The 115,343-nt window shown below is 73.2% G+C and carries 97 protein-coding genes and 1 pseudogene (2 of these 98 only partly in view); 59 read left to right on the top strand and 39 right to left on the bottom strand.

The annotated features are described in order from the left end of the window. Positions 1-1,338, bottom strand: the 5' portion of a protein-coding gene (locus AVL62_RS10345; RefSeq protein WP_058891547.1) for a leucyl aminopeptidase. It extends 183 nt beyond the left edge of the window; only the first 1,338 of its 1,521 coding nucleotides appear in the window; the start codon lies at positions 1,336-1,338; its stop codon lies beyond the left edge, outside the window. A 79-nt stretch (positions 1,339-1,417) separates the two neighbouring features. On the opposite strand from AVL62_RS10345, the gene gcvT reads away from it, so the two are divergent. After that, positions 1,418-2,530 (top strand): glycine cleavage system aminomethyltransferase GcvT, encoded by a 1,113-nt coding sequence (gcvT, locus tag AVL62_RS10340; protein ID WP_058891546.1) that lies wholly within the window; start codon positions 1,418-1,420, stop codon positions 2,528-2,530. A gap of 33 nt (positions 2,531-2,563) precedes the next feature. On the opposite strand, the gene AVL62_RS10335 is transcribed toward gcvT, so the two are convergent. Beyond that, positions 2,564-3,157, bottom strand: a complete 594-nt coding sequence (locus AVL62_RS10335) for a DUF3043 domain-containing protein (protein WP_083518864.1) — start codon at positions 3,155-3,157, stop codon at positions 2,564-2,566. A 58-nt stretch (positions 3,158-3,215) separates the two neighbouring features. Here AVL62_RS10335 and AVL62_RS10330 point away from each other — a divergent pair, with 58 nt between their 5' ends. The 9 genes from AVL62_RS10330 (at position 3,216) to AVL62_RS10290 (ending at position 12,277) form a co-directional block, all read left to right on the top strand. Beyond that, complete coding sequence (locus AVL62_RS10330; protein ID WP_058891545.1) at positions 3,216-4,616, top strand: dipeptidase; 1,401 nt, start codon at positions 3,216-3,218, stop codon at positions 4,614-4,616. After that, entirely contained in the window at positions 4,606-5,574 is a 969-nt protein-coding gene (locus tag AVL62_RS10325; RefSeq protein WP_058891544.1) for a glutathione S-transferase family protein, read from the top strand. The genes AVL62_RS10330 and AVL62_RS10325 overlap by 11 nt, the downstream gene beginning before the upstream one ends. Positions 5,575-5,626: 52 nt before the next feature. Beyond that, on the top strand, positions 5,627-6,766 hold the full coding sequence (trpS, locus tag AVL62_RS10320) for a tryptophan--tRNA ligase (RefSeq protein ID WP_058891543.1): 1,140 nt from the start codon (positions 5,627-5,629) through the stop codon (positions 6,764-6,766). Positions 6,767-6,794: 28 nt separating this feature from the next. Continuing rightward, positions 6,795-7,895: a glycerate kinase gene (locus AVL62_RS10315; RefSeq protein ID WP_161937877.1), complete on the top strand. Its 1,101-nt coding sequence runs from the start codon at positions 6,795-6,797 to the stop codon at positions 7,893-7,895. Between the two features lie 84 nt (positions 7,896-7,979). After that, positions 7,980-8,330, top strand: a complete 351-nt coding sequence (locus tag AVL62_RS10310) for a HesB/IscA family protein (RefSeq protein WP_058891541.1) — start codon at positions 7,980-7,982, stop codon at positions 8,328-8,330. Between the two features lie 45 nt (positions 8,331-8,375). After that, a complete protein-coding gene (aat, locus tag AVL62_RS10305; RefSeq protein ID WP_083518862.1) occupies positions 8,376-9,158 on the top strand; it encodes a leucyl/phenylalanyl-tRNA--protein transferase in 783 nt (260 codons plus the stop codon). 52 nt (positions 9,159-9,210) lie between these two features. Beyond that, positions 9,211-10,098, top strand: coding sequence for a cytochrome c oxidase subunit II (coxB, locus tag AVL62_RS10300; protein ID WP_058891540.1), 888 nt, complete (start codon positions 9,211-9,213; stop codon positions 10,096-10,098). After that, positions 10,098-11,876 carry a cytochrome c oxidase subunit I gene (gene ctaD, locus AVL62_RS10295; protein WP_058891539.1) on the top strand — a complete coding sequence of 593 codons (1,779 nt, stop codon included), beginning with the start codon at positions 10,098-10,100 and terminating at the stop codon, positions 11,874-11,876. Before coxB ends, ctaD begins: the two co-directional genes overlap by 1 nt. Continuing rightward, the gene (locus AVL62_RS10290) at positions 11,876-12,277 is read left to right on the top strand and encodes a cytochrome c oxidase subunit 4 (RefSeq protein ID WP_058891538.1); all 402 of its coding nucleotides are present in this window, start codon (positions 11,876-11,878) and stop codon (positions 12,275-12,277) included. Before ctaD ends, AVL62_RS10290 begins: the two co-directional genes overlap by 1 nt. A gap of 34 nt (positions 12,278-12,311) precedes the next feature. Here the strand turns inward: AVL62_RS10290 and AVL62_RS10285 are convergent, their stop codons facing one another. From AVL62_RS10285 to AVL62_RS10275, 3 genes are read right to left on the bottom strand one after another with little or no spacing between them, the layout of a single operon-like run. Beyond that, complete coding sequence (locus AVL62_RS10285) at positions 12,312-13,283, bottom strand: quinone oxidoreductase family protein (RefSeq protein WP_058891537.1); 972 nt, start codon at positions 13,281-13,283, stop codon at positions 12,312-12,314. A gap of 23 nt (positions 13,284-13,306) precedes the next feature. Continuing rightward, positions 13,307-14,407, bottom strand: a complete 1,101-nt coding sequence (gene trpD / locus AVL62_RS10280) for an anthranilate phosphoribosyltransferase (RefSeq protein ID WP_058891536.1) — start codon at positions 14,405-14,407, stop codon at positions 13,307-13,309. Then, a complete protein-coding gene (locus AVL62_RS10275; protein ID WP_058891535.1) occupies positions 14,404-14,826 on the bottom strand; it encodes a response regulator transcription factor in 423 nt (140 codons plus the stop codon). The genes trpD and AVL62_RS10275 overlap by 4 nt, the downstream gene beginning before the upstream one ends. Positions 14,827-15,007: 181 nt before the next feature. Here AVL62_RS10275 and AVL62_RS10270 point away from each other — a divergent pair, with 181 nt between their 5' ends. The 6 genes from AVL62_RS10270 to AVL62_RS10245 all read left to right on the top strand — a co-directional run bounded on the left by AVL62_RS10270 (position 15,008) and on the right by AVL62_RS10245 (position 20,108). Beyond that, positions 15,008-15,604: a cytochrome c oxidase subunit 3 gene (locus tag AVL62_RS10270; protein WP_058891534.1), complete on the top strand. Its 597-nt coding sequence runs from the start codon at positions 15,008-15,010 to the stop codon at positions 15,602-15,604. A gap of 56 nt (positions 15,605-15,660) precedes the next feature. Further along, positions 15,661-16,464 (top strand): c-type cytochrome, encoded by an 804-nt coding sequence (locus AVL62_RS10265; protein ID WP_058891533.1) that lies wholly within the window; start codon positions 15,661-15,663, stop codon positions 16,462-16,464. A gap of 3 nt (positions 16,465-16,467) precedes the next feature. Beyond that, a complete protein-coding gene (locus tag AVL62_RS10260) occupies positions 16,468-17,556 on the top strand; it encodes a ubiquinol-cytochrome c reductase iron-sulfur subunit (protein WP_058891532.1) in 1,089 nt (362 codons plus the stop codon). A 2-nt stretch (positions 17,557-17,558) separates the two neighbouring features. Next, positions 17,559-19,367: a cytochrome b gene (locus tag AVL62_RS10255; protein ID WP_058891531.1), complete on the top strand. Its 1,809-nt coding sequence runs from the start codon at positions 17,559-17,561 to the stop codon at positions 19,365-19,367. Positions 19,368-19,467: 100 nt separating this feature from the next. Beyond that, positions 19,468-19,803: a metallopeptidase family protein gene (locus tag AVL62_RS10250; RefSeq protein WP_201023259.1), complete on the top strand. Its 336-nt coding sequence runs from the start codon at positions 19,468-19,470 to the stop codon at positions 19,801-19,803. 23 nt (positions 19,804-19,826) lie between these two features. After that, positions 19,827-20,108 (top strand): Lrp/AsnC family transcriptional regulator, encoded by a 282-nt coding sequence (locus AVL62_RS10245; protein ID WP_058891530.1) that lies wholly within the window; start codon positions 19,827-19,829, stop codon positions 20,106-20,108. A gap of 10 nt (positions 20,109-20,118) precedes the next feature. On the opposite strand, the gene AVL62_RS10240 is transcribed toward AVL62_RS10245, so the two are convergent. Further along, entirely contained in the window at positions 20,119-21,882 is a 1,764-nt protein-coding gene (locus tag AVL62_RS10240; RefSeq protein WP_235585655.1) for a DEDD exonuclease domain-containing protein, read from the bottom strand. Between the two features lie 171 nt (positions 21,883-22,053). Here AVL62_RS10240 and AVL62_RS10235 point away from each other — a divergent pair, with 171 nt between their 5' ends. After that, positions 22,054-22,431, top strand: coding sequence for a hypothetical protein (locus tag AVL62_RS10235; protein ID WP_058891528.1), 378 nt, complete (start codon positions 22,054-22,056; stop codon positions 22,429-22,431). A 27-nt stretch (positions 22,432-22,458) separates the two neighbouring features. Here AVL62_RS10235 and AVL62_RS10230 read toward each other — a convergent pair whose 3' ends face one another. Further along, a complete protein-coding gene (locus AVL62_RS10230; protein WP_058891527.1) occupies positions 22,459-24,252 on the bottom strand; it encodes an AMP-dependent synthetase/ligase in 1,794 nt (597 codons plus the stop codon). Positions 24,253-24,325: 73 nt separating this feature from the next. Here AVL62_RS10230 and AVL62_RS10225 point away from each other — a divergent pair, with 73 nt between their 5' ends. From AVL62_RS10225 to AVL62_RS10215, 3 genes are read left to right on the top strand one after another with little or no spacing between them, the layout of a single operon-like run. Then, positions 24,326-25,282: an ROK family glucokinase gene (locus AVL62_RS10225; protein ID WP_058891526.1), complete on the top strand. Its 957-nt coding sequence runs from the start codon at positions 24,326-24,328 to the stop codon at positions 25,280-25,282. After that, positions 25,279-26,307 (top strand): ROK family glucokinase, encoded by a 1,029-nt coding sequence (locus AVL62_RS10220; protein ID WP_058891525.1) that lies wholly within the window; start codon positions 25,279-25,281, stop codon positions 26,305-26,307. Before AVL62_RS10225 ends, AVL62_RS10220 begins: the two co-directional genes overlap by 4 nt. A 44-nt stretch (positions 26,308-26,351) precedes the next feature. Beyond that, complete coding sequence (locus AVL62_RS10215; protein WP_058891524.1) at positions 26,352-27,038, top strand: endonuclease/exonuclease/phosphatase family protein; 687 nt, start codon at positions 26,352-26,354, stop codon at positions 27,036-27,038. A gap of 46 nt (positions 27,039-27,084) precedes the next feature. Here AVL62_RS10215 and AVL62_RS10210 read toward each other — a convergent pair whose 3' ends face one another. After that, positions 27,085-27,567, bottom strand: coding sequence for a hypothetical protein (locus AVL62_RS10210; RefSeq protein WP_058891523.1), 483 nt, complete (start codon positions 27,565-27,567; stop codon positions 27,085-27,087). A 119-nt stretch (positions 27,568-27,686) separates the two neighbouring features. Between AVL62_RS10210 and AVL62_RS10205 the strand changes: the two genes are divergently transcribed. From AVL62_RS10205 to AVL62_RS10190, 4 genes are read left to right on the top strand one after another with little or no spacing between them, the layout of a single operon-like run. Beyond that, positions 27,687-28,577 (top strand): lysophospholipid acyltransferase family protein, encoded by an 891-nt coding sequence (locus AVL62_RS10205; RefSeq protein WP_083518859.1) that lies wholly within the window; start codon positions 27,687-27,689, stop codon positions 28,575-28,577. 43 nt (positions 28,578-28,620) lie between these two features. Continuing rightward, positions 28,621-29,988 carry a class II 3-deoxy-7-phosphoheptulonate synthase gene (locus tag AVL62_RS10200; RefSeq protein ID WP_201023248.1) on the top strand — a complete coding sequence of 456 codons (1,368 nt, stop codon included), beginning with the start codon at positions 28,621-28,623 and terminating at the stop codon, positions 29,986-29,988. Position 29,989: 1 nt separating this feature from the next. Next, entirely contained in the window at positions 29,990-31,060 is a 1,071-nt protein-coding gene (locus AVL62_RS10195) for a threonine aldolase family protein (protein WP_058891522.1), read from the top strand. Continuing rightward, on the top strand, positions 31,057-31,650 hold the full coding sequence (locus tag AVL62_RS10190; RefSeq protein ID WP_058891521.1) for a molybdopterin-dependent oxidoreductase: 594 nt from the start codon (positions 31,057-31,059) through the stop codon (positions 31,648-31,650). The genes AVL62_RS10195 and AVL62_RS10190 overlap by 4 nt, the downstream gene beginning before the upstream one ends. A gap of 55 nt (positions 31,651-31,705) precedes the next feature. Here the strand turns inward: AVL62_RS10190 and pknB are convergent, their stop codons facing one another. Further along, on the bottom strand, positions 31,706-33,667 hold the full coding sequence (gene pknB / locus AVL62_RS10185; protein WP_058891520.1) for a Stk1 family PASTA domain-containing Ser/Thr kinase: 1,962 nt from the start codon (positions 33,665-33,667) through the stop codon (positions 31,706-31,708). Positions 33,668-33,736: 69 nt separating this feature from the next. Further along, positions 33,737-35,023 carry a LysM peptidoglycan-binding domain-containing protein gene (locus AVL62_RS10180; protein ID WP_058891519.1) on the bottom strand — a complete coding sequence of 429 codons (1,287 nt, stop codon included), beginning with the start codon at positions 35,021-35,023 and terminating at the stop codon, positions 33,737-33,739. 155 nt (positions 35,024-35,178) lie between these two features. Between AVL62_RS10180 and AVL62_RS10175 the strand changes: the two genes are divergently transcribed. Beyond that, a complete protein-coding gene (locus AVL62_RS10175) occupies positions 35,179-35,535 on the top strand; it encodes an Rv2175c family DNA-binding protein (protein WP_235585654.1) in 357 nt (118 codons plus the stop codon). A gap of 24 nt (positions 35,536-35,559) precedes the next feature. Here AVL62_RS10175 and AVL62_RS10170 read toward each other — a convergent pair whose 3' ends face one another. Beyond that, positions 35,560-36,642 carry a polyprenyl synthetase family protein gene (locus tag AVL62_RS10170; protein ID WP_058891517.1) on the bottom strand — a complete coding sequence of 361 codons (1,083 nt, stop codon included), beginning with the start codon at positions 36,640-36,642 and terminating at the stop codon, positions 35,560-35,562. A gap of 322 nt (positions 36,643-36,964) precedes the next feature. Between AVL62_RS10170 and AVL62_RS10165 the strand changes: the two genes are divergently transcribed. The 9 genes from AVL62_RS10165 to AVL62_RS10125 all read left to right on the top strand — a co-directional run bounded on the left by AVL62_RS10165 (position 36,965) and on the right by AVL62_RS10125 (position 46,845). Then, the gene (locus AVL62_RS10165; protein ID WP_058891516.1) at positions 36,965-37,369 is read left to right on the top strand and encodes a DUF6504 family protein; all 405 of its coding nucleotides are present in this window, start codon (positions 36,965-36,967) and stop codon (positions 37,367-37,369) included. A 114-nt stretch (positions 37,370-37,483) separates the two neighbouring features. Further along, positions 37,484-37,927, top strand: a complete 444-nt coding sequence (locus AVL62_RS10160; RefSeq protein WP_058891515.1) for an SAV_6107 family HEPN domain-containing protein — start codon at positions 37,484-37,486, stop codon at positions 37,925-37,927. An 8-nt stretch (positions 37,928-37,935) separates the two neighbouring features. Next, the gene (locus AVL62_RS10155; RefSeq protein ID WP_327282017.1) at positions 37,936-42,003 is read left to right on the top strand and encodes a DNA polymerase III subunit alpha; all 4,068 of its coding nucleotides are present in this window, start codon (positions 37,936-37,938) and stop codon (positions 42,001-42,003) included. Positions 42,004-42,008: 5 nt separating this feature from the next. Next, complete coding sequence (gene dinB / locus AVL62_RS10150) at positions 42,009-43,271, top strand: DNA polymerase IV (protein WP_327282015.1); 1,263 nt, start codon at positions 42,009-42,011, stop codon at positions 43,269-43,271. Between the two features lie 113 nt (positions 43,272-43,384). After that, a complete protein-coding gene (locus AVL62_RS10145) occupies positions 43,385-43,810 on the top strand; it encodes a DUF3040 domain-containing protein (RefSeq protein WP_083518907.1) in 426 nt (141 codons plus the stop codon). Further along, complete coding sequence (gene sigK / locus AVL62_RS10140) at positions 43,780-44,418, top strand: ECF RNA polymerase sigma factor SigK (protein WP_058891513.1); 639 nt, start codon at positions 43,780-43,782, stop codon at positions 44,416-44,418. Before AVL62_RS10145 ends, sigK begins: the two co-directional genes overlap by 31 nt. Further along, entirely contained in the window at positions 44,419-45,207 is a 789-nt protein-coding gene (locus AVL62_RS10135; RefSeq protein WP_058891512.1) for an anti-sigma factor, read from the top strand. Positions 45,208-45,332: 125 nt separating this feature from the next. Next, on the top strand, positions 45,333-46,097 hold the full coding sequence (locus AVL62_RS10130; protein ID WP_058891511.1) for a CHRD domain-containing protein: 765 nt from the start codon (positions 45,333-45,335) through the stop codon (positions 46,095-46,097). 1 nt (position 46,098) lies between these two features. Continuing rightward, positions 46,099-46,845 (top strand): class F sortase, encoded by a 747-nt coding sequence (locus AVL62_RS10125; RefSeq protein ID WP_058891510.1) that lies wholly within the window; start codon positions 46,099-46,101, stop codon positions 46,843-46,845. Positions 46,846-46,906: 61 nt separating this feature from the next. Here the strand turns inward: AVL62_RS10125 and AVL62_RS10120 are convergent, their stop codons facing one another. Together AVL62_RS10120 and AVL62_RS10115 are read right to left on the bottom strand one after the other, a co-directional pair. Beyond that, on the bottom strand, positions 46,907-47,395 hold the full coding sequence (locus tag AVL62_RS10120) for a DUF456 domain-containing protein (RefSeq protein ID WP_058891509.1): 489 nt from the start codon (positions 47,393-47,395) through the stop codon (positions 46,907-46,909). A gap of 85 nt (positions 47,396-47,480) precedes the next feature. Continuing rightward, the gene (locus AVL62_RS10115) at positions 47,481-47,696 is read right to left on the bottom strand and encodes a DUF7455 domain-containing protein (protein ID WP_058891508.1); all 216 of its coding nucleotides are present in this window, start codon (positions 47,694-47,696) and stop codon (positions 47,481-47,483) included. 190 nt (positions 47,697-47,886) lie between these two features. On the opposite strand from AVL62_RS10115, the gene AVL62_RS10110 reads away from it, so the two are divergent. The 3 genes from AVL62_RS10110 (at position 47,887) to AVL62_RS10100 (ending at position 54,147) form a co-directional block, all read left to right on the top strand. After that, entirely contained in the window at positions 47,887-49,998 is a 2,112-nt protein-coding gene (locus AVL62_RS10110) for a DNA gyrase/topoisomerase IV subunit B (RefSeq protein ID WP_201023247.1), read from the top strand. A gap of 225 nt (positions 49,999-50,223) precedes the next feature. Then, positions 50,224-52,515 (top strand): DEAD/DEAH box helicase, encoded by a 2,292-nt coding sequence (locus AVL62_RS18045; RefSeq protein ID WP_083518857.1) that lies wholly within the window; start codon positions 50,224-50,226, stop codon positions 52,513-52,515. Positions 52,516-52,581: 66 nt separating this feature from the next. Further along, positions 52,582-54,147 (top strand): phytoene desaturase family protein, encoded by a 1,566-nt coding sequence (locus AVL62_RS10100; RefSeq protein WP_058891506.1) that lies wholly within the window; start codon positions 52,582-52,584, stop codon positions 54,145-54,147. Between the two features lie 11 nt (positions 54,148-54,158). Here AVL62_RS10100 and AVL62_RS16630 read toward each other — a convergent pair whose 3' ends face one another. The 3 genes from AVL62_RS16630 to aroQ are packed head-to-tail and all read right to left on the bottom strand — an operon-like array spanning position 54,159 to position 56,354. After that, complete coding sequence (locus tag AVL62_RS16630) at positions 54,159-54,308, bottom strand: methionine/alanine import family NSS transporter small subunit (protein ID WP_083518856.1); 150 nt, start codon at positions 54,306-54,308, stop codon at positions 54,159-54,161. Beyond that, positions 54,305-55,852, bottom strand: coding sequence for a sodium-dependent transporter (locus AVL62_RS10095; protein ID WP_058891505.1), 1,548 nt, complete (start codon positions 55,850-55,852; stop codon positions 54,305-54,307). Before AVL62_RS10095 ends, AVL62_RS16630 begins: the two co-directional genes overlap by 4 nt. 58 nt (positions 55,853-55,910) lie before the next feature. Beyond that, the gene (gene aroQ, locus AVL62_RS10090; protein WP_058891504.1) at positions 55,911-56,354 is read right to left on the bottom strand and encodes a type II 3-dehydroquinate dehydratase; all 444 of its coding nucleotides are present in this window, start codon (positions 56,352-56,354) and stop codon (positions 55,911-55,913) included. Positions 56,355-56,407: 53 nt separating this feature from the next. Between aroQ and AVL62_RS10085 the strand changes: the two genes are divergently transcribed. The 7 genes from AVL62_RS10085 (at position 56,408) to AVL62_RS10055 (ending at position 64,490) form a co-directional block, all read left to right on the top strand. Then, positions 56,408-57,154 (top strand): DUF429 domain-containing protein, encoded by a 747-nt coding sequence (locus AVL62_RS10085; RefSeq protein WP_083518855.1) that lies wholly within the window; start codon positions 56,408-56,410, stop codon positions 57,152-57,154. A gap of 85 nt (positions 57,155-57,239) precedes the next feature. Beyond that, the gene (locus AVL62_RS10080; RefSeq protein ID WP_058891502.1) at positions 57,240-58,727 is read left to right on the top strand and encodes an aldehyde dehydrogenase family protein; all 1,488 of its coding nucleotides are present in this window, start codon (positions 57,240-57,242) and stop codon (positions 58,725-58,727) included. 135 nt (positions 58,728-58,862) lie between these two features. Continuing rightward, complete coding sequence (locus AVL62_RS10075; RefSeq protein WP_058891501.1) at positions 58,863-60,152, top strand: extracellular solute-binding protein; 1,290 nt, start codon at positions 58,863-58,865, stop codon at positions 60,150-60,152. A gap of 1 nt (position 60,153) precedes the next feature. Then, a complete protein-coding gene (locus AVL62_RS10070; RefSeq protein ID WP_058891500.1) occupies positions 60,154-61,128 on the top strand; it encodes a carbohydrate ABC transporter permease in 975 nt (324 codons plus the stop codon). Continuing rightward, complete coding sequence (locus AVL62_RS10065) at positions 61,125-62,024, top strand: carbohydrate ABC transporter permease (protein WP_058891499.1); 900 nt, start codon at positions 61,125-61,127, stop codon at positions 62,022-62,024. The genes AVL62_RS10070 and AVL62_RS10065 overlap by 4 nt, the downstream gene beginning before the upstream one ends. Further along, the gene (locus AVL62_RS10060) at positions 62,021-63,433 is read left to right on the top strand and encodes a GH1 family beta-glucosidase (protein ID WP_058891498.1); all 1,413 of its coding nucleotides are present in this window, start codon (positions 62,021-62,023) and stop codon (positions 63,431-63,433) included. Before AVL62_RS10065 ends, AVL62_RS10060 begins: the two co-directional genes overlap by 4 nt. A 49-nt stretch (positions 63,434-63,482) precedes the next feature. Continuing rightward, positions 63,483-64,490: a LacI family DNA-binding transcriptional regulator gene (locus tag AVL62_RS10055; protein ID WP_058891497.1), complete on the top strand. Its 1,008-nt coding sequence runs from the start codon at positions 63,483-63,485 to the stop codon at positions 64,488-64,490. Positions 64,491-64,532: 42 nt separating this feature from the next. Here AVL62_RS10055 and AVL62_RS10050 read toward each other — a convergent pair whose 3' ends face one another. The 6 genes from AVL62_RS10050 to AVL62_RS10025 all read right to left on the bottom strand — a co-directional run bounded on the left by AVL62_RS10050 (position 64,533) and on the right by AVL62_RS10025 (position 71,051). Next, positions 64,533-65,354, bottom strand: a complete 822-nt coding sequence (locus tag AVL62_RS10050) for a helical backbone metal receptor (RefSeq protein ID WP_058891496.1) — start codon at positions 65,352-65,354, stop codon at positions 64,533-64,535. Then, entirely contained in the window at positions 65,351-66,745 is a 1,395-nt protein-coding gene (locus AVL62_RS10045; RefSeq protein WP_058891495.1) for a UTP--glucose-1-phosphate uridylyltransferase, read from the bottom strand. Before AVL62_RS10045 ends, AVL62_RS10050 begins: the two co-directional genes overlap by 4 nt. A 9-nt stretch (positions 66,746-66,754) precedes the next feature. After that, positions 66,755-67,633, bottom strand: coding sequence for a DUF1295 domain-containing protein (locus tag AVL62_RS10040; RefSeq protein WP_235585653.1), 879 nt, complete (start codon positions 67,631-67,633; stop codon positions 66,755-66,757). A gap of 71 nt (positions 67,634-67,704) precedes the next feature. After that, positions 67,705-68,643 carry a carbohydrate ABC transporter permease gene (locus AVL62_RS10035; protein ID WP_058891493.1) on the bottom strand — a complete coding sequence of 313 codons (939 nt, stop codon included), beginning with the start codon at positions 68,641-68,643 and terminating at the stop codon, positions 67,705-67,707. Beyond that, a complete protein-coding gene (locus tag AVL62_RS10030) occupies positions 68,640-69,620 on the bottom strand; it encodes a carbohydrate ABC transporter permease (RefSeq protein ID WP_058891492.1) in 981 nt (326 codons plus the stop codon). The genes AVL62_RS10035 and AVL62_RS10030 overlap by 4 nt, the downstream gene beginning before the upstream one ends. 84 nt (positions 69,621-69,704) lie before the next feature. Next, positions 69,705-71,051 (bottom strand): ABC transporter substrate-binding protein, encoded by a 1,347-nt coding sequence (locus AVL62_RS10025; protein ID WP_235585652.1) that lies wholly within the window; start codon positions 71,049-71,051, stop codon positions 69,705-69,707. A gap of 254 nt (positions 71,052-71,305) precedes the next feature. Here AVL62_RS10025 and icmF point away from each other — a divergent pair, with 254 nt between their 5' ends. Then, positions 71,306-74,587, top strand: a complete 3,282-nt coding sequence (gene icmF, locus AVL62_RS10020; protein ID WP_235585651.1) for a fused isobutyryl-CoA mutase/GTPase IcmF — start codon at positions 71,306-71,308, stop codon at positions 74,585-74,587. Positions 74,588-75,333: 746 nt separating this feature from the next. Here icmF and AVL62_RS18220 read toward each other — a convergent pair. Beyond that, positions 75,334-76,269, bottom strand: a pseudogene (locus AVL62_RS18220) (DEAD/DEAH box helicase); the annotation flags it as partial. Positions 76,270-76,462: 193 nt separating this feature from the next. Between AVL62_RS18220 and AVL62_RS10010 the strand changes: the two are divergent. Together AVL62_RS10010 and AVL62_RS10005 are read left to right on the top strand one after the other, a co-directional pair. Beyond that, complete coding sequence (locus AVL62_RS10010; RefSeq protein WP_058891489.1) at positions 76,463-77,320, top strand: alpha/beta fold hydrolase; 858 nt, start codon at positions 76,463-76,465, stop codon at positions 77,318-77,320. An 87-nt stretch (positions 77,321-77,407) separates the two neighbouring features. Beyond that, positions 77,408-80,689, top strand: coding sequence for a DEAD/DEAH box helicase (locus AVL62_RS10005; RefSeq protein WP_058891488.1), 3,282 nt, complete (start codon positions 77,408-77,410; stop codon positions 80,687-80,689). A gap of 69 nt (positions 80,690-80,758) precedes the next feature. Here the strand turns inward: AVL62_RS10005 and AVL62_RS10000 are convergent, their stop codons facing one another. Genes AVL62_RS10000 through AVL62_RS09990 form a run of 3 tightly spaced genes read right to left on the bottom strand, consistent with a single transcriptional unit; the run spans position 80,759 to position 83,806 of the window. Beyond that, entirely contained in the window at positions 80,759-81,592 is an 834-nt protein-coding gene (locus AVL62_RS10000; RefSeq protein ID WP_058891487.1) for a carbohydrate ABC transporter permease, read from the bottom strand. Position 81,593: 1 nt separating this feature from the next. After that, entirely contained in the window at positions 81,594-82,502 is a 909-nt protein-coding gene (locus tag AVL62_RS09995; RefSeq protein WP_058891486.1) for a carbohydrate ABC transporter permease, read from the bottom strand. Beyond that, the gene (locus AVL62_RS09990; RefSeq protein WP_058891485.1) at positions 82,502-83,806 is read right to left on the bottom strand and encodes an ABC transporter substrate-binding protein; all 1,305 of its coding nucleotides are present in this window, start codon (positions 83,804-83,806) and stop codon (positions 82,502-82,504) included. The genes AVL62_RS09995 and AVL62_RS09990 overlap by 1 nt, the downstream gene beginning before the upstream one ends. Before the next feature lie 178 nt (positions 83,807-83,984). Between AVL62_RS09990 and AVL62_RS09985 the strand changes: the two genes are divergently transcribed. Then, entirely contained in the window at positions 83,985-84,800 is an 816-nt protein-coding gene (locus AVL62_RS09985) for a L,D-transpeptidase family protein (RefSeq protein WP_235585650.1), read from the top strand. A gap of 37 nt (positions 84,801-84,837) precedes the next feature. Here AVL62_RS09985 and mmsB read toward each other — a convergent pair whose 3' ends face one another. The 6 genes from mmsB to araB all read right to left on the bottom strand — a co-directional run bounded on the left by mmsB (position 84,838) and on the right by araB (position 92,869). Beyond that, positions 84,838-86,010, bottom strand: a complete 1,173-nt coding sequence (gene mmsB, locus AVL62_RS09980; RefSeq protein ID WP_058891484.1) for a multiple monosaccharide ABC transporter permease — start codon at positions 86,008-86,010, stop codon at positions 84,838-84,840. Beyond that, on the bottom strand, positions 86,007-87,551 hold the full coding sequence (gene mmsA, locus AVL62_RS09975) for a multiple monosaccharide ABC transporter ATP-binding protein (RefSeq protein ID WP_058891483.1): 1,545 nt from the start codon (positions 87,549-87,551) through the stop codon (positions 86,007-86,009). The genes mmsB and mmsA overlap by 4 nt, the downstream gene beginning before the upstream one ends. 101 nt (positions 87,552-87,652) lie before the next feature. Further along, positions 87,653-88,810 carry a multiple monosaccharide ABC transporter substrate-binding protein gene (gene chvE / locus AVL62_RS09970; RefSeq protein ID WP_058891793.1) on the bottom strand — a complete coding sequence of 386 codons (1,158 nt, stop codon included), beginning with the start codon at positions 88,808-88,810 and terminating at the stop codon, positions 87,653-87,655. A gap of 83 nt (positions 88,811-88,893) precedes the next feature. After that, positions 88,894-90,408, bottom strand: a complete 1,515-nt coding sequence (araA, locus tag AVL62_RS09965; RefSeq protein WP_058891482.1) for an L-arabinose isomerase — start codon at positions 90,406-90,408, stop codon at positions 88,894-88,896. Further along, complete coding sequence (locus AVL62_RS09960) at positions 90,405-91,136, bottom strand: L-ribulose-5-phosphate 4-epimerase (protein ID WP_058891481.1); 732 nt, start codon at positions 91,134-91,136, stop codon at positions 90,405-90,407. The genes araA and AVL62_RS09960 overlap by 4 nt, the downstream gene beginning before the upstream one ends. Next, on the bottom strand, positions 91,133-92,869 hold the full coding sequence (gene araB, locus AVL62_RS09955; RefSeq protein WP_058891480.1) for a ribulokinase: 1,737 nt from the start codon (positions 92,867-92,869) through the stop codon (positions 91,133-91,135). Before araB ends, AVL62_RS09960 begins: the two co-directional genes overlap by 4 nt. Before the next feature lie 73 nt (positions 92,870-92,942). On the opposite strand from araB, the gene AVL62_RS09950 reads away from it, so the two are divergent. Both AVL62_RS09950 and AVL62_RS09945 read left to right on the top strand, forming a co-directional pair. After that, positions 92,943-93,965, top strand: coding sequence for a LacI family DNA-binding transcriptional regulator (locus tag AVL62_RS09950; protein WP_201023246.1), 1,023 nt, complete (start codon positions 92,943-92,945; stop codon positions 93,963-93,965). 14 nt (positions 93,966-93,979) lie between these two features. Then, positions 93,980-96,253, top strand: a complete 2,274-nt coding sequence (locus AVL62_RS09945) for an acyltransferase family protein (protein ID WP_058891478.1) — start codon at positions 93,980-93,982, stop codon at positions 96,251-96,253. 40 nt (positions 96,254-96,293) lie between these two features. Here AVL62_RS09945 and AVL62_RS09940 read toward each other — a convergent pair whose 3' ends face one another. After that, positions 96,294-97,469 carry an acyl-CoA dehydrogenase family protein gene (locus tag AVL62_RS09940; RefSeq protein ID WP_058891477.1) on the bottom strand — a complete coding sequence of 392 codons (1,176 nt, stop codon included), beginning with the start codon at positions 97,467-97,469 and terminating at the stop codon, positions 96,294-96,296. A 51-nt stretch (positions 97,470-97,520) separates the two neighbouring features. Here AVL62_RS09940 and AVL62_RS09935 point away from each other — a divergent pair, with 51 nt between their 5' ends. After that, positions 97,521-99,920 (top strand): xanthine dehydrogenase family protein molybdopterin-binding subunit, encoded by a 2,400-nt coding sequence (locus tag AVL62_RS09935; protein WP_058891476.1) that lies wholly within the window; start codon positions 97,521-97,523, stop codon positions 99,918-99,920. Positions 99,921-99,930: 10 nt separating this feature from the next. On the opposite strand, the gene AVL62_RS09930 is transcribed toward AVL62_RS09935, so the two are convergent. After that, positions 99,931-100,875: an aldo/keto reductase gene (locus AVL62_RS09930; RefSeq protein WP_058891475.1), complete on the bottom strand. Its 945-nt coding sequence runs from the start codon at positions 100,873-100,875 to the stop codon at positions 99,931-99,933. A 243-nt stretch (positions 100,876-101,118) separates the two neighbouring features. Here AVL62_RS09930 and AVL62_RS09925 point away from each other — a divergent pair, with 243 nt between their 5' ends. From AVL62_RS09925 to AVL62_RS09915, 3 genes are read left to right on the top strand one after another with little or no spacing between them, the layout of a single operon-like run. Further along, the gene (locus AVL62_RS09925) at positions 101,119-102,012 is read left to right on the top strand and encodes an oxygenase MpaB family protein (protein WP_235585648.1); all 894 of its coding nucleotides are present in this window, start codon (positions 101,119-101,121) and stop codon (positions 102,010-102,012) included. Beyond that, on the top strand, positions 102,009-102,596 hold the full coding sequence (locus tag AVL62_RS09920; protein WP_058891473.1) for a 2'-5' RNA ligase family protein: 588 nt from the start codon (positions 102,009-102,011) through the stop codon (positions 102,594-102,596). Before AVL62_RS09925 ends, AVL62_RS09920 begins: the two co-directional genes overlap by 4 nt. 49 nt (positions 102,597-102,645) lie before the next feature. Continuing rightward, a complete protein-coding gene (locus tag AVL62_RS09915) occupies positions 102,646-104,133 on the top strand; it encodes a cryptochrome/photolyase family protein (RefSeq protein WP_058891472.1) in 1,488 nt (495 codons plus the stop codon). 72 nt (positions 104,134-104,205) lie between these two features. Here the strand turns inward: AVL62_RS09915 and AVL62_RS09910 are convergent, their stop codons facing one another. The 3 genes from AVL62_RS09910 to AVL62_RS09900 form a co-directional block, all read right to left on the bottom strand. After that, positions 104,206-104,682, bottom strand: a complete 477-nt coding sequence (locus AVL62_RS09910; RefSeq protein WP_058891471.1) for a PPOX class F420-dependent oxidoreductase — start codon at positions 104,680-104,682, stop codon at positions 104,206-104,208. Positions 104,683-104,758: 76 nt separating this feature from the next. After that, positions 104,759-106,681, bottom strand: coding sequence for a hypothetical protein (locus tag AVL62_RS17295; protein ID WP_161937876.1), 1,923 nt, complete (start codon positions 106,679-106,681; stop codon positions 104,759-104,761). Between the two features lie 685 nt (positions 106,682-107,366). Next, positions 107,367-108,296: an integrase core domain-containing protein gene (locus AVL62_RS09900; protein WP_058891469.1), complete on the bottom strand. Its 930-nt coding sequence runs from the start codon at positions 108,294-108,296 to the stop codon at positions 107,367-107,369. A gap of 362 nt (positions 108,297-108,658) precedes the next feature. Here AVL62_RS09900 and AVL62_RS09890 point away from each other — a divergent pair, with 362 nt between their 5' ends. Together AVL62_RS09890 and AVL62_RS09885 are read left to right on the top strand one after the other, a co-directional pair. Further along, a complete protein-coding gene (locus AVL62_RS09890) occupies positions 108,659-109,906 on the top strand; it encodes an amidohydrolase (RefSeq protein ID WP_058891468.1) in 1,248 nt (415 codons plus the stop codon). A 47-nt stretch (positions 109,907-109,953) separates the two neighbouring features. Beyond that, entirely contained in the window at positions 109,954-110,946 is a 993-nt protein-coding gene (locus AVL62_RS09885) for a diacylglycerol/lipid kinase family protein (RefSeq protein WP_058891467.1), read from the top strand. Positions 110,947-111,003: 57 nt separating this feature from the next. Here AVL62_RS09885 and AVL62_RS09880 read toward each other — a convergent pair whose 3' ends face one another. Further along, entirely contained in the window at positions 111,004-111,735 is a 732-nt protein-coding gene (locus tag AVL62_RS09880) for a flavodoxin family protein (RefSeq protein ID WP_058891466.1), read from the bottom strand. Between the two features lie 104 nt (positions 111,736-111,839). Between AVL62_RS09880 and AVL62_RS09875 the strand changes: the two genes are divergently transcribed. After that, a complete protein-coding gene (locus AVL62_RS09875; protein WP_058891465.1) occupies positions 111,840-112,721 on the top strand; it encodes an NAD(P)-dependent oxidoreductase in 882 nt (293 codons plus the stop codon). Next, on the top strand, positions 112,718-113,812 hold the full coding sequence (locus AVL62_RS09870) for a tartrate dehydrogenase (protein WP_058891464.1): 1,095 nt from the start codon (positions 112,718-112,720) through the stop codon (positions 113,810-113,812). The genes AVL62_RS09875 and AVL62_RS09870 overlap by 4 nt, the downstream gene beginning before the upstream one ends. Positions 113,813-113,821: 9 nt before the next feature. On the opposite strand, the gene AVL62_RS09865 is transcribed toward AVL62_RS09870, so the two are convergent. Next, complete coding sequence (locus tag AVL62_RS09865) at positions 113,822-114,865, bottom strand: LacI family DNA-binding transcriptional regulator (protein WP_058891463.1); 1,044 nt, start codon at positions 114,863-114,865, stop codon at positions 113,822-113,824. A gap of 219 nt (positions 114,866-115,084) precedes the next feature. On the opposite strand from AVL62_RS09865, the gene AVL62_RS09860 reads away from it, so the two are divergent. Next, positions 115,085-115,343, top strand: partial view of an ABC transporter substrate-binding protein gene (locus AVL62_RS09860; RefSeq protein ID WP_235585647.1) — the beginning only. 998 nt of this gene lie beyond the right edge of the window; the window shows 259 of its 1,257 coding nt (coding positions 1-259); it begins with the start codon at positions 115,085-115,087; its stop codon lies beyond the right edge, outside the window.

Here is a 115,343-nt window from a genome sequence, read left to right as displayed (position 1 = left end):
GGTGGCGGCCACCATGGCCCCGGCCGAGCGCTCCCCGGTGTGCTTGAGGTCGGCGACCGGGCTGTCGAGGGTGGGCCGGATCTCCTCGGGCATCGGCAGCGCCCAGGCGGTGTCGCCGGACTCCGTCCCGAGCCGCACGAGGGTGTCCCGCAGCTCGTCGTCGTTGCCCATGACCCCCATGGTGCGCTCGCCGAGGGCGACGATGCAGGCACCGGTGAGGGTGGCGACGTCGACGATGGCGTCGGGCTGCTGCTCGGTGGCCAGGGCCAGCCCGTCGGCCATGACGAGGCGGCCCTCGGCGTCGGTGTTGATGATCTCGACGGTGCGACCGCCACGCATCGTCACGACGTCGCCCGGACGCTGCGCCAGGTCGCCGGTCATGTTCTCGGCGAGGCAGAGGTATGCCGTCACCTGCACCGGGAGGCCGAGCTCGGCGATCGCGAGGGTCGCCGCCGCGCAGGCCGCGGCCCCGCCCATGTCCATCTTCATCGTCACCATCGAGGCGCCCGGCTTGAGGCAGAGCCCACCGGAGTCGAAGGTGATGCCCTTGCCGACCAGGGCCAGGTGCTTCGACGCGCCCGCCGGGGTGTAGCGCAGGGTGACGAGCCGAGGCCCGCGTGCCGAGCCCTGCCCGACCCCGATGATGCCGCCGCAGCCCTCCGCGTCCAGGCGATCGTGGTCCCAGACCTCCACCTCCACGCCGGCCTCGCCGGCACGGCGCACGACGTCGTCCGCGAAGCTCTCGGGGTAGAGCAGGTTGGGGGGCGTGTTGACCAGGTCGCGGGCGTAGCAGACCCCCGCGACCAGGGCCTCGACCTCCGCCTGCGCGGCCGCCGCCTCCTCACCGCTCACCCCGGTCACCGAGGCCCGGGCCAGCCCGCGCTTCGCGGTGCCGGACTTGCCCACGCCGTGCTGCTCGGCATACGTGTAGGCGCCCAGCGCGACCCCCTCGGCGACGGCGACCGCCTCCTGCCGGTCCTGCTGACCGAGGGCGAAGACGGCCGACCCGCGGCCGGCCAGCGCCCGGGCGGCCGCCCCGGCGGCCCGCCGCAGCTGCTCGGTGCGGGGGGCGGGGCCGCGGCCGGCGACGCCGACGACCACGACGAGCGGTGCCGCGATCCCCGCCACCCCGGTCAGGCGGGTGACCTCCTCGGCGCCACCCTCGGCCCCGACGGCCACCAGGGCCTCCTGCAGCGCGGTGGCCGCCTCGTCGGACAGTCCGGATCCGGGCAGCAGGCTCACCGAGCCGTCCTGCTTGGCGGCCCCCACCACGAGGGCGTCGGCGCCGGTGGTGGTGGGGTCGTCGTCGGTGAAGGTCACGGGCGTGCGGGCAGCCATGGAGCGTCCTTGTCGTCGGTGGTGCGGGGTGGTCCGGCTCCGAGACTAGGACACCGGGCAGCCACTAGGGTGGCTGCCCATGAGCGACTCCGCGACGAAGACGTCCCCCCTGCACGAGAGGCATGTCGCGCTCGGCGCGAAGATGGCCGACTTCGGAGGATGGTCGATGCCGATCGAGTACCAGGGGGGCGGCGTCGTCGCCGAGCACACCGCGGTGCGCGAGCGCGTGGGTCTGTTCGACGTCTCGCACCTCGGCAACGCCTCGGTCTCGGGCCCGGGCGCGAAGGACTTCCTCAACCGCTGCCTCACCAACGACCTGGACCGCATCCAGCCGGGGCAGGCGCAGTACACGACGTGCTGCGCCGAGGACGGGGGCGTGGTCGACGACATGATCGCCTACTTGCGCTCGGAGGAGGAGGTCCTCCTCATCCCCAACGCCGCCAACACCGCCACCGTGGTGCGCCTGCTGCAGGAGGCGCCGGACCGGCCGGAGGAGGTCGTGGTCGAGGACCAGCACGAGGACTACGCCATCCTGGCGCTCCAGGGCCCTCGGGTGGACGAGGTCATGGAGGCGGTGGGCCTGCCGACCGGGCACGGCTACATGAGCTTCGTCGAGGCGCGCCGGGACGGGGTCCCGGTGACGGTGTGCCGCACGGGCTACACCGGAGAGCGGGGCTACGAGCTGGTGTGCGCGGTGGCCGACGCCCCCGCGCTGTGGGACGCGCTCATGGCGGCCATGGGGCCGGTGGACGGGTTGGCCTGCGGTCTGGGGGCCCGGGACACGCTGCGCACGGAGATGGGCTACGCCCTCCACGGCAACGAGCTGTCCCCGCAGATCACGCCGGTCATGGCGCGCACCGGCTGGGCGGTGGGGTGGGGCAAGCCCGCGTTCTGGGGCCGGGAGAGGCTGGTCGCGCAGAAGGAGGCCAAGGAGTCGCGGCTGTCCGGCGGGCTGGTGGTCACCGGCCGAGGGATCCCCCGGGCCGGCTGCCGGGTGCTGGACCAGGACGGCCGCGAGGTCGGGACGGTCACCTCCGGCACCTTCAGCCCGACCCGCCGGCAGGGTGTCGCGCTGGCCCTCCTGGACCGCGGGGTGCAGCAGGGCGACGCGCTGGTGGTCGACGTCCGGGGCCGGGAGGTCCCGGTCGAGGTGGCCAAGCCGCCGTTCGTCTCGGGGGGAGCCGCGGGCTGAGCCGGCCGCGACGGGGGTGGCGGCCCGGCGGGATCAGCGTCGGCGCAGCTCGGACCCCCGGTCGACGGCCGGCCGGGGGATCCGGCTGCGGCGCATCTGGAAGGCCCGGAGCACGACGTACCAGGCCGAGCCCCGCCCGGGCGCGTGCCCGAAGGTGGCCGTGAAGCGCGTGCGCGTGCGGCGCCACAGCAGCCAGCAGTCGACGATGCCGCCGAGCATGAGGGCGTAGGCGACGAGGAAGGTGCCTCCCCGGGCCCAGTCGAAGGGCAGCAGGGAGATGGCCAGCACGAGGATCATCGCCGGGAGCAGGATCTCGCCGACGTTCCACCGGGTGTCCACCGCGTCACGCAGGTAGCGCCGCTCGGGACCCTTGTCCCGGGCGGGCAGGTACTTCTCCTCGCCGTCCAGCATGGCCTCGCGGACCCGGGCGCGCTCGGCGCGGACCTTGGCCTTCTGCTCGGCGGTCTGCGCCTTGCGGTCGACCACGAGGGGTCGGCGGTTGGCGGCCTCCGCGTCGCGTCGCCGCGGGGTGGGGCGGCCCTTGCCACCCGGCCGTGCCGGGTCGGTCGGCGGAGCGGTGGTCACCGGTTCCGGGGCCACCTCGGTCGACTTCTTCCCGAACAGCACAGGACGCAGTCTACTGGTCGCCCGTGGCGCGCCGGCCCGCGTCGCTACCCTGGGCCGCGTGACTTCCCCCACCGACGACCGACCGACGACGACGCAGCAGCGGACCGGAGAGCTCGCCGCGCGGATGGCCGAGCTCATGCCCGGCGTGCGCTCGGACCTCGAGGCCCTCACCCGCATCCCCTCGGTCTCCCTCGACTCCTTCGACCAGCGCTACGTCGAGGACAGCGCAGCGGCCACGGCCGACCTGCTGCGGGCCGAGGGGCTGGAGGTGCGGGTGGTGCGCGAGGGCGGGCGACCGGCCGTCATCGGTCACCTCCCCGCGCCGCAGGGTGCCCCGACGGTCCTGCTCTACGCGCACCACGACGTGCAGCCCCCCGGCGACGACGCCGACTGGGACACCCCGGTCTTCTCGCCCACCCAGGTGGGGGACCGCTTGTACGCCCGGGGGGTCGCCGACGACAAGGCGGGGATCATGGCCCACGTCGCGGCGCTGCGGGCGCACGCGGGCCGGCCCCCCGTGGGCGTGACGGTGTTCGTCGAGGGTGAGGAGGAGGTGGGCTCGGACTCGCTGCCCCGCATCCTGGAGGCGCACGGTGCGGACCTGGAGTGCGACGCGATCGTGCTGGCCGACTCGCACAACTGGAAGGTCGGGGTTCCCGCGCTGACGACGACCCTGCGCGGCATGGTGCGGGTGGTGGTGGAGGTGCGCGCCCTCGAGCACGGTCTGCACAGCGGCCTCTACGGCGGCGTCGTGCCTGACGGCCTCACCGCGCTGTGCCGCCTGCTGGCCACGCTGCACACGGAGGACGGCGACGTGGCCGTGCCGGGTCTGCGCACCTCCGAGGCGGCCGACCTCGACTTCTCCGAGGACGACCTGCGGGCCGACGCGGGCCTGCCGGAGGGGGTCCGCACCATCGGTACCGGCTCCCTGCTGTCCCGGATGTGGACCCGACCCTCGATGACCGTCATCGGGATCGACGCGCCCGCGGTGGACGCCGCCGCGAACCTGCTCACCCCGGTCGGGCGGGCCAAGCTGTCCATGCGGCTGCACCCCGAGGAGGACCCGGCGCGGGCCGCGGAGGCGCTCACCCGCCACCTGCAGGAGCACGCGCCCTGGGGCTGCCAGGTGGACGTCACCGTGGTCGACGACGGCCGGGGGTTCGCCGCGGACGCGCAGGGGCCGGTCTACGACGCCGCCCGTGCCGCCTTCCGGGACGCCTGGGACGGGGTCGACCCGGTGGACATCGGGGTGGGGGGCTCGATCCCGTTCGTGGCGGCCTTCGCCGAGCGCTTCCCCGACGCGGCCATCCTCGTCACCGGGGTGGAGGACCCGGACACCCGGGCGCACGCGGCCAACGAGAGCCTGCACCTGGGCGAGTTCGAGCGGGTATGCCTGGCCGAGGCGCTCCTGCTGGACCGGCTGGCGGGTGCAGGGCATGATGGGGACCATGATGAGTGACGATTCAACTACCCGCTCCGAAGGTTCCTCCGGCTACGTCAGCTCCGAGGGCAGCTTCGAGCGCAAGAGCCACTACATCCCCGAGCGGATCACGCGCGACGGACGCGACGGCTTCCCGGTGGAGCCGGGCCGCTACCGCCTCGCCGTCTCGCGGGCCTGCCCGTGGGCCCACCGCACGATCCTCACCCGTCACCTGCTGGGACTCGAGGACGCCATCAGCATGGCCGTCGCCGGACCGGTGCACGACGAGGACTCCTGGACCTTCGACCTGGACCCCGGCGGCGTGGACCCGGTGCTGGGCATACCCCGCCTCAAGGACGCCTACGACGCCCGCCCCGAGGGCTACCCGGACTCGGGCATCACCGTGCCCGCCTTCGTCGACACCACGACCGGCCGGGTGGTGACCAACGACTTCCACCAGATGGTCAAGGACCTCGTCACCGAGTGGGGCGACCACCACGCCCCGGACGCCCCGGACCTGTGGCCCGAGCACCTGCGGGACGAGATCGAGGAGGTATCCGACCTGGTCTACGCGGACGTCAACAACGGTGTCTACCGCTGCGGCTTCGCGGGCAGCCAGGAGGCCTACAACGAGGCCTTCGAGCAGCTGTTCTCCCGGCTCGACTGGCTCTCCGAGCGGTTGGCCGACCAGCGCTACCTCGTCGGTGACCAGCTCACCCTCGCCGACGTGCGCCTCTGGCCCACGCTCGTGCGCTTCGACGCGGCCTACCACGGCCACTTCAAGTGCAACCGGCACAAGCTGACCGAGATGCCCGTGCTGTGGGCCTACGCCCGGGACCTGTGGCAGACGTGGGACTTCGGGTCCACCGTCGACCTGGAGCACGTCAAGGCGCACTACTACGCGACGCACCGCGACATCAACCCGACCGGTGTCGTCCCGCTCGGTCCCGACACCAGCGGCTGGACCACGCCGCACGGGCGGGAGTCGCTGCGCTGACGGTGGACCACCCGCGCCGCACCGGCGGCGCGGGTGGCTACCATCACTCGTCGTGACCACCGAGCCCCAGACGACCCGACCGCAGGACGACCCCGGCAGCGAGGCGCTCTCGGACTCCACGTCCGAGGCCTCCCTGCGCCGCAGCACGGCCCGCAGCGAGCAGATCTGGGCGGACCTGGAGCACCACCCCTCCCGCTACCGGATGCTCACGGGGGACCGCCCCACCGGCCACCTGCATCTGGGCCACTACTTCGGCAGCCTGCGCAACCGGGTGGCCCTCCAGGACCAGGGCGTGGACACCTGGGTGCTCATCGCCGACTACCAGGTCATCACCGACCGGGACACCGTCGACTCGATCCAGGAGCGGGTGTTCTCGCTGCTCGCCGACTACCTGGCGGTGGGGGTCGACCCGGCACGCACCACGATCTTCGCGCACTCCCAGGTGCCCGCGCTCAACCAGCTGCTGCTGCCCTTCCTGTCGCTCGTGACCGACGCCGAGCTGCGCCGGAACCCCACGGTGAAGGCCGAGCAGGAGGCGACCGGCGGCCGGCCCATGACCGGTCTCATGCTCACCTACCCCGTCCACCAGGCCGCCGACATCCTCTTCTGCAAGGCCAACGTCGTCCCGGTCGGCAAGGACCAGCTGCCGCACGTGGAGCAGACCCGGGTGGTGGCCCGGCGCTTCGACGAGCGCTACGGCCGGGCCGGGGACGGCTCGGCGCCGGTCTTCCCCGCCCCCGACGCGCTGCTCTCCGAGGTCCCGAACCTGCTGGGCACCGACGGGCAGAAGATGAGCAAGTCCCGCGGCAACGTCATCGAGCTGCGGATGAGTGCCGACGACACCGCGCGTGCCGTCAAGAAGGCCGTCACCGACCCCCACCGGCACATCACCTACGACCCGGTCGGGCGCCCGGAGGTCTCCAACCTCGTGCTGCTGGCCTCCCTGACGACCGGTCGCGACCCGCACGCCGTCGCCGACGAGATCGGGGACGGCGGGTCCGGCGCCCTCAAGCGGGTGGTCACCGAGGCGGTGAACGAGCACCTCGCCCCGCTCCGGGCACGCAGGGCCGAGCTGGAGGCGGACCCGGCCGAGCTGCGGCGGGTGCTCGCCGCCGGCAACGCGCACGCGAACGACGTGGCCGAGGCCACGTTGTCCGAGGTGCGCGAGGCCATGCAGATGGTCTACGCCTGAGTCCCGGCGCGGTCGAGAGGCGCTGAGGGTGCGCACGCCACGCGTGGTCGTCGTCGTCGACCGTTCCGGTGACCGGCTCCCGCCGGGCACCGAGGAGGTCGTGGCGCGGGGATGGCGCCGGGCAGCCCCGCACGCGCAGGTCGAGGCGCACCCGCTGCACGACGGGGGAGCCGGCTTCGCCGCGGTCGTGGGCGAGCGCGCCGCCTCCACCGGCGTCCCCACCGCGACCCACCCCGTCCTCGTGCCCGACCCGGCCGGGCGCGAGGTGCCCGCGGCGGTCACCGTCGTCGGCGAGGGGGAGGGGGCCACGGCATACCTCGACACCGCGCAGGTCGTCGGACGCCACCTCGTGGACGCGGCCCGGCTCGCAGACCCGGTCGGTCTCACCAGTGCCGGGGTCGGCGTGCTGCTGCGCCGCGCCCGGGACCTGGGCGTCGGCCGCGTCGTCGTGGGCGCCGGCCCGGCGGCCGCGCACGACGGCGGCCGCGGGCTGCTCGTCGAGCTCGGTGCCGGTGCCGACCTCGAGCACCTGGCCGCGGTCCGCGAGCGCTGGTCCGACGTCGCGCTGGTGCTCGCGACGACCACCGAGGCGTCGCTGCTCGGCTTCCACGGGGCCAGCGCCTCGCTCGGCGAGCTGGGGGTGGCGCCCGCGGTGACCCAGCGGCTGGAGACCGAGCTCGGGATGCTCACCGACCGCGTCAACGCGCTGCTGCCACCGCCCCGGGACCTGCTGACCGGGCTGCCCCGCCGCCCCGAGCGGTCGCCGGGGTCGGGGGTGGCCGGGGGGATCGGGTACGCCCTGCAGCTGCTCGGGGCGCGCACCGACACCGGCCCCCGCCTGCTGCTCGACGACCTGGGCGTCGGCGGTCGGCTGGCCGGGGCGCTGGTCGTGCTCGTCACCGAGACCTACGACTGGACGACCGTCCACGCGGGGGTGGTCCCCGACACGGCCCGCGCGGCCTCCGAGGTGGCCGCCCCCACGGTCGTGCTCGCCCGGCAGGTCGCGGTCGGTCGCCGGGAGGGCATGTCGCTCGGGGTGAGCGGTTCCTACGGCCTGCGCGCGGGGGAGGACCTGGGCGAGCTGGCGGGGCGGGTCGCCCGCACCTGGACGCCGCCCGGACCCCGGTGACGTACCCTGGCGGGGACGGGAACAGGATCGCCCCAGGGTGACGTTCCACGTGCACGACTTCCCCTCACGAGAGGACCCCAGCGCATGACCGAGACCCAGACCACCCAGAGCCACGGCGTCACCCTCAGCGACCTCGCGGCGGGCAAGGTCAAGAGCCTGCTCGAGCAGGAGGGTCGTGACGACCTGCGCCTGCGGATCGGGGTGCAGCCGGGCGGCTGCTCAGGGCTCATCTACCAGCTCTACTTCGACGAGCGCACCCTCGACGGCGACCTGGTCGCCGACTTCGACGGTGTCGAGGTCGTCGTGGACCGGATGAGCGCGCCGTACCTCGACGGTGCGTCGATCGACTTCGCCGACACGATCGAGAAGCAGGGCTTCACCATCGACAACCCCAACGCCGGCAGCTCCTGCGCCTGCGGAGACAGCTTCAGCTGACCGCGGAACGCGAGCGGAGCGAGCCTGTTCCGCGGAACAGACAGCATGGGCGAGCGGAGCGAGCACGCAGCAGTTCCCGGCGCAGCAGTTCCCGGCGCAGCCGGGCGCGGCGCAGCCCGAGCTCCGGCGGAGCCTGAGCCGACCCCGTGGGAGCTGACCACGGACGGTGCGCTCCCGGGGGAGGACCTGGTCGGGATCGGCGCCGACCTCGCGCCGGGCACCATCCTCGCCGCCTACCGGGCGGGCCTGTTCCCCATGGGTCTGGGTGAGGGCGGCGCCCCTCCGATCGGATGGTGGTCGCCGGACCCGCGGGGGATCCTCCTGCCCGGCGACCTGCACCTGAGCCGCTCCGCCCGTCGCGCCGGCCGGGGGTGGCGGACGACGGTCGACGAGGCCTTCGAGGCCGTCGTCGAAGGGTGCGCCGACCCCCGGCGGGACGGCGGCTGGATCACCCGGGACGTCGCCGAGGCCTACGGGACCCTGCACCGGCTGGGGTGGGCGCACTCGGTCGAGGTGTGGTCCGGGGACGACCTCGTCGGCGGCGTCTACGGGCTGGCGGTCGGCCGCCTCTTCGCCGGTGAGTCGATGTTTCACCGGGTCCCGGACGCCTCCAAGGTGGCCCTGCACGCCCTCGTCGGCGTCCTCTCCGAGGACGGGGAGCCGTGGCTGCTGGACGTGCAGTGGCAGACCCCCCACCTGCGCTCCCTCGGGGTCACGGCGGTCGGCCGGAGCAGCTACCTGGACCTGCTCCGCGAACGGGTGGCGCAGGACCTGCCCCGCCGGTGGCGCGGCATACCCCCCGGTGGGAGAGCCGCAGCCACCCGGTGAGGGTAGAGTGTCTGGCGTGAAGCCGACCGTCCCAGCATCAAGAGGTGGATCTGTGCCACGGACCGAACGACGAGTGGCCCTGGCCGGGTCCGTGAGGCGCCGGGCGGCGGTCCTCGTGGCCGCCGGAACGGGTGCTGCGGTGCTCTCCGGGTGCGGTGACGTCACCCGCGGATACCTCCCCGAGCCCGCGACCGAGGTCGGTCCGGACGTCATCGGTTTCTGGAACGCCACCTGGATCGCGGCGCTCGCGGTCGGGGCGCTGGTCTGCTTCCTCGTCCTGTGGGCGGTCTTCGCCTACCGGCGCCGCAGCGAGGACGAGGTCCCCGTCCAGTTCCGCTACCACGTGCCCTTCGAGATCCTCTACACCGTCGTGCCCGTGCTCATGGTCGCGGCGATGTTCGGGCAGACGGTCACCCTGCAGAACGCCATGCTCGACACCGACCAGGAACCCGACGTCGTCGTCAACGTGGCCGCCAAGAAGTGGAGCTGGGACTTCAACTACGTGGAGGAGCAGGTCTACGTGACGGGCCAGCAGGCCCGCGACCTCAACGAGGGCCAGCCGGGGGTCCCGGAGACCCTGCCCAGGCTGGTGCTCCCGGTCGACAGCCGCGTCGAGTTCGTGCTGACCTCGCGCGACGTCATCCACTCCTTCTGGGTCGTCAACTTCCTGCAGAAGCTGGACATGGTGCCGGGGCGGGTCAACATCTTCCAGGTGACCACCACCGAGGAGGGGACCTTCGCCGGCAAGTGCGCCGAGCTCTGCGGGGCCTACCACTCCGAGATGCTCTTCGAGGTCGACGTGGTCTCGCAGGAGGAGTACGACGCCTTCATCGCCGGTCTCGAGGAGTCGGGCAACACCGGTCAGCTGGGGCCTGACCTCGACCAGTACGAGCTGCAGCCCGACCAGCAGGACAAGCTGCCCGAGGGAGTGAGGAACTGATGGCCATCACCACCGAGCGCCCCGAGGTCGGCGCCCCCCCGCGGCCGCCGCAGGTGTCCGAGCGCAGCTCGTTCGTGCGCAACGCCGTGCGGGTCCTCACCACGACGGACCACAAGGTCATCGGCAACCTCTACTTCGTCACCACGATGGCCTGGTTCATCCTGGGCGGGCTCATGGCGCTGCTCATCCGCGCGGAGCTGTTCGTCCCGGGGCTGCAGGTCGTCGACAACCCGGAGATCTACAATCAGCTGTTCACCATGCACGGCACGGTGATGCTGCTGATGTTCGCGACGCCGTTGTTCGCCGGCTTCGCCAACGCCCTCGTGCCGCTGCAGATCGGCTCGCCGGACGTGGCCTTCCCCCGGCTCAACATGTTGGCCTTCTGGATGTTCCTCTTCGGCAGCCTCATCGCGGTCGGCGGCTTCCTCACCCCCAGCGGGGCCGCCAGCTTCGGCTGGTTCGCCTACCAGCCGCTGGCCGGGCCCACGCACAGCCCCGGGTTGGGCGGGGACCTGTGGGTGGTCGGGCTGGCCGTCAGCGGGTTCGCGACGATCTTCGGCGCGGTGAACTTCATCACCACCATCCTGTGCATGCGCGCCCCCGGCATGACGATGTTCCGGATGCCGATCTTCACCTGGACCATCCTCGTCACCTCGATCCTCGTGCTGGTCGCCTTCCCGGTGCTGGCCGCCGCCTTCTTCGGGATGGCCACCGACCGCATCTTCGGCTGGCACATCTTCGACCCCGAGCACGGCGGCGCCATGCTGTGGCAGCACCTGTTCTGGTTCTTCGGCCACCCCGAGGTCTACATCATCGCGCTGCCGTTCTTCGGCATCATCTCCGAGGTCATCCCGGTCTTCTCGCGCAAGCCGCTCTTCGGCTACAAGACCCTGGTCATGGCGACGATGGCGATCGCCGCCCTGTCGGTCGCGGTGTGGGCGCACCACATGTACGCCACGGGCGCCATCCTGCTGGAGTTCTTCACCATCATGACCATGCTCATCGCGGTCCCGACCGGGGTGAAGTTCTTCAACTGGATCGGCACCATGTGGAAGGGCTCCATCAAGATGGACACGCCCATGCTGTGGGCCGTGGGCTTCCTCATCACCTTCCTCTTCGGCGGGCTGACCGGTGTCATCCTCGCCAGCCCCGCCCTCGACTGGCACGTGTCGGACACCTACTTCGTGGTGGCGCACTTCCACTACGTCGTCTTCGGCACCGTGGTGTTCGCGATGTTCGCCGGCTACTACTTCTGGTGGCCCAAGTTCACCGGCCACATGCTGGACGAGCGGCTCGGCAAGATCCACTTCTGGATGCTGTTCCTGGGCTTCCACGGTACCTTCCTCATCCAGCACTGGCTGGGGGTGCAGGGCATGCCCCGGCGCTACGCCGACTACCTGCCCGAGGACGGCTTCACCTGGATGAACCAGCTGTCGACCGTCTCCTCCTTCCTGCTCGCCGCCTCCATGCTCCCCTTCTTCTACGCGGTGTGGAAGAGCTTCCGCACCCCGAAGGTCGAGGTGGACGACCCGTGGGGCTGGGGTATGTCGCTGGAGTGGGCGACGTCATGCCCGCCGCCGCGGCACAACTTCGAGTCGCTGCCGCGGATCCGCTCCGAGCGCGCCGCCTTCGACCTGCACCACCCGCAGATCGGCACCCTGGAGTCGCCCGAGCCCGACAAGGGGGTCGCCGAGCAGCTGCTCGGTGGGCCTGACACGGACCCGGACGGCCAGAACGGCACGGACCATGGTGGCTACACCGGCAAGGAGCGCGGCTGATGCGGGCAGAGGTCAAGGTCTTCGGTGCCCTGGTGCCGTTCTTCGCGCTGGCCACGGCGCTCTACGCGTGGTTCACCGACCCCCTGGAGTGGGTGGGCGTCATCGGCCTGCTCCTCACCATGCTCTTCACGGCGTTCATCGCCTTCTACCTCTGGGTGACCGGCCGCAAGACGGACGCCCGCCCCGAGGACGACCTGCAGGGCGAGATCGCCGACCTGTCCGGCGACTACGGCCACTTCGCGCCCTACAGCTGGTGGCCGCTGTGGCTGGGCCTGTCGGTCGCGGTGGTCGCCCTGGGGCTCGCGGTGGGCTGGTGGCTGCTCATCTGCGCGGTGCCCTTCCTGCTCATCTCCATCCTCGGCTGGACCTTCGAGTTCTTCCGGGGCGCCAAGGCGGTCTGAGGCCCCGGCCGCGGGTCCTGGCGGCCGGTCCTCGTCAGGGCAGGAGGAGCAGCTTGCCGGTGGTGCCCCCGGCCTCCAGGTCCGTGTGGGCCTGATGGGCGTCGGCTAGGGCGTAACGACCGGACACCCGCACCTGTAGCTCCCCGGCCGCCACCAGGTGCATCAGGTCGTCGGCGCGGGCGAGCAGCTCGGCCCGGTCGGCGACGTAGTGCGCCAGGCTGGGCCGGGTGAGGAAGAGCGAGCCCTGCTGGTTGAGGACCTGCGGGTCGACCGGGGGCACCGGTCCGCTGGCCGCACCGAAGAGCACCATGGTGCCGCGCGGGCGCAGGAGCTCCAGCCCCGCGTCGAAGGTGTCCCGACCCACCCCGTCGTAGACGACGTGGACCCCCTGGCCGCCGGTGATCTCCCGGACCCGGTCGACCAGGTCCTCCTCGCGGTAGAGCACGACGTCGTGGGCGCCGGCGGCACGCGCCAGCTCGGCCTTGGCCGGCGAGCCCACCGTGCCGATCACGTGGGTCCCCGCCCGGGCGAGCAGCTGGGTGAGCAGCAGGCCCACACCGCCGGCGGCCGCGGTCACCAGGGCGGTGTGACCGGGTGCGGCCTCGAAGGTGGTCCGGGCCAGGTAGTGGGCCGTCAGTCCCTGCAGCATCACGGCGGCGGCCGTCTCGAGGTCGACCTCCGACGGCACGAGCACGAGGCGGTCGGCGGCCACGACGGCCTCGTCGGTGTACCCCGTCCCCGGCGACATGGCCCACGCCACGCGGTCTCCCTCGGCGACCCCGGAGACGTCCGGGCCCACCGTGCGGACGGTCCCGGCCCCCTCGCTGCCGACGACGAACGGGGTCGGCAGGGGGTAGGCGCCGGAGCGGTGGTAGACGTCGATGAAGTTCACGCCGGCGGCGGCCACGTCGACCAGCACCTCGCCGGGGCCGGGCTCCGGGGTGGGGCGGTCGACGAGGGTCAGGGCCTCCGGCCCTCCGGGCTGGTCCACGATGATGGCGCGCATGCCGCGACGCTATCGCGGGCCGGTCAGCCGGTCGCGGCGACCCACCGCTGGACGACCTGGGCGGCGGCGCCGCTGTCGAGCGCCTCGGCGGCCCGGCGTATGCCGTCGCGCACCGCCCCGTCCAGCTCCTCGGCGCTGCCGGGGTGCGTGGAGGACTCACCCGCCTCGACGAGGGCCAGGGCCGTGCCCGCGTTGAGCAGGACCGCGTCGCGCACGGCACCCGTCCCGCCGTCGAAGAGACGGCGGGCCACCCGGGCGTTGTGCTCGGCGTCCTCCCCGCGCAGCTCCTCCAGGGGGTGCAGGGGCAGGCCGAGGCGTCGGGGGTCGAGCACGTGCTGCGCCACCCGGCCCTCGTCGTCCGCCCACCACAGCGAGGTCGTGGTGGCCGTGGTGATCTCGTCCAGGCCGTCGTCACCGCGGAACACCACCGCCCGGGTGCCGCGGTCGGCGAAGACCTGCGCCATGAGCGGGGCCATGCGGGCGTCGGCGCAGCCCACCGCGGCGTAGCGGGGTTGCGCCGGGTTGGTGAGCGGCCCGAGGAAGTTGAAGGCGGTGCCGATCCCCAGCTCGCGGCGCACGGCCCCGGCATACCTCATCGACGGGTGGAAGGTGAGGGCGAAGCAGAACGTGATGCCCGCCTCGTGCGCGACCTGCCGGACCCGCTCGGGGGAGAGGTCGAGGCGGACGCCGAGGGCCTCGAGCATGTCGGCGGACCCGGACCGGCTGGAGGCGGCGCGGTTGCCGTGCTTGACCACCGTCGCGCCGGCCGCCGCCATGACGACGGCCGACATCGTCGAGATGTTGACCGTCATGGCCCGGTCGCCGCCGGTCCCGACGATGTCGACGGTCGGCCCCGGGACCTCGAGCCGGTGCGCGTGCTGCAGCATCGTGCTCGACAGCCCGGACATCTCCTGCGCCGTCTCGCCCTTGGTGCGCAGCGCGGTGAGGAAGCCGCCGAGCTGGGCGTCGCTGGCCGCGCCCGTCATGACCTGGTCCATGACCCAGGACGTCGTGCTGCTGGAGAGGTCCTCGCCGCGGGTGAGCGCGCTGAGGACGTCCGCCCAGCCGGTGACGAGGGTTCCGGCGCCGGCCCCTCCCGTCCGGTCGGCGCCGCCGTCGGTCACCGGCGGGCCAGGTCGGCGACGGCCGCCGTCAGCCGTGCCTCGTCGAGGGGGCGGGAGAGGACCGCGTCGGCCTGCGACCAGGTCGCGAGCCACCCGTCGCCGGGACGACCCGTGAGCACGAGGACCGGGGGGCAGTCGAACAGCTCGTTCTTCAGCTGCCGGCAGACGCCCATGCCGCCGTAGGGCTGCGACTCGCCGTCCAGGATGAGCAGGTCGTAGTCGCCGTCCCGGGCCTCGATGAGGGCCACCTCGGGGGTGGCGCACTCCTTCCACCGCTCGATGACCACGTCGTCCGCGGGCCGCTCACCGACGCCGACGCGGACGGCGTCCCGCACCGAGCGGTCGTTGCTGTAGAGCAGGACCGAGACGGAGGTGGTGGTAAGGCCGCCGGAGGCGGAGGGGACCGCGGGAGTGCTCATGCCGGCGATCCTACCGAGCCGCCCGACCCGGAGGAAGCACGGGAGCGCCTGCGGCGGGGTGGCCGCGCGTGCTGTGCCGCGATGGGCCTAAGATGGGCCTGTGGCGACATCTCCTGCAGCAACCCTGAGCGACGCCGACCGGTTCCACGCGACCGCGCACGGACCGGCGACCCGGCCCAACATGGTCGCGGTCGGCACCATGGTCTGGCTGGGCAGCGAGATCATGTTCTTCGCCGGGCTGTTCGCGATGTACTTCACCATCCGCTCGGTCTCTCCCGACCTGTGGGCCGAGCGCACCGAGTACCTCGACGTCACCTTCGCCACCATCAACACGATGATCCTCGTCATCTCCTCCGTGTGGTGCCAGTTCGGGGTGTGGAAGGCCGAGCGGGGCATCCCGCACCGGACCGGGAGCCTGTTCCACATCGGCAACCCCCTGGGCGACACCGGCTGGGGCATGCGGGAGTGGTACACCCTCACCTACCTCTTCGGCGCGACCTTCATCGCCGGGCAGGTGTGGGAGTACGCCACGCTGACCATGGAGGGTCTCACCCCCACCGCCGACCCCTACGGCTCGGTCTTCTACATCACCACCGGCTTCCACGGCCTCCACGTGACCGGCGGGCTCATCGCCTTCCTCCTCATCATCGGCCGCAGCTTCACCGCCAAGCGCTACACCCACGCGCAGGCCACCGGTGCGGTGGTCACCTCCTACTACTGGCACTTCGTCGACGTGGTGTGGATCGCGTTGTTCGCGGTCATCTACCTGCTGCAATGAGACGTCCGCGCCTCCGTCCCCGTCCCGCCGTCCCCGAACCCCGGAAGGACCGCCGAGTGAACTTCCTCGCCGCCCGCCGTCGCAGCCCGCTGGCGCTGCTCGTGCTCCTGTTCCTGGGCCTGACCTTCACGGGCACGGCCTACGCCGCCCTGCAGACCAACGTCCCGCCCGGGACCTCGGCCGAGGGCGCCTCCCAGGAGCAGCTCGACGAGGGCCGCGAGCTCTTCCTCGGCAACTGCGCCTCCTGCCACGGTGCGAACGCCGAGGGCAACGGCGAGGCAGGCCCCTCCCTCTACGGCGTGGGTGCCGCCGCGGTGGACTTCCAGGTGGCCACCGGCCGGATGCCGCTGCCGGCGCCGGGCGTCCAGGCCGAGCGCAACATCTCGCAGGTGCACTTCAGCGACGAGGAGATCACCGCCCTCGCCGTCTACGTCGACTCCCTCGCCCCCGGCCCGGACGTGCCGGAGGAGCAGTGGCTCGACGCCTCCCAGGGTGATGCTGCCAACGGCGGCGCGGTCTACCGCACGAACTGCGCCATGTGCCACAACTCCTCGGGCACGGGTGGTGCCCTGACCCGGGGCAAGTACGCCCCCACCCTCATGGGTGTGGACGAGCAGCACATCTACGAGGCCATGCTCACCGGCCCGCAGTCCATGCCGGTGTTCAACGACCAGAACATCACCCCCGAGGAGAAGCGCGACGTCATCGCCTTCCTCAAGAGCATCGAGGACGGCGCCAACGACCAGGGCGGCCACACGCTGGGCAGCCTGGGTCCGGCCGGCGACGCCCTCTTCGCGTGGACGATCGGCATCCTCGCCTTCATCGGCGCTGCCGTGTGGCTCGGACGAAAGGCGGCCTGAACCATGACGAACCCCCACCACGACGACACCACCCCGGCCAGGCGCCAGGCCACCGACGCCCCGGCCCGGACCGAGCGTTTCGAGAACCCGGGGCTGCCGCCGCACGTGCCGCGTCGCGCCGACGAGGACCCCAAGGCCGCCAAGCGTGCCGAGATCCAGGTCGTCGTGCTGTTCACCCTGTCGGCGCTGGCGTCCATCGCGTTCGTCATCGCCTACTTCGCCATCGACCCCGACCTCAAGGGCTACCTGCTGGGCATCGGGGAGATCAACCTCTTCCACCTCGCGATCGGCATCACCACGGCCGTCTCGCTCCTCGGCATCGGCCTGGGTGCCATCCACTGGGCCAAGACGCTCATGCCGGACGAGGAGGTGGTGGAGCAGCGCCACCCCCAGGTCTCCGGTGACGACGACCGCGAGGCGGTGGCGCAGACCCTGTCGCACGGCTGGCGCAGTTCCCAGCTCAACCGCCGCTCGGCCATCCTCGGGTCGGCCGGCGGGGCCCTGGGGCTCTTCGCTCTCCCGATCGCCCTGCCGGTCGTCGCCGGGCTGGGCCCGCGTCCGCAGGGGCTCTACACCACCAACTGGACGGAGGGCACGCTGCTGCGGATCGACCCCTCCAACGCGGCGATCCGGGCCGGTGACGTCACCCAGGGCTCGGTCTTCCACGTCATGCCGGACGGCTGGGTGGGCCACGAGGCGGTCGAGGAGCACGGTGCCGAGGAGGCGATGATCGCCAAGGCCAAGGACCAGGTCATCCTGGTCCGCCTGGACCCCTCCCTCATCAAGAGCCAGAAGCAACGCGAGTGGGGCTACGAGGGCATCGTGGCCTACTCCAAGGTGTGCACCCACGTGGGGTGCCCGGTGGCGCTGTACGAGCAGCAGACGCACCACCTGCTGTGCCCGTGCCACCAGTCGACGTTCGACATGACCGACGACTGCAACGTCATCTTCGGGCCGGCCAGGCGGCCCCTTCCCCAGCTGCCGATCACGGTCGACGGCGATGGATACATCGTGGCCGCGGGCCCGTTCCGCGAGCCCGTCGGACCCAGCTTCTGGGAGCGCGAGCGCCCAGGCTTGATGGGAGTTGAGTAGTCGTGACGACGCACGTCCCCCAGGGCGCGGACCACCTGCGCTCCGATGAGACCCCGCCGGAGCGTCCGGCCAGCCAGACCGATCAGTCCTCGCCGGACGCCAAGTTCCCCGGGGCGCTGGTGTGGGCCGACGAACGCGTCGGCGCGGCCAAGGGCCTGCGTTTCGCCCTGAAGAAGGTCTTCCCCGACCACTGGAGCTTCCTGCTCGGCGAGATCGCGATGTACTCGATGATCATCGCGCTCATCACGGGGACGTTCCTCACCCTCTGGTACGTCCCCAGCATGGGCCACGTCGTCTACGACGGCGACTACGTCCCGCTCAAGGGTGTCGGCATGTCCGAGGCCTACGCCTCCACCCTCGACATCAGCTTCGAGGTCAAGGGCGGTCTGCTCATCCGGCAGCTGCACCACTGGTCGGCGCTGTTCTTCATCGTCGGCATCGCGCTGCACGCCGCGCGCGTGTTCTTCACCGGTGCCTTCCGCAAGCCGCGTGAGATCAACTGGCTCATCGGTGTCGTCCTGTCGCTGCTGGCGATCATCGAGGGCTTCGCCGGCTACTCGCTCCCGGACGACCTGCTCTCCGGCACGGGTATCCGGGCCATGAACGGCTTCATGATGTCGGCGCCGGTCATCGGCACCTGGATGACCTTCTTCGTCTTCGGCGGCGAGTTCCCGGGCGAGGCCATCATCCCGCGGCTCTACATCGCCCACGTGCTGCTCATCCCGGCGATCCTCGTCGGGCTCTTCGTGCTGCACCTGGCCCTCGTCGTGGTCCACAAGCACACCCAGTACCCCGGGCCGGGACGGACCAACGACAACGTGGTCGGCTTCCCGATCATGCCGGTCTACGCCGCCAAGGCCGGCGGGTTCTTCTTCGTCGTCTTCGGCATCACCGCCCTGGTCTCCGCCCTGGTGCAGATCAACGGGGTGTGGGTCTACGGGCCCTACGACCCGACCCAAGTGACGGCGGGCAGCCAGCCGGACTTCTACATGTGGTTCTCCGACGGTGCGCTGCGCCTGCTCCCGGGATGGCTGGAGTTCACCCTCTTCGGGACCGTCTGGAGCTTCAACATCTTCCTCGGGTCGCTCGTCCTGCTGCCCCTCGTGTGGGTGGTCCTGGGCGCCTACCCGTTCCTCGAGGCCTGGGTCACCGGCGACAAGCGCGAGCACCACATCCTGCAGCGTCCGCGCAACGCGCCGACCCGGACGGCAATCGGCGCCGCGGCCATCTCGATGTACCTCGTGCTGGCCCTGGCGTGCGTCAACGACATCCTGGCCATCAAGCTGGGGCTGTCGATCAACGACCTGACCATCCTCTTCCGGACGATGTTCTTCGTGCTCCCGGTCCTGGTGTTCTTCGTGACCAAGCGGTTGTGCCTGTCGTTGCAGCGCCACGACCGTGAGCGGGTCCTGCACGGCAACGAGACCGGGCGCATCGTCCGCACCCCGGAGGGTCGGTTCTTCGAGGCGCACGAGCCTCTGGACGAGTTCGAGCGCTGGGCGCTCGTGGACTACGACACCCCGACCCCGCTGGGTCTCACCCAGGGCCCGGACGTCGACAGCCGTGGGGTCGCCCGCCGCCGCAGCCCGCTGGCGGGTGCGCAGGCCGCCCTGTCGTCGTTCTTCTACAAGGACGCCGTCACCGCGGTCACGCCGGAGGAGCTCGCGGCGGCCCACCACCACGGAGAGCACGACGCGCTCGAGGCGCCGGGTGTCCCCCAGCTGGGTGCGCCCGTCAACGACAGCACCGGTGACGACGACTTCTCCGACGGGCACGGGTCCGCGGTCCAGGCACCCACGCACCATCGCTGAGGTCCAGCCCGACGGACCGCGCCCTGCCCCGGAGACGGATGGCGGGGCGCGGTCGCGTCCGGGGCCCGAGGATGCCGTGCCCCAGGACGGGCCGCTGACCATGTCGGTGGAGGAGTTCGAGGAGGCCGTCGGGGACTCCCTCGACCTCGTCCCCGCACCGCTCATGGCCCGGCTCGACAACGTCGTCTTCCTCGTCGAGGACGAGCCCCCGCCCGAGGATCCGGACCTGCTGGGTCTCTACGACGGCATCCCGCTCACCGAGCGCGACTGGGGGGCCCAGCTCCCGGACCGGATCTTCGTCTACCGGGGTCCGCTGCTGCGCATGTGCGCCGACCGCGAGGAGCTGCTGGACGAGATCGCGGTGACGGTGGTGCACGAGATCGCCCACCACTTCGGGATCGACGACGACCGTCTGCACGAGCTGGGGTGGGGCTGAGCGTCGGGGGCTAGAGTGAGCGGGTGATTTCTGCCATCGTCATGATCAAGGCCGAGGTCGGTCGCATCCCCGAGGTCGCCCAGGAGATCGCCGAGATCGAGGGGATCCGGGAGGTCTACTCCGTGACCGGGGACGTCGACCTCATCGCGATCGCGCGGGTGCAGCGGCACGAGGACTTCGCCGACGTCATCGCCGACCGCCTCAACAAGGTGGGCGGGGTGCTGGAGACGACCACCCACATCTCCTTCCGCGCCTACTCCTCCTCCGACCTCGAGGCGGGGTTCTCCCTGGGTCTGGAGCACTGAGGCCGACCGCTCACCCGGGAAGGGCGCCGACCGGTCTGTCGAACGGCCGGACCTCGCGCCCCGCCGCGGGCTCGGTGGTCGACCAGGACGCCGCTCCGGGCTCGAGCAGGGCGCGGCTCGCGCCCGCACCTCCCACGGGGCAGGTCCACTCGCCCTGGAGGTCGACCAGCCGCACCCCCGGTGCCTCCAGCCAGCGCAGCACGAGCTCGGTCTCCTCCACCAGAGCGACGGGCGCGTCCGAGCCCTCGGGCGGGGAGACCACCTCCGCGGTCTCGCGCAGCGCCTCGACGTAGGGCATCGGGTCTGCGCCACGTGGGCTGAGGCAGGCGCCGGCGAGCCGGCCGTAGCGCACGCAGACCAGCTCCCAGCCTCCTTCCTCGCGCCGGCGGGCGGCGACCACCTCGGGGGAGCGCGTCAGGGGGCGCAGCCGCTGGCCCCGTGCCGTGGCCCGCACCAGGGCCATCATCCGGTCCCGCAGCGTGCGAGCCTCCTCGAAGCGCTCCTGCCCGGCCAGCTCGTCCAGCCGGACCCGCAGGGCGGCCACGACGTCCGTGGTGCTGCCGACCAGCGCGCGTCCCGCCTGCTGGGCCACCTGCGCGTAGTCCTCCCTGCTCTGCGCCCCGACGCACGGCCCCCCGCACCGCCCGATCTCCAGCAGCACGCAGGCGCTCGAGCCGGGTGAGCGCTCGGAGAGGCGGCGGGTGCACTGCCGCAGGGGGACGACCTCGTGCAGCGCCGTGACGGCGGCCTCGGCGCTGCGCCGCGAGCCGAACGGCCCGGCATACTGGGCGCGGTCGTCGCGGACCGACCGGACGACGGACAACCGGGGGAACGGCTCGTCGGTCAGGCGCACCCAGACGGCCTTCTCGGGGTGCCGAGACCGGCGGTTGTAGCGCGGCTTGTGCTCGGCGATGAGCCGCAGCTCGCGGACCGAGGCCTCCAGGGCGGTGGCGCACACGATGGGGGTGAGGGAGTCGGCGAGACCGACCATCTCCGTCATCCGCCGTCGGCCCTCCGAGGCCGTGAAGTAGCTGAGCGTGCGGCGCCGCAGGTCGCTGGCGGTGCCGACGTAGAGCGGGACGCCGGCGCGGTCGCGGAAGACGTAGACCCCGGGGGCCGAGGGCATGGCCTCCGCCAGGACGCGCTTGCGCCGCTGTGCCGGGCTGACCCGTGAGCTGTAGGACTGCAGCTCCTCCAGGGTGTGCACCCCGAGGTTGCCCACCCGCTCGACCAGCCCGTGCAGGACGTCGACGGTGGCCCGGGCGTCGTGCAGCGCCCGGTGGTCGGGGGTCGTGGCGGAGCCGAACAACCGGGCCAGGCTGGCGAGCTTGTGGTTGGGGGCCTCGTCCTTGTGTACGAGCTGGCGGGCGAGCCGCACCGTGTCCAGGACGGGGAAGCCGGGCCAGGCGTGCCCGGTCTCGGCGGCGGCGGCCTTGAGGAAAGACACGTCGAAGCCGGCGTTGTGGGCGACCAGGACGCTGCCCCGCGCGAACTCCAGGAACTGGGGCAGCACCACGGAGATGGGCGGTGCCTCGACGACCATCGCGTTGGTGATGCCCGTCAGGACGGTGATGAAGCCGGGGATCGGCGTGGCCGGACGGACCAGCGTCTGGAGCTCACCCAGGACCTGGCCGCCCCGCACCTTGACGGCCCCGACCTCGGTGATCTGCGAGCCCGAGGGCGACCCACCGGTGGTCTCGAGGTCGACGACGACGAAGGGGACCTCGGACAACGGGGTGCCGAGGTCCCCGAAGGTCGGCTGCGTGTAGGTCACCGGTCGGTCTCGGCCGGGAGGAGGGCCTGAGGCCCGCCGTCGCGTGTCCAGCGTCTGCATACCGCCGAGGCTAGGTGGGCGCACCGACAGACCGGGCCGGGCGCGCCGTCCGCACGACGGGCGCACGACGGGGCACGGGGTATGTCGGTGGCCCCTCCTAGCGTCGTCGTCATGAAGGAGGTGGACCCCATGCCCTCGTACTCGACCCCACCACCCACCCCGGACGACCGGGCCGTCACGGTGATCGACTGTCACACGTGCCCGGTCCGTGGCCACCACTGCGGGGACTGCTTCGTGCCCGTCCTCGGTCGTGTCTGGCTCGAGGACCCGGCGCCGGCGCCGTCGTCGGCCTCGGAACCCCGGGCCGCCCCAGGGGCGCCGGAGCCGCCGGGCGGGCAGGACCCGGCCCCGCAGCACCGGAGCGGGCGACTGGACAGCCACGAGCTGGCTGCCGTCGGTGCCTTCGTGCGGGCCGGGCTGGTCACTCCTGGCGAGGCCCGGGGAGCCCGGGCCGTCCTCAGCCCGTCCCGGCGCGCCGCGGCGGGCTGAGGTCCGGACGGTCCGTCCGGGCCGCCGTCATCGCGACCGGTAGATCGCCTCGATCTGCTCGGCGTGCGACGCGGCCACGACGTGTCGGCGCAGCTTGAGCGACGGGGTGAGCGTCCCGGCCTCGACGGTGAAGTCCTCGGCCAGCACGGTGAAGGCGCGGATCGACTCCGCGCGGCTGACCGTGGCGTTGGCCTCGTCCACCACGGCCTGGATCTCCTGCCGCAGGAGGGGATGCACGACGACCTCCTCGGGGGGCAGTCCGCCGAGACCTCGGCGCTCCAGCCAGCCGGGCAGCACGTCGGCGTCCAGCGTCACCAGGGCCGCGACGAAGGGCCGGGCGTCCCCGACGACCATGCCGTGCGAGACGAGCGGATGACGGCGCAGCCGGTCCTCCAGGGGACCCGGGACGACATTCTTGCCGCCGGCGGTGACGATGACCTCCTTGCTGCGGCCGGTGATGCGCAGGAACCCGTCGGCGTCCAGCTCGCCCAGGTCCCCGGTCCGGAGCCACCCGTCCCGCAGCACCGCCTCGGTGCCCGCCGGGTCGTGGCGGTAGCCGCGGAACACCCCCACGCCCCGGACGAGGATCTCGCCCTGGTCGTCGACCCGCACCGCGACCCCGGGCAGGGGGCGTCCGACGGTCCCGATGCGCAGCTGGTCCGGGGTGTTGACGGTGGCCGGTGCCGTGGTCTCGGTCAGGCCGTAGCCCTCGAGGACGACGATGCCCGCGCCCCGGAAGAAGTGCCCCAGCCGTGCCCCCAGCGCGGCCCCGCCGGAGATGGCGTAGCGCACCCGTCCCCCCAGGGACGCGCGCAGGCGACGCAGGACCAGGCGGTCGGCGACGGCGTGCTGCAGCGTCAGGCCGGGTCCGACCGACCCGGTGTCCACCGCCCGGCTGTGGGCCTCGGCGACCCGGGCCGCCCACCGGAAGACGGCGCCCCGCCCGGAGGCCTGCGCCCGCTGCTCGGCGGCGGCGTAGATCTTCTCGAAGACGCGGGGCACCGCCAGCACGAAGGTCGGGCCGAAGCCGGCCAGGTCCTCCAGCAGCGTGCGGGCGTCCGGGCTGTGGCCCAGCCGCACCCCCGCCCGCAGGCAGACGACCTGGATGAACCGGGCGAAGACGTGCGCCAGCGGGAGGAAGAGGAGGTTCGCGGCGCCCGGGGCCTCGACGACGACGCCGAGCCGCTCGCAGGCGTTGTCGGCCAGGGCCATGAAGTTGCCGTGGGTCAGCTCGCAGCCGCGGGGCGCCCCGGTCGTGCCGGAGGTGTAGATGACCGTGGCGAGGTCGTCGCGCCCGACGCCGCGGCGGCGCGACTCCAGCTCGGCGTCCGCGACCTCCAGCCCCGCGGCCGCCAGCTCCTCCAGCGACCCCGACCCGATCTGCCACACGTCGCGCAGATCGGGCAGGTCGTCCCGGCACCGGGTGACGACCGCTCGCATCGCGGCGTCCTCGACGATGATGGCGACCGCCCCCGAGTCCTGGCAGATCCACCTCACCTGCTCGGCGGAGCTCGTCTCGTAGACGGGTACCGGCACCGCCCCGGCGCTCCACAGCGCCAGGTCCGTCACGGTCCACTCTAGGCGCGTCCGGCTCATCAGCGCCACCCGGTCACCCGGGCGGATGCCGGCGGCGAGGAAGCCCTTGGCCAGGCGGTCGACCCGCCGCTGCAGCTCGACCGCGGTGACGTCGTGCCAGGTGTCCCCGTCCCGGGTGGAGGCCAGGACGCGCGAGGGCTCCCGGTGCGCCCACCCGAGCAGGTAGTCCACGAGGTTGCCGGTCCCGGACCCGGTCGCCAGGGGAGGGACGGACACCTCGGACACGACAGCAGCTCCCCTTCGCGGATCGGCTTCACTCGGGCGGGCTCACCCTACCCTCGCCCGGTAGGGTGCTCGGGTGAGGACCTGCGTCGGCGTGGACATCGGAGGCACCAAGATCGCGGCCAGCGCGGTCCAGGACGGCACCATCCTGGAGCAGGCGTTGCGCGAGACCCCTGCACAGGCGCCGGACGACATCGTGACCGCCGTCGCCGACCTCCTGCGTGAGCTGGCGGAGCGGCTCGGCCCGGACCGCCCGGTCGAGGCGGTCGGGGTGGCGTGCGCCGGCTTCATCGACCGCACCGGCGACCTCGTGGTCTTCGCCCCCAACCTCGCCTGGCGCGACGAGCCGCTGCGGGAGCGGCTGGAGCAGGCCACCGGGCTGCCGGTCGTGCTGGAGAACGACGCCAACGCGGCCGCGTGGGGGGAGTTCCGCTTCGGCGCCGCCCGGGACGCCGAGGAGATGGTGCTCATCACCCTGGGCACCGGCGTCGGCGGGGGCATCGTCGTGGACGGGGAGCTCGTCCGGGGCACGCACGGGATGGCCGCCGAGGTCGGTCACATGCGGATGGTCCCGGACGGCCACCGGTGCGGGTGCGGCAACAAGGGCTGCTGGGAGGTGTACGCCTCGGGCAGCGCCCTGGTGCGGGAGGCGCGCGACCTCCTGGCCGGCGGCAGCCCGCACGCGGGCGCGCTGTCGGACGCCTGCGGAGGGGACCCGGGCGCCCTCACCGGGGTCATGGTGACGCAGGTCGCCCAGGACGGGGACCCGGCGGCCCAGGAGCTCCTCGAGGACGTCGGTCGCTGGGCCGGGGAGGGCCTGGCGTCCCTCGCCGCCATCCTCGACCCCGGGCTGCTCGTCATCGGTGGCGGGGTCTCGGCGGCCGGAGACCTCGTCCTGCAGCCGGCCCGGCGCGCGTTCGCCCGCCACCTCACCGGACGGGGACACCGCGACATCACGCCGGTGGTGCTGGCCGAGCTCGGCAACGAGGCAGGGATGATCGGGGCGGCCGACCTCGCCTCGCGCCGGGTGTGAGCGTCCCGGCCGAGGCCCCCGCGGGCCCGGCCGTCGGTGTCGACGTCGGGGGGACCCACGTCAAGGCAGGGCTGGTCGACGCGCACGGCCGGGTGACCTCGGAGGCCCACCGCCGGACCCCTGCGCGCACCGCCGCGGCTGCCGTCGTGGAGGGGCTCGTGGTCGAGGTGGTGCGCGAGCTCCTGAAGCAGGTGCCGCCCGGGGTCCGTGCCCGCGTGCCGGTCGGGGTGGGGGCGGCCGGCTTCGTCGACGCCGACCGGGGCCGCGTGGTCTTCGCGCCGCACCTGTCCTGGCGCGACGAGCCGCTGCGGGACACCCTGGAAGCACGGCTCGGGCGCCCGGTGGTGCTCGACAACGACGCGCACGCCGCGGCCTGGGCCGAGCACCGGTTCGGGGCCGGTCAGGGGGAGAGCCACCTGGTCGTGCTGACGCTGGGGACCGGCATCGGCGGTGCCATCCTCACCCACGGCCGGCTGCAGCGCGGGCGCCACGGGCTGGCCGGGGAGTTCGGGCACCAGCAGCTGGTCCCCGGGGGGCTGCCGTGCGAATGCGGCAACCAGGGGTGCTGGGAGCAGTACGCCTCGGGGCGGGCGCTCACCCGGCTGGCCCGGGAGGCGCTGCGGGTCGGGGGTCCGGCCGGGGCGGGGCTGCGGGCCGCCGGTCCGGGTGACGACCTGTCCGGGGTCACCGGCGAGCACGTCTGGCGGGCCGCGCGCGACGGGGACCCCACGAGCCGGAGGATCCTGGCCGAGGTCGGGCGGTGGCTGGGGACGGGCCTGGCCGGTGTCGTGGGCTCCCTCGACCCGGGCACGGTCGTCGTCGGGGGTGGCGTCAGCGGGGCCGGGGACCTCCTGCTCGACCCGGCGCGCGAGACCCTCGCCGGCACGCTCGTCGGCCGTGGCCACCGCCCGGTCCCTCCTGTGCTGGCGGCACGGCTGGGGCCGCGGGCCGGTGTCGTCGGGGCCGCCGACCTCGCCCGCCGCCGGGACCCGGCGTCCTCCCCGAGCACGGCGGGGGACCGGTGACCCCGCATACCGGACCCTCCGGTGGGGTGGGGGAGGATGAGCCCATGCCCACCCTGCGCGTCGCCAGCTACAACCTGCGCGGACTCAAGGACAGCGCGGACGCGGCCGCCGCCGTCGTCCGCGCGATCCGCCCCGACGTCCTGCTGCTGCAGGAGCTGCCCCGCCACCCCGGCTCGGAGTACGTCGTCAGCTCCTTCGCCCGCAGCTGTGACCTGCTCTGGTCCGGCCGCACCCGCCTGCTCAGCGGCACCGGTCTCATGACCGCCCTGCGGGTGACGGCGGCCGACTCGGTGGACCGTCGGCTCCGCGTCGGGCTGCGGGAGAACCCGCGCAGCTACACCACGACCCGGGTCCGGCTCCCGGAGGGACCGCAGCTGGACGTCGTGTCGGTCCACCTGTCGCTGCGGGCCGAGCAGCGCGAGCAGCACGCCGGCACCGTCCTGGCCGAGCTCGCCAGGGCGCGGGCCGGCTCCGAGGACGTGCCCCTGGTGCTGGGCGGCGACCTCAACGAGGAGCGTGACGGGGCGGCGTGGCAGATGCTGGCGGACGCCGTGCAGGAGGTCAGCGCCGACCGGCCGACCTTCCCCGCCCACCAGCCGCACCGCCACATCGACGCGGTGTTCGCCCGGGGCCACCGGGGGGCCCGGCCCGGGGACCCCGCCCTGCTGGAGGGTATGCCGGTGCGCGAGGCCAGCGACCACCTGCCGGTCTGGGTGGACCTCGAGGTCTGAGGGTCCGAGGCCGGTCGGCCGGGCGCGAGACGCGCCGCGGCGCGGCTCAGACCCGGGCGCCGTCGTCCCCGTCGAAGGGCGGTCGGCGCCGCGGCTGGCGCAGCACCAGCAGGACGAACCCGCCGATGGCGAGAACCGCCCCGACCACCGCGAAGACGGGGTGCAGCAGGGGCACGACCGCCGCGAGCACCACGAGCAGGGGGCCGACGACCAGACCGACGACGATGCCCCAGAAGTGCAGGTCACCGGCCGGCAGGGGCTCCGGCGGCGGAGGGACGAAGTGGTCGTCGTCCTCCACCTCCGGTGGCTCGTAGGACCGGTGGTCGGTGGCCATCCCCTCCGGGGTCCGCGGACCGAGGTGCGAGGGGCGCCCGGACGTCGGCTCGGGGTCCGGGGCGGAGGGCCAGGGCGGGTTGACCGCCCCCCGGTGCTGGGTGTCGGCCTCACCGCGCAGGCCCGCCACGATCTCGCGGAAGGCCCGGTCCACGTCAGGGTCGGCGGGGCCGTCCTCGGGGCTGCGGTGGCTCACCGCCCCAGTCTCGCACGCTGCCGGGTCGGTCCCACGCGGCGAGCGGCTCCCGGGGGTAGAGTCAGCGCGCACACCGGCGCCCGCAGCGCGGCGGACGACACGGCCGAAGGAGGACCCCGATGATCTACTGGATCCTCAAGCACCTGGTGGTCGGTCCGCCGTTGAAGGCCGTCTTCCGACCCTGGATCGAGGGCAGGCACCACCTCCCCGAGACGGGCGCGGCGATCCTGGCGAGCAACCACCTGTCGTTCTCCGACTCGATCTTCCTGCCGCTGCTCGTGGACCGCCGGATCACCTTCCCCGCCAAGATGGAGTACTTCACCGGCACCGGCGTCAAGGGCTGGCTCACCCGGCTGTTCTTCACCTCCACGGGCCAGATCCCGATCGACCGTTCCGGGGGCACGGCGTCCCTGGCCGCGCTGGAGCAGGGCCTGCACGTGCTGCGCCGCGGCGAGCTGTTCGGCATCTACCCCGAGGGCACCCGCAGCCCCGACGGCCGGCTCTACCGCGGCAAGACCGGCATGGCCAGGCTGGCGCTGGAGGCCGGCGTCCCGATCATCCCGTGCGCCATGATCGACACCGACAAGGCGCAGCCGACCGGCCAAAGGATCCCCAACGTGGTCCAGGTGGGGGTGCGCGTCGGGCGCCCGCTGTCCTGGCCCGAGCACGCCGGGCACAGCGAGGACCACGCGGTGCTGCGGCAGATCACCGACGAGGTCATGGCCGAGCTGCAGCGGCTCTCCGGCCAGGTCTACGTCGACGAGTACGCCGCCAGCGTCAAGGAGCGGCTCGCCGCCCGCGCCCGGTCCGGGGTCGAGCAGGCCCGAGCCGGCCTGGAGCAGGCCACGGAACGGGCCAGGGAGGGTCTGGAGCACGCGGGCGAGAAGGCCCGTGAGGGCCTGGGCCACGCCCGTGAGGACATCGCCGGGGCCACCGGGAAGGCGAAGGAGGGCCTCGCCGAGCGACGGGCGCGACGGCATACCGAGCACGAGGACGCCCCCGAGGCATGACGCGGCGTCAGAACCACCACGTGCCGTCTCCTACCATGGAGCGGTGAGCACCGACCTGACCGGCCTGGCCACCTCCGGGGGCCCCGACATCGACTGGCCCGACCTGCCCGCGCGGCAGCAGCCGACCTGGCACGACCCCGCGGCCCTCGCCCAGACCCTCTCGGTGCTCGGGACCTATCCGCCGCTCGTCTTCGCCGGCGAGTGCGACCAGCTGCGCTCGCGGATGGCCGACGTCGCGGCCGGGCGGGCCTTCACGCTGCAGGGCGGTGACTGCGCCGAGACGCTGGCCGACGTGACCGGGCCCAACATCCGGGACCGCATCAAGACGATCCTGCAGATGGCCGTCGTCCTCACCTACGGCGCGGGGACCCCGATCGTCAAGGTCGGGCGGATGGCCGGGCAGTTCGCCAAGCCGCGCAGCTCGGACACCGAGACGCGCGACGGCGTCACCCTGCCGGCCTACCGCGGGGACATGGTCAACGGGTTCGAGTTCACCCCGCAGGCGCGACGCCCCGACCCCGAGCGGCTGCTGCGCTGCTACCACGCGAGCTCGGCCACCCTCAACCTCGTCCGGGGGTTCACCAGCGGCGGCTTCGCCGACCTGCGCAGCGTGCACGCGTGGAACAAGGGCTTCCTCACCGGGCCGGCGCAGGCGCGCTACGAGGTCATGGCCGGGCAGATCGACCGGGCGGTCCGCTTCCTCGAGGCCTCGGGTGTCGCCGACGCCGAGGAGATGCGCCGCGTCGAGTTCTACTCCGCGCACGAGGCCCTGGTCCTCGACTACGAGCGGCCCATGGTGCGCCGCGACCACCGCACCGGGCTGCTCTACGACACCTCCAGCCACCTCGTGTGGGTGGGCGAGCGCACCCGGGACCTGGACGGTGCGCACATCGACTTCGTCTCCCGGATCCAGAACCCGGTCGCGGTCAAGCTCGGCCCGACCGCCGACCGCGACACCGTGCTCGCCCTCATGGACCGGATCGACCCCGAGCGCACCCCGGGACGGCTCACCTTCATCACCCGCATGGGGGCGGGGACGATCCGGGACGTGCTCCCGTCCCTGCTCACCTCCCTCGGCGAGGACGCCCGACGGGTCGCGTGGGTGTGCGACCCCATGCACGGCAACACCTTCACCTCGCCCAGCGGCTTCAAGACCCGGCGCTTCGAGGACGTCGTCGACGAGGTGCGCGGGTTCTTCGCCGCGCACGCGGAGGCGGGCACCCACCCCGGCGGCATCCACGTGGAGCTGACCGGCAACGACGTCACCGAGTGCGTCGGTGGCACCACCCCCGTCGACCTCGACGACCTGGGGCTGCGCTACGAGACCCTGTGCGACCCCCGGCTCAACCACCAGCAGAGCCTGGAGCTGGCCTTCCTCGTCGCCGAGATGCTGGAGCGGGGCGGTCGCTGAGATGGGTGGCCCCGCCGTCGGCCAGACCGCCGACCTGCGCTCGGACACGCTGACCCGGCCCACGACGGGGATGCGGGCGGCCATGGTCGAGGCCGAGGTCGGGGACGACGTCTACGCCGAGGACCCGACCGTCGCCGCCCTGGAGGAGCAGGTGGCCACGCTGCTGGGGCACGAGGCGGCGCTCTTCATGCCGACGGGGTCGATGGCCAACCAGATCGGGCTGCGCCTGCACGCCGGTCCGGGGTCGGAGGTCATCAGCGACCACCTCGCCCACGTCCTGCGGGCCGAGCTCGGGGCGGCGGCGGCGTTCTCGGGCATCACGACGCGCAGCTGGGTCGCCGAGCGGGGGCGGCTGGACGTCGACACCGCGCTCGCGGTCATGGTGCCCGACGGGGGCGCCTACCAGGTGAGCACGGCCTGCGTCGTCGTCGAGAACACCCACAACTTCGGTGGGGGGACCGTGCAGCCGCTGGAGGACCTGCGCCGCCTGCGGGAGGGGACCCTGGCGGCCGGGGTGGGGGTGCACCTCGACGGGGCGCGCCTCTGGAACGCCCACGTGGCCACCGGGGTGGCCCTCGCGGACTACGGCGCCTGCGCCGACACGGTCTCGGTATGCCTGTCCAAGGGGCTTGGCGCGCCGGTCGGCTCGGTGCTCGTCGCGTCGGCGGAACGCATCGCGCAGGCGCGGATCCTGCGCAAGCGGATGGGCGGCGGCATGCGCCAGGTCGGCCTCCTGGCCGCGGCCGGACGCTACGCCCTGGACCACCAGCTCGACCGGCTGGCGGAGGACCACCGCCGCACCGCGACCGTGGCCCGGGCGCTGGGGGAGGCCGGTCCCGACGTCGTCGACCCGGAGCAGGTGCACACCAACATCCTCGTGCTCGACGTGGGGGCGGCCGGATGGGCCGCCGCCGACTTCGTCGCGGCCGCCGGGGAGCGCGGCGTGCTCGGCTACCCCACCGACGCCCGGCACGCCCGCTACGTCTGGCACCTCGACGTCGACGACCCGATGACCCGGCATGCCCAGGACGTCCTGCTCGAGCTGCTGGACCGGGGCGGCGTCGCTCCGTGACCGACGCCGGGGGCGAGCCAGGCAGCCCGCTGCCCCCCGGGCAGCGGGCGACGCGGGCCTGGCGGCCCTCGCACTACGGCCGGGTGCCACGCCTGGACCCCGAGGCCTGGACCCTGCGGATCGCCGGCGACACCCTCGACGGCGGGGTGACCGTGCTGACGTGGGAGGACCTCGCGGCGCTGGCCTTCGTCGAGGTGTCGGCGAGCCTGCACTGCGTCGATCGGCACACCGTCCCGGGCCTGCGGTGGGGCGGCGTGCGCATGCGGGACGTCCTCGCGCTGGCCCCGCCGCACCCGGACGCCGGTCACGTGCTCCTCGCCGCGGCCCGGGGGTATGCCGCCGGCGTCCTCCTCGAGGACCTGCACCACCCCGACGCCCTCGTCGCGCACAGCGTGCAGGGCGACCCGCTCATGCCCGAGCACGGCTGGCCCGCCCGCGCGGTGCTGCCGCACCTCTACGGGTTCAAGGGCCCGAAGTGGCTCGTCGAGGTGACCTACCATCGGCAGCCGCAACAGGGGTGGTGGGAGTCGCACGGCTACCACCAGCGGGCCCGGGTGGACCGGGAGGAGCGCTGGGCGCACCAGGGCTGAGCGACGGGTCCGTCCGCGGACGGACCCGCCCGCCCGTCCGAGGCGTGCCAGGGGGCTAGACGACGGCCAGCACGACCACCGTGCCCAGGGGCACCTGCTCGCCGGGTTCGACCGACTGCTCGCGGACCGTCCCGAAGAAACCGCCCCGGACGTCGTCGCGCTCCACGACCAGCCCCAGCTCGACGAGCTCCTCCTCCGCCGCGGTGAACTGGCGCCCCACGACCTGCGGGACGCTCACCAGCTCGGGACCCCTCGACACGACGACGGTGACCGTGCTGCCGCGCTCGACCGTGCCCGAGGTGGGGGCCTGGCTCACCACCGAGCCCTCGGGCACCTCGTCGTCGAAGACCCGCTCCGGGGCCACGGTCACGGTCAGCCCGGCGTCGACGAGGGCTGCCGTAGCCTCCTGCTCGGTGCGCCCGGCGACCTGCGGCACCGACACGGGGGCGGGCCCGTCACTGACGACGACCGCCACCTCGCCCCCGGGCGGCAGCGGCTCGCCGGCCGCCGGGGTGCTGCGCAGGATGCGCCCCTCCGGCTCGCTCTCGTCGTGCTGGCGGGTCTGCTCCCCGAGCACGAGGTTCGCGCCGCCGAGCGCCTCCCGCGCGGACTCGACGCTCAGCCCGGTCAGCGGCGGGACGGCATACCGCTCCGGTCCCTGGGAGACGACCACCGGCACGTCGGTGCCGTGGCGCAGCTGCTGACCGGCCTCCTGCTCGGCGGAGACGACGACCCCGGAGGGGACCTGCTCGGAGTAGGCGTAGCTGATGACGGGGTCGAGCTGCTCGGCGTCGAGCAGGGCGCGGGCCTGCGCCTCGGGCAGGTCCACGACGACGGGCATGGGGGAGTGGACCCCGGGCCCGTCCAGCAGCCACCACGCGGCGTACCCGGCCCCGCCGAGCAGCGCGACCAGGAGCAGCGACAGCACGACCCCGCCGCGGCGGCGGGAGGGACGCGGCTGCGCCGCGGCGCGGGTCGGCGTGGTGGGACGCGGCGCCCGGTTGCCGGTGGTGCGGGCGTAGTGCCCCTCGGTGGGGCCCGGCCGGGTGACCGGCAGGTGCCGCGTGGAGTCTCCGGCCCCCGCCACGACCTGCGTGAGGTCCGCGTCGGCGGCCTCGCCGGCGGCCGCCGCGAGCGGGCCGGGCGCGGCGTCCAGCTGCGCGTCGTCCAGCTCGCGCAGGCACTCTCGCATCTGCGCCAGGAGGTCGGCGGCGTCGCGGGGGCGGGCGGCGCGGTCGGTCGCGGCCGCCCGGCGCACCAGCGCGTCGACCGGCTCGGGGACGGTCCCGGTGAGCTCGCGGGGGGAGGGGATGCTGCCGTGGACGTGCTCGTAGGCGACCCGCAGCGGGTCGCCGCCGGGGAAGGCCTTGCGCCCGGTGAGCAGCTCGAAGAGCAGCAGACCGACGGCATACACGTCGGTCCGGGCGTCGACGGCGTCCTGCTCGACCTGCTCCGGGGCGAGGTAGGCGGCCGTCCCCCACAGCAGCTCCGAGCTGGCCTGCCGGCCCGCGGCGGAGACCGCCCGGGCGAGCCCGAAGTCGGCGACCTTGACCCCGCTCTCGCGGCCCCCGGCGAGCAGGACGTTCTCCGGCTTGATGTCGCGGTGCACCAGGCCGCGCCGGTGCGCCTCGGCCAGGGCCTCGGCGACGGGGAGCAGGAGGGCCATGGACCGGCGGGTGGACATCGGCGCGTGGGCGGTGACGACGTCCCGCAGCGTAGGGCCCTCCACGAGCTCCATCGCCAGGAAGACGACCTCCTCGTCCTCGCCCTGGTCGTAGACCCCCACGACGTGCGGGTGGGACAGCCGGGCCGCGGCCCGGGCCTCGGCGACGAAGCGGCGCACGAAGGCGTCGTCCGCGGCGAGCTCGGGGCGCATGACCTTGAGCGCGACCGGACGGTCCAGGCGCAGGTCCCGGGCGCGGTAGACGGTCGCCATGCCGCCCCGGGCGAGCTCGCCCTCCACCTGGTACCGACCGTCGATGACGCGGTCGAGGAGGGTGGAGGGCGGGGCGGTCACGCCGTCGATTCTACGGAGCGCGCCCCTCCGACCGTGGGACGTGCGTCGTCGGTATGCCCGCGGCCGGGCTCAGAGGGTCCGCTGGAAGTGCTTGATGTTGCGGACGTACTGCCGGGTGTCGGCGAAGAGACCGTGCTGGCGCACGCTCGCCAGACCCTGGTAGTAGCCCCCGATGGCCTCGTCGGTGCTGTCGGCCGAGCGCAGCAGGGTGCGCATGATGACCACTCCGGCGGTGACGTTGTCCTCGGGGTCCAGCAGGTTGAGCTCGCGCCCCACCAGGCCGGACGCCCACTGGCCCGAGCTCGGGATGACCTGCATGGCGCCGATGGCGTTGGCGGGCGACACGGCCCGGTGGTTCCAGCCCGACTCCTGGTAGGACATCGCCATCATGAGGGTGGGGTCGACCCCGTGACGTTCGCTGGTCCGGACGATGAGGTCCCGCACCGCCGACCGGCTCGGGACGTCGACCTCGGCGAGGTAGTCCCGGTTGGCGGCGGCCGACCGGGCGATGCCGTCGCTGTAGCGGTAGTGCAGGAAGGTGTCCGGCACCTTCTCGCCGGCTCGGTGGTCCCCGATGGTCGACTCGTCGTAGGGGCGGTCCAGGGTCTTCGGCGGGGTGGTCCCGACGCGGGCGGCCGGGCTGGACCCGCCCAGACGCAGCGTCTGGCCCGGGTAGATGAGCCGGGTGTCGTCCAGGTCGTTGGCCCGCGCGATGTCGGCGACGGTGACCCCGTGCCGTGCGGCGATCCCGGTGAGGGTGTCACCGGGGCGCACCGTGACGCTGCGGGCCCCGGGCGTCGAGGTCTTCCCGGACGTCGAGGTCTCCGCGGCCGTCGGGGCCTTCGCGGCGGTGCCGCCGGAGGAGGGCCGCTCCGTGGCCGTCCCGGGCAGGCGCAGGACCTGGCCCGGGTAGATGAGCCTGCTGTTGGCGATGGAGTTGGCCGCGACCAGGTCCTTGATGCTCACGCCGTGACGCACCGCGAGGTGGGACAGGGTGTCGCCCGGCCGCACCGTGACGGTGCCCCGGGACGTGGACCTCGTCGCCGGCGCCGGGGACGAGGAGGGGGCGGGCGCCGCCGCGGACGCACCTGCGCCGGCGGGGATCCGCAGCGTGGTCCCGGGCATGATCCACCGGCCGCCGTCGGGCAGGTCGTTGGCGTGGACGATGGCTCGTGCGCTGACGTCGTAGCGCGCCGCGAGGTCGTAGACGGTGTCACCGGGGGCGACGGTGTGCCTCGTGTCCTTCTGGGTGCGCACCACCGCCTCCAGGGGTGCGGTGGCGTGCACGCCGGTGGGCGCGACGTAGGCCAGGGACGGCAGGTCGCCCGGGGGCAGGGCGGCGAAGAGGGGGCTCACGTCGTTCCTCCAGTGACGGCTGTGAAGCAAGGTGTGCGGGACGCTCCCGGGACGTAGGGGGACAAGGTGACCCGTGAGGCATGAGGGACAGTACCGTGCGAATCGGACCACCGCCACCCTTTCGGCGTGTCACACCATGTGATTGACTAGGAGATGTGGTAAGTGACAGCGATGTAATTTCTGAGTGGTGGACCATCCCCGAGGTGATGGAGCGCACCGGCGTCAGCCTGCAGCAGGCCCGGCGCTGGGTGCAGGAGCGTGATGTCGTCGGGCTGCGACGCGGCCCCGACGCGGTGCTCATGGTCCCGGCCGGCTTCTTCGTCGACGACGGCCCCCTCCCGGCCCTGCGCGGCACCATCACCGTGCTCGCCGACGGGGGCCAGAGCGATGAGGAGATCGTCTCCTGGCTTCACGCGCCGGACGACTCCCTGCCGGGCGGCAGCGCGCTCGCCTCCCTCCACGCCGGGGCGAAGACGGAGGTGCGGCGGCGCGCGCAGGAGCAGGCGTTCTGACCTCGCCGAGGGGCTCCGGCCGGCTCAGGTGGAGCGCTGGGTGCAGACCGCCACGAGCTCGGTCAGCGCTTCCCGTCCCTCCTGGGTCAGGTCCGGCGCCCCGCTGATCTCCGCCAGGGCGCGTTCCGCGCCCCGGTCGACCATCTGCTCGGTGCGCTCCAGGGCGCCGGAGCCCACGAGGACCTCCCGCACCCGGTCCACGGCGTCCTCGTCGAGGTCAGGGTCGCCCAGCGCACCCTCGACGAGCTGCGCCCCGGCGGCGTCGGCGAGGGCGAGGGCGTGGGCCACGAGCACCGTGTGCTTGCCCTCCCGCAGGTCGTCGCCGGCCGGTTTGCCGGTCTGCTCCGGGTCGCCGAAGACGCCCAGGACGTCGTCGCGCAGCTGGAAGGCCTCTCCGAGGTCGGCGCCGTAGCGCCCGAGGGACCGCCGCGTCCGCGCGTCGACCTGCGCGGCGTCCGCGCCGATGAGCAGCGGCTGCTGGACGGAGTAGCGCGCGCTCTTGTAGCGGATCACCGTGAGGCACCGCTCCAGGCGTTGCTCGAGGTCGAGGTCGCGCCAGCCGCGGGCGCCCTCCAGCATGTCGAGGAACTGGCCGCCCATGAGCTGGGTGCGCATGCGGTCGAACTCGGGTCGCGCCCGGTTCAGGGCGGCCTGGGGGAGCCCGCTGGTGGTGAAGACCTCGTCGGTCCAGTTGAGGCACAGGTCGCCGGCCAGGATCGCGGCGGCGTGGCCGAAGGAGTCCGGGTCGCCGGACCACCGGTGCTCCCGGTGGTGGCTCGCGAACCGGCGGTGGGCGGTCGGGTGCCCGCGCCGGAGGTCGCTGTGGTCCATGACGTCGTCGTGCAGCAGGGCCGCGGCCTGGAAGATCTCCATGGCGCTCGCGGCCCGTACGGCCGCCTCGTCGTCCGGCCCGCCGAGGGCGCGCCAGCCCCAGTAGAGGAAGGTGGCGCGCAGGCGCTTGCCACCGCTCAACAGCTCGGTGATCGCCTCCAGCAGCGGGGTCATCGGGGGTCCCAGCTCGTCGAGGACGGCGCGCTGCCGCGCGAGCTGCTCGTCCAGAGCCTGCTGCACGCGGGGGCGCAGGTCCACGCGGTCCAGGGCCTGCATCACGGATCCTCTCGTCCCTCGGCGGGTCTCTCGGCGGGCGCCGGGAGGGCGGTGCGTCCCGGCTGCGCGGGCCGACTCCGAGCCTATCCGCTGCAGGGCACGGCCCGGGCCGCCCCCTCCTGCGGCCCGGGCCCGCCCTCATGGTCGTGCGCGGCCCGCCGGCCGCGCAGAAGTTGTCCACAGGGCATCGCGACCGGTCGTGAGGGTGAGGGGTTGAGTCCGTCGGTGGCGAGTCGTACATTTGTTCCACAACGGTGATCGAACACGAGTTCGATACGAGGGTCGTCCTCGGACGCCCATACGCACGGAGGAGGTGCCGGCCATGAGCAGGAGCTACCACGAGCCGGTCGAGGTCAGGCTGGGCAGGGCGCGGGAGCACGGCGTGCGGATCGAGACGGCGCTCCCGGCCGGCGTGGCCGACGACCTGGAGACGCCCGGCGAGCCCGACCCGCAGGTCCCTGCCGTGTTCCTGTGGCGCGGTCGGCTCCATCTCGTCCGGGCGGTGCTGGGGCAGTGGAGCCTGCGGGTGGCGTGGTGGCGGGCGGAGGACCGGGACGGCCCCCCCGCCGCCGGTCCCGGGCGGCCCGGCCCGGGTGGCGGTCCGGGCGGGGAGCAGCTGGAGCGGGTCGTCTGGCGGGTCGAGGCCGGCGCGGGCCGCTCGGCGGGGACGGGGGTCTACGACCTCGTCCAGGGCGAGCGGTGGTGGCTGGAGCGGGTCGCCGACTGACCCGCGGCACCACGCGGGGCGGCCGACGCGCACCAGGAGCAGGAGCAGGGCCGCGGAAGGCCACGGGGACCAGAGGACCGGAGGACCACGATGACCACGAGAGGACACGACAGGATGACGACCATCGAGACCGGGGCCAGCGCAGGGGCCGTGCTGGATCTGCTGGAGCGCTCGCGCGGGGTGCTGCTGCAGGCCTGCCACAGCGGGACGGCGGCGGAGCGCTACACGCAGGCCCACCTGTCCGCGCTGCGCGCCGGGGCCGCGTTGCTGGCCGCCCGCACGACGCCTGCGCCCGGCCGGCGCGGCCGCCCCCGCAGCGTCTGGGAGATGCTTCCTCCCGTCGCCCCGGAGCTGACCGAGTGGGCCGCGTTCTTCGCCGCCTCCGGACGCCGCCGGGTGGCGTTGGAGCGGGGCGCGGCCAGCGCCGCGGTGACGACCCGGGAGGCCGACGACATGGTGCGGGCGGGGGAGCGGTTCCTCGAGCTGGTGCGGGCCTCGCTCCACCTGCCGTGCGAGACCTCGCTGCACTCCGAGCTGACTCCGCTGGGTCACGGGTGAGACCGGCCGTGCCGACGGGACCGCCGTCGACGGGACCGGCGCCGTCGACGGGAGGTGACGACTTCGTCCACCTGCACGTCGCGTCCAGCGCCTCCATGCGCTACGGCGCCTCCCACCCGGTCGACCTGGTGCGCCGGGCGGCCGAGCTGGGCCAGTCCGCGCTGGCCCTGACCGATCGCGACGGGCTCTACGGCGCGATCCGCTTCGTCCGGGCCTGCACCGAGGCGGGGATCGCCCCGGTGCTGGGGGTCGACCTCGCCCTGGCTGGATCGCCCTCGGCGCCGGGTGCCGGACGGGACGCCACCGCTCCCGCCCCCACCCCGTTCGTCACCGGGCTGCGCCCGACGGCTCCGTGGGCGCAGGACCGGGTGGCGCCCGGCCGGGGCTGGGGGGAGGGTCTGGACGTGCGACCGGACCGGCGTGGTCCGCGGACCCCGGTCAAGGGGGGCTCGCTCGTCGACGACCAGCAGCCCCGGGTGGTGCTGCTGGCGCGCGGTCAGCGCGGGGGCGCCGAGGCCGGGGTGGGCTGGGCCAGGTTGTGCCGGCTGGTGACGCACACCCACCTGTCCGGCGAGCGCTCGGTGCCGCGGGTCACCCCCGAGCTCATCGCCCGGGCGGCGGCCGGGACCGCCGGGGCCTGCCCGGTCGTCCTGCTGCTGGGGCCGGACTCCGACGTGGGGAGGGCGTTGCTGGCTCGCCGGCACGACCTGGCCCGACGGTTGCTCCAGGGCTGGACGAGCCTGCTCCCGGCGGGGGCGGTCAGGGTCGAGGTGGTCTGCCACGGGGGGCCTGCGGGCACGCCGGGGAGCCTGGCCCACGCGACGTCGGCGTGGATGCTGGCGCGGGAGGTCGGGGTGCCCGCCGTGCTCACCGCGGCCGTCCGGCACGTCGATCCCGAGCAGGCGCGGGTCGTGGACGTGCTCGACGCCGCCCGACGGCGGGTCGCGCTCGACGAGCGCCACCTCGACCGGGTGAGCAGCGCCGGCCACCTCGCGGGGACGGCCGTCATGCACAGGCTGGCCCGTCAGCTGGAGCGCGCCGCGGGCCCCGGTGCCCGGGCCGAGGAGCTCGTGCGGAACACCCTGCAGCTGGCCGCCGACTGCCACCAGGACGCCCGCTCCGACCTCGGGATCGGGCGGGTGCACCTGCCGGAGCCCGAGGTGCTCGGCGTGCGGGGGGTGGGGCAGGCGCACGAGGTCCTCACCGAACGCTGCACCCAGGCCGTCGGTGGTCGTTATCCCGGCGCGGGGCGGCGGTTCGAGCAGGACGTCCGCGACCGCCTCGAGCAGGAGCTGGGGGTGATCGCCGGGTTGGGCTACCCGACCTACTTCCTCACCGTCGCCCAGGTCTGCGACCTGATCCGGGAGCAGGGCGTGCGCGTCGCGGCGCGCGGTTCCGGGGCCGGGAGCCTGGTGGCCTACCTGCTCGGCATCAGCGGCGTGGACCCGATGGAGCACGGCCTGCTCATGGAGCGGTTCTGCTCCCCGTTGCGGGCCCAGCTGCCGGACATCGACATCGACGTCGAGTCGGCCCGGCGTACCGAGATCTACGAGCGCATCCTCGAGCGGTTCGGGTCCGAACGGGTGACCTGCGTGTCGATGACCGAGACCTACCGGGTCCGGCACGCCGTGCGCGACGTCGCGGCGACGCTGGGTCTCCCGCCCGGGGAGATCGACGTGATCGCCAAGGCCTTCCCCCACATCCGGGCACGCGACGCCCGGGCGGCGATCCGGGACCTCCCCGAGCTGCGGCGCCAGGGCTTGGACGCCCCCCGGATGCGGGTCCTCATGGAGCTGGTGGAGGCGCTCGACGGGTTGCCGCGGCACCTCGCGATGCACCCGTGCGGGGTCGTGCTGTCCGACACCGGGCTGCTCGACCGGACGCCGGTCGAGGCGAGCTGGCTGGGGTTCCCCATGAGCCAGTTCGACAAGGACGACGTGGAGGAGCTGGGGCTGCTCAAGCTGGACGTGCTGGGGATCCGGATGCAGTCGGCGATGGCGCACGCCGTCGACGAGGTCGCGCGGGTGGACGGGACCCGCCTCGACCTGGACGACCGGGCCCAGGTGCCGCTGGACGACCCGGACACCTTCGCCCTGGTCCAGTCCACCCGGACCCTCGGATGCTTCCAGATCGAGTCACCCGGTCAGCGCGAGCTGGTGGGCAAGTTCGCCCCGGAGACGTTCTCCGACATCATCATCGACATCTCCCTCTTCCGGCCCGGTCCGGTGAAGTCCGACATGATCCGGCCCTTCCTCCACGCCCGCCAGGGCTGGGGGGAGCCGGAGTACCTCCACCCCAGCCTGATCCCCTACCTCGAGCAGACCTGCGGGGTCGTGGTCTTCCACGAGCAGGTGCTGCAGATCGTCGCCGAGACGACGGGGGTGTCGCTGGCCCAGGCCGATGAGGTGCGCCGGGCGATGGGCAGCCCGGCCGGGCAGGAGGAGGTGAAGGTGTGGTGGTGCGCCGCGGCGGCGGACCGGGGTTACCGCGCCGAGGAGGTGGACCGGATCTGGGCGGTCCTGGCCGCCTTCGCCTCGTTCGGCTTCTGCAAGGCGCACGCGGCCGCCTTCGCCCTCCCGACCTACCAGTCCGCCTGGCTCAAGACGCACCACACGGCCGCCTTCCTCTCCGGGGTCCTGACCCACGACCCGGGGATGTACCCCAAGCGGCTCATCCTGGACGAGGCCAGGAGCATGGGGGTCCACGTGCTCGGGCTCGACGTCAACACCTCGGGCGCGACCTACCGGGTCGAGCGCGTGACGACATCCGCGGCCGCGGCCGGAAGGGCCGGCTGGGGCGGGGATGCCTCGCATGACGGCTCGGCGGCCGGTGGGGCGCGGGGCACGGTGCGCCGTCCGCCGGACCGGGTCGACGCGGTCATGGCCGAGGTCGAGCAGCGGGCCGCGGGGTACGGCATCAGGCTGTCCCTGGCGGACGTCAAGGGCATCACCGAGGACGAGGTCGGCAGGATCGTCGCGGGACAGCCCTACGACTCCTTGTCCGACCTGTGGCACCGGGCCCGTCCCAGCCGACCCACGGCCGAGCGGCTGGTGCTGGCCGGGGGGTTGGACGAGCTGCACCGGGTCGGCCGGTGCAGCCCGCGGACCCGCGGCGCGGGACACCGGGCCGCCCCGGGCGCCGGGGGCACCCCGCGCACGAGCCTGACCCGCCGCGACCTGATGCTCCACGTCCGCGACCTCGAGCGGTGGTCCCGGCACGCGGCGGGGGCGCAGGGGACCTCCCGCGCCGGACGTCGGCGCCCGGCGCCGGTGGTCGAGGCGGGGGAGGTCGCCGCCCGGGCGCAGAGCCAGGCGGTGGGCCGACGCCCGTGGCACGAGACCGGTGGCGCCGCGCCGACCCAGCTGACCCTCGAGCTCGGCGACGACCCCGCACCGCTCGTCGGCAGCGGGCTGCCGGAGATGAGCCGGTCCGAGCAGCTGCGGGCCGAGCTGGAGGTGCTCGGCCTGGACGTCAGCAGCCACGTGGTGGAGGGTTACGCCCCGATGCTGACCGAGCTGGGGGTGACCCGGGCGCGCGACCTGCTCTCCTACCGGGGTGGTGCCGAGGTGCTGGTCGCCGGCGCCAAGGTCGCCACCCAGACCCCTCCGGTGCGGTCCGGGAGGAGGGTCGTCTTCCTCACCCTGGACGACGGCAGCGGACCGGCCGACGCGACGTTCTTCGAGGACGTCCAGGGCCCGTTCGCCACCACGGTGTTCCACTCCTGGCTGCTCCTGGTGCGCGGCGTCGTGCGCCGCACCGGGCCCCGGGGGGTGTCGATCAGGGCCACCGCCGCCTGGGAGCTGGGCGAGGTGGCGCAGGCCTGGGAGCACGGCGGTCCGACGGCGGCCCACGCGCTCATGGAGCGGTCCGTGCAGCAGGCGACGCTGCTCGCGCAGGAGGCCGAGGCCGTGTCCCGGGAGGCGGCCTCGGCCGACACCCCGCCCGGGCGGCGCGTGCTGGTGCACGCCTCGGGCTTCGTGCAGTCGCCCTACGCCGACATCGCCCCGGCCGGCGAGACGACCCGGCAGCCGGGCGGCAAGCTGTGGCACTCCAGCCCCGGGAGCTCGGGATGGTGAGCGTCATGGCCACGGCTCCGGCAGCCCCTCCGGCGGGCTCCTCCGGACGGGAGGGCGCACTGGCCACGGGGGAGGTGTCGGGCGGCGCGACCGGCGACGCCGGTCGTGGCTGGGTGCTCCACGTCGACATGGACGCCTTCTACGCCGCGGTCTCGCTGCTGGACCAGCCGGACCTGCACGGTCGACCGGTCGCGGTGGGGGGTGGCTGGCGCAGCGTCGTGCTGTCGGCGAGCTACGAGGCCCGGGCCTACGGCGTCCGCTCCGGCATGCCGATGGCCACGGCGCGCCGCAGGTGCCCCCCGCTCGTGGTGGTCCGGCCCGAGCCCGAGCGCTACGCCCGGGTCTCCGAGGCGGTCATGGCGATCTTCGCCGAGGTCACGCCCCTGGTCGAGCCGGTCTCGATGGAGGAGGCCTTCCTCGACATCTCCGCCACCGGTCGCCGCTGGGGCGGCCCGGAGCGCATCGGCAGCTGGATCAGGGACACCGTCGCCGACGAGCAGGGGATCACCTGCTCGGTCGGTGGCGCCCCGTCCAAGGCCGTCGCCAAGATGGCCTCCCGGGCGGCCAAGCCGGACGGCATGCGGCTGGTCACCCGGGACGAGGTCGTCCCCTTCCTGCACCCGATGCCGGTGGGTGCGCTGTGGGGGGTGGGGGAGTCGACCGAGGCCGAGCTGCACCGGCTCGGGCTGCACACGGTCGCCGAGCTGGCGCACGTGCCGCTGACCACGTTGCGGCGCGCGCTGGGGGACCAGCACGCCACCCGGTTGCACACCCTGGCGTGGGGCACCGACGACGACCCGGTCGTGGCCCACCGACGGGAGCGCAGCGTCGGGTCGTCCGAGACCTTCGCCCAGGACGTCGACGACCCCCAGGTCGTCCGCCGCCAGCTGCTGCACCTCGCCGAGCGCACGGCGAGCCGGATGCGGCACGCCGGGGTGCTCGGACGCACCGTGGTGCTGACCGTGCGGTTCTCCGACTTCACCACGATCACCCGCTCACGCACCGTGGCCAGCCCGACCGACGTGACCCGCGAGGTGCACGCGGTCTCCTGCTCGCTGTATGCCGCGCTGGGGCTGCAACGGGCTCGGATCCGCATGCTGGGGGTCCGGGTCGAGGGCATCACCGAGGCGGACCGGACCCTCGTGCAGGGTCGGCTCGACGAACCGGAGAGGGGCTGGCGCGAGGCGGAGCGGGCGATGGACCGAGCCGTGGCCAGGTTCGGGCTGCAGGCGGTGCGACCAGCCAGTCTGCTGGCCCGGCAGCCCTGACGGAACTCCGGGTAGTGCTCCGTCCGTTGACGTCTTATCCTGGAAGTCAGCAACGTGGTGTCGGTCCCGTGCCGCAGGTCCCCGACCCACCATTCGCACCACCGGAGGTGAACGTGCCGCTCTCAGACCACGAGCAGCGTGTGCTCGAGCAGATGGAGCAGGCCCTCTACGCCGAGGACCCGCGGCTCGCGAGCCAGCTCAAGCGGTCCGCCAACGCCGGAGGTGCCGCCGGACTCGACCGGCGCCGTCTGGTGCTCGGTGTCCTCGTCGCCCTGGGCGGTCTCGCCCTGGTGGTCGTGGGCGTCATGTCCTCGATGATCTGGATCGGCGTGATCGGCTTCCTCGCCATGGTCCTGGGCGGTGCCTGGGCGGCGTCGCCGAGCCGGTCCGCGTCCGGGCGATCCGGGCAGCTGGGGGTCGTCGGCAAGGACGGCGCGGTCCGCAAGCCGGCCGCAGGATCCCGCCGGACCCCCCGGCAGGGCACCTTCATGCAGCGGATGGAGCAGCAGTGGGACCGGCGGCGGGAGCAGGGTTCCTGAGTCCCGACGCCGCAGGTCACGACCCGGGTCCTGCCCGGGTCGTCGACATTCCTGACACCGCGCGCCACGAGCTCTTCCCGGTCATCCGCCGGATCGCCGACGGCGACCAGCAGGCTCTGGCCGAGCTCTACGACCTGGTCTCCCCGCGCATCTTCGGTCTCGCCCTGCGCATCGTCCGCGACCGCTCGCTCGCCGAGGAGGTCACCCAGGACGTCTTCGTCCAGATCTGGCGTCAGGCCGCCGAGGTCGACCCCGCCCGCGGCTCGGTCATCGGCTGGATCATGACCCTGACCCACCGCCGGGCGGTCGACCGGGTCAGATCGGAACAGGCGCAATCCGATCGGCTGCACCGCTACGAATCCCGGCAGACGACGAGGCCCTACGACGTCACCGCCGAGGCGGTGACCGACCGGGCCGAGGCGGAGCGGGTCCACGCAGCGCTGGACCGGATCGGTGAGCCGCACCGCACGACGGTGGCACTGGCGTACTTCTCCGGGCTGACGCAGAGCGAGGTCGCGCACCGGCTCGGTATCCCGCTCGGCACCGCCAAGACGCGGATCAGGGACGGACTGAAGAAACTGCGCGGGCAGCTGGAGGAGGTGACCTGAGTGAGCGAGGACGACGTGCGTGACCACGACGTCTGGGACGACGACGTGCACGCCCATGCCCTGGCGTACGCCATCCACGCGCTCGACGAGGAGGAGCAGCAGGAGTTCGAGGCTCACCTCGCCGGGTGCCCGTCCTGCCAGGACGAGGTCGCCGCGCTGCGGGAGACCGTGGGGGTGCTCAGCGACGACCTGGCCGTCGACCCACCTCCGGGTCTGCGTGCGCGGGTGCTGCAGCAGGTGGCGGACGAGGCTGCGGGACCCGCGCGCCCTGAGGTCGACGGGGCCGCTGGGCAGCCGGACGCCGACGTGACCCCGCTGGCCCCGCGACGCTCGAGGGCGCAGTCCGCACGGACACCCTCCGTCGGACGGTGGCTCGCCGCCGCGGCGGCGGCTGTGGTGCTGGCCGGTGGCGTGTGGGGCATCTCGCAGACGCTGGACACCGACCCGACCCGTGAGGTCCTGCAGGCCGACGACGCGTCGGAGCACACCGCGGACACCGCGGACGGGCCGGTGGCGGTGACCGTCTCCGACGCCGCCGGGCAGGCGGTGGTCCAACTGCCCGGGGACTTCGCGGCACCCCAGGCGGGGCAGGTCTACCAGGCCTGGTTCGTCGGGCCGGACGGCTCGGCCCGGTCCGCGGGCCTGCTGACGGCGCAGACCGTCTCCGAGGGGCGCAGCCTGCTCGAGGGCGCCCCCGAGGACGCGGTGGCCGTCGGCCTGACGGTCGAGCCGGAGGGTGGCTCCAGCCAGCCCACCAGCGAGCCCTTCGTGGTCGTCCCCCTCACCTGACCCACCCCGTCCCGACGTGACCTGGGTCACAGACGCAATCCGCGTGCGGGGCGGTTCCGAATCCTCGGTGTTCCACGGCGTCGCGGCACCCGGCTGCGGCGCTGGACAGCGAAGGAGTGACACCGATGAAGCGCACGACCGCACTGGCCGCCCTGGCCGCGCCCGCGTTGCTGGCGCTGAGCGCCGCCCCGGCGAACGCCCATGACATCGACGACGCGACCGTCGAGCTGATGGCCCCGCTCGGGGAGCTGAACGACTCCGGGGGCAGCGGTGAGGCCTGGGCCAAGGTCACCGGCAACGAGGTCTGGATCAAGGTGGAGGTCCAGGGGCTGCTGGACGGCGCCCCGCACGCCCAGCACATCCACCTGGGTGGCGCCGGCGAGTGCCCCGACCCGGCCATGGAGGGCAGCGGCTTCGAGGGTGCCATCCGCACCACCGACGCCATCGACAGCTACGGCGAGGTCCGGGTCTCCCTGACCGGGAACGACGCCGACACCTCCGAGGCGGCCGCGCTCGACGTGGCCAACTTCCCGGCCGACGACACCTACACCTACGAGCGGACCTTCGAGGTCCCCGACGACGTGGCCGAGGGTCTGCACCACGGTGATGGCGTCGTCGTCATCCACGGCGTGGACCACAACGGGTCCGGGCAGTACGACGGCGAGCAGATGTCCGACCTGGACGACAGCCTCCCGTCCGAGGCCACCGACCCCGCCCTCTGCGGGGCCTTCCAGGAGACCCAGATGAGCGCTCCTGGTGGTGGCGTCGAGACCGGTGGCGGCAGCACCAGCGGGATGGAGAACTCCGGGCTGATCGCCGGCGGAGCCCTCCTGGTGGCCGCGGGCGCAGGTGCCTTCGCCCTCAACCAGCGTCGCCGCACCGACAGCTGACATGGGGATCGAGCAGCCGGGCCAGGGCCGACGAGGAGCCATCCTCACGGCCCTGGCCGTGCTGGCCGTCGTCGTGGGCGTGGTGGTGCTCGTCGTCGGGATCAGCACCCAGCGACCCGACCCCCCCTCGCCGCCCGCCGCCACCGCGGATGCGCAGCCCACGCAGGCCGACGAGGAGCCGGAGCCCACGACGGACGCCGACGACGCGTCGTCGACCACGGGTGCCCCGGACGCCGGACCGACGTCGTCCGAGCCCCAGGAGTCCTCCGCCCCTGAGGTCGCCGCGCTCGCCCCGTCGGAGCCGGTCGAGGTGCGCCTGCCCTCCATCGACGTGACGAGCCCGCTGCACCCGCTCGGGCTGGCTGACGACGGCACCCTGGAGGTGCCCAGCGGAGACCGCTACCACGAGGCCGCGTGGTACGACGGCTCGCCCACGCCCGGAGAGCTGGGCCCGACGGTCATCGAGGGTCACGTCACCGGCGCGGGCGGCGTCGAGTCCGTCTTCTTCGAGCTCGGCGCGATGCGTCCCGGGGACACCGCCGAGGTGGAGCGCGAGGACGGGCAGACGGTCACCTACGAGGTGTACCGCGTGGACCAGTTCGCCAAGGACGCCTTCCCGACCGTCGACGTCTACGGGCCGACCGACGTCCCGGAGCTGAGGCTCATCACCTGCGGGGGAGAGTTCGACGAGCAGGAGCAGAGCCACGAGGACAACACCGTGGTGTACGCCCGCATGGTCGAGGGTTGAGCCGACCGGACCCGCCCCTGGTGCCGTCCGCAGGGAGACCGGCACCGGGGGCGTCGCACGCTCAGGCCGGCGTCAGCACCACCGCACCCACGACGAACATCGCGATGAGGGTGAACGCCGTCGCCAGCTCGATGAGGATGTTGAGGCCCACGGCGTGCAGGGCGTGCCGGGTGGCCCGCAGGGCCTCGACGCGGTCCCGGGTCCGGGCCAGGGAGACCAGGAAGATGCCCAGCGGGAAGCCCAGGAAGAGTCCGACGACAGGGATGAGCACCCCGAGCACCAGGGCGCAGACCACCCCGATGACGAGGGTCGAGGTCCGGACGCCGGCGCGCCGCATGCGCTGGCCCGGCACCGCCCACTGCAGCCCCACACCGAGCAGGTAGACCAGCGCGGAGAGGCCGAAGACCACCCAGCCGAGCGTGGTCTGCTCCTTGAGCGCCCAGGCCAGGGACCCCGCCAGCACCACCAGGAGGCCGGGGAGGACCGGGATGACGATCCCGACCACGCCGATGAGCATGAGCACCAGGATGAGGACCTCGGCGACGGACATGGGCCAGATTCTGCCCGATCCAGCACGACGCCCGCCCACGGCCAGGGCCGTGGGCGGGCGTCGTCGGCGTCGCAGGAGCGGGAGATCAGACCGCGGGGGTCTCCTCCTGCTCGAGCTTGTGGGTCTCGTCCAGGATGGCGACGTCGTCCTGGGCGCGCAGCTTGTCGAGGTGCTCGCGTCCGTGGTGGGCGCAGAACAGCAGGTGCAGACCGTCACCGAGGCTGGCCCGGATGTAGGCCTGGGCCCCACAACGGTCGCACCGGTCGGAGGTGGTCAGTTCGGGGGTCAGAGTGGCGTTCACGGCGGTCTCCTCTCCATCGGGCCAACCAGCGGTTGGTCGACCCAGTCAAGCATGCCAACGCCGCAGGAGCCGGCCTTTGTGCCCGCGCGGGGCGGTGTTCCGCTCTGCGCGTAAGCCCCGGCCGGCGGACCCGGCCGGGCCCAGCCGCGCCTGACCGGGCCTGTCGGTCCCACGCGCTAGCCTGCCGGACGTGACCACTCAGGACTACTCCGCCCGGCACCTCCAGGTTCTCGAAGGCCTCGAGGCCGTGCGCAAGCGCCCGGGGATGTACGTCGGGTCCACGGACTCGCGCGGTCTCATGCACTGCCTGTGGGAGATCATCGACAACGCCGTCGACGAGGCGCTCGGCGGCCACGGGGACCGCATCGAGGTCATCCTGCACCGGGACGGGTCGGTCGAGGTGCGCGACCGGGCCCGCGGCATACCGGTGGACATCGAGCCGCGGACCGGGCTGCCGGGTGTCGAGGTCGTCTTCACCAAGCTGCACGCCGGCGGCAAGTTCGGTGGCGGGTCCTACGCCGCCTCCGGCGGCCTGCACGGCGTGGGCGCCTCGGTCGTCAACGCGCTGTCCTCCCGGCTGGACGTCGAGGTCGACCGTGCCGGGAAGACCTACGGCATGAGCTTCCGTCGGGGAGAGCCGGGCACCTTCGACGACGGCGGCTCCGCGCCGGGTCCGGAGGCGGCCTTCAGCCCGTTCGAGCGCAGCAGCGAGCTGGCGGTGGTGGGCAAGGCCCGCCGCGGGGTGACCGGTACGCGGGTGCGCTACTGGGCCGATCCGCAGATCTTCCTCACCACGGCGCAGTTCGCCTACGACGAGCTCATCGCCCGCGCGCGGCAGACCGCCTTCCTCGTCCCGGGCCTGACCATGGTCGTGCGTGACGAGCGCGGCCTGCCCGGCACCCCCGGCGCGGACGGGCCGACGGAGGAGGCCTTCGCCTACTCAGGAGGCATCGCCGAGTATGCCGAGTACCTCGCCCCCGACGCCGCGGTGACCGACGTGTGGCGGCTGCAGGGGTCGGGCACCTTCACCGAGACCGTGCCCATGCTGGACGAGCTCGGCCACATGGTGTCCAGGGAGATCGAGCGCGAGTGCGAGGTGGACGTCGCGCTGCGCTGGGGCACCGGCTACGACACCACGGTGCGCAGCTTCGTCAACATCATCACCACGCCGCACGGTGGCACCCACGTGGCGGGGTTCGAGCAGGCGCTCATGAAGGTCTTCCGCAAGCAGCTCGAGCTCAACGCGCGCAAGCTCAAGGTCGGCGGGGACAAGGTCGAGAAGGACGACATCCTGGCGGGCCTCACGGCCGTGGTGACGGTGCGGCTGCCCGAACCGCAGTTCGAGGGCCAGACCAAGGAGGTCCTCGGCACCAGCGCGGTCCGCGCCATCGTCTCGCGCACCGTCGAGCAGGCGCTGACCGAACGGCTGACCAGCAAGCACCGCGGCGACAAGGCGCAGGCGGCGCTGCTGCTCGAGAAGGTCGTCGCGGAGATGAAGTCCCGCATCTCCGCCCGCCTGCACAAGGAGACGCAGCGCCGCAAGAACGCCCTCGAGTCCTCCTCGCTGCCGGCCAAGCTGGCCGACTGCCGCAGCAACGACACCGAGCGCTCCGAGCTGTTCATCGTCGAGGGGGACAGCGCCCTGGGGACGGCCAAGCTCGCGCGCAGCAGCGACCACCAGGCGCTGCTGCCGATCCGCGGCAAGATCCTCAACGTGCAGAAGGCCTCGGTCCAGGACATGCTCTCCAACGCCGAGTGCGCGGCCATCATCCAGGTCATCGGCGCGGGCTCCGGGCGGTCCTTCGACCCGGACATGGTCCGCTACGGCAAGGTCATCATCATGACCGACGCCGACGTCGACGGCGCCCACATCCGCACCCTGCTCCTGACCCTCTTCTTCCGCTACATGCGTCCCCTGGTCGAGGCGGGCCGGGTCTACGCGGCGATGCCGCCCCTGCACCGGATCGAGGTCAGCGGGGGTCGCGGGCGCAGCACCGGGCGCGAGTTCCTCTACACCTACACCGAGGCGGAGATGCGGCGGACGGTGGCCGCGCTGGAGAAGAAGGGCCGGGTCGTCAAGCAGCCGATGCAGCGCTACAAGGGCTTGGGCGAGATGGACGCCGACCAGCTCGCGGAGACCACGATGGACCCGCGGCACCGGACCCTGCGCAAGATCACCCTCAAGGACGCCGAGCGCGCCGACCAGGTCTTCGACCTGCTCATGGGGTCCTCCGTGGCGCCGCGCAAGGACTTCATCGTGGAGTCCGCGCACGAGCTGGACCGCCAGCGGATCGACGCCTGAGCCCCGGCCGGCCGGGTGCTCCGCGCGAGGGTGGCGTCCGGAGGTCCGGGTCCGCGATAGACTGGTCGTTCTCCCCGTGGCGCTGCTCGCCCGGGTGACCCCTCAGGACGATCCGCTCCTGGGGGACGATCGGGCGCCACGTCGAGCGCCTGGAGGTAGGTCCGGTCACGCCGCAGGCGTCGAGGCGAGAACCCACCTCGACCCCCTGTGAAGAGGTAGCCGATCATGGCCAAGCCCAGTAGCGCCGGTGCGTCCGGCAAGAAGCCCCGCCACACCACGGCGCAGAAGAAGGCCGCCCGCCAGGCGCGGGAGAAGCAGGCCCGAGCCCAGCTCAAGGGCGGGCGCGGCGACCGGCGCGGCGCCTCCCGGGGGGCCGAGGAGCGCGGCGCCGACAAGCAGCGCTGGCGGGACCGGGACCAGCGCGACCCCCGTGGTCGTGGTGACCGGGCCGACCGCCGGGACCGTCCGGAGGACCGGCGGGAGGGCGGCCAGGAGCGTCGCCGCCGAGACTGGGAGCCGAGCGGGGCGCGGCCCGTCCGCCGGGAGGACCACCGCCGCTCCTGGGACGACGACCGCCCGCGGCGGGACCGCGACGACCGCGGGTCGGCCCGCAGCACGTCGTCGGGGCGCCGCGAGGACCGTGAGTACCACCGTCGCCCGGACCGCGACGGGGAGCGCCGCGGCTACCAGGAGCGCACCTGGCGCTCGCACCGCGAGGAGCGCGAGGGTCGACCGGAGCGCGGCCACCACGGCGGGCGCAGCTGGGACTCCGGCCGGCGCCACGAGGACCGGGGTGGCGACCGCCGGGAGGACCGTCCCGCCCGCCCGGGCCGTGTCGACCAGGGCGGTGAGCGTCGCGCCGACCGTGGCGGACGGCTGGCCAGCTACGACGACCGCGGCGACCGCGGCCGGGGCGGGCGTCAGGACCGCTGGGAGGATCGCGGCGACCGTGGCCGGGGCGGACGTCAGGGCCGCTGGGAGGACCGCGGCGCACGCGACAGCCGTCAGGGCCGCTGGGACGACCGGCGCTCGCAGGACCCCTTCGCCGAGGCGGAGGCCGAGCGGGACGCGGCGGACGCGGCATACCAGGAGCGCCGGTCCGCGATGCAGGCCGAGGACGTCGACGCCGCGGTCGAGGCGGACAACGGTTTCGCCGCCCTGGGGCTGCACGAGCAGCTCGTGGCCACGCTCGCGCGGATCGGCATCACGACGCCCTTCCCCATCCAGGCCGCGACCATCCCCGACGCCATGGCGGGTCGCGACCTGCTGGGGCGCGGTCAGACCGGGTCGGGCAAGACCATGGCCTTCGGGCTGCCGCTCCTGGACCGCCTGTCCCGGCGGCCCCGCGCCGTCCCCCACCGCCCCCGCGCCGTCATCCTGACACCGACCCGCGAGCTCGCAATGCAGATCGTCGACGCGCTGGCCCCGCTCATGCGCTCCGTCGACCGCCGGTTCGTCCTCGTGGCCGGGGGGATGTCCTACACCCCGCAGCTGCGCGCGCTGGAGAAGGGGGTGGACGTCCTCGTGGCGACCCCCGGCCGCCTCATCGACCTCGTGGACCGGAGCGCCGCCGACCTGTCCGAGGTCGAGGTCATGGTCCTCGACGAGGCCGACCACATGGCCGAGATGGGCTTCGTCGAGGCGATCCGCCAGATCCTGGACCTCACCCCGCGCGAGGGGCAGCGGCTGCTCTTCTCGGCCACCCTGGACCACGGGGTGGACCAGGTGGCCAGGACCTACCTCAAGGACCCGGTGACCCACTCCACCGACGACGTGCGCGCCAGCGTCACGACGATGGCGCACCACGTCTTCCTGGTGCACCCGCACCACAAGAAGCCGATCACGGCGGCCATCGCCAACCGTCCCGGCCGCACGGTCGTCTTCTGCCGCACCAAGCTGGGCGCGGACCGGGTCGCCCTGCAGCTGCGCGAGTCCGGAGTCTTCGCGGCGGCCCTGCACGGCGGTCTCAACCAGGCGCAGCGGACCAGGGTCCTGGACGCTTTCAAGTCGGGCACCCTCCCGGTGCTGGTGGCCACCGACGTGGCGGCCCGGGGCATCCACGTGGACGACGTGTCGCTGGTGCTGCAGGTCGACCCGCCGGCCGACCACAAGGACTACCTGCACCGCTCGGGCCGCACCGCCCGGGCCGGCGAGGACGGCGTGGTCGTGACGCTGGCGCTGCCGCACCAGAAGCGCCAGGTCTCCCGGATGCTGGACGCGGCCGGTGTCGAGACCGACCCGCAGGCGGTGGCGCCCGAGGACCACGCCGTCATCGAGACCGCGGGCGGGTCGGAGCCCGTCGGCGAGCCGGTGCCGCAGAGCCGGCTGGACGAGGTCATGCGCCCCCAGCGCCCCGCCCGGCGTCCCGGCGGCGGGGGTCGCCGCCAGGGTCCCGGGGCCTCCGGTGGCCGTCGCGGCCCCCAGGGTGACCGGCGCCCCCGCCAGGGTGGGGACCGACGTCCGGACCGCCGGTCGCGGTCGGAGGACCGTCGCTCCGACTGGCGCCCGCGGGACTGACCCCGACCACGCCCAGGCCGCCCGGCCCGACCACGCCGGGCGGCCGCGGGGCACTACCATCGGGCCATGAGCTCCAGCCACGACGCCGTGGTGGTCGGCGGCGGTCACAACGGCCTCACCGCCGCGGCCTACCTCGCCCGGACGGGCCGCTCGGTCCTGCTGCTCGAGCGCTCCCCGGCCCTGGGCGGGGCGACGGTGTCCGCCGAGGCCTTCCCCGGGACGGGCGCCCGGCTCTCGCGCTACTCCTACCTCGTGAGCCTGCTGCCCCGGCGGATCGCTACGGACCTGTCGCTGTCGTTGTCGCTGGCCCGGCGCCGCTACTCCTCCTACACCCCGTCGGCCGGGTCGACGGCTGGTCTGCTCATCGACCACGGCGACCCGTCGGCGACCGCCGCCTCCTTCGCCGCCGTGGGCGCCGCCGCTGACGCCCCGCGCTGGGAGGCGTTCTACGCGCGGGTCGAGGAGCTGGCGCGGGCCGTGTGGCCGACGGTCACCGAGCCGCTGCTGCGCCGTCGCGAGATGGCGCACCGGATCGGGGACCCGGGCCTGGTCCGCGACTTCCTGGAGCGACCCCTCGGTGAGGTGGTGGAGGCCGCGGTCGCCGACGACCTCGTGCGCGGCGTCATCCTCACCGACGGCCTCATCAGCACCTTCGCGGACCCGCACTCGGCGCACCTGCGGCACAACATCTGCTTCCTCTACCACGTCATCGGCGGGGGGACGGGGGACTGGGACGTGCCGGTCGGGGGAATGGGCGAGGTGTCCGGCCAGCTGGAGCGTGCCGCGCGGACGGCGGGGGCGGACCTGCGGACCGGGGCCACGGTCACCTCGCTCGAGGAGGGCGCGGTGACCTGGCAGGACGCGGAGGGTATGACGCACCGCGCCACGGCGCGGCACGTCCTGTGGGCGGCGGCACCGTCGGTGCTCGACGAGGTCGCCGGGAAGCGCGGGGCCGCGCAGGAGCGGGTGGAGGGGTCGCAGGTCAAGGTCAACCTGCTGCTGTCACGCCTGCCCCGGCTGCGGGACACCGGGGTGGCGCCGGAGGCCGCCTTCGGCGGCACCTTCCACGTGCACGAGACCTACACCCAGCTGCGGCAGGCCTACGCCGCCGCCGAGGCCGGTGTCGTCCCGGACCCCCTGCCCGCCGAGATCTACTGCCACACCCTGACCGACCCCACCATCCTGTCGCCGCGGCTGCGGGCCGAGCACCCGCAGGCGCAGACCATGACGGTCTTCACCCTGCAGACACCCGACCGGCTGCTCGACGGGCGCGGCGCGGACGCCCGGGACGACCTGCAGCGCCGGGTCCTCGACTCGCTGTCCTCGGTGCTGGCCGAGCCGCTCGAGGACGTCGTCCTCTCCGGGCCGGACGGGCGGCCGTGCATCGAGACCAGGACCACGCGCGACCTGCAGGACAGCCTGGCCATGCCCGGCGGCAACATCTTCCACGCCCCGCTGGACTGGCCGTGGGCCGACGACGACGACCCGCTCGACACGCCGGCCCGCCGCTGGGGCGTCGACACGGCATACCCCGGTGTGCTGCTGGCCGGTGCGGGGTCGCGGCGCGGGGGAGGGGTGAGCGCGCTGGGCGGGTACCACGCCGCCCGGGCGCTGCTCGAGACCGAGGGCTGACCCCCCGGGGCTCAGCGCGGCTCGGCGGGGGGAGCGTCAGGGTCGGGCAGCTCGGCGTCGTCCACCTCGGGTCGGGCGCGCAGGAAGAGCACGCTGGCGACCAGCCCGCCCCACACGACGAGCATGGCCACGATCATCATGAGCACGGCCGACGTGGTCATCGCTGCTCCTCCTCGAGCTCGGGCCAGGCGCGGAAGCCGGCGTCGTCACGGCCCCGCCACGGGATGAGGGTCAGCACGAGCGCACCCACCGCGACGAGGCCGATGGTGCCCCAGCCGAAGACGAGGAGGTACCACGCCGGGTAGCCCTCGTACCCCTCGGTGACCAGCGTGCGGACCCGCTGGACGAGCATGGTGGTGAGCACCACCGGCGCCAGGCCGCCGACGAGGACGACCCAGACACGCCCCACGCGGAAGGTCGAGACGCGGTTGAGGTGGGCCCGCAGGACCGGGGCCGTCCGGAAGACCCAGACGATGAGGACGGTCATGGCGATGGCGGAGACGACGATGCCGACGTTGTTCGCCCACTGGTCGACGGTGTCCAGCGCGATGAGGCCGGAGGTGGTGGAGAACAGCCCGATCGAGATGACCGAGCACACCACGCAGACCGTGACGGCGGCCGTGCGGTGGGTCAGCCCGAACTTCTCCTGGACCGAGGCGGCCACGCCGAGCAGGATCGAGATGATCGAGGTGAACCCGGCCAGGACGAGCGCCCCGAAGAAGACGGCGCCGAAGACGGCGCCGCCCGGCATCTCGCTGATGACCGCGGGGAAGGTGACGAAGGACAGGATCGGCCCGGACAGCCCCTCCAGCTGGTCGATGGTCGTGGCCTGCTGGTGGGCCAGGAAGCCCAGGGTCGCGAAGACGCCGATGCCGGCCAGGATCTCGAAGCTGGAGTTGGCGAAGGCGACGACGAGGCCCGAGCTCGTCATGTTGGCCCGGCGCCGCTGGTAGGACGCGTAGGTGACCATGATGCCGAAGGCGATCGAGAGGCTGAAGAAGATCTGGCTGTAGGCGGCGATCCACACGGCCGGGTCGGCCAGCGCCGCCCAGTCGGGGGTGAAGAGGGCGTTGAGACCGTCGGCGGCGCCCGGGAGGGTGAGCGCCCGCACGACGAGTCCCCCGAAGGCGAGGACGAGCAGCGGGATGAAGATGATGTTGACCCGCTGGACCCCCTTGGTGACCCCGAGGGCGATGATGACCAGGACCGCGGCCCAGACGAGCACGAGCGGGACGGCCACCCCGGAGACCAGCGTCGTCGAGATCCCCGGCTCTCCGACCTGGAGGTACTCGCCGACGAAGAAGGCGGCCGTGTCCTCCCCCCAGCGCAGGTCGAAGGCGAAGACGAAGTAGCTGAGCGACCAGGCGATGACCGCCGCGTAGTAGACCGCGATGACGAAGCTCAGCACGATCTGGAACCAGCCGAGCGCCTCGGCGGGCCGGGCCATCCGGCGGTAGGACAGCGGCGCCGCCCCGCGGTAGCGGTGCCCGACGGCGTAGTCGAGGAAGAGGATGGGGATGCCCGCGGTCAGCAGCGCCACGAGGTAGGGGATGAGGAAGGCGCCGCCGCCGCTCTCGTAGGCGACGCCGGGGAAGCGCCAGATGTTGCCGAGGCCCACCGCCGAGCCGACGGCGGCCAGGATGAAGCCGGTCGAGCTGGTCCACGTCTCACGTTCCGGTGCCGCCGCGGCGGATCCTCCGGCCATGCCGTCTCCTCGTCGTCGGTGTCGTGGGTGTCGTCGGTGTCGTGGTGCGGGCGGGGCGTCAGCCGTCGGTCGAGGCCAGGTGGTCCACGGCGTAGCCGTAACCGCGCACCCCTGCACCGGCGATGACGGCCTCGGCCACGGGGGAGATGTAGGAGGTGTGCCGGAACGGCTCGCGGGCGTGCGGGTTCGACAGGTGGACCTCGACGACACGCACCCCGGTGGCCTTGACGGCGTCCAGCAGCGCGACCGAGGTATGCGTGTAGGCGGCGGCGTTGAGGACCACCCCGACGACCTCCGGGTCGGCGCCGGCCTCCTGCAGGGCGTCCACCAGCGCGCCCTCGTGGTTGCTCTGCCGGCAGGAGACCTCCAGGCCGTGGGCGGCGGCCCGCTGCGCGCACCAGGCCTCGACGTCGGCGAGGGTGTCGGTGCCGTAGACGTCCGGCTCGCGGGTGCCGAGCAGGTTGAGGTTGGGTCCGTTGAGGACGACGATGCGCCGCGCCATGGGGCCTACGCTCTCACACCACGACGCCGGCACCGAGGAACTAGTCTGCCGTCATGGTCCCGGCAGAACCCAGCAGCCCTGACGTGCCTGCGGGACGTCCGCACGCACCCGGGCCGGGACGAGGGGTCCTCGGCGTGGACGCCTGCCGGGCCGGCTGGGTCGGGGCGTTCCTGCCGCCGCAGGGCCGGGGCCTGGTGGGGGTGGCCGTGGCACCGACCGTCGCCGCGCTGCTGCGCCTCGGTGGGGACGTCGCGGTGGTGGGGGTCGACATCCCCATCGGGCTGCCGGACCGCACCCGGCGGCAGGCCGACGTGCGGACCCGCGTGCTCCTGGGAGGCGCCAAGGCCTCCTCGGTCTTCACCACCCCGACCCGAGCCGCGCTGGAGGAGCCCGACTACGCCGTGGCCAACGTCCGCAACCGGGAGCGGGCCGGGATGGGCCTGTCCCGACAGGCGCACGCCCTGCGCACCAGCGTCCTGGAGGTGGACGCCTGGGTCCGGGCCGGACCTCCCTGCCCGGTCCACGAGGTTCATCCGGAGGCGAGCTTCGCCCTCATGACCGGGGCGACCCTCACGACGCGCAAGCGCACCCCCGAGGGTGCCCGGGAGCGGCGCGCCGCGCTCGCCTCGGTCGGCATCGAGGCGCCGGACGTGCCGCCGCGGGGTGCGGGCCTGGACGACCTCCTCGACGCCTGCGCCGCGGCCTGGAGCGCCCACCGGGTACGGCACGGCCGGGCGCTCACCCTCCCCGAGGAGCCCGAGGTGTTCGCCGACGGCATCCCCGCGGCCATCCACGTCTGACGCCCCACCCGACCACCGCCCGAGCACCGACCGAGCACGACCCACGGCAGACCGACCCAGCGCCGACCACCACCGAGGAGCCGAGATGAGCAGCCACACCGTCCCCACCGTCGAGGCGAGCGAGCCCACGGCCTACCGCATGCTCATCGGAGGGGAGTGGGTCGAGGCCGCCGACGGACGGACCCTGGAGGTCATCACCCCGATCGACCGCCACCGGGTCATCGCGACCACGCCCCGGGCCGGGGCGGAGGACGTCGACCGGGCCGTGGCCGCGGCCCGGCGGGCGCAGCGGGGCTGGGCGGCGCTGCCGTTCACCGAGCGGCAGGGCGCCCTGCTGCGGATCGCCGACGACCTGGAGGACGCGGCCGAGGACCTCGCCGCGCTGACCGCCCTGGACACCGGCAACGCGCTGCGCACCCAGGCGCGTCCCGAGGCGCTGCTGCTGGCCTCCGCCTTCCGCTACTTCGCCGGGCTCGCCGGCGAGCTCAAGGGGGTCACCCTGCCGAGCGGCACCGACGCCCTCTCGCTGACCCGCCGGGTGCCGGTCGGGGTCGTCGCCGGCATCCTGCCGTGGAACAGCCCGCTCATGATCGCCGCCTTCAAGCTGCCGGCGGCCCTGGTCAGCGGCAACGCGATGATCCTCAAGGCCGCCGAGGACGCGCCCACGACGATCCTGGAGCTGGCGCGCGTCTGCGAGCGGCACCTGCCCCCGGGGGTCCTGGGGGTGCTCACCGGCTACGGCCCGGAGGTCGGCCAGGCGCTCGTGGAGCACCGCGGGGTGGACAAGGTGTCCTTCACCGGGTCGACCGCGACGGGGTCCGGGGTGGCGGCCGCCGCGGGGGAGCGGCTGGCGCACGTCAGCCTCGAGCTGGGTGGCAAGAGCCCCTGCATCGTCTTCCCCGACTCCGACACCGACGAGGTGGTCGAGCAGGTGCTGCTGGCGACCCGCTTCGCCCGCCAGGGGCAGAGCTGCACGTCCGGGTCCCGGCTGTTCCTGCACGAGTCCGTCCACGACAGCTTCCTCGACCGGCTGGTGGACCGGGTGTCGCAGCTGGTGGTGGGCGACCCGCGGGAGGAGGCCACCGACATCGGCTGCATCATCAACCAGCGCCAGTGGGACCGCGTGCAGGGCTACGTCGACGACGCGCTGGCCACCGACGGCATCCGCGTGGCCTACGACGGGCGGCCGGCGCTCACCGTGGGGGAGCCCGGCTTCTACCACGCGCCGATGATCCTCAGCCAGGTCGACAACGGGTGGCGGATCGCCCGGGAGGAGATCTTCGGCCCGGTCCTGTCGGTCATCCCCTGGCGGGAGGAGGACGAGGTGGTGGCCATGGCCAACGACAGCCACTACGGGCTGGCCGCGTTCGTCTTCGCCCGTGACCTCGGTATGGCGTTGCGCACCGCCCAGCGGGTCGAGTCCGGGTGGGTGCAGGTCAACCAGGGGGGCGGTCAGCAGGTCGGTCAGTCCTACGGCGGGATGAAGGCGAGCGGCCAGGGCCGGGAGTTCTCCCTGGAGGGCATGCTCGAGGGCTTCACCCAGATCCAGCAGATCAACGTGCGGCTCACCTGAGCCTCCCTCCCGCGGGGCAGGTCACGGAGCGGTCTCGACGGCGAGCAGAACCTTGACAGCCGCCCCGTCGGCATGCACAGTACGTGAGAGCGCTCTCATAACGCGGATGCAGAGCGCCCCACCAACGGAGTTGGCATGCACAGCACGCGACGCAGGATGCTTCTCGCCACCACCGCCGCCGCCACCCTGGCGCTCGGCGCGTGCGGCGGAGGCAGCGACGAGAACGGCGACGGCGAGGCCGGTGGCGAGGGCGGGGACATCACCCTCTCGGTCGCCACCTTCAACGAGTTCGGCTACGAGGACCTCCTCACCGAGTACGAGGAGCAGAACCCCGGGGTCACCGTCGAGCACATCAAGGCCGACACGGCCGACAACGCCCGGGCGGCCCTGCGCAACAGCCTCGGTGCCGACTCCGGCGCCGCGGACGTCGAGGCCATCGAGGTCGACTGGGTCACCGAGTTCCAGCAGTACCCCGACAAGTTCGTCGACCTGTCCTCGGAGGAGGTCGAGGGCCGGTGGCTGGACTGGAAGACGGAGGCCGTCACCCTCGAGGACGGGATGCTCCTCGGCTACGGCACCGACATCGGCCCCGAGGCGGTCTGCTACCGCGCCGACCTCTTCGAGCAGGCCGGGATGCCCACCGACCGCGAGGAGGTGGCCGAGCTGCTCGAGGGCGACTGGGACACCTACTTCGAGGTCGGCCAGCAGTTCGTCGACGAGACGGGCATCCCGTGGTACGACTCCGCGGGGGCGCTCTGGCAGGGGATGATCAACCAGGTCGAGCAGCCGTACGAGACCCCCGAGGGCGAGATCATCGCGCTCGACAACCCGGAGGTGCGCGAGCTCTACGACCAGGTCCTCGCCGCCTCGGTGGACGACGGCCTGTCCGCCGGGCTGGGCCAGTGGAGCGCCGACTGGGCCTCGGCCTTCCAGGGCGAGGAGTTCGCGACGATGCTCTGCCCCGCCTGGATGATGGGCGTCATCGAGGGCAACGCCGAGGGGGTCGAGGGCTGGGACGTCGCCAACGTCTTCCCCGGCGGTGGCGGCAACTGGGGCGGGTCATACCTCACCGTCCCCGCCCAGGGCGACCACGTCGAGGAGGCCACCGAGCTCGCCGCCTGGCTCACCGCGCCGGAGCAGCAGATCAAGGCCTTCGAGGCCAAGGGCACCTTCCCCAGCCAGCAGGAGGCGCTGGACTCGGACACCCTGGCGGAGTCGAGCAACGCGTTCTTCAACGACGCGCCGACCGGGCAGATCTTCGCCGAGCGCGCCGAGGCGGTCACCGTGACGCCGTTCAAGGGGCCGAAGTACTTCGAGATCAACACCGCCATGGCCGACGCCATCACCCGCGTCGACGTGGACAAGACGGACGACCCGGGCAGCAGCTGGGACAAGTTCGCGGCCGCCGTCGAGGAGCTCCGCTGACATGACGGTCACCACTCCCACGCCGGCCCCGGCGCCGGCCCCCGTCGCCGACCGCCCGGGCCGGCGCGGGGGCGGCACCGGCCGGTGGGGGCGGTGGGACCACCGGGTCTCGCCCTACCTCTACATCGCCCCGTTCTTCCTCCTGTTCTTCGTCACCGGCCTCTTCCCGCTGGTCTACACCGGCTGGGTGGCGGTCCACGACTGGGACCAGATCATGGGCCAGGGCGAGTTCGTCGGGGCGGAGAACTTCGTCAGCGTCCTCACCAGCGAAGACTTCCGGCGGGCCCTGGTCAACACGGTGAGCATCTTCGTGCTCTCCTCGGTCCCCCAGGTCCTCGCCGCGCTGGCCATCGCCGGCCTGCTCGACCACCATCTCCGGGCCGCGACCTTCTGGCGGATGGGCGTGCTGCTGCCCTACGTCGTCGCGCCGGTCGCGGTCGCGCTCATCTTCTCCAACCTCTTCGCCGACCGGTTCGGGCTCATCAACGCCCTGCTGGACACGGTGGGCCTGGAGCCGGTCCGCTGGCACTCCGACCGGCTGGCCAGCCACGTGGCCATCGCGACCATGGTCAACTTCCGCTGGACCGGCTACAACGCCCTCATCCTGCTGGCGGCCATGCAGGCCATCCCGCGGGACCTCTACGAGGCGGCCGCGATCGACGGGGCCAGCGGCCTGCGCCGCTTCGTCTCGATCACCGTGCCGCTGCTGCGGCCGACGATGATCTTCGTCATCATCACGTCCACCATCGGGGGTCTGCAGATCTTCGACGAGCCGAAGATGTACGACCAGTTCGGCCGCGGCGGCGCCGACGGCCAGTGGCAGACCCTGACCCTCTACCTCTACGAGCTGGGGTGGACCCGCGCCGACTTCGGCCGGGCCTCGGCCGTGGCGGTGCTGCTGTTCCTGCTCATCGTTGTGATCGGGGTCGTCAACTTCGTCATCAGCCGCCGCATCGCGAGCGAGGAGAGTCGATGAGCACCACCCCCGTCCCGGCACCACCCGACACCACGTCCCCGGGCCCGGCCGTCCGGTCCTCCGGTCGGCGTCGCCGCTCCGGCGACCGCCCCTCCTGGGTGGTGTACGGACTGCTCGCCGCCGTCGTGGCCGGGAGCATGTTTCCGCTGTGGTGGTCCTTCGTCATCGCCAGCCACGACTCGACGGTGCTCACCCGGACCCCCTTCCCGCTGCTGCCGGGAGGCAACTTCCTGCGCAACGCGGCCAGCGTCTTCGACACCGTCGAGTTCTGGCGGGCGACGGTCAACTCGATCATCGTCTCGACCACGGTGTCCGCCTCGGTCGTCTTCTTCTCGACCCTGGCGGGGTATGCCTTCGCCAAGCTGCGGTTCCGCGGCGCCGGGCCGCTGCTCGTCTTCGTGATCGCCACCATGGCGGTCCCGACCCAGCTCGGTGTCGTGCCGCTCTACCAGGTGATGGCCGAGCTGGGCTGGACCGGTGAGCTCACCGCGGTCATCGTGCCCGGCCTGGTCACCGCGTTCGGCGTGTTCTGGATGACGCAGTACCTCCGCCAGGCCGTGCCGACCGAGCTCATCGAGGCGGCCCGGGTGGACGGCGCCAGCATGTTCCGCACCTTCTGGCACGTCGGCGTGCCGGCGGCCCGCCCGGCCGCGGCCATGCTGGGCCTGTTCACCTTCGTGGCGACCTGGACCAACTTCTTCTGGCCCTTCATCGTGCTGGGCCCCTCGAACCCGACCCTCCCGGTTGCGCTGCAGCAGCTGCAGGCCGCGCACTACGTGGACTACTCGCTGGTCCTCGCGGGAGCGGTGCTCGCTACGGTGCCCCTGCTCATCCTCTTCGTCCTCGCCGGGCGCCAGCTGGTCTCCGGCATCATGCAAGGAGCCGTCAAGCAATGACCACACCGATCACCTTCCCGTCCGGCTTCCTCCTCGGGTCGGCCACGGCCGCCTACCAGGTCGAGGGGGCCGCCCACGAGGACGGCCGGGGCGACTGCATCTGGGACACGTTCTCGGCGACGCCGGGCGCGGTGGTCCACGGGCACACCGGCGCGGTGGCGTGCGACCACTACCACCGGATGCCGCAGGACGTGGCGCTCATGCGGTCCCTCAACCTCGGCGCCTACCGCTTCTCGGTGTCCTGGGCACGGGTCTGCCCGGACGGCCGCACGGTGAACGAGAAGGGGCTGGACTTCTACTCCCGCCTGGTCGACGAGCTACTTGCCGCCGACATCGTCCCGTGGGTGACGCTCTACCACTGGGACCTCCCGCAGGCCCTCGAGGAGGCCGGGGGCTGGCCCGCGCGGGGCGTCGTCGACCGGTTCGTCGACTACGCGCTCGCCGTGTACGAGCGGCTGGGTGACCGGGTGCGCCAGCTGACCACCCTGAACGAGCCGTGGTGCTCGGCCTTCCTCGGGTATGCCGCGGGCGTGCACGCCCCGGGCCGGACCGACCCTCAGGACGGCCTGCGCGCCGCGCACCACCTGCTGCTCGCGCACGGCCGTGCGGTGCAGGCGCTGCGCGAGCGGGACCCCGGCCTGGAGCTCGGGCTGACGCTCAACTTCACCGAGATGCAGCCGCAGGACCCCGCCTCGGCCGGTGACCGGGACGCCGCGCGGCGGCTCGACGGTCTGGCGAACCGCTTCTTCGTGGAGCCGCTGACCCGCGGCGCCTACCCCGAGGACGTGCTCGAGGACCTGGGCGAGCTCTGGCCGCAGGACCTGGTGCACGACGGCGACCTGGCCGACATCTCGACCCCGATCGACGTCCTGGGCGTCAACTTCTACACCGGGTCCATGGTCACCGGCCCGCACCCGGAGTCGGCGCCGGAGGCCGCCCGGCAGGCCCGCGCCTACGACGCGCCCTCGCCCAACGTGGGGTCCGAGCACGTGGTCGTGGTGCGTCGCGGCACCCCCGTCACCGACATGGGGTGGGAGATCCGGCCGCAGGCCCTGCGTGACCTGCTGCTGTGGCTGCAGCGTGACCACACCGGCCCGGCCGGCACCCGGCTCTACGTGACCGAGAACGGCGCCGCGATGCCGGACGACCCGGACGGGACCGGGTTCGTCGACGACCAGGACCGCGTCGCCTACCTGGACGGCCACCTGCGCGCCGTCCACGAGGCCATCCAGTGCGGCGCCGACGTCCGGGGCTACTTCGTGTGGTCGCTCATGGACAACTACGAGTGGGCCTACGGCTACACCAGGCGCTTCGGGATCGTCCGGGTGGACTACGACACCCAGGAGCGCACGCCGAAGGCCAGTGCCCGCTGGTTCGCCGACGTGGCAGGATCTGGGGCCATCGGCTAGTCAGGGAGGAACCCATGCCAGCAGCGGCGTCAGCGCGAGGACCACGCCGGTGAGCACCCGTCGGGCGCCCACCCTGGAGGACGTCGCGGCACGGGCCGGGGTGTCCCGGGCCACGGTGTCGCGGGTGGTGAACGCCGACCCCCGGGTGCGGGCCACCGCCCGGGAGGCGGTGTCCAGGGCGGTGACCGAGCTGGGCTACCGGCCCAACCGGGCGGCCCGGGCCCTGGTGAAGAGGGCACCGGACTCGGTGGCGGTCGTCGTCCCGGAGACCGACCAGCGGGTGTTCTCCGACCCGGTCATCATGGAGATGCTGCGCGGCATCAGCGAGGGGTTGGAGGAGACCCCGCTGCAGATGGTGCTCGTGCTCGGGCGGGCCGGCCGGGACACCGACCGCCTCGAGCGGTGGCTGCGGGGCGGCCACACCGACGGCGCGATCGTCCTGAGCGCGCACCTGGACGACGGGGTGACCTCGGCGCTGAGCGAGATCGGTCTGCCGACGGTCATGATCGGTCGGCCTCCCGGGCCGGGGCAGGGGCTGCCCTTCGTCGACCTCGACAACGTCGACGGGGGCCGGCAGGCCACCGACCGGCTGGTCGCCCGTGGCTGCCGCCGGATCGGCACGGTCGCAGGCCCCGTGGACATGGCGGCGAGCCGGGACCGGCTGGCGGGGTGGCGGGAGTCGTTGGACGCCGCGGGGCTGGCCGGCGACGCGGTCGAGCACGGCGACTTCTCCTCCGAGGGGGGCCGCCTGGCCATGCGCCGGCTCCTGGCGACGCACCGCGACCTGGACGGCGTCTTCGTCGCCTCCGACCTCATGGCGGCCGCGGCCGTCAGCGAGCTGCAGGCGGCCGGTCGCGCCGTGCCGGGCGACGTGGCCGTGGTCGGCTACGACGACTCCCCGGCCGCGCAGCTCACCGTGCCCCGGCTCACCACCGTCGCCAACCCGGGGGACCGGATGGCGCGGGAGGCCACCGTCATGCTGCGCGAGCTGCTGGCGGGCCGTCCGGTGTCCTCCCGGGTCCTGCCGACGCACCTCGTGGAGGGCGGCACCGCCTAGCGCCGGCCCGGGGCCGGCCCGAGGCCCCGGGCCAGGACCCGGCTAGGACCCGGCCGGCTCGCCCGACCCGGCCACGGCCTGGGCGCGGACCTCGTCGAGCAGGGTGCCGGCCGCCAGCATCGAGGGGCCGTACCAGGTCAGCAGCCGCCCGCTCACCAGCCGGGTCGGGGTCCGGGCGAAGGCCTCGGGGCCGTCCTCGTCGGTGAAGACGTAGGGCTCGTCGGGCAGCAGCGCCACGTCGGCGCCGGCGGCGTCCAGGTCGGCCAACTCCACCCGCGGGTAGCGCTCGCCCCCGGAGGCGTAGACGTTGTCCAGGCCCGCACGGTCGAGGAGGTCGCTGGTGAAGGTGCGCGGACCGACGACCATCCACGGGTCACGCCAGACCGGCACCGCGACCCGGGGGCGTGCCGGGGCCGGACCGGCGCCGGGGGACGCCGGGGACGGTCCGCGCCAGTGGCGCTCGACCTGGACCAGCCACTCCGGCGCGCCCCAGCCCAGCACCTCCACGAGCAGCCGGCGGAGCACCCGCAGCGCGTCGTCGACCGACTCCACCACCCCGACCCAGACCGGGGTGCCCGCGGCGCGCAGCCGCTGCACGTCCAGCTCGCGGTTCTCCTCCTGGACGCACACGACCAGGTCGGGCTGCAGGGCGGCGACGGCGCGGCGGTCGGGGTTCTTCGTGCCCCGGACCCGCGCGACGTCCAGGTCGGCGGGATGGGTGCACCAGTCGGTGGCGCCGACCAGGGCGGCGGGTCGGGTGGCCGCCAGGGCCTCGGTGAGCGAGGGGACCAGCGAGACGACCCGCTCCACCGGGCCCTCCGGGAGCTCGGCGACCCCGCCCAGGTCGTCGCGGACGGTCCTCACGAGCGCCCCAGCGTGGCCCCGTCCTCGACCTCGCCGCCCTCGGGGCCGAGGTGGGCGACGCCCTGGACCCGGACCCCGGCACCGAAGCGCCAGTCGCCCTCCACCTCCAGGCGCTCGGCGTCGACCAGCGAGGGGACCCCGTGGGGGAAGCGCTCGTCGAAGTCGCCGATCATGCCGTAGCAGTCCTTGGTGAGGTCCACCACCGGCGCCGGGTCGACGGTCCGGCTCAACCGGTAGGACGTGCCGTCCACGGCATACGCGTCCGAGCGCAGCAGCGCGAGCTCGTTGGTCGTCTTGACCGGGACGAAGCGGTCCCGGGTGACCGCGATGGCGGCGGCGTCGTCGAAGAGCTCGACCGCGCTGCCCATCGCCGACTCGATCTGGATGACGGGGGTGGAGCTCTTGTCGGTCGGGTCCACGGTCTTGGCGTTGCGGATGAGCGGCAGCTCCATGACCCCGTCGCGCTCGGTGAGCATGTCCCGCAGCCGGGCGAGGTCGAACCACAGGTTGTTGGTGTTGACGAAGGGGTGCCTGTCGCCGTCCATGAAGTGGACCATCTCGTCCTCGGCGGTCTGCGCGGTGTCGCGCAGCACGAGCCGGCCGTCGGCGCGGCGACGCACGAGGTGCCCGCCCTTCTTGTCCATCTCGGTGCGCCGGCACACCTCGGCGGCGAACCCCGCGCCGCTGGCCGCGAACCACGCCGCGACCCGCCCGTCGGCCACCGCCCCGAGGTTGTCCACGTTGGAGACGAAGGCGTACCGGAAGCCCCCGTCGAGCAGCTGGTCCAGCAGGCCGCTGGCGAGCAGCGAGGGGTAGAGGTCCCCGTGCCCGGGCGGGCACCACTCGAGGCGTGGGTCGGCCTCCCACGTGACGGGGGTCAGGTCGTCGGCACGCAGCTTGGGCTCCTGGCTCTGCACGAAGTCCAGGGGGAGGTCGCTCGCGGGCAGCTCGGGGTAGCGCTCCAGCACCTCCAGGGTCGCCTCGCGGGTGGAGAAGCTGTTCATGAGCACGAGGGGGAGGGCGACGTCGAAGCGCTCGCGCAGGGCGAGGACCTGCCGGACGGTGATGTCGAGGAAGGTGAGCCCGTCGCGCACCGGCAGCAGGGACTTCGGACCGGCCAGCCCCATGGACGTGCCCAGGCCCCCGTTGAGGGTGATGACCGCGGTGGCGGCGAGGGCCTCGCGGGCCTCCGGCTCCTCCACCTCGACGTCCTCGAGGTGCGCCGACGGCAGCGCCGGCTCGACGTCCGCCTCCGCGATGAGGCCGGTCTCCCCGGCCGCCAGGTGGTCGTAGTGCCGGGCGAAGGTGTCGCGGGCCGGCTGGCTGACGCCGGCCTCCGCCATCCGGTCCAGGGCCTGCTGACGTCCGGGTGCGCTCGCGCTGGTGCTCATGGGACCAACCTACCGACGGTGCTCCTCCCGGGCGGCCCGACCCGACCGGACGGGGAAGAAGACCGGGGTCCGCGCCTTCCAGGCCTCGTAGTCGTCGCGCCCGCCCCACCGCTCGTCGGCGCGCCGCTCCAGGGCGGGCACCCCGCTGCCGAAGCGCAGCAGCAGGTAGACGAGCACGGGGGAGACGAGGGTGACGTGCTGCCACCCGACGAGTGGCGCCGCCGCGACCAGGGCCACCCCGGTCCACACCAGGACCTCCCCGACGTAGTTCGGATGGCGCGACCACGACCACAGACCGCCCCGGACGAACTCGCCCTCGTGTCGCGGGTCGGCCCGGAAGGCCGCCTTCTGGGCGTCCGCGAGGGCCTCGACGGCGAGGCCGCCCACCCAGACCACGACCCCGGCACACGCCAGGACACCCAGCGGGGCACGGTCGCCGGAGGTGATCGCCGCCAGGGCCGCACCGGCCGTGAAGGTCACCCACAGCGCCTGCACCGTCCACGCCATGAGGAAGCCGGACCAGCTCTGCTTGAGCTCGTCGAAACGGCCGTCCTTGCCGGCCCGGGTGACCCGCCGGAACAGGAAGGTCCCCAGCCGCGCGGCCCACACCAGCACCACGCCGGCGAGCACCCAGGTGCGCGCGTCCCGCTCGGCGGTGAGGACCAGCGCGAGCACCGTCACCAGCCCGAAGGTGAGCGACCCGGTGAGGTCGAAGAAGCGCTCGGTCCGGCGCAGGAAGGACGGGACGTAGACCATCCAGTTGAGGGCGTAGGCCACCACGACGAGAGCCAGGACGACGGGGAGCCCGCCCGGGAGCCGCTGCCCGCCGTCCGCGGCGGCGAGGGCGAGCAGCAGCCCCGCGACGGTGGCCAGTCCGGCCAGCGACACCTGTCTCACGGTGACCTCGGCCGGTGCCGGCGCGGGCCGCCTCCCGCGCCGGGCTGGTGGTCGGGCAACCCTCAGCCCTTGACGCCTCCGGCCAGCAGACCGCGCACGAAGTACCGCTGCAGCAGGAGGAAGACCGTCACCGGCACGACCATGGCCACGAACGCGCCCGCCGAGAGCAGGTGCCACGCCGTGCCCCGCGTGCCCGTGAGGTCGGCCAGCCGGACGGTGAGGGGAGCGACCTCCTGGGCGGAGCCGAAGACCAGACCCACCAGGAGGTCGTTCCAGACCCAGAGGAACTGGAAGATGCCGAAGGCCGCGATGGCCGGGACGAGGAGCGGCAGCAGCACCTGGAAGAAGATCTTGACGTGGCCGGCCCCGTCGACCCGTGCCGCCTCGATGAGGGACCGGGGGATGTCCATCATGAAGTTGTGCAGCAGGAAGATGGCCAGCGGCAGGGCGAAGATCGTGTGCGACAGCCAGATCGGCCAGAAGGACCCGACGATGCCCCAGTTGTTGTACTGCGTCAGCAGCGGGATCATGGTGATCTGGATCGGCACGATCTGCAGCGCGAAGACCGCCACGAACAGCATGTTGCGCCCGGGGAAGTCCAGCCAGGCGAAGGCGTATGCGGCCAGCAGGGCCAGCGTGATCGGGATGATCACGGCGGGCAGGGTGATGACGATCGTGTTGACGAAGACGTCGATGAAGTTCGTCGCGCCTCCGTAGAGGACGGCGTCGTAGTTGGCCCACGTGACGGCCGGGTCGCCGAAGAAGGTCCACCAGCCGGAGGTCCGGATGTCGATCTCGGGCCGGAACGAGGTCACGAACAGACCGAGGGTCGGGACCGACCAGAGGATCGCGATGACGATCGCGATGACGCTGGCCCACGGCGAGGACAGCCGCGTCTTGGCGTCCACCGCCCGCTGCTCGGCCTTGGTGAGCTTGCGCGGTCCGGTGCTCTTCGTCGGTGCCGGCCCGGGGACGTCCGGGACGGTGGTCGCCTGGCTCATCGCTGCTCCTCTGCAAGCTTCATCTGGCGGACGTTGTAGACGACGATCGGGATGACCATGACGAACAGCAGCACGGCCAGGGTGGCGCCGATCCCGCCCTCGCCCCGCACGAAGCTGCGGGTGTAGAACTCGTTGGCCACGATCGAGGTGTCGAAGTTGCCCCCGGTCATGGTGAAGACGATGTCGAAGACCTTCAGGGTGGCCATGGCGATGGTGGTGATGACCACGACCACGGCCGGCCGGATGGAGGGGACGGTGACCGAGCGGAACATCTGCCAGTTCGTCACCCCGTCCAGCTTGGCGGCCTCGATGATGTCGTCCGGGATGGCCTTGATGGACGCGGACAGGATCGTCATCGCGAAGCCGGACTGGATCCAGACCATGACCGCGATGAGGAAGAAGGTGTTCCAGGGCCAGGTCAGCAGGAACTGCTGGCTGTCGAAGCCGAGCCAGACGAGCAGCTGGTTGGCCAGGCCCGTCTGGGGGCGCTCGGTGGGCTTGAAGTCGTAGACGAACTTCCAGATGATGCTCGCCCCGACCATCGAGATGGCCATGGGGAGGAACACCAGCGTCTTGGCGAGCTTCTCGAAACGGGTCCGGTCCACGAGGACGGCGTAGACCAGGCCCACGGCGGTAGAGACCAGCGGGACGAGGATGACCCAGAGCACGGTGTTCAGCAGGACCAGGCGCAGGGCCGAGTTGCCGAAGACGTCACCGTAGTTGGCGAGGGCGACCCACTCCTGGCCGTTGTCGCTGCGGAACGAGTTGATGATGGTGCGGATGGCCGGGTAGACGAGGCCGAAGACGACCAGCACGGCGGCGGGCCCGAGGAAGGCCAGCACGGTGATCCACTGCGGCATCCGCGGCCGGTCGGTGAGGAACAGGACGATGGCCATGACTGCCACGAAGAGCAGGATGGCGATGCCCATGACGATGAACTTCTCGACCGGCGTGCCGGTGTTGAGCAGGAACTCCATGGCGTACGTACCTCCTGGTGGGGACCAGGACGGCGCGGGGGCGGGCGATGAGATCTGCCGCCCGCCCCCGACACCGTCGACCGGTCAGTCCCAGCTGTTCTCGATCGAGTCGAGCACGGACTGGGTGTCCTCACCCGTGATCCAGTTGGTCATCCCGGTCCAGAAGCTCCCGGTGCCGACGGCGGCCGGCATGAGGTCGGATCCGTCGAACCGGAACGTCGTCGCCTCGTCGGTCAGCAGCTCGTAGGCCAGCTGGTCGATGGGGGACTTCAGGTTGGCCGGGTCGAGCCCGGAGTTCGCCGACACCCACCCGGGAGGGGAGACCTTCGCCTTGGCGTTGGACCACTCCGGGCTGGCGAGGTAGGCCTGCAGCGCCTGCACCTCGGGGCGGTCGGCGAACATCAGGGTGAACTCGCCACCGCCGAGCAGCGGCTGGGACTCGGTGTCGTTGCCCGGCAGGTAGAAGGCGAAGACGTCGCCGTCCTCGGCCACGTTCGTCCCCTCCGGCCAGTTGGCCTGGTAGAACGACGCCTGGCGGTGCAGGAAGCAGGACCCGTCGAGGATCGGCAGGCCCGCCTCGCCGAACGGCGTCGTGGCGATGGACTCGACACCGCCCAGCCCGCCGTTGACCATGTTCTCGTCCTTGAGGACCTGGCCGGCCATGTCCAGCGCCTCCGCGACCTGGGGGTCGTTGAAGGGGATCTCGTGCTCGACCCACTGGTCGTAGACGTCGGGGCCGGCGGTCCGCAGCATCATGTCCTCGAGCCAGTCCGTGGCGGGCCACCCCGTCGCGTTGCCGGACTCGATGCCGGCGCACCACGGCTTGGCGTCCGGGTGGTCGGAGGCGATCTGCTCGGACAGGGCCATGAGGTCGTCCCACGTCTCGGGCACCTCGTAGCCGTTCTCCTCGAAGGCGCCGGGCGAGTACCACACGAAGGACTTCGCGTTGGCGCCCAGCGGGGCGGCGTAGTAGGTGCCGTCGACGCTGCCGTAGCCCTTCCAGGACTCGTTGTAGTACTCGTCGACGTTCGCCTCGGCCTGCTCACCGACCGGGAAGACCGAGTCGGGGAAGTCGGTGACGAGGCGCTCCACGAGGCCCGGCTGCGGGACGTAGGCCATGTCCGGGGCGTTCCCGGACTCCAGCCGCACCGGCAGCTGGGTCTCGAACTGCCGGGACCCCTCGTACTCCACCGTCACACCGGTGCAGTCCTCGAAGGGGGTGAAGGCGTCGATGTGGGCCTGGTCCTCGGGGGAGACGATCGAGGTGTAGACACTCACGGAGGTGCCCTCCAGGTCGCCGTACTCCTCGTACGGCTCGCAGGCCACGTCCACCGAGGAGAGCGCCTCGTCGACGTCCTCCCCGCCGCCGGAACCGCCGCCGGAGCCGCACGCCGCCAGCGTCACGCCGGCCAGGCCGAGTGAGGTGGCCATCGCCAACCTCCGGGTCGTCTTACTGCGCATCGTCGCGCCGTCCTTTCTCACAGGGAACAGGCCACGGCCCAGGGGTGACCCCGGCCCTGTGGTCATCCCAACATCCCCGGACCGGCCGATCAAGGCTCTGACGTCACGTCTGCGTAACGATGCGGCGCGCGGAGGGGAGCCTGACCTTGACGGGCGCGTCAATCACGCGTGCGTCCTCCACTACCATCGAGGAGCACGGCACCCGCTCGACGAGGAGATGCACGGTGAAGAACGACCACGGCGCGGCCAGCGCCGCCGACGCGACCAGCGGGCCCCCGGCGCTCCGGAGCCCGGAGCACCCGGTCCGGATCGTCACCGCGGCGAGCCTCTTCGACGGCCACGACGCCTCGATCAACATCATGCGCCGGATCATGCAGAGCCAGGGCGCCGAGGTCGTCCACCTCGGGCACAACCGGTCGGTCGCCGAGGTGGTCGAGGCCGTCCTCGACGAGGACGCCAACGCGGTCGCGGTCTCCTCCTACCAGGGCGGGCACGTCGAGTACTTCGAGTACCTCGTCGAGCAGCTGCGCGAGGCCGGGGCCGGGCACGTCAAGGTCGTGGGCGGCGGCGGGGGCGTCATCGTCGCGGAGGAGATCACCCGGCTGCGGGAGGCCGGCGTGACGATCTTCTCCCCGGAGGACGGCCAGCGCCTCGGCCTGCCGGGGATGATCAACCAGGTCATCACCGACGCGGACTACGACATGTGGCAGGTCGGCCCGGCGGCGGTCGACGACGTGCTCGCCGGGAGCCGCACCGCCGTGGCCCGGGCCATCACCGGTGCCGAGCTGGGCTCCCTCCCGGCCGACGACCGGGAGCGGTATGCCGCCGCCGCCCGGGAGAGCAGCGCGCCCGTCCTCGGGATCACGGGCACCGGCGGCTCGGGCAAGAGCTCGCTGACCGACGAGCTGGTGCGGCGCTTCCGGATCGACCAGGGCGACCGGCTGCGGATCGGGATCATCGCCATCGACCCGACCCGCCGCAAGGGCGGCGGCGCGCTGCTGGGCGACCGCATCCGGATGGGCGCCATCGGCGGTCGCCAGGCGATGTTCCGGTCCATGGCCACGCGCGGGGAGTCCGAGGTGCCCGAGGCGCTGCCCGCCGCCATCGACGTGCTCAAGGCGGCCGGCTTCGACCTCGTCGTCGTGGAGACGCCCGGGATCGGCCAGGGGGACGCCGGCATCGTGCCGTTCGTCGACACCTCCCTCTACGTCATGACGCCGGAGTTCGGCGCCGCCAGCCAGCTGGAGAAGATCGACATGCTCGACTTCGCCGACGTCGTGGCCATCAACAAGTTCGAGCGGCGCGGGGCGATGGACGCGCTGCGCGACGTCGGCCGCCAGCTGGTGCGCAACCGGGAGGCCTTCGGCGCCCGGCCCGAGGACATGCCGGTCTTCGGGACCTCGGCGGCCACCTTCAACGACGACGGGGTCACCGCGCTGTACCAGGCCCTGCGGGACCGTCTGGCCGAGGACGGCCTGCCGGTGGGCGAGGGCGCGCTGCCGCCGGTCGACGTCCGGCACTCCTCGATGATCCGTCAGGTGGTCCCGCCCCGACGGGTCCGCTACCTCGCGGACATCGCCGAGACCCTGCGCGGCTACCACGCCGACACCGAGCGCTACGCCCTCGCGGCCCGCCGGGTGGAGCGGCTCGAGCAGACCGCGGACGAGCTCGCGGCGGCCGGTGGCACCGGCGGCGACCACGGCCTCGACGAGCTGCTGGACGCCGCGCGCAGGGACGTCCCCACCGAGGTGCGGGAGATGCTCGAGGGCTGGCCCGCGCGGGTCGAGGCCTACTCCGGCGACGAGCAGGTCGTCACGGTCCGGGACCGGGAGATCCACACCCGGCTGACCAAGGAGTCGCTGAGCGGCAACCGCATACCGCGGGTGGCGCTGCCGTCCTACGACGAGGCGGGGGCCCTGGTCCGCTTCTGGCGCCGGGAGAACCTCCCCGGGTCCTTCCCCTACACCGCCGGCGTCTTCGCCTTCAAGCGGGACAACGAGGACCCGGCCCGGATGTTCGCCGGCGAGGGCGACCCCTTCCGCACCAACCGACGCTTCAAGCTGCTCTCGGAGGGGCAGCCGGCGACCCGGCTGTCGACCGCCTTCGACTCGGTCACGCTCTACGGGCACGACCCCGAGCAGCGGCCCGACATCTACGGCAAGGTCGGCACCTCCGGGGTGTCCATCGCGACCCTCGACGACATGAAGGCGCTCTACGACGGGTTCGACCTGGTCGACCCCACCACCTCGGTGTCGATGACGATCAACGGCCCGGCGCCCACGGTGCTCGCGTTCTTCCTCAACACCGCCATCGACCAGCAGACCGACGCGTTCCGCGAGCGGGAGGGCCGCGAGCCCTCCGGCGCGGAGGCCGAGGAGCTGCGCGCTTACGCGCTGCAGAACGTCCGGGGCACGGTCCAGGCGGACATCCTCAAGGAGGACCAGGGGCAGAACACCTGCCTGTTCACCACCGAGTTCTCGCTGCGGATGATGGGCGACGTCCAGGAGTGGTTCATCGAGCAGGGGGTGCGCAACTTCTACTCGGTGTCGATCTCGGGCTACCACATCGCCGAGGCCGGGGCGAACCCCATCAGCCAGCTCGCCTTCACCCTGGCCAACGGGTTCACCTACGTCGAGTCCTACCTCGCCCGGGGGATGGACATCGACGCCTTCGCGCCCAACCTGTCCTTCTTCTTCTCCAACGGCATGGACATCGAGTACTCCGTCATCGGACGGGTCGCGCGCCGGATCTGGGCGGTCGCGATGCGCGAGCGGTACGGCGCCAACGAGCGCAGCCAGAAGCTGAAGTACCACGTGCAGACCTCGGGCCGGTCCCTGCACGCGCAGGAGATGGACTTCAACGACATCCGCACCACGCTGCAGGCGCTCATCGCGATCTACGACAACGCCAACAGCCTGCACACCAACGCCTACGACGAGGCGGTCACCACGCCGAGCGGGGAGTCCGTGCGGCGGGCGCTCGCGATCCAGCTCATCATCAACAAGGAGTGGGGCCTGGCGATGAACGAGAACCCCAACCAGGGCTCGTTCGTCATCGACCACCTCACCGACCTCGTCGAGGAGGCCGTGCTCGCCGAGTTCGACCGGATCAGCGAGCGGGGCGGGGTGCTGGGCGCCATGGAGACGGGGTACCAGCGCGGCAAGATCCAGGACGAGTCGCTGCTCTACGAGCACCGCAAGCACGACGGCTCGCTGCCGATCATCGGCGTCAACACCTTCCGCCGGCCCGAGGCCGAGCGGGAGGAGGTCGAGGTGGAGCTGGCCCGGGCCACCGAGGCGGAGAAGCAGTCCCAGCTGGAGCGGGTGCAGGCCTACCAGGAGGCGCACGCCGACGAGGCGGCCGAGGCGCTGGCGCGGCTCAAGGAGGCGGCCATGGCCGGGGACAACGTCTTCGCGGTGCTCATGGACGCGGCGCGGGTCTGCACCCTCGGTCAGATCACCGAGGCCTTCTTCGAGGTGGGCGGGGAGTACCGCCGCAACGTCTGAGCGGTCTCCCACCGGCTCAGGTGGGCTGGTTTGGAGCAGCTGGCCGGACAGCCGACCCACTTCTGTGCAGAAGGTGTTCCTCCGCGGTGACGCATCACGTCAGAGGAACACCTTCTGGGTATGGGTGGTGCCGGGTCCGCTCAGCGGCGCCGGCCGCCCCCGCTGGAGGTCGAGAAGGCCACCACCGACCCGCCCGAGGAGCTGCCCTGGCGTCCGCGGCCCTGGCCGCCGGAACGCCCGCCGCCGGAACGACCGCCGCCCTGACCGCTGGAACGACCGCCGCCCTGGCCACCGGAACGACCGCCGCCGGAGCGCCCGCCGCCCTGACCGCCGGAGCCGGAGCCGCCGCCCTGGCCGCGACCGCCGCCCGAACGGCCCTGGCCGCCGGAGCGCCCGCCGCCCTGGCCGCGACCGCCCTGGCCGGAGCCGGACTGACCGCCGCCGCCCTGGCGCCGGCCGGAGCGACCGCCGCCGCCCTGCCCCCGCGCGCCCTGGCCACCCTGGGCCGGGACCTCGACGACCAGCCCGCCGGGCGTCAGCACCCGCTCACCCGGGGCCAGCTCGCGCAGGATCGGGTGGCTGGAGTGGGCCTTGGTGGTGGTGGCCTTGATCCCCGCAGCGCGGGTGAGGGAGCGCACGTCGCGCACCTGGTCGTCGGTCATGAGGGTGACCACGGTGCCGGCGTTGCCGGCCCTGGCGGTGCGTCCCGAGCGGTGGAGGTAGGCCTTGTGCTCCACGGGCGGGTCGGCGTGCACCACCAGCGCGACGTCGTCCACGTGGATGCCGCGGGCCGCGATGTCCGTCGCGACCAGCGTGCTGGCGCGGCCGGAGTGGAAGGCGTCGAGGTTGCGGGTGCGGGCGTTCTGGGCGAGGTTGCCGTGCAGCTCCACGGCCGGGACGCCGGCGCCGTTGAGCTGCTTGGCCAGCTTCTTGGCGCCGTGCTTGGTCCGGGTGAAGACCACCTTGCGGCCGGGCGCGGCACCGAGGTCGGTGAGCACCGCCAGGCGATCCCCGGCGTCGATGTGCAGGACGTGGTGGTCCATCGCCTCGACCGGCGACTGCGCCGAGTCGGCGTGGTGGGTCACCGGGCTGCTGAGGTAACGCCGGGCGATGACGTCGACGCCGGCGTCCAGGGTGGCCGAGAAGAGCATCTTCTGGCCCTGCCGCGGCGTGCGGTCGAGCAGCCGCCGGACGACCGGCAGGAAGCCGAGGTCGGCCATGTGGTCCGCCTCGTCCAGCACGGTCACCTCGACCCCGGACAGGTCGGCATACCCCTGTCCGATGAGGTCCTCGAGGCGGCCGGGGCACGCGACGAGGACGTCGATGCCGGCCTGCAGCGCCCGCACCTGCGGGTTCTGCCCGACCCCGCCGAAGACGGTGAGGTGGGTCAGCCCGGCGGCAGCCGCCAGCGGCTCCAGCGAGGCGGCGATCTGCCCGGCCAGCTCGCGGGTCGGGGCGAGGACGAGCGCGCGGGGCGCGCGACCCCGGCGGCGGCCGGCGCCCGGGTCGGCCATGAGGCGGGTGACGAGGGGCAGCAGGAAGGCGTAGGTCTTGCCGGAGCCGGTGCGGCCGCGGCCCAGGACGTCGCGGCCGGCCATCGAGTCGGGCAGCGTGGCGGCCTGGATGGGGGTGGGGGTGGTGATGCCGCGCTCCGCGAGGAGGGAAGCGAGGGTCGTGGGCACGCCGAGGTCGGCGAAGGAAGAGGTCACAGGGTGCTTTCGAGACGTGTGCGGAGTCCCACCCGGCGCCAGGCCCGGAGGCGGCGCGAACGTGGCAGCCGGTCGGCCGCGAGATCGGGCAGTCCGGGGCGAGACGGTCCGGGCTGCTGGATCCAGTCTACCGCAGACGGGGCTGCCCACCCGCCATCATGGACCCATGAGCGGTGAGGAGACCCTGCGGTACACCCGGGACGGGCTGACCCACGAGGCGCTGGTCGGCGGCCCGCCGGGCGGGCCGGTGGTCCTGCTGCTGCACGGCTTCCCCCAGGACGGCACGGCCTGGGACCGGGTGTCCCCGGCGCTGCACGCGGCGGGGCTGCGCACCCTGGCTCCGCACCAGCGGGGGTATGCCGAGGGCGCGCGTCCGCGGCGCGTCGCGGCATACCGCATGGAACGGCTGGTCGAGGACGCGCTCGGGCTGCTGGACCACGTCGGGGCGGACCGCGCCCACGTCGCCGGGCACGACTGGGGCGGCGCCGTCGCCTGGGCGTTGGCCGCGTGGCATCCCGAGCGCGTGGCCACGCTCACCGTCGCCTCCACGCCCCACCCCCGGGCGCTGGCCTGGGCCGTGCGGCACGCCGACCAGGCCCGGCGCAGCTGGTACATCGCCGGTTTCCAGGTCCCGGTCCTGCCCGAGCTCGTCATGGCGCGCGCCCTGCGCCGCGGTGCCCTGGTCCGGACCGGCCTCCCGGCTGCCGACGCGCGTCGCTACGCCGCACGGCTGGGCACCCGGGCCGCCCTGCGCGGCCCGGTGGGCTGGTACCGCGCGGCCGCCCGCCCCGGCGGCCGGCCGGTCGGCCGGGTCCCGGTGCCGACCACCCTGGTCTGGGGATCCGGCGACCCCTTCCTGGGCCGGGCTGCCGCCGAGCGCACCGCCCGCGCCGTGACCGGCCCCTACCGGTTCGTCGAGCTGGACGCCGGCCACTGGCTGCCCGAGCGCCGACCCACCGAGCTCGCCCAGGAGGTCCTGCTGCGGTGCGGCGCGGCGCCAGACCCGGCCGCGGGAGCCGGCTGAGGACGGGACGCTCCCGGGCCGACCGGTGCTCCGCCCGCCTGTGGACGAGCCCGTCGACCTGTCGGTCCCCGGCCCTAGGCTCGGTCCATGTCGCCCAACCTGTCCGCCGCGGGGTGGGTGCTGCGCGTCGGCGACGCCGACCTGAGGGCCGAGGTCGGCGAGCTGACCCTGGCCCGCGGCCGGGGGTATGCCGACGCCGGCCACGTCCGCACCCTGGTCACCGGTCCCGACGGGGGCGCCCTGGTCGGCACCGTGGTGGGCTCCGGGGGGCGGGTCTACCAGACGGTGGTGCGCGTGCACGACCGCGACATCGTCGTGTGGAGCGGGCAGTGCAGCTGCCCCGTGGTCCAGGACTGCAAGCACGCGGTCGCCGTCCTGCTGACCGCCCGCGCCCGGCTGCGCTCGGACCCGCCCGCGGCACCGGGGTGGGAGGCCGCGCTGGCCCCGCTGGTCCGCCCCGCGCCGGACACCGGCGCGACCCGGCACCGGCTGGGGCTGCAGGTGTCGCTCACCCGGGGGCCCGGTGGCCGGGAGGAGTCCGCCCGGGTGACCCTGGCCCCGGTGCGGCCCGGCCGCAGCAAGCCGTGGGTGGGGCAGGGCGTGGGCTGGGACGACCTGACGAACCGCTGGTCCGGGGCCGAGGTGGACCCGGAGCACCGGGCGCTGCTGGGCCAGCTGGCCGCGCTGGGCAGGAGCTCGGGGTTCGGCTACTTCTACGCCTCCGCCAAGGAGCTGCCCCTCGGGGCGATCGGCGCCGTCGCCTGGCCGGTGCTGAGGCAGGTGCAGGAGGCGGGGATCCCCCTCGTCGCCGGGCAGGGGGTCGCCGGGGTCGAGCTGGGGGAGGGGTCGGCCGCGGTCGGTCTGGACCTCGTCCGCGGCGACGACGGGGCCCTCACCCTCGCGCCGGAGGTGGACCTCGACGGCGCACCGCCGACCGGGGGCAGGCGCTTCCTCGTGGGCCGCCCGGCCCACGGGCTGGGCTGGGTCGACGCCGAGGACCGGCTCACCCTGTGGCCCCTGCGGGGGTCGGTGCCCGAGCCGGTGGCCGGCCTGCTCGAGGGCGCCACCTCGCTGGAGGTCCCCCCCGACCAGGTGGGGCGCTTCCTCGCCCGCTACTACCCCGCCCTCGCGCGCCACGTCGGGCTCACCTCCAGCGACGGCAGCGTCGTGACCGCGGCCGACCGTCCGCCGCGGCTGCGGCTCGAGGTCACCCCCGAGCCCGGCCACGTCCTGCACCTGCGGTGGACCTTCGGGTATGCCGTCCCGACCGTCGAGGGGGAGCCGGACACCGTCGTGGTCGGCCTGGACGGGGGGCCCGAGGAGCTCGCCCGGGACGAGGAGGCCGAGCAGGCCGCGGTGGCGGCGGTGCTGCCGCTCCTCGAGACGTCCCCGGCGGTGTTCGCCAACGGCCCGGCCGGGTCGGTGCGGCTGCGCCCGAGGTCGGTCCTCACCGGGCTCGCGACCGCGCGCTTCGCGGGCGAGGTGCTGCCCGCGCTGCAGCAGCACGAGGGCCTCGACGTCCTGGTGCACGGTGAGCTGGCGACCTACGAGGAGGCCGCGGAGGACCCGGTGGTGCACCTCACCACCACCGAGGCGGGGGAGGGCGACTGGTTCGACCTCCACGTCAGCGTCACCGTCGACGGGCAGGAGGTCCCCTTCGAGCAGCTCTTCGCCGCGCTGGCGGCCGGTCAGGACGTCCTGCTGCTCGACAGCGGCCTGTGGCTGCGCCTGGACCAGCCCGAGCTGCGCACCCTGCGCCGGCTCATCGAGGAGGCGCGTGAGCTGGTGGAGGACGAGGACGACGCCTCCCTGCTGCGGCTGACCCCCTACCAGGCGGGGCTGTGGGAGGAGCTGGTCGAGCTGGGGGTGGTGCAGGAGCAGGGCGGACGGTGGGCCGAGCGGGTCGACGCGCTGCTCGCGATCGGCGACGGCGACCGGGGGCACGTCGTGGCGCCGCCGGACCTGCGGGCCACGCTGCGGCCCTACCAGCTCGAGGGCTACCGCTGGCTGTGCGCCCTGTGGGACGCCGGCCTCGGCGGGATCCTCGCCGACGACATGGGGCTCGGCAAGACCCTGCAGGCGCTGGCGATGGTGGTCCGGGCCGAGCACCGCGCCGACCTCGCGGAGGGGCCAGTGCTGGTCGTCGCCCCCACGAGCGTGGTGACCGCCTGGGCCGAGCAGGCCGAGCGCTTCGCCCCGCACCTGCGCACCGCCACCATCACGGCCACCCGCAGGCGTCGCGGCACGGACCTCGCGAGCGCCGTCGGGGCGGCGGACCTCGTCATCACCTCCTACACCCTCCTGCGGCTGGAGGCCGAGGACTACCGCGCGATGCCGTGGAGCGCCGCGGTGCTCGACGAGGCCCAGGTGGTGAAGAACCGGCGCTCGGCGACCTACCAGGCGGTGCGGCGGCTGGGGGCGTCCCGCACCTTCGCGATGACGGGCACCCCCCTGGAGAACACCCTCATGGACCTCTGGTCGATGACGTCGCTGGCGGCCCCCGGGCTCTTCCCGCGGCCGGAGGCCTTCACGCAGCGCTACCGCACCCCGATCGAGTCCGGCTCCGCGCCCGAGGAGCTGGCCCGGCTGCGACGACGGATCCGTCCCTTCCTGCTGCGCCGCACCAAGGCCCAGGTGGCCGCCGACCTGCCTGACAAGATCGAGCAGACGCTGGCGGTCGACCTTCATCCCGCGCACCGTCGCATCTACGACCAGCACCTGCAGCGGGAGCGGCAGCGCGTGCTGGGGCTGCTGGCTGACCTCGACAAGAACCGCGTCAAGATCCTGCGGGCCCTGACCATGCTGCGCCAGCTCTCGCTCGACCCGGCGCTGCTCGACGAGGCGCACGCCGGCCTGGCGACCTCGGCCAAGGTGACCGCGGTGGTCGAGCGGCTCACCGCGCTCGCCGCCGAGGGGCACCGCGCCCTGGTCTTCTCCAGCTTCACGAGCTACCTCGCGCTCGTGCGGGACGCCCTGGACGCGTCCGGTATCGGCTACGTCTACCTCGACGGCCGCACCCGGGACCGCGCGGCGCGCATCGCCTCCTTCCGCGAGGGTGAGCAGCCGGCCTTCCTCATCAGTCTCAAGGCGGGCGGGGTCGGGCTGACGCTGACGGAGGCGGACTACGTCTTCGTGCTCGACCCGTGGTGGAACCCCGCCGCGGAGGCGCAGGCCGTCGACCGGACCCACCGCATCGGCCAGCACCGGACGGTGCACGTCTACCGGCTGGTCTCGACCGGCACCATCGAGGAGAAGGTCGTGGCCCTGCAGGAGCGCAAGCGGCGGCTGTTCACCAGCGTCGTGGACGCCGGCGAGTTCGGTTCGGCCGTGGTCACGGCCGAGGACATCCGTGGGCTCCTCGAGGGGTGATCCGCCAGCGTGGCCCGGGGTGGCCTCACAGGCTATGGGTCGGGGCCAGGGAGGGGCGGGGCGCGGGCCTCAGTCGCTGATGCCGGTGCGCTCGACGCCCTGGACGATCCACCGCTGCAGGAGCAGGAACATCAGCAGCAGCGGCAGGATCGCCACCAGCGCCGCCATGAACAGCAGGCTGACCTGCGAGGTCTGGGCGGTGAGATACGTCGACAGCGCGACCTGCACGGTCCACGACTCGGGGGTGCGCCCGATGACCAGCGGCCACAGGAAGGCGTTCCAGGAGCCGATGAAGGTGATCGTCCCGATCGCCGCGGCGAAGCCGCCGGAGTTGGGCACGACCACCCGCCAGAAGGTGCCCCACCAGGACAGCCCGTCCAGCGCGGCCGCCTCCTCGATCTCGCGGGGGAAGGAGAGGAAGAACTGGCGGAAGAGGAAGGTCGCCAGCGCCTGGAACAGCCCCGGCACGATGAGCCCGCGCAGGGTCGAGATCCACCCGAGGGAGGAGACGAGCACGAAGCTCGGCACGAAGGTCACGGCGGCAGGGATGAGCAGGGTCACCGTGATGAGCCAGAAGACGGCGTTCGACCAGCGGTAGGGGATCCGGGCCAGCCCGTAGCCGGCCATCCCGGAGAGCACCAGGACCCCGAGCGTCTGGCTGACCGCGATGACGGTGCTGTTGAGCAGGGCCCGGCCCAGCGGGACGGTGCTGTTGTCGAAGACGGCCGCCAGGTTGCCCCACTCCCAGGTGGGAGGGAGCCAGTGCCAGGTGGCCGAGGTGAGGTCCGCCTCGGTGCTGAACGCGCCGCGCAGCAGCAGGTAGAACGGCACGAGGAAGAGCGCTGTGCCGACGAGGAGCAGGCTGCGGCGGAGCACGGCGTGGCGTCGACGTTCGTGCAGCATCTCAGTCCCTCCCGCCGAGACGCAGGAGCCGGGTCTGGGCCAGCGCGACCGCCGCGATGAGGACGGTGAGGATGACCGCGCCCGCGCTGCCGTCGCCGAAGTTCTGCCCGCTGCCGAGCGCGGTGTAGTAGAGGTACACCAGCGGTGGGCGGGCGTAGGGCGGGTAGCCGCCGAAGCCGGCCAGGATGTTGTAGAACTCGTCGAAGGCCTGGAAGGCGTTGATGAGCAGCAGCAGGAGCACCGCCGTGGAGGCCGGCAGCAGCTGGGGCCAGGTGATGTGCCGGAAGACCTGCCACCCCTCGGCACCGTCGATGGCCGCCGCCTCGTAGAGGGTCGCCGGGACCCGTTGCAGGGCGGCCAGGAAGAGGATCATGTAGAAACCGACCTGCAACCAGAGCCGCGCGGACACGATGACGAGCCAGTACCACGGCGGGTCGGTGATCGAGAGCCACGGGACGGGGCTGACCCCGGCCAGGCCGAGCAGGGCGTTGACCGCCCCGGAGCTCATGCCGGAGAAGATCGACATCTTCCAGACCAGCGCCGCCACGACGTAGGAGCAGGCGACCGGCAGGAAGAAGACCGACCGGAAGAACGCCTGCATCACCCGGGTGCGTGCCACGAGAAGGGCCGTGAGCAGCGACAGGGCGAAGGTGGTGGGCACGATGAACGCGGCGAAGACGACGAAGGTCAGCAGCGAGTCCCGGAACGCCTGGTCGGTGAGCATGTCGCGGTAGTTCGCCAGCCCGACGAACTCGGTCGGGGTGACGGTGTTGTAGGCCTCGAAGAAGGAGAGGTAGACGCTCCAGCCGATGGGGACGTAGATGAACAGCACCAGGCCGGCGAAGAACGGGCCGACGAAGACCCAGAACCACACATTGACGTCCTGGCGACCGCGAAGCCGCGCGAGCATCAGCCGGTGACCCGCTCCAGCTCGGCCTCGACGACGGGCACGAGGGCGTCCAGCTCGGCCTGCGGGTCCGCGCCGTCGCGCACGATGCGGTTCATCATGTCGCTCCAGGCGGTCGCGCTCTGGGGGGTCCACAGCAACGGGGTCTGCGCGTGCCCGTGCTCGGCGACGTAGCCCGCCGCGTCCGCGGCCGGACCGGAGGACAGCACGTCGGCCTCCGGCACCAGGCTGGTGCGCGAGGGCAGGTGGAACCCGTAGGCGGTGGCGAAGTCCAGCTGCTTGTCGGTCTGCTCGATCCACAGCCACCGCACGAAGTCCTGGGCCGCCTGCACGTCGCGCGCGCGGGTCGAGACGCAGGACCCGTAGGCCCCCACGGGGACCGAGGGGGCGCCGCCCTCCATGGCAGGCCACGGGATGACGCCGAAGTCGTCACCGAGCGCCTCGGCGATCATCGGGAAGGTCCAGAGTCCGGTCCACTGCATCGCCGCGCGCCCGGAGGTGAGGGCGTCGGGGTCGAACCAGTCCTTGGCCTGCCCCAGCAGCACGGTCTCGTCGGTCCACAGCGTCCGCAGCACCGAGAGGGCCTCGGGCGCCCCCGCACTGTCGAAACCGACCTGCTCGCCGTCGAGGTAGTCCAGCCCCGCCGCCCACAGCATCGGGCCACCGAGCAGCCCCGCGCCGCCGTCGTTGCCGAGGAACAGTCCCTTGACGTCGTCGCGGGTCAGCTCCCGGGCCGCCTCCACCAGCTCGGAGATCTGCTGCGGCGGCTCGATCCCGGCCTGCTCGAGGAGGCTGCGGCGGTAGACGAGCACCTGCGTGTCGACGACCTGGGGGACGGCCCACACCTTGCCGTCATAGGTCATCCGCTCGATGAGGGAGGGGGTGAAGTCGTCGAGGGTGTCGCCGAAGAGGTCGGTGAGGTCGGCCACCTGGTCACCGCGGATCATGTCGATCGTCGGGCCGTTGCCGTACTCGAAGACGTCGGGACCGGAGTCGGTGAGCAGCGAGGCCGCCGTGGACTGGTCGTAGTCACCGGGCTTCCACGAGACGGTGACGTCGGCGGGCTCGTAGTCCGCGGCATACCGCTCGACGGCCTCCTGCGTGCCCGCCTCGCCGTACTGGTGGTACCACTGGGCGATCCGGGGTCGCCCCCCGCCGCTGGATCCGGCGCCGTCCGGGCCCGTGGAGCCACCGCGACCGGTGTTGTCCCCGCAGGCGGCGAGCGAGGCACCGAGCGCGCCGACGCCGCCCAGGGCGAGCACCCTCCGGCGGGAGAGGGAGGGCAGCGGTCGGTGCGGGCGGGCCATGGTGGTCCTCCTTGGGCGCGGTGTGTGACAACCTGGGGTGTGGTGCAGCATATGCGCGCCCCGGGGCTGGGGCGCGCGCGAGCGTCCACATCACGATTCGGCAACATCGGGAGCGGCGGGCCACCTCCCGGGGGTGCCGCCGCGTCTACTGACCAGGAAGCAGACGAAGGGGACACACATGCGCAGGCAGAGGTATGCGTCGTGGGCCGGGCGGCTCCGGACCGCACCGCTGCCCCGACGGACGCTCGTGCAGGGTGGCGCGGGCCTCATGGCGGGGGCTGTGGTCGGGGGTCTGGAGGACTCCGGCGACGTGTTCGCCCTCCCGCCCGAGCCGGAGCCCGAACCCGAGCCGGAGCCCGAGCCGGAGCCGGAGCCCGAGCCGGTCGAGCCGCCCCCTCCGCCGGTCCTGCAGCGGGGCAGCGGGGGAGAGGCCGTCTGGGTGCTCCAGGAGCAGCTGGGCGCGGCCGGGTACTGGTGCGGGGAGCCGGACGGCGGCTTCGGTCACCTCACCCAGCAGGCCGTGTGGGCGGTGCAGAAGGCGCACGGCCTCTGGCGTGACGGGGTCGTCGGCCCCGGAACCCGCGGGGCGCTGGCGACCGGCTACCGTCCGGCGCCGGCCTACGGCGGGGACCACGTCGAGGTCCACCTGGCCTCCCAGCTGCTGCTCGTCGTCCGGGGCGGCGCGACGCTGATGACCCTCAACACCTCGACCGGCAACGGCGAGCCCTACGAGTTCGAGGACCGCGAGTACGACGCGCGGACCCCGACCGGGGACTTCACCGTGTGGCTGACGCACAGCGAGGGCTGGCAGGACGGCGAGCTGGGCAAGATGTACCGGCCCATGTACTACCACGGCAACTACGCGGTGCACGGCTCGCAGTCCATCCCGCCGGTCCCGGCCTCGCACGGCTGCGCCCGGATCTCGGTCGACGCCATGGAGATGTTCTGGTCGCAGGGACTGCTGGGCCCGGGTGACCGGGTCGTCGTGCTCTGACGGACGACCCGGTACCACCCGGCCGCGAGGGTCCGGCTCAGTTCCCGGCGCGCCGCTTGTTGTAGACGTCGAAGGCGACCGCGAGCAGCAGCACCAGGCCCTTGACGAGCTGCTGGGTCGACTGCTCGGCGCCCATGAGCTGCATGCCGTTGGACATCACCGCCATGATGAGTCCGCCGATCATCGCCCCGGTGACCCGGCCGACACCGCCGGTCACCGCGGCCCCGCCGATGAAGCATGCGGCGATCGCGTCCAGCTCGAACATGTTGCCCGCACCGGGCTGGGCGCCGTTCATCCGCGAGGAGAACACCACACCGGCGATGCCCGAGAGCAGCCCCATGTTGACGAAGATGAGGAAGTTGACCTTCTTCACCTTGACACCGGAGAGCTTGGCGGCGGTGAGGTTGCCACCGATGGCGTAGACGTTGCGGCCGAAGACGGTCTTCTGCGTGACCAGCCCGTAGATGAGGATGAGCACCGCCAGCAGGATGAGCACGTTGGGCAGACCCCGGCTCTGGGCCAGCTGGTAGCCGAACCACATGACGACCGCCCCGACCGCGACGATCTTCAGCACGAAGAGCGGCAGCGCGCCGACCTCCTGCTCGTAGGCGAGCGCGGCGCGGCGCTGGCGCCACGCGTTGACGGCATACCCGAGCACCGCGATCGCGAAGATCACCAGGGTGAAGACGTCCACGCCGTAGCCGCCCAGGATGCCGTTCTGGAAGCCGTTGGCGATCTGGTAGTAGGTGCCGCCGAAGGGGGAGAGCGAGACGTTGTCGAGCACCTGGAAGGTCAGGCCGCGGAAGATGAGCATGCCGGCGAGGGTGACGATGAAGGCGGGGATCCCGACGTAGGCCACCCAGAACCCCTGCCAGCACCCGGCCAGGACGCCCACCGCCAGGGCCGCCAGGACCCCGACCCACCAGGGCATCCCGCTGCGGATCGAGACCACCGCCGCGGTCGCGCCGGTGAGGGCCACGAGCGAGCCCACGGACAGGTCGATGTGCCCGCCGATGATGACGATGATCATCCCGATGGCGAGGATGAGGATGTAGGAGTACTGCAGCACGATGTTGGTGAGGTTGCCGGGGGTGAGGAAGGTCGGCTGCAGGACGGAGAAGAACGCGACGATCACCACCAGCGCCAGCAGGATGCCGCTCTGGCGGATGTTGCTGGTGAGCAGTTCCTTGAGGTTGAGCGTCCCGGTCATCGGGCGGCACCTTCCTTGTCCATGGTCATGAGGGACATGAGGCGTTCCTGGGTCGCCTCGGCGACGGGCAGCTCACCGGTGATCCGGCCGAAGGCCAGGGTGTAGATGCGGTCGCTGATGCCGAGCAGCTCGGGCAGCTCGGAGGAGATGACGACGACCGCCTTGCCGGCCGCGACCATCCGGTTGATGATCGTGTAGATCTCGTACTTCGCCCCCACGTCGATGCCGCGGGTGGGCTCGTCGAGGATGAGCACGTCGGGATCGGTGAAGAGCCACTTGGCGAGCACGACCTTCTGCTGGTTGCCGCCGGAGAGCTTGCCCACGCTGTTGAGCACGCTGGGGGTGCGGGTGTTGAGGTCGCGCCGGTAGTCCTGGGCGACCTTGAGCTCCTCCAGGCCGTTGACCCAGCCCAGCCGGGACAGCTTGTCCAGACCGGCGGCCGAGGTGTTGTGCCGCACGTCGTCGATGAGGTTCAGCCCGTAGGCCTTGCGGTCCTCCGTCGCGTAGGCGATGCCGTGGCCGATGGCCCGGGAGACCGTCGACACGTCGATCTCCCGGCCCTGCTTGAGGACCCGGCCGGAGATCCCGCGGCCGTAGCTGCGCCCGAAGATGCTCATCATCAGCTCGGTGCGCCCCGCGCCCATGAGGCCGGCGATGCCGACGACCTCACCGGCGCGGACCGAGAAGCTGGCGTCCTCGATGACCACCCGGTCGGCCTGCGTGGGGTGGTGGACCCGCCACTCCTCCACCCGGAGCATCTCCTCGCCCACGTGCGGCTCCCGCTCGGGGTAGCGGTGCTCCATATCGCGCCCGACCATCCCGCGGATGATCCGGTCCTGGGTGGCGTCGGGCTCGCTCATGTCGAGGGTCTCGATGGTGCGACCGTCCCGGATGATCGTCGTCCGGTCGGCGATGTCGGCGATCTCGCCCAGCTTGTGCGAGATCATGATGCAGGTGACCCCCTGGTCGCGCAGCTGCCGCAGCAGCCCGAGCAGGTGCTCGGAGTCGTTGTCGTTGAGGGCGGCCGTGGGCTCGTCCAGGATGAGCAGGCGCACGTCCTTGGACAGCGCCTTGGCGATCTCGACCAGCTGCTGCTTGCCGACGCCGACGTGGCCGATCTTGGTCACCGGCAGCTCGTGCAGGCCGACCCGGTCCATGAGCTCGGTGGCGTCCCGGTTGGTCCGGTGCCAGTCGATGAGCCCGCCGCGTCCGCGCCGCTCGTTGCCGAGGTACATGTTCTCGGCGATCGACAGGTGCGGGACCAGGGCGAGCTCCTGGTGGATGATGACGACGCCGCTGGCCTCGCTGTCGTTGATCGAGGAGAAGCGGACGGACTCGCCCTCGAGCAGGATGTCGCCGTCGTAGGTGCCGTGCGGGTAGACGCCGGACAGCACCTTCATCAGGGTCGACTTGCCGGCGCCGTTCTCGCCGCAGATGGCGTGGATCTCGCCGCGCCGGACCTCCAGGGTCACGTCCTCCAGCGCCTTCACGCCGGGGAACGTCTTGGTGATCCCGCGCATCTCCAGGATGGTGTCGCTCATGGAGCTCCTCACGGAGGGCCACCGCCGCGGTGTGCGGTGGTGGGGGAGTGGTCGCTCCTGACCCGTCGTCGCGACGGGTCAGGAGCGGTCGGGCAGAGGGGTCACTCGGCGACGCCGGACTCGACCTCCTCCTGGGTCCAGTACTCGGAGTCGATGAGCAGCTCGGTGATGTTGTCCTGGTAGACGATGTCGGACTCCAGCAGGAACGAGGGCACGACCTTGACGCCGTTGTCGTAGCTCTCGGTGTCGTTGGCCTCGGCCTCCTCGTCGGCCATGTAGGCCTCGACCGTGACCACGGCCTGGTCGGCGAGCTTGCGGGTGTCCTTGAAGATCGTCGAGTGCTGGACGCCGTCGTTGATGAGCTTGACCGAGGCGATCTCCGCGTCCTGGCCGGAGACGATGGGCAGGCCGTCCTCGATCGTGTCGCCCATGCCGTCGCTGCGCAGCGCGGTGATGATGCCGCGAGACAGGCCGTCGTAGGGCGAGAGCACGCCGTGCAGCTCGGTGCCGTCGCTGTAGGTGCTGGTCAGCAGGTCCTCCATGCGCCGCTGGGCGGTCTCCTGCTGCCACCTCAGGGTGGCCGCCTGCTCGATGTCGGTCTGGCCGGAGGGCACCTCGAGGGTGCCGTCGTCCATGTACGGCTGGAGGGTGTCCATCGCCCCGTCCCAGAAGAAGTGGGCGTTGTTGTCGTCCAGGGACCCGGCGAACAGCTCGATGTTGAACGGCCCCTCGGCGTCACCCTCCGAGCCGTCCTCGTTGAGGATGCCGAGGCCGACCAGCAGCGCGGTGGCCTGCTGCACGCCCACGTTGTAGTTGTCGAAGGTGACGTAGAAGTCGACGTTCTCGCTGTCCCGGATGAGGCGGTCGTAGGAGATGACCGGGATGCCCGCGGCGGCGGCGGCGTCGAGCTGGCTGGAGAGCGCGGTGCCGTCGATCGCGGCGATGACCAGGGCGTCCGCCCCGTTGGTGATCATCTGGTCGATCTGCTGGCTCTGGGTGGGGATGTCGTCGTTGGCGAACTGCAGGTCGACGTCGTAGCCGGCCTCGGTCAGCCCGGCCTCGACGGCGTTGCCGTCGGCGATCCAGCGCTCGGAGGTCTGGGTGGGCATGGCGACACCGACGGTGCCGCCCTCGCCCCCTCCGCCGCCGGACTCGCTGCCCTCGTCGGCGCTGCCGCTGCCCGCACCCTCGCCGCCGCAGGCCGCGAGGCTGAGGGCGAGCGTGGCACCGGCGGCGATGGCGGTGTACCTACGGATCATCATGGGTGTCTCCTTGTGGTGTCGCCCCGCGGGTGCGGGTGCGGGTGGTGGTGGTGGTCCATGGGGTATGTCGTGCTCTCGCCTCAGACGCCCTGCGCGAGGCGGTGGTAGGCCTGGTTCCAGCGCACCTCGCGGGCGAAGCCGCGGGTGGTGGTGTCCTGGTCGATGACCAGCAGCTCGGTGCCCGACATCGCGGCCCACTCCTCGATGACCGGCACGCCCACCTGGGTGGTGAGGACGGTGTGGTGGGCGGCCCCAGCGGTGAGCCAGGCCTCCGCCGACGTGGCGAGGTCCGGCTGCGGGCGCCAGACGGCGTGGGCGACGGGCAGGTGGGGGAGCGGGGCGTCCGGGGCGACGACGTCGACCGCGTTGGCGGTGAGCCGGAACCGGTCCCGCATGTCGGCCATGGCCACGACCACGCCGGGTCCGGGGTCGGCGTGGAAGACCAGGCGGACCGGGTCCTCCCGGCCGCCGATGGCCAGCGGGTGCACCTCGAGGCGCGGTCGGGCGGTCGTCAGCGACGGGCAGATCTCCAGCATGTGGGCCCCGAGGACCTTCTCCGCGCCCGGCGTGAGGTCGTAGGTGTAGTCCTCCATGAGGGAGGCCCCGCCCGGCAGGCCGGCCCCCATGACCTTGGCCGCGCGGACGAGGACGGCGGTCTTCCAGTCGCCCTCCGCCCCGAAGCCGTAGCCCGCGGCCATGAGGCGCTGGACGGCCAGGCCCGGCAGCTGCGTGAGACCACCCAGGTCCTCGAAGGTGGTGGTGAAGGCGGTGGCACCCAGGGACTCCAGCAGGGTGCGCAGCGCGACCTCCTGGCGGGCGCCGTCGCGCAGCGACCCGGCCCGCTCGCCGCCCGGGCGCAGCTCGGGGGCGACGTCGTAGAGGTCGAGGTACTCCTCCACGAGGGCGTCGACCTCGTGGTCACCCACCTCGGCGACCGCGGCCACCAGGTCGTTCACCCCCCAGGTGTTGACCGAGACCCCCAGCCGGATCTCGGCCTCCGTCTTGTCACCCTCGGTCACCGCGACGTTGCGCATGTTGTCCCCGAAGCGGGCGAGGCGCAGGGACCGGGTCGCTGCCCAGCCGGCGGCGGCCCGCGCCCAGTCGCCGACCCGGCGCTGGACGGGGGCGTGCGAGACGTGCCCGACCACGGTGCTGCGCCGCACCCCCATACGGGTCTGCAGGTAGCCGAACTCGCGGTCCCCGTGGGCGGCCTGGTTGAGGTTCATGAAGTCGAAGTCGATGGTCGACCAGGGCAGCTCGACGTTCGCCTGCGTGTGCAGGTGCAGCAGCGGCCGGTCGAGGGCGGTCAGGCCGGCGATCCACATCTTGGCGGGAGAGAAGGTGTGCATCCAGGCGATCACCCCGAGGCAGCCCTCGTGCGCGTTGGCCTCCAGGGCCATCCGGTGGATCGCCTCCCGGTCGGTGAGCACGGGCTTCCAGACGATGCGGACGGGCACCGCGTCGGCGTCGTCGAGGGCGCGGGCGATGGCCTGGCTCTGCTCGGCGACCTGTCGCAGGGTCTCCTCGCCGTAGAGGTGCTGGCTGCCGGTGCAGAACCAGATCTCGGCGTCCTCGGTGCGGGGCTGGGCGCTCATGCTGGTTCCTGTTCCTGGTGCGGCTGGGGGGCCGGCGCGGCGGGTGCCTGGCCGTAGACGTGCTGGTAGCGCTCGTAGAGGGCGTCGACGTCGCGCGGGTCGAGAGGGGTCAGGGGCCCGAGCTGCCGGGCGAGGTGCAGGGTGCGGGCGACCTCCTCGACCATGACGGCCGCCTTGACCGCCGCGCGGGCGTCGGCACCGACGGTGAAGGGCCCGTGGCTGCGCATGAGGACGGCCGGGCTGCGCGACCCGCGCAGGGTCTCGACGATGCCGCGACCGATGGAGTCGTCCCCGATGAGCGCGAACGGGCCGATGGGCACGGGCCCGCCGAACTCGTCGGCCATCATCGTCAGGGCGCACGGGATCTCCTCGCCGAGGGCCGCCCAGGCGGTGGCGTAGGGGGAGTGGGTGTGCACGACGCCGCCGATATCGGGACGGTGCCGGTAGACGTAGGCGTGGGCCGCGGTGTCCGAGCTGGGCCGGTGGGCGCCGTCGACGAGCTCGCCGTCGAGGTCGCAGACCACCATCCGCTCCGGGGAGAGCTCGTCGTAGCCGACGCCGGAGGGCTTGATGACGAAGAGCTCGGTGCCGGGGACCCGCTGGGAGACGTTGCCGGCGGTCCACACGACGAGCTCCCACCGGGGCAGCTCGGCGTGCAGCCGGGCCACGACCTCCCTGACCTGGTCGACGCGGTCCCGGACCTCCGGGGGGAGGGGCTGCCGGCTCATGCCGCCGACCCCGACCCGCTGCGGGCGGCCCGGCGCAGGCCGCGCAACCGGTGCATCACCTCGGTGCCCCCACGGCCGAAGTGGTCGTGCAGCGCGCGGTACTCCGCGAACAGCGCGTCGTAGGCGCTCGCCGACTCCTCGTCGGGCGTGTAGACGGCGCGGTCCACCCGACCCATGGCGGAGGCCGCGGCGCGGATGTCGGGGTACGCGCCGGCCGCGACGGCCGCGTGCAGGGCCGACCCCAGCGCCGGACCCTGGTCGGTCGCGATGGTGGAGAGGGGCAACCGGGTGACGTCGGCGTAGATCTGCATGAGCAGACGGTTCTGGAGCAGGCCCCCGGCGACGATGAACTCGGTCACGGGCACGCCGGCCTCCTCGAACGCCTCCACGATGACCCGCGTGCCGAAGGCGGTGGCCTCGAGCAGCGCCCGGTAGGTGTCCTCGGGCCGGGTCGCGAGGGTCTGGCCGACGACCAGCCCGGACAGCTCGTGGTCCACGAGGACCGACCGGTTGCCGCTGTGCCAGTCCAGCGCGACGAGGCCGTGCTCGCCCACCCGCTGCCGGGACGCGAGGTCGGTGAGCAGCTCGTGGACCGACACGCCCTGCCGGGCCGCCTCCTCGTGGTAGGCGGGGGGGACGCCGTGCTCGACGAACCAGCCGAAGATGTCGCCGACGCCGGACTGGCCGGCCTCGTAGCCCCACAGCCCGGGGACGATGCCGCCCTCGACGACACCGCACATCCCGGGGACCTCGCGCAGGGACTCCCCGTTCATGACGTGGCAGGTCGAGGTGCCCATGATGGCCACCATCTGCCCGGGCCCGACGGCGCCGGCGGCGGGGGCGGTGACGTGGGCGTCCACGTTGCCGACGGCGACGGTGATCCCCTCGGGGAGGCCGGTCCAGGCCGCCGCCCGCGCGGTGAGCCGGCCCGCGGCGGCACCCAGCTCGCCGATCGGCTGGTCGAGCTTCTCCGCGACGAAGTCGGCGAAGCCCGGGTGGAGCGCGGCCAGGAAGTCGCGGTCGGGGTAACGGCCGTCCTGCCGGATCCCCTTGTAGCCCGCGGTGCACGCGTTGCGCACGTAGGTGCCGCACAGCTGCCAGACGATCCAGTCGGCCGCCTCGACCCAGCGCTCGGTGGCGGCGTAGACCTCGGGGTCATCCTCGAGGAGCTCCAGCCCCTTGGCGAACTCCCACTCCGAGGAGATGAGCCCGCCGTAGCGCGCGATCCACGGCTCACCCCGCTCGTGGGCCAGCGCGTTGATGCGGTCGGCGTGCGGCTGCGCCGCGTGGTGCTTCCACAGCTTGACGTAGGCGTGCGGACGGTCCTCGAGCCCCGGGAGCTCGCTCAACGGGGTGCCGTCGGAGGTGGTGGGCACCATGGTGCAGGCGGTGAAGTCGGTCGCGATGCCGACGACGTCCTCGGCCCGGACCCCGTGCTCCTCGCGGGCCGCCGCGAGGGCGGCGGGCACGGCGTGCGCGAGGACCTCGACGTAGTCGCCCGGGACCTGCAGCGCCCAGTCGGGGGGCAGCGGGGTCGCGCGGCCCGCGGTGGCGGCGGGGCCGGCGGACAGCTCGGCCTCCATCACCCCGTGGGGGTAGGGGTGCGCGGCACTGCCGACCACACTCCCGTCCTGGACCCGCACGACCACGGCGCGACCGGACAGGGTGCCGAAGTCGACGCCGACGACGTAGGTGTTGTTACCGCTCACAACCGAGGAGGTTACCGCTAACATCCGTTTTGTCCAAGCCCCCTCGTCGCGGTTGCGACGAACGGTGCAGGATGGTCGCCGAGCGGACGGAGAGCTGATGGACGGGCGAGGTCGACGCACGACCATGTATGACGTGGCGGCCGCCGCCGGCGTGTCCCACCAGACGGTCTCCCGGGTCGTCAACGGCAGCCCGCAGGTGCGCCCGGAGACGGTGGACCGGGTGCGTCGCGCCATGACGCGGCTGGGCTACCGGCCCAGCGGGACCGCCCGCAACCTCGCGGTGCGCCGCACCCGTTCCCTGGGGGTCGTCAGCTTCATGGGTCCGCTCTTCGGGCCCATGTCCATGCTGCTCAGCATCGAGGCCGCCGCTCGGCGCAGCGGCTACGCGGCGCAGATCGTGTCGGCGCACGGGCTGGACGCCGGTCAGGTGGGCGCCGTCCTCGAGGAGGTGCTGCGCCGGGACGTCGAGGGGGTGGCCGTCATCGCGCCCACGGACGGGCAGGCGCGGATGGTGGACGGGCTGCGCGCCCAGCTGCCCGTCGTGGCCGTCGAGGGCCGGCTGGGCGAGGACGTCCCGTTCGTGGCGAGCGACAACGAGGCCGGCGGCCGGCTGGTGGCCGAGCACCTGCTGGAGTGCGGGCACCGGACGGTCGCCCACGTCAGCGGGCCGACGGACTGGGGGGAGGCCCGTCAGCGCACGGCCGGGTGGGCCGACCGGTTGATCGCGGCCGGGGTGCAGCCCGGTCCGGTCTGGGTCGGTGACTGGAGCCCCGAGGCGGGCTACCGGGCCGGTCTGGAGCTGCTGGAGCACCCGCGCTGGGAGGAGGTCGGTGCGGTGTTCGCCGCGAACGACTCGATGGCGCTGGGCCTCATGGCGGCGCTGCACCGCTCGGGCGTCGAGGTGCCTGCCCGGGTGAGCGTCATCGGCTACGACAACACGCCGGAGAGCGGGTGGCTGCAACCGGCGCTGAGCACGGTCGAGCAGCAGTTCGACGCCGTCGGTGCCGCCGCGGTGGAGCGGCTGGTGTCGCTGCTCGAGGGGGGAGACGGCGCGGCGGAGCTGCTCATCCCTCCCCGGCTGGTCTCCCGGTCGAGCGTGTCCCGGCACGGGAGGGGCTGACTACACTTCCCGGGGTGAGCAGGCTCGGTGGTCGTACGGTCCCGCCGGGCTACCGGGCCGACATCCAGGGGCTGCGGGCGCTGGCCGTGCTCCTCGTCCTGCTCTACCACGCCGGGGTGCCCTGGCTCCCCGGCGGTTTCGCCGGGGTCGACGTCTTCTTCGTCATCTCCGGCTACGTCATCACCGGGCTGCTCGTGTCCGAGGTGCTGCGCACCGGGACGGTGGACCTCGGGAGGTTCTGGTCCCGCCGCGCGCGGCGGCTGCTCCCGGCCTCGGCCCTCGTCCTGGTGGCGACCGCGCTGCTCACCCTCACCCTGCTGCCGCAGGTGCGCTGGCGCGAGACGGGCTGGGACATCGTCACCTCCGGTCTCTACGTGGTGAACTGGCGGCTGGCGGACCGTTCGGTGGACTACCTGGCCGAGGACTCGGTCGACTCCCCGGTGCAGCAGTACTGGTCGCTGGCCGTCGAGGAGCAGTTCTACGTCCTCTGGCCGCTGCTGCTGCTCCTCGCGGCCTGGGTCGCGCGACGGCGCGGTGTGCGGCTGGTCCCGCTCACCGCCGGGCTCCTGGCCGCGGTCGTCGTCCTGCCGTCCTTCGCCTGGGCGGTGCACCTGACCTCCGCGAGCCCTCCGGAGGCCTACTTCGTCACCTCGACCCGGCTGTGGCAGCTCGGGGTCGGTGCGCTGGTGGCGCTGGGGAGCGCCTGGTGGTCCCGCGTCCCCGTCCCCCTCGCCACGGCGCTGGCGTGGGGCGGCCCGGCCCTGGTCGTGGCCGGGGCGGTGCTGACCGGCCCGCAGACCCCCTGGCCCGGGTGGGCGGCGCTGGTGCCGACCCTGGGGACGGCGGCGGCGATCGTCGGCGGGGTCCGGGCCTCGGAGACGTCCGGACCGGTGCGCGTGCACCGCCTCGCGCCGCTGCAGTGGACGGGGGCCCTGTCCTACTCGCTCTACCTCTGGCACTGGCCGCTGCTGGTCGTGGCGGAGGCGAGGTGGGGGGAGCCCTCGGTCTGGGTGGGCCTCGGGGTGGTGCTGCTGAGCGCGCTGCCGGCCACCGCGGGCTACCTGCTGGTGGAGCAGCCGGTGCGCCACGCGCGCGGCCGTGGGGCGCGCCCGGCGGCCGGGTTGGCCGTGGGTGCGCTGTGCACGGTGCTGGCGACGGCCTCGGGCTGGCAGCTGGTGCGCGAGGTGGACCGTCAGGTCCGCGCCAACGAGGCCGCCGCCGACGCCGACGGTGCGGCGGCCCTGGAGGGGGACCGCTCTGCCGGCACGGACGGCGCCGCCGGGGACGGTGCGGACCAGGACGACGAGGGTGCGGACGGCGAGGGTGCGGACGGCGAGGGTGGGAACGGTGCGCGCGGGGAGGGTGCCGGAGAGGACGGGGCGGGCGCCGACGGGTCGGGGGAGCGTGCGCTCGCGTCCGGCACCGAGGGGGCACCCCCGCCGGACCTCGAGGGTCTCGACCTCGATCCCGCCTCCATCACCCCGGACCCGCTCGAGGCCACCCGGGACCTGCCGGCGCTCTACCGGCAGGACTGCGACGCCACCGGCGAGGAGGTGCTGCGCTGCGCCTTCGGCGACCCGGAGGGCGACCTGCACGTCGCCGTGGTCGGCGACTCCAAGATCGCCCAGTGGACGGGGGCGCTGGACGAGCTCGGCGAGCAGCGGGGGTGGCGGGTCGACGTCTACTACCGGTCGGCGTGCCCGTGGAGCGCCGCCCTGGCCGAGTTCGAGGACGAGGCCCAGGCGCAGGCCTGCCGCTCCTGGGGGGCCGAGGTGACGCGCCGCCTGGTGGCCGAGCCCCCGGACGTCGTGCTGACCTCGTCGGTGAAGTCCCAGGGCCTCGACGCGGACGGGGAGCCGTCCGGGGCCGCGCTCGCCGAGGGGATGGCGCAGCACTGGCGCGAGGTCGGTGCCGCCGGCGTCCCGGTGGTCGCCGTGGCGGACACCCCGCAGCCCGGTGACCTGCAGGTCTACGCCTGCGTCGCGGACCACCGCGACGATCTCGACCGCTGCAGCTTCGACAGCAACGACGGCAGCGGCACCGGGCCGCTGCTCCGGGCCGTGGAGGCGGTCCCCGGGTCGACCTTCGTCACGATGAACGACTGGGTCTGCCCCGGCGAGGACCGGTGCCCACCGGTCGTGGGAGGGGTGCTGGTGTACCGCCAGGGCAGCCACATCACCGACACCTACGCCCGCTCGCTCGCTGACGTGCTGGGGGACCGGCTGGAGGCGGCCTTCGACCGGCTCGGCGTCACCGCCGGAGCGGACGCGGCCCCCACGGGCCGCTAGCCGGACCCGGCCATCAGGTGGGTGACAGCCAGCCGGACGGCTACCGGTAGGCCTGCTCCCCGGTGAGGGCCTGCCCGACGACGAGGGTGTGCATCTCCTCGGTGCCCTCGTAGGTGAGCACCGACTCGAGGTTGGCCATGTGGCGCATGACCGGGTAGTCCCCGGAGATGCCGTTGGCCCCGAGGATGGTGCGCGCCGTGCGGCAGATCTCCAGCGCCGCGCCGACGTTGTTGAGCTTGCCGACGCTGACCTGCTCGGGACGCAGGCCGCGACGGTCCTTGAGCCGGCCCAGGTGCAGCGCCAGCAGCGTGCCGGTGGCCCAGGACTGGTGCATGCGGGCCAGCTTCGCCTGGGTGAGCTGGAAGGCGCTGATGGGACGGTCGAACTGCTCGCGGGTCGCGGCATACCCCAGCGCCGTCGACAGCGCTGAGCGGGCGGCGCCCATCGACCCCCAGACGATGCCGTAGCGCGCCTCCGACAGGCACGACAGCGGCCCCTTGAGCCCGCGGACGCCGGGCAGCACCGCGTCCTGCGGCAGCCGCACGCCCTCCAGCACGACCTCACCGGTCACCGAGGCCCGCAGCGACATCTTGCGCCCGATGGTCGGGGTGGAGACGCCCGGGGTGGAGGTGGGGACGACGAAGCCGCGGATGCCGTCCTCGGTGCGGGCCCAGACCACGGCCACGTCGGCGAGGGGGGCGTTGGTGATCCAGGTCTTCGCCCCGTCGAGGACCCAGTCGGCGCCCTCGCGCCGTGCCCGGGTGGTCATCGAGCCCGGGTCCGAGCCGTGGTCGGGCTCGGTGAGCCCGAAGCAGCCGATGGTCTCGCCGGAGGCCATGCCCGGCAGCCAGCCCTGCCGCTGCTCCTCGCTGCCGTAGGCGTGGATGGCGTGCATGGCCAGGGACCCCTGCACGGACACGAGGGAGCGGATGCCGGAGTCGACGGCCTCCAGCTCGGTGCAGGCCAGGCCGTAGTCGACCGCGCTCATGCCCGCGCACCCGTAGCCCTCCAGGTGCATCCCCAGCAGCCCCAGCCGGCCGAACTCACCGGCCAGCTCGCGCACGACCCCGTGCTCCACGTGGCCGGCCTCGTACCACCCGGCGACGTGCGGGACCACGTGCTCGGCGCACGCCGCGGCGACCGAGTCGCGCACGGCGCGTTCGTCGTCGTCGAGCAGGGAGTCCAGGTCGAGCAGGTCCGGCTGGGGGTCGGGCATACCCCCATCATGCCGCTCGCCGACCCCTCGGGGAGGAGGCAGGATGGGGGTATGACGGATCTTCAGCGTGGGACGTCCATCCTCGGCACCGAGGTGCGCCGGGTGGAGGACCCCGACCTGCTGCGCGGCCGGGGCACCTTCGTCGGCGACCTCGACCTGGACGACCCCGAGGTCCTCCACGCCGTGTTCGTGCGCAGCCCCGTGGCCCACGCCCGCCTCGCCGGGATCGACACCACCGAGGCCGCTGCGGCGCCCGGGGTGGTGGGGGTCTTCACCGCCGAGGACCTCGGCACCGACCCTGTGCCGCCGTTCGCCCAGATCCACGACCAGGTGGCGCGGACCGCCCTCGCCACGGGCCGGGTGCGCTTCGTGGGGGACCCGGTCGCCCTCGTCGTGGCGAGCAGCCGGGTGGCGGCCGTCGACGCGGCCGACCTCGTCGACGTGGACTACGAGGAGCTGGACGCGGTGGTCGACCTCGAGGAGGCCCTGGCCGAGCAGGCGCCCCGGCAGTTCCCCGAGCTCGGGACCAACCTCGTGCTCGCGGTCAAGGACCCGGACGGCGAGCAGGACGTCCTCGCCGGCGCCCACCGGGTGGCGCGGCTGCGGATGGAGAACAACCGGATGGCGACCAGCCCCATCGAGGGGCACGGCATCCTCGTCCGGCCCACCGTCGCCGAGGGGTCGGCGGGCTCGCCCTCGCCGGAGGTCACGGGTCTGGACGTCGCCCTGGGCACGCAGCACCCGCACCTGGCGCGACGCCTGCTCGTCCGGTGGACCGGGCTGCCCCAGGACGCCGTGCGGGTGCGGGCACCGCACGTCGGCGGCGCCTTCGGCGGCAAGGCCGGCATCATCCCCGAGCACGCGGCCGTGGTGCGCGCCAGCTGCCGGCTCGGGCGTGCGGTGCGCTGGGTGGAGACGCGCAGCGAGACGATGCTGTCGATGACCAGCCGCGGGCAGCGGCAGTACGTCGAGGTCGGGCTGGACGAGGACGGCAGGATCACCGGGATGCGGGCGCGGCTCGTGGGGGACTGCGGCGCCTACGCCGGCTTCGGCGGGTCCTTCGCCAGCGGCTCGACCCGGACGATGTCCGAGGGCTCCTACGTCATCCCCCGGTTGCGCTACGACGCGGTCTCGGTCATGACCAACACCGCGCCGACCGGGGCCTTCCGCGGCGCCGGGCGGCCGGAGGCCGCGGCCATGGTGGAGCGGGCGATGGACCACGCGGCGCGGGAGAGCGGGCTCGCCCCGGAGGAGTTCCGCCGCCGCAACTTCGTCGCGGCCGCCGACTTCCCGCACACCACCAAGTTCGGCGCGCGCTACGACACCGGTGACTACGTCACGGCCCTCGAGAGGGCCCTCGAGGTGGCCGGCGTCGAGGAGCTGCGGCGCGAGCAGCGACGGCGGCGCGAGACGGGCAGCCCGTGGCAGCTGGGGGTGGGGATCGCGAGCTACGTCGAGATCACCGGGTTCGGCGGCACCGAGTATGCCGGCATCCGGGTGGACCGGGACGGCTCGCTCACCGTCATGGCCGGCACCTCGGCCCACGGTCAGGGTCACGCCACGGCCTTCTCCATGCTGGTGGCCGACCAGCTCGGCCTGCCGCTGGAGCGCGTGAGCTACGTGCAGTCCGACACCGCCCGGGTCCGCTCCGGCGGCGGCACCGGCGGGGCGCGGTCCCTGCAGCTGGGCGGGAGCGCGGTGCTGGAGGCGACCGTGGAGCTGCGCGAGCAGGCGACCCGCCTGGCCGCCGAGCTCCTGGAGGTCGCCGAGGCCGACGTCGAGCTCGTCGACGGCAGCTTCGGGGTGCGCGGGGTCCCCGGCGCCACGCTCACCTGGAACGCCGTCGCGGAGCAGGCGCACGAGCGCGGTGAGGGGCTGGGCGTCGACCACGACTTCTCGCAGGACGGGGCGACCTTCCCGTTCGGCACCCACGTCTGCGTCGTGGAGGTGGACGTGGAGACCGGTGCGGTGCGGCTGCTGCGCCACGTCGCGGTGGACGACTGCGGCACCGTCGTCAACCCGCTGCTCGTGCGCGGCCAGCAGCACGGCGGGTGCGTCCAGGGGATTGCGCAGGCGCTCTTCGAGGAGTTCCGCTACGACGAGCTCGGCAACCCGGTCACCGGCACCTTCGCCGACTACACGCTGCCCACGGCCGCCGACCTCGTGCAGCTCGAGGCGAGCCTCACCCAGACCCCCACCGACCGCAACCCGCTGGGGGCCAAGGGGATCGGCGAGGCGGCCACCGTGGGGTCGACCCCCGCGGTGCAGAACGCCGTCGTCGACGCGCTCGCCCACCTCGGGGTGCGGCACGTCGACCTGCCGTGCACCCCGGAGCGGGTCTACCGGGCGGTCCAGGACGCCGCCCGTGGCGAGCACGACCCCTGGCGCGAGCCGCCGGCCCTCTTCGACGACCTTCCCGACCTCGACGCCGTGGACGACGTCGAGGTCTGAGCCCACGGGGCTACAGGGTCGCTGAGACGACGTCCAGCTCGTCCCGGTCCTGCTGGGTCAGCTCGAGCCGGGTGGCCGCCAGCAGCGGCTCCAGCTGCTCGGGGCGGGAGGCGGAGGCGATGGGGGCGGTGACGCCCCGGTCCAGGAGCCAGGCCAGAGCCACCGACGCCGGGGCGACCCCGTGCCGGTCGGCGACCGCCACCAGGGCGTCCACGACCGCGAGACCGCCGGCCTCGGCATACCGTCGGGCGGCGCCACCGCGGGCGTTGCCGGCGAAGTCCTCCTCGGTGCGGTACTTGCCGGTGAGGAAGCCCGAGGCCAGCGCCGGGTAGCAGAACACGGCGAGGTCGAACTCGTCGACGAGCGGCGCGAGGTCGTTCTCGTAGCCCGAGCGGGAGACCAGGCTGTAGCGGGGCTGGATCGCGGTCGGGAGCACCGCGTCCTGCGCCGCGGCGGTCTCCATGAACTCGCGCAGCCGGGCGGGGGAGTAGTTCGACAGGCCGACGGCCCCCACCCTGCCGCTGCGCACGGCCTCGTCGAAGGTCGCCACCTGGTCCTCGATGGCCACCGACTCGTCGTCGGCGTGTGCGTAGTAGAGGTCGATCCGGTCGGTCTGCAGCCGATCCAGGGACTCCTCCAGGGCGGCCAGGACCGAGTCGTGCGCCAGGCCCTCCCGGCCCGGCTTCTTGCCGACCTTGGTCGCCACCAGCACCTCGTCCCGGTTGCCGCGCTCGGCCATCCAGCGGCCCAGGATGCGCTCGGACTCGCCGCCCTCGTGTCCCTCGGCCCAGGAGGAGTAGGCGTCGGCGGTGTCGACGAAGGACCCGCCCGCCTCGAGGAAGGCGTCCAGGACCGCCTCGCTGGCCCCGGCGGAGGAGGTCCAGCCGAAGGGGTTGCCGCCGAGGTTGATCGGCAGGAAGGTACGGTCGGTGCCGGGGAAGGTGGGGGTGCGCATGACGCCCGACACTACAAGTCGGTGGCGGGGGCCGCCGGGTGGGGCGACGGTCGGCCCGGGTCGGTCCTTCGGGTGGGGTGGCGGTCGGCCTGGGGAAGCCTCCGGGTGGGGCGACGGTCGGTGTGGGGTCGCTCACCCGGGTGGGGGTGTGGCGCGCAGGGGGTGGTCGGACCGGACCGCGTGGACGGGCGGCAGCAGCCGTGCGATAGTGCTGATGTCACGTCTTTGTCCAGCCTCTGTCCTATGTCGGTGAAGGTGAGGTCCTCGATGATCGGTCGGCTGCAGAGCGCCCTCGGGTCGGCCCTGCGCTCCCGCGTGGCCGGGGACGACGCGCAGCAGCGGGCGTCGGTGATCTGGGACACCCCGGGGGAGCGGTGGTTCACCCCGCAGGACCCGGTTTGGCGGGTGCACGCCGACGCCTCCATGTTCCCGGGGGGTGTCGCCGCGCTCCTCCTGCAGATGCTGCACCCCATGGCCATGGCGGGGGTCGCGGGACACTCCGGCTACAAGGGGGACCCGTGGGGACGGCTGCAGCGCACGAGCACCTACCTCGCGGCGACGACCTTCGGCACCGTCGAGCACGCGCTGGCCACGATCGGCCACGTCCGGGGGATCCACGAGCGGGTGCGCGGCAAGGACGCCTTCGGGCGGCCCTACCGTGCCTCCGACCCGCACCTGCTCACCTGGGTGCACGTCGCCGAGGCGGTCTCCTTCCTCGACGGCTTCCAGGCCTTCTCGGGATCCCCGTTGACCGAGGAGGAGGCCGACCGCTACGTCGCCCAGGCGGGCGTCTCCGCCCGGCACCTCGGGGTCCCGGCCCCGCCGTCGACGGTGCACGAGCTGCGCGAGGCCCTCGCGGCATACCGTCCCGAGCTGGAGGCGACCGAGGCGGCGCGGGAGGCGGCACGCTTCCTCCTCGCCGAGCCGCCGCTGCCGCTCGCCTCGCGCCCCGGCTACTGGGCCATCGCGGCGGGGGGCGTCGCCCTGCTGCCGCCGTGGGCGCGCTCCGAGCTGGGACTGCCGACCTCACCCGTCCTGTCCCGCGCCGTGCTCTCGCCCCTGGGTCGGGCCAGCACCTCCACCGTGCGCTGGGCCATGGCCGGGGTCGGTCGGGCCCAGCAGAAGGCGGCCGCGTGAGCCGGGCGCACGCCCTGGAGCTGGTGCTCGGCGCGGAGGACGACGCCTGGGTCCGTGCCCGGTGGGCGGCGCTGGAGGACGCCGGGATCGCGTCGTTGGCGCGGCACCGGGGAGCCACGCACCGCCCGCACCTCACCGTCGCGTCCTCCCCCCGGCCGCCGGAGCAGCAGCTGCTGGCGCTGGCGGCAGGGCAGTGGGGGCCCTTGCTGCCGCTGCAGCTGGACGTGACCGGCCTCGTCCTGCTCGGAGGGCGTCGGCTGACCATCGCCGACCTGGTGTCCGCGCCCCTGAGTGCACGGCGGGCGCAGGCCGAGCTGACGTGGCAGTGGGAGGGCGCTGACGAGCGTCCGTGGGTGCCGCACGTGAGCCTGGCGACCCGGTTGACCACGGAGAGCGCCGGCATGGCTCTCGCCGCGCTGAGCGCCGGGTCGCGCGAGCACGAGGAGTGTCCGGGCGGACGCGAGGACTGGGTCTGGGGGAGAGGAGCCGGGTCCGGCGCCGGGCGCAGCCTCACGGTCGAGGCGCTGCGCCGGTGGGACCCGGAGGCCGAGACCGTGTCCTCCGTCGCAGGGGTCGCGGCGTGACCCTCGGGCCGGAGAGCAGGGACGTGTCCGGCGTGACGGGGGTCGTCGCATGACCCACGGACCGGACGTGCGGCTGGTCTACCCGCACCAGCTGCACGCCGAGCAGCTCGACGTGGACGACGGGACGGTGCTCGTGGTCGTCGAGGACGACCTGCTCTACCGCCAGTTCCCGTTCCACGCGCACAAGCTGGTCCTGCATCGCGCCGCCGTGAGCAGATTCGTCGACCGGGCCCGCGAGGCGTCCTTCGACGTCGAGGTCGTCGAGTCCTCGCCCGAGCGCAGCAGCGGCGCCGGGCTGGTGGAGCTCGTCGAGCGGTTGCGGCCGGAGCGCGTGAGCGTGCTGGACGTCGCCGACGACTGGCTGGGGAGGCACTGTCGCGACCAGCTGCGCGAGGGCGGCTACGAGCTGCGGCGGGAGGACGTGCTGGACACCCCGGCCTTCCTCACCACCCGCGAGCAGGTCGCGGACCACTTCGCCTCGGGCGGGGCCCGGATGCAGCACTTCTACGCCTGGCAGCGGCGCCGGCTGGATGTGCTCATGGACGGCGACCAGCCGGTCGGCGGCCGGTGGTCCTTCGACACCGAGAACCGCAAGAAGCTGCCCCGGGGGCACGAGGTGCCGGATCCGTCGCTGGGACCGTCGCGACGGCATACCCGGGTCGACGAGGCGGTCGACTGGGTCGCCGAGCACTTCCCGGACGCCCCCGGTGACCCGTCGACGTTCTGCTGGGCGACCTCGCCGGGTGAGGCGGATGCCGCCCTGCGGCGCTTCCTCGACGAGCGGTTCGCGCAGTTCGGCCCCTACGAGGACGCCATCAGCAGCGAGCACCCGGTGATCTTCCACGCCGCGCTCACCCCAGCGCTGAACTGCGGTCTCATCAACCCCGACCAGGTGCTGGAGCGCGCCCTGGTGGCGGCCGACGAGCAGGACGTCGACCTGCCGAGTCTGGAGGGCTTCGTCCGTCAGCTCATCGGGTGGCGGGAGTACATGCGGGCGACCTACCGGATCTGGGGCCGGCGGATGCGCACCAGCAACGTCCTCGAGCACGGTCGCTCGATGCCGGAGTCGTGGTGGACCGGGGAGACCGGCCTGGAGCCGGTCGACCTCGTCATCCGCCGGGTCCTGGAGCGGGGCTACGCGCACCACATCGAGCGGCTCATGGTGCTGGGCAACGCCCTGTGCCTGCTGCGCGTGCACCCCGACGAGGTGTACCGCTGGTTCATGTCGCTCTTCGTCGACGCCTACGACTGGGTCATGGTGCCCAACGTGTACGCCATGAGCCAGTTCGCCGCAGGCGATGCCATCACGACCAAGCCTTACGTCTCCGGCAGCAACTATCTGAAGAAGATGTCGGACCTGCCCCCGGGGGACTGGCGGCAGGCGTGGGACGGTTTGTACTGGACCTTCGTGGAGGACCACCGCGAGGTGTTCGAGGCCAACAGCCGTGCGAACTTCGCGGTCCGCACCTGGGACGGCATGGCGCAGGAGAAGAAGCAGGAGCACCGCGACTCCGCCGCGCCGTGGCTCGGGCGCTGACCCCGCTCGGCCGGGAGCGGGGCGGCGCCGACGAGCCCGGGCGGGGGTCGACGGCCGCGGGCGAGAAGGGGCTCAGTCCTCGTCGGGTGCGGCGAGCCGGGCGGGGAAGCCACCCGTGGCGACGGGCGACCACCGCGTCGGGGTGACCCGGATGAGCGACTTGCCCTGGTCGCGCATGGCCTGGCGGTACTCGTCCCAGTCCGGGTGCTCGCCGGAGATGCACCGGAAGTAGTCGACGAGGGGCTCGATGGCGTCCTCGCCGTCGAGGACCTCACAGGTGCCGTCGACCTGGACCCACGCGCCGTCGAAGTCGTCCGACAGCACGAGGACGCTGACCTCGGGGTGGCGCCGGGCGTTGGCGGTCTTGGCGCGTTCCGGGTAGGTCGAGATGACCAGTCGGCCCTCGTCGTCCACCCCGCCGGTGACGGGGGAGGCCTGCGGCCGGCCGTCCTGGCGCTGCGTGATGAGGACGAGGTGGTGCCGGTCGCTGGCGAACTCGAGGAGTCGTTCACGGTCGACGTCGGTGGTCGTGGCGATGGAGCGAGGCATGGGACCCACTGTGCCACCCGGGCCCCTGAGCCGCGCCGCGTGCGTCGCCGACGCCGGGTGCCAGAGGCGCCGGGTGTCAGAAGGGGGGCGGGTCGTCACGGGAGGTCTCCCACCACGGCGATGGGTTCCCCGACCCCTCGTCCGGCGTCGCCTGGGACGGGTCGTGCGATCCGCGACCCCGCTGGTCGACATGCGGCTCGGCCGCCGGCTCGTCGTCGACCTGCGGCTCGGCCACCGGCTCCTCGTCGACCTGCGGCCCGACCGCCGGCTCGTCGTCGGGCTGTGCGTGGCCGGTCATGCCGAGCAGGCTCGCCACGGTGGCGCAATCCTCGGGTGGCCCGCCGAGCCGCCGGCCGTCGCGGCCCCGGTGGGCCAGGGTGATCCACCCGCTGAGCCGGGGGTCGTGGTCGGTGGCCCCCTCGGCGTCGTCCGGGTCGGCGAGCAGGGCGGCCACCCCGCGGTGCGCGAGCGCGGCATACAGGGCGCGGCAGGCCAGGTCGAGGTCGTCGTCCTGGGTGATGGTCACGTCGGCGTCGGCGCTGTGCTCGCCCTCCGGAGCAGCAGGACCCCGCAGGACCGAGGTCTCCGAGGTGTCGCTCGGTCCGTCCGGTGGAGCCGCGTCGGCGACGGCCCGACGGGACGGGAGGTACTGGCGGTAGTCGTGGCCGCGCGTCTGCTCGACCTGGCCGAGCAGGGTCTCCCACCGGACGTCGCGCCGAGGGCCCAGGGCGCTGGACCACCATCCCTCGGTCTTGAGCTGGTGGCTGCGGACGTCCTTCAGCACGAGGTTGGCCTCGCTGGTGGCACCGCCGTCGGGGCCCCAGGCCTGTTCGTGGTCGAGCTCGCAGGCCAGCGCCGGGCTACGGCTGCCGGGTGCCCGGGAGTAGACGTCTGCCGCGACGACCTGCCGGCGCATGGCGGCGTCCGGCCGGTAGGAGCTGATGCTGCGCTCGATCAGGCGCCCGTCGGCGGGATCGACCAGCAGCCGGGTCAGGGTCGTGCCCGGTGCGAGCGCGAGCTCCCGCGCGTGGCCAGCGGTGATGAAGGCGGGGTGCCGGCCGAGGACCTCGCCGACGGGGGAGCGTGGGCGTGCGGGAGCCGCGGCCGGGGGTGACAGCGCCCGGCTCGCCGCTGCCGGATCGGGAGGCGCCTGGCGTGCCGTCGGCGGGGGGTCGTCGCCACCCGGGCAGCCCGCACACGCCGGATGGCCGGAGAGCGCGTCCCAGGGCACGACCACCTCGAGGCAGATGGAGGGCTGAGCGGTGACGATCTGCGCGACCGTCTCGCCGTGGGTCGGTGAGACGAGAGCATCCTGCGGGTCGGGAAGATCGAGGTGTCCGTGGAGCAGCAGGGTCTGGGCGACGTCGGAGCGCAGCTGGGCCAGGGTGCGTTCGTCGCCGCCCTTGCGCAGCGCCTTCGCGCAGAGGTCCAGGCGTCGGGAGATCGCACAGAGGCTCGTCAGGGGACCGGTGACGGCCAGGGTGGCCGTGGAGTCGTCGTCCACCCTCATCCAGACGCGCCGCTCCGCTCGTGCCCGGCGCCGGCGCTCGCGCTCCGCGACGACGTCCTGCCCCTCCACGCGGACCGCCTCCCGCTCGAGAGCCGCCCAGAACTCCGCCTGGTGCCACGGCCGGTCGAGCACCGTGCCGTCCGGGCCCAGCCGCTCGGCCACCACGGTGTCGGCGTCGGACCCGAAGAGGGACTCGCAGACGAGGGCCGCCTCGTCCGCGTCGAGGGACCCGCACCGGTCCCAGAACGCACGCACGTGACCCCAGGAGGCGAGGCCGGTCTCCAGGGCCGCGCCGACCACGGTCCGCACGGTGGTGGGGGCGCAGGCGACGCCGACCATCTGCCGTGCCTCCTTGACGCCCAGCCCCAGGGCGACCTGCAGCTCCGCGCAGGCCAGCCGTTTGGTCTCGGCCCGCCACCTGCGGCGCTGCGCCGACGTCAGCTCCTCGACATCGGCGAAGCCCTTGTCGGACAGCAAGGCCCGTCCCACCTGCGCCGAGAGGTCGCGGGCTGCTCCGAGAAGCTGGGCCTCCAGGGCCGACCTCTGCCGCGCCAGGTCCCGGACCCGGGCGACCGGGTCTGCGATCGTCGCCCCGGAGGGGTCTGAGGCTGCGACGGGGTCTGTCGGGGCGGAGGGGCCCGGGGGTTCGACCGGGTCTGTCCCGGCGGAGGGGCTTGAGAGTTCGACGGGGTCTGTCGGGGCGGAGGGACCTGGGGGCTCGACAGGCTCTGTCGGGGCGGTGCAATGCGTGGGTGCAGGCTCGGTCCCCGGGCCAGCCTCGTCCTGACCACCGTCGCCGCCGTCCTGCGCGGTGCTGGCGGAGGCGTCCTCGGAGCCGGCCTCACGGGCGGTGATGCCGATGCGCAGGGCCAGCCGGGCCTCGTGCAGGTCGAACCTCACGAAGGGTGGCTCGAGACTCCACGACGATCGGTCGTAGAGCTCTGCCAGCCCGCACTCGATCGGTGAGTCGACGTATGGGTGATCCACGGTGTCCAGCCCCCCTTCTCGCTCCAGTATAGAACACATGTTCGAACACTGCAAGAGGTGGCGCATCGCGATCTTGTGATGTGTCAGGACATCGGTGACGGTTCTGCATCAGGACGTGGGTGACGGTTGGTGTGTCAGGACATCGGTGACGGTCAGGTGTTCTTGGGTCGTGTGCCGTTGTCCCGTGTCAAGTTCTTGGCAGGTTTTCCGGCTCTGGAAAGTTGGGTGTTCCGGGGTCGGCCTGGCGCAGGTGCACCTCGCGCGGCCGGTTCCAGGACAGGGCCTCGTGCGGGCGGACGGTGTTGAACTCGGCCCGGAAGTCCTCGCCGTGGGTGACCAGGTCGTGCATGTCGTCGATCTGCTCGCGGTAGAGCCGCTCGTACTTCAGCGACTGGAACGCGCGCTCCCGGACGCCGTTCTGGCCCGGAGTGCGGACCCGGGTGCGGACGTGGTCCAGCTGCGGGGTGGCCTCGATGAAGGCAGCGAACCGTGCCGAGCGGAACGGGCCGCCGTTGTCGGTGACCAGGGTGATCGGCACGACCTCGCCGGTGTCGGGGTCGGCGAGGTAATCCAGCAGGTCCAAGCCCTCGGGCAGCAGCTCGCCCGCCTCGGCCAGGGCCAGCTGCACCGCGGCGATTGCGTCGTGCTGGTTCGCGGTCGGCGACCAGTGCCAGCCGAACTCGTACTTGGACCAGTAGTCCGCGATCCCGGCCACGCGCCAGGTCCCGCCAGCGGCGGTCTCGTACTCGGAGAAGTCGAACTGCCACACCATGTTCGGTCCGGTCGGGGACCTGGCGAACGCGGCCTTGCGCTGCTGGGCGAGCTGGCGTCGTTCCCGCTGGTAGTCGGCCTTGAGCAGCAGCCCGGCGTCGTCGAGGATCCGCGCCGTGGTCGACATCGACACCCGGTGGCCCGAGTGACGAGCCATCGCCCAGACCTTGCGGTGGCCCCACGCGGCGTGCTTGGCCGCCAGTCCGGTCACCACCTCCCAGGACGCCTGGCGCGCCGGCCGGGGCCAGGGACCCCTCGCGGGGCGCCCGGCACGGGCGTGCGCCTGCCAGCGGCGGTAGGTCCGCTCGGGGACGCCGATCAGCTGGCAGAACCTCGTGGTCGGCATCCCCGCCTCGGTGCGGATTACCTCGAGGTCCTCGAAGGGCCCAGCCGGCCCTCCGCGCTCTTCTTCCACACCCGCGCCTGCAGGTGCGCCTCTCCCAGCGCGGTGGTCAGCTCGGTGACCTCCGCCTCCAGCTGCTCCTCCCGGGTCGAGGGCCCGGTCCNNATGCCCTCATAACCGGTCTGCCAAGAAGTCTGGAACGGGACATCACCACCAGAGGACCCTGAACTGTCACTGATGTCCTGATGCGAAACCGTCACCGATGTCCTGACACATCACAGGCGCATCCCGATCTGGGGCCGCCGGCACCGCCCTGACGAGGTCCCGGACGGCGCTCGCGGGCGCGTGCGGCATACCCTCGCCGTATGTCGCCGACGACCACGATCCTGGACGAGCCCGAGCACGCCGACCTGCGCGCGTCGCTGCACGACCTCTACCGCCACCTGCACTCCCACCCGGAGCTGTCCATGCAGGAGGAGGCGACCGCGGCCCTCGTCGAGGAGCGGATGAGCGGCCTCGGCTACGACGTCTTCCGGTGCGGCGGGACCGGCGTCGTGGCGACGCTGAGCAACGGGGACGGCCCCGTGGTGGGGTTCCGTGCGGACACCGACGGGTTGCCGGTCGAGGAGGACACCGGTCTGGACTACGCCTCCACCGCCCGGGGCACCCTGCCGGACGGCACCGACGTCCCCGTCATGCACGCCTGCGGCCACGACATGCACGTCACCGCCGCCATCGGGGCGGCCACGCTGCTCGCCCAGGACCGCGCGTCCTGGACCGGCACCGTCGTCTTCCTCTTCCAGCCGGGCGAGGAGACGGCGCAGGGAGCCGCGGCGATGCTCGAGGACGGCCTATGGGACCGCGCGCCGCGACCCGAGGTGATCTACGGCCAGCACGTCTGGCCCGGCGTCGCCGGGACCGTCGACCTGACTCCTGGGCCGGCCATGACCTTCTCCGACGCGTGGCGGGTGACGGTCAGGGGGCGCGGCGGCCACGGGTCGCAGCCGGAGTCGACGATCGACCCGGTGGTGCTGGCCGCCCACATGATCGTGCGGATCCAGAGCCTCAAGAGTCGTGAGGTCCCGGCCCAGAAGGCCGCGGTCATCACCATCGCCACGATCCACGCCGGGCTGAAGGAGAACATCATCCCGGCGACCGCCGAGTTCACGGTCAACATGCGCAACCTCGACGCCGACGTGCGCGACCACCTGCTCGGTGCCCTGCGCCGGGTCATCCTCGCCGAGGCCATGGCCTCGGACGCGCCGGAACCGGAGATCGAGGAGATCTACACCTTCCCCCTGCTCGTCAACGACGAGGAGGAGACGGCGCGGGTCACGGGCGTGCTGCGCGGTGCCCTCGGCGAGGAGCAGGTCAGCGAGATCCCCGCGGTGATGGGCAGCGAGGACTTCGGCGCGCTGCCGGACGCGATCGAGGTGCCGGGCGTCTACTGGTTCTTCGGCGGCCTGACCCGTGAGGAGGTCGAGGGGGAGGAGCCGACCGTCACCAACCACTCGCCGCACTTCGGCCCGCAGTTGGAGCCGACCCTGGGCGTCGGCGTGTCGGCGGCGCATGCGGTGCTCACCGCCCGCCTGGTCCGGGGCGGCGCCGCCTGAGGTGAGGCGTAGCGTGTCCGTGTCCTGACCCGAGGCGAGGAGACGCCGTGCCCACCGACGAACCGACGCACACCACCGAGCGCACCGACGGGCCCGGGCCCGGGTCCGCCGACCGCCGGGTGCTCGTGCTCTCCAACTCCTCTGCCGGTTCCTCCGAGGAGGAGATCGTCGAGCGGGTGTGCCGGGAGCTCGAGTCGTGCTCCCCCGCAGGGACGGAGGTCGTGACCCCGGCCGACGACGAGGAGTATGCCGCTGCCGTCGCCTCCGCGGTCGGCCGCGTCGTCGTCGTCATGGGTGGCGACGGCTCGCTCCACCGCCTCCTGCAGTCGGTGCACGACCAGGATCTGCTGGGCCGGGTCGGGGCGGTGGGGGTGGTGCCGCTCGGCACCGGGAACGACCTCGCCCGGGGCGCGGGGATCCCGCTGGACCCGCAGGCCGCCGCCCGCGTCGCGGTGGCCGGCGCCCGCACGGAGCGCGGGCTGCTCGTAGACGACGAGGGCTCGGTCGTGGTCAACGTCGTGCACGCCGGGGTGGCGGCGGAGGCGACGGCGCACGCCGGTGACGTCAAGGGGGTGCTGGGCAAGGCGGCCTACGGCTGGGGCGCCCTGCGGGCGGGGCTGACCTCGAAGGGCTGGCACCTCCGGGTGAGCGTCGACGGGGAGAACATCGCCGACGACGGTCGCCCCGAGCTCATGGTGACGCTGGCCCTCGGCAGCTCGGTCGGGGGCGGCACGCCCGTCGCCCCGCACGCCCGCGCCGACGACGGGCAGGTCGAGGTGGTCGTGGCGCACGGGGTGTCCCCCCTGGCCCGGGTGCGCTTCGCGCTCGACCTGCGCAAGGGCCGACACACCCAGCGCGAGGACGTCACGCTCACGTCCGGGCGGGAGGTCGTGGTGACCGCCGAGCGGGACATCGACGCGTTCCGGGTCAACACCGACGGGGAGGTCGAGGAGCAGCGGGTCGCGCGCCGCTCCTGGCGGCTGCTGGACCAGGGCTGGACCCTGCGCGTGCCGGAGGGGTCGACCGGGGACGTCGGCTGACCTCCTCGGCGCCGGCGCCCCACCCCCGGGGCGCGGGCCGGCGTCGGCCGGCGGGCCTCAGCCCTCCGGGACCGCCTCGGGCTCGGCATACCCGAAGAGCTCGCCGTCGGCGAGCGCGTTGCGGTCGTTGCCGTAGGTCGGGAGCCCGCCCGCCTGGCGGAGCAGGTGCGCGGTGTGCATGAGGTTCCAGCTCATGATCGTGGCGTTGCGCCGGGTGAAGTCGTTGTCGAAGCCGACCGGTCGGCCGCCGTCCTGCGGGTCGCCGTAGGAGGGCCCCGGCCCGATCTCGCCGAGCCAGCCGCAGTCGGCCTGGGGTGGGATGACGAGGCCGAGGTGCTGCAGGGCGAAGAGCAGCGACATCGAGGTGTGCTTGACGCCGTCCTCGTTGCCGGTGATGACGGCTCCGCCGGTCTTGCCGTAGAAGACGGACTGACCCCGGTCGTTCAGCATCCCCGACATGGCGTAGAGCCGCTCGATGACCCTGCGGCACACCGAGGACTCCTCGCCCAGCCAGAGCGGGGTGCCGATGACGAGGATGTCCGCGGCCTCCACCCGCGGCCACAGCCCGGGCCAGGCGTCCTGGTCGAAGCCGTGCTCGCGCATGTCCGGCTGCACGCCGGGGGCGATGTCGTGGTCGACCGCGTGCAGGCGGTCCACCTGCACGCCCGCACCCGCCATGAGGTGGTCCACCACGTCGAGCAGCCGGCCGGTGTGCGACGCCGCGGCGTCCGGGGTGAGCGAGCAGTTGACGAGCAGGGCGCGCAGCCCCTGGTAGTCCGGTGCCTCCATGGTGGTCCTCCTGGTCGGGCGGGGCGGGGTCCGACCAGCCTGCCACGGCCCGGTCGCCGATGCCTCGCCGCACGGACCCCTGGCCGGGATGGCATCATCCCCGCATGAGGATCGCCTTCGTCGGACTCGGCGTCATGGGTGCGCCCATGGCCGCCCACCTGCAGCGCGCCGGCCACGAGGTGCGGGGTCACAACCGCAGCCCGGGCAAGGGCGCCGAGCTCGAGGCGGCGGGCGGCACGACGGTGGACACGCTGCCCGAGGCCCTGGAGGGTGCCGAGGCGGTCTGCCTCATGCTGCCGGACGGGCCCGACGTCGAGGCGGTCATGGGCGGCGACGAGGGTGTGCTCGCGCGCGCGGCGGCCGGGACGCTGGTCGTGGACTTCTCCACGATCTCCCCGGCCGTCGCCCGGCGCGTCGCCGGGCAGGCTGCCGACCGAGGTATGCCGATGGTCGACGCCCCCGTCTCCGGCGGTCAGGCGGGCGCCCAGGAGGCCCGGCTGTCGGTCATGGTCGGCGGGGAGGAGGACGCGGTCCGGACCGCCCGTCCGCTGCTGGAGGCCGTCGGGGCCACGGTCGTGCACGTCGGGCCGCCGGGCGCCGGCCAGGTGGTCAAGGCCGCCAACCAGGTGGTCGTCGCCGGCAACATCCAGGTCCTCTCCGAGGCCGTCGTGCTCCTGGAGAGCCAGGGCATCGCGCTGGAGGAGGCCCTGGACGTGCTGGCCGGGGGCCTCGCCGGCTCCGCGGTCCTGACGCAGAAGCGTGACAACCTCGTGGGACGCAGCTTCGAGCCCGGGTTCCGGATGGAGCTGCACGACAAGGACCTGCGCATCGCCGGCGGTCTCGCGGCGGACTCCGGGCTCGACCTGCCGGTCGCCCGGGCGGTCGCCGCCCTCGTCGCGCAGGCGCTGGAGGACGGCGACGCCGCCCTGGACCACTCGGCCCTCATCCGTGGGCTGGACCGACGCACCTCTGGAGGCACCCGATGACCCACCCCGCCACGTCCGACCGCCCGGTGCGGGTGGCCGTGATCCCCGGCGACGGCATCGGGACGGAGGTGATGGAGCCGACCCTCGGGGTCCTCGAGGCCGTGGGGGAGCGGCACGGGCTGACCTTCGAGTGGCGTCACCACGACTGGAGCTGCGAGTACTACACCCGGACCGGCCGGATGATGCCGCAGGACGGGCTGGACCGGCTCGCCGAGGTCGACCAGATCCTGCTGGGTGCCGTGGGCTACCCCGGGGTCCCGGACCACGTGTCGCTCTGGGGTCTGCTCATCCCCATCCGCCGCGCCTTCGAGCAGTACGTCAACCTGCGCCCGGTCCGGCTTCTGCCGGGGATCGAGTCGCCGCTGCGGCTGCGCGAGGGCAGCTCGATCGACTTCGTCGTCGTGCGGGAGAACAACGAGGGGGAGTACTCCGAGGTCGGCGGGCGGATGTACCGCGGCAGCCCGCACGAGCTGGCCGTCCAGGAGTCGGTCTTCACCCGTCGCGGGATCGAGCGGGTGGCGAGGTATGCCCTCACCCTCGCCGCGGAGCGCGGCGGGACGCTCGCCTCGGCCACCAAGTCCAACGGCATCATCCACACCATGCCCTTCTGGGACGAGGTCGTCCGGGAGACGGCGGCGGACTTCCCGCAAGTGGAGGTCCGGGACTACCACATCGACGCGCTGTCGGCGATGTTCGTCCTGGACCCGGGGCGCTTCGACGTCGTGGTCGCCTCCAACCTCTTCGGCGACATCCTCACCGACCTCGGGGCGGCCATCATCGGCAGCATCGGCATCGCTCCCTCGGCGAACCTCAACCCCGAGGGCGTGCACCCCTCGATGTTCGAGCCGGTGCACGGGTCCGCGCCGGACATCGCCGGCCAGGGGGTGGCCAACCCGCTGGGTCAGCTCTGGGCCGCCTCGATGATGTTGGACCACCTCGGCCACCCGGACGCCGCGGCGGAGGTCGTCGCCGGCATCGAGGCCAGCCTGACCTCCGGCATGCGGACCCCCGACCTGGGCGGCACGGCCTCGACGACGGAGGTGGCGCAGGTCGTCCGCGACCACGTCACCGGGCAGGGCGCCGCAGGCTGACCGGCCTCCTCACCCACGCGGGCCGGCCGGCCCGACGGCCGCGGTCGGCGGGCCACCGGTGGACTCGCGGTGGTGCAGGGTCCACGGGACGACGGGGTGCTCCGGCGGGGCGGCCCACCCCTCGATGCGCCGGACCAGCAGGTCGAGGACGCTGCGGGTGAGCACCTCGAGGTCGGGGGAGATCGTCGTGAGCGAGGGGGCGTGGAATCGGCCCTCGGCGATGTCGTCGAAGCCGGCGACCGCGATGTCGTCGGGGACGCGCACGTCCGCCTCGTGGCACGCGCGCAGGGCCCCCACGGCCAGCAGGTCGTTGAAGGCGAAGACCGCGTCCGGGCGACGGTCCGCGGGAAGGTCGAGCAGCTGACGCATGCCGTGGTAGCCCTCCTCCCGGCCGAACCCGTCGACGGTGACCGTGCGGTCGTCGGGGAGCTCGAGACCCTGGTCGTGCAGGGCCTCGACGAAGCCCTCCAGCCGCACCGACGCCGTCCCCTCGCGGGTCTGCCGACCGATGGCCGCGGGCCGGCGCCGCCCGAGCGCGAGCAGGTGCTCGCCCACGGCGCGGGAGGCGGCCACGGAGTCGACGGCGACGTGGTCGAACTGCGTCGGTGTCCGTCGCTCGCCCAGCAGGACCAGCGGGATGTCGTCGGTCCGCGCGGCGATCTCCTCGGCCGACAGCGCCAGCGGGCTGAAGATGACCCCGTCGACCATGTGGGCGCGCATGCCGGACAGCACGAGCCGCTCCTCGTCGGGGTCCGCGCCGGTGACGTCGAGCAGCAGCAGGAAGCCGCGGCGGGTCGCCTCGTCGGACAACCGGGCGGCGAGCTCGGAGAAGTAGGGCGAGTCGAGCTGGGGGACCGCGAGCGTGATGAACCCGCCGCGACCGTGCTTGAGCTGCCGGGCGGCGAGGTTGGGGCGGTAGCCGAGCTCGGTCAGCGACGCCTGCACGCGCTCGCGCATGTCACTGCTGACGTGGGGGTGGTCGTTGACGACGTTGGAGACGGTCTTCACCGAGACCCCGGCGTGCTGCGCGACGTCCTTGAGTCTGACCGGCATGCAGCCATGGTAGGGGTAGGGCTGCCGTCGACACGCCGCACGAGAGTCCTCTTTACAACGTTGCACACGCACGGCATACTCCTGGGTGAACCACGATGGTTATCCGTTGTAAACGAGGACAAGGACGTCTCATGACCCAGCCGACCCGCTCTCCGTTCAGCCGTCGATCCTTCCTCTCGCTGGCTGCGGCCGGAGGCATGACCGCCTCGCTCGCGGCCTGTGGGGGGGAGCTCGCCGCGCGACAGCGCCGACCAGGAGGTGGCCACCGGTGACGGTGGTGCCGGCGGCTACGACGGCCCGCAGGTCGACCTGGCGTTCTGGAACGGCTTCACCGGCGGCGACGGCCCGACCATGAAGGCCCTGGTCGACACCTTCAACTCCGAGCACGCGAACATCGCGGTCACCATGACGACGATGCAGTGGGCGGACTACTACTCCCGGCTCCCCTCCGCCGTCACCTCCGGCAACGGCCCGGACA

This window comes from Serinicoccus chungangensis, assembly GCF_001483745.1.
Classification (GTDB): domain Bacteria; phylum Actinomycetota; class Actinomycetes; order Actinomycetales; family Dermatophilaceae; genus Ornithinicoccus; species Ornithinicoccus chungangensis_A.
The sequence above is the reverse complement of the archived record's forward strand: the minus strand, read 5'-3'. Positions and strand labels throughout refer to the sequence as shown.

Coding starts and splice junctions, on each gene's coding strand:
- gcvT (WP_058891546.1), top strand. CDS start 1,418: ATGAGCGACTCCGCGACGAAGACGTCCCCCCTGCACGAGAGGCATGTC.
- AVL62_RS10325 (WP_058891544.1), top strand. CDS start 4,606: ATGATGAGTGACGATTCAACTACCCGCTCCGAAGGTTCCTCCGGCTAC.
- AVL62_RS10310 (WP_058891541.1), top strand. CDS start 7,980: ATGACCGAGACCCAGACCACCCAGAGCCACGGCGTCACCCTCAGCGAC.
- aat (WP_083518862.1), top strand. CDS start 8,376: ATGGGCGAGCGGAGCGAGCACGCAGCAGTTCCCGGCGCAGCAGTTCCC.
- ctaD (WP_058891539.1), top strand. CDS start 10,098: ATGGCCATCACCACCGAGCGCCCCGAGGTCGGCGCCCCCCCGCGGCCG.
- AVL62_RS10290 (WP_058891538.1), top strand. CDS start 11,876: ATGCGGGCAGAGGTCAAGGTCTTCGGTGCCCTGGTGCCGTTCTTCGCG.
- AVL62_RS10285 (WP_058891537.1), bottom strand. CDS start 13,283: ATGCGCGCCATCATCGTGGACCAGCCCGGAGGGCCGGAGGCCCTGACC.
- AVL62_RS10275 (WP_058891535.1), bottom strand. CDS start 14,826: ATGAGCACTCCCGCGGTCCCCTCCGCCTCCGGCGGCCTTACCACCACC.
- AVL62_RS10270 (WP_058891534.1), top strand. CDS start 15,008: ATGGTCGCGGTCGGCACCATGGTCTGGCTGGGCAGCGAGATCATGTTC.
- AVL62_RS10260 (WP_058891532.1), top strand. CDS start 16,468: ATGACGAACCCCCACCACGACGACACCACCCCGGCCAGGCGCCAGGCC.
- AVL62_RS10250 (WP_201023259.1), top strand. CDS start 19,468: ATGTCGGTGGAGGAGTTCGAGGAGGCCGTCGGGGACTCCCTCGACCTC.
- AVL62_RS10235 (WP_058891528.1), top strand. CDS start 22,054: ATGAAGGAGGTGGACCCCATGCCCTCGTACTCGACCCCACCACCCACC.
- AVL62_RS10215 (WP_058891524.1), top strand. CDS start 26,352: ATGCCCACCCTGCGCGTCGCCAGCTACAACCTGCGCGGACTCAAGGAC.
- AVL62_RS10205 (WP_083518859.1), top strand. CDS start 27,687: ATGATCTACTGGATCCTCAAGCACCTGGTGGTCGGTCCGCCGTTGAAG.
- AVL62_RS10195 (WP_058891522.1), top strand. CDS start 29,990: ATGGGTGGCCCCGCCGTCGGCCAGACCGCCGACCTGCGCTCGGACACG.
- AVL62_RS10170 (WP_058891517.1), bottom strand. CDS start 36,642: ATGCAGGCCCTGGACCGCGTGGACCTGCGCCCCCGCGTGCAGCAGGCT.
- AVL62_RS10165 (WP_058891516.1), top strand. CDS start 36,965: ATGAGCAGGAGCTACCACGAGCCGGTCGAGGTCAGGCTGGGCAGGGCG.
- AVL62_RS10160 (WP_058891515.1), top strand. CDS start 37,484: ATGACGACCATCGAGACCGGGGCCAGCGCAGGGGCCGTGCTGGATCTG.
- dinB (WP_327282015.1), top strand. CDS start 42,009: ATGGCCACGGCTCCGGCAGCCCCTCCGGCGGGCTCCTCCGGACGGGAG.
- AVL62_RS10130 (WP_058891511.1), top strand. CDS start 45,333: ATGAAGCGCACGACCGCACTGGCCGCCCTGGCCGCGCCCGCGTTGCTG.
- AVL62_RS10125 (WP_058891510.1), top strand. CDS start 46,099: ATGGGGATCGAGCAGCCGGGCCAGGGCCGACGAGGAGCCATCCTCACG.
- AVL62_RS10120 (WP_058891509.1), bottom strand. CDS start 47,395: ATGTCCGTCGCCGAGGTCCTCATCCTGGTGCTCATGCTCATCGGCGTG.
- AVL62_RS18045 (WP_083518857.1), top strand. CDS start 50,224: ATGGCCAAGCCCAGTAGCGCCGGTGCGTCCGGCAAGAAGCCCCGCCAC.
- AVL62_RS10100 (WP_058891506.1), top strand. CDS start 52,582: ATGAGCTCCAGCCACGACGCCGTGGTGGTCGGCGGCGGTCACAACGGC.
- AVL62_RS16630 (WP_083518856.1), bottom strand. CDS start 54,308: ATGACCACGTCGGCCGTGCTCATGATGATCGTGGCCATGCTCGTCGTG.
- AVL62_RS10095 (WP_058891505.1), bottom strand. CDS start 55,852: ATGGCCGGAGGATCCGCCGCGGCGGCACCGGAACGTGAGACGTGGACC.
- aroQ (WP_058891504.1), bottom strand. CDS start 56,354: ATGGCGCGGCGCATCGTCGTCCTCAACGGACCCAACCTCAACCTGCTC.
- AVL62_RS10085 (WP_083518855.1), top strand. CDS start 56,408: ATGGTCCCGGCAGAACCCAGCAGCCCTGACGTGCCTGCGGGACGTCCG.
- AVL62_RS10080 (WP_058891502.1), top strand. CDS start 57,240: ATGAGCAGCCACACCGTCCCCACCGTCGAGGCGAGCGAGCCCACGGCC.
- AVL62_RS10075 (WP_058891501.1), top strand. CDS start 58,863: ATGCACAGCACGCGACGCAGGATGCTTCTCGCCACCACCGCCGCCGCC.
- AVL62_RS10070 (WP_058891500.1), top strand. CDS start 60,154: ATGACGGTCACCACTCCCACGCCGGCCCCGGCGCCGGCCCCCGTCGCC.
- AVL62_RS10065 (WP_058891499.1), top strand. CDS start 61,125: ATGAGCACCACCCCCGTCCCGGCACCACCCGACACCACGTCCCCGGGC.
- AVL62_RS10060 (WP_058891498.1), top strand. CDS start 62,021: ATGACCACACCGATCACCTTCCCGTCCGGCTTCCTCCTCGGGTCGGCC.
- AVL62_RS10045 (WP_058891495.1), bottom strand. CDS start 66,745: ATGAGCACCAGCGCGAGCGCACCCGGACGTCAGCAGGCCCTGGACCGG.
- AVL62_RS10035 (WP_058891493.1), bottom strand. CDS start 68,643: ATGAGCCAGGCGACCACCGTCCCGGACGTCCCCGGGCCGGCACCGACG.
- AVL62_RS10030 (WP_058891492.1), bottom strand. CDS start 69,620: ATGGAGTTCCTGCTCAACACCGGCACGCCGGTCGAGAAGTTCATCGTC.
- AVL62_RS10025 (WP_235585652.1), bottom strand. CDS start 71,051: ATGGCCACCTCACTCGGCCTGGCCGGCGTGACGCTGGCGGCGTGCGGC.
- AVL62_RS10010 (WP_058891489.1), top strand. CDS start 76,463: ATGAGCGGTGAGGAGACCCTGCGGTACACCCGGGACGGGCTGACCCAC.
- AVL62_RS10005 (WP_058891488.1), top strand. CDS start 77,408: ATGTCGCCCAACCTGTCCGCCGCGGGGTGGGTGCTGCGCGTCGGCGAC.
- AVL62_RS10000 (WP_058891487.1), bottom strand. CDS start 81,592: ATGCTGCACGAACGTCGACGCCACGCCGTGCTCCGCCGCAGCCTGCTC.
- AVL62_RS09995 (WP_058891486.1), bottom strand. CDS start 82,502: ATGCTCGCGCGGCTTCGCGGTCGCCAGGACGTCAATGTGTGGTTCTGG.
- AVL62_RS09990 (WP_058891485.1), bottom strand. CDS start 83,806: ATGGCCCGCCCGCACCGACCGCTGCCCTCCCTCTCCCGCCGGAGGGTG.
- AVL62_RS09985 (WP_235585650.1), top strand. CDS start 83,985: ATGCGCAGGCAGAGGTATGCGTCGTGGGCCGGGCGGCTCCGGACCGCA.
- mmsB (WP_058891484.1), bottom strand. CDS start 86,010: ATGACCGGGACGCTCAACCTCAAGGAACTGCTCACCAGCAACATCCGC.
- mmsA (WP_058891483.1), bottom strand. CDS start 87,551: ATGAGCGACACCATCCTGGAGATGCGCGGGATCACCAAGACGTTCCCC.
- chvE (WP_058891793.1), bottom strand. CDS start 88,810: ATGATCCGTAGGTACACCGCCATCGCCGCCGGTGCCACGCTCGCCCTC.
- araA (WP_058891482.1), bottom strand. CDS start 90,408: ATGAGCGCCCAGCCCCGCACCGAGGACGCCGAGATCTGGTTCTGCACC.
- AVL62_RS09960 (WP_058891481.1), bottom strand. CDS start 91,136: ATGAGCCGGCAGCCCCTCCCCCCGGAGGTCCGGGACCGCGTCGACCAG.
- araB (WP_058891480.1), bottom strand. CDS start 92,869: ATGTTAGCGGTAACCTCCTCGGTTGTGAGCGGTAACAACACCTACGTC.
- AVL62_RS09950 (WP_201023246.1), top strand. CDS start 92,943: ATGGACGGGCGAGGTCGACGCACGACCATGTATGACGTGGCGGCCGCC.
- AVL62_RS09940 (WP_058891477.1), bottom strand. CDS start 97,469: ATGCCCGACCCCCAGCCGGACCTGCTCGACCTGGACTCCCTGCTCGAC.
- AVL62_RS09935 (WP_058891476.1), top strand. CDS start 97,521: ATGACGGATCTTCAGCGTGGGACGTCCATCCTCGGCACCGAGGTGCGC.
- AVL62_RS09930 (WP_058891475.1), bottom strand. CDS start 100,875: ATGCGCACCCCCACCTTCCCCGGCACCGACCGTACCTTCCTGCCGATC.
- AVL62_RS09925 (WP_235585648.1), top strand. CDS start 101,119: ATGTCGGTGAAGGTGAGGTCCTCGATGATCGGTCGGCTGCAGAGCGCC.
- AVL62_RS09915 (WP_058891472.1), top strand. CDS start 102,646: ATGACCCACGGACCGGACGTGCGGCTGGTCTACCCGCACCAGCTGCAC.
- AVL62_RS09910 (WP_058891471.1), bottom strand. CDS start 104,682: ATGCCTCGCTCCATCGCCACGACCACCGACGTCGACCGTGAACGACTC.
- AVL62_RS09900 (WP_058891469.1), bottom strand. CDS start 108,296: ATGCCGACCACGAGGTTCTGCCAGCTGATCGGCGTCCCCGAGCGGACC.
- AVL62_RS09890 (WP_058891468.1), top strand. CDS start 108,659: ATGTCGCCGACGACCACGATCCTGGACGAGCCCGAGCACGCCGACCTG.
- AVL62_RS09880 (WP_058891466.1), bottom strand. CDS start 111,735: ATGGAGGCACCGGACTACCAGGGGCTGCGCGCCCTGCTCGTCAACTGC.
- AVL62_RS09875 (WP_058891465.1), top strand. CDS start 111,840: ATGAGGATCGCCTTCGTCGGACTCGGCGTCATGGGTGCGCCCATGGCC.
- AVL62_RS09870 (WP_058891464.1), top strand. CDS start 112,718: ATGACCCACCCCGCCACGTCCGACCGCCCGGTGCGGGTGGCCGTGATC.
- AVL62_RS09865 (WP_058891463.1), bottom strand. CDS start 114,865: ATGCCGGTCAGACTCAAGGACGTCGCGCAGCACGCCGGGGTCTCGGTG.